This window comes from Pseudoalteromonas sp. NCIMB 1079, assembly GCF_040567695.1.
In the GTDB taxonomy this organism is placed as follows: Bacteria; Pseudomonadota; Gammaproteobacteria; order Enterobacterales; family Alteromonadaceae; genus Pseudoalteromonas; species Pseudoalteromonas distincta.
The window spans coordinates 2249187-2364529 of the sequence record NZ_JBEWZA010000001.1 but is presented as its reverse complement, the minus strand read 5'-3'; the positions used below and the strand labels follow the sequence as shown (position 1 = coordinate 2364529).

Genomic DNA, 115343 nt, shown 5'->3' with positions numbered 1-115343 from the left:
GCACTAAAGTGTGATCAGGTGCTAAACCACGAAGTTGAGCAGGGCGAACATGGTCGCTGCCATCAGTAAGTGATGCTTGCGGAAAGTTAAAGCTAGGTAATAAACTGCTGAGCAGGGCATTCGTTTCAGTAAAGCCTGAATTTTTAAGTGCATCTGCACCAATTATATCGATGGGTACTGCGCTGTCTTCTACTGTACGGCCTAATCGGCGAGAGCCAATTACGCTTATTTGTTCGATGTTTTCTTCTGCTTTGGTTTCTTGCTCTACAGCATTTACTGAGAGCGAACCAACTAGTGCAGCTGATGCGCTCATTGCGAGTAATATTTGTGGTACTGATTGCTGTAATTTAAATAACGGTTTTCTATTCATGCTGTATTTCCCCATACCCATTGAATTATTTTATTTTTGTACAAAAAGATTAATACCAACCCGCAATAATACTTAATCATTTTTAGGGGCTAAACGTGCCGTTACCTGCGTTAAAAAATTCTCATTTAGAGCAACTAAATAGCGAATTTTTTGCCTAGCTATCAACACGTTTTTCCGTCCTCAAAATAGATCACTTAATTAAGCGGATTGGTATAAACTTTTTTGTTACCTTGAACATATACTTAATTAACAAAGCCAGTCAATTGAATAACATTCAATTAATTTAGGTGTTTTTATAATTACATTTGATTGTTTTTTATAATCGCCATTGTTTTAGTTATATAGGAAGGTAATTGCTAAGTAATTGATGGATAATGAATTATATTTAAAAATTAAGTTTAACATTTAATTAACTGGTAAGATGAGCTTGGCGGGTATGACTAATTACAAGTAAGAAGCCATTTTTATTGGGCTGGCAATAAACAACTGTTGAGCTATAAATATTTTTAAAAATATAAAATAAAAATACACCCATTAAATGTTAACTAAATTAACATTTGACGAGTGGTTTATAAATTATGTACTACTTAATCGAACCTATACTTTAAAGCATGAAGCAATTTTGTTTTTATAAGTAATTGGTATAAAAAAGAGTGCTAAAAATAGTGTTAAAATTTAATTTTTCCAATAAGCATATCTTTAAATATTACCCAATCTCCCCACAAACTGTAAAAAGGGTGTTTAAAAGTAGCTGGGCGGTTTTTTTCAAAAAAGAAATGCCCGATCCACGCAAACCCATATCCAATAACAGGTAATAGCCACAATAAACTGTAGTGTTGTTTTAATAATGCTATTGCGATTACAGCAAGAACAAGTGTACTTCCTACAAAATGTAAGCGACGGCAAGTCACGTTGCGGTGCTCTTTTAAATAATAAGGATAGAAGGCTTTAAAGCTTTTAAATGTGGGGTTTGTACTTTGCATTGTGTGCTCTTTTATTGTTTTTTATTTTATGAGGGTCGTGCTATTAAAGCGTAAGTTTACATTTGTTTACAGCGATAAATGACGCTTAACGCATCTAAATAGACAAAAGGGCTAAAAGTTAATAACTTAGTCGCACTATTAATAAATAAGAATGGAACTCAGGATGTTTAAACACACTCTAGCATGTGCTGTAATTGTAGCGCTTAGCGGCTGTTCAGAGCCAACTAATACGGTAACTCAAGAAGAAGTAAAAGCACCTATGAAGCAAGTTAACGCAGTTATATACCCAGAAACAAAAAAAGGCGATGTCGTAGATACCTACTTTGAAGAAGCCGTTAGCGACCCATATCGTTGGCTTGAAGATGATATGAGCGATGAAACTGCCGATTGGGTTAAAACGCAAAACAATTTAACGTTTTCTTATTTAGAACAAATACCTTATCGCGATAAGTTAAAGCAGCGCCTTGAAAAACTAATGAACTACGAAAAAATAGGTCCTCCTTTTACTGAAGGCGATTACACCTATTTTTATAAAAACGATGGCCTGCAAAATCAATATGTTTTGTATCGCAGTAAAGATGGCGGCGACGTAGAAGTATTTTTAGATCCAAACAAGTTTAGTGACGATGGTACGACGTCTATGTCGGGTTTATCGTTTTCAAAAGATGGCTCATTGCTCGCGTATCAAATATCTGAAGGTGGTAGCGATTGGCGTAAAATTATAGTTATTGATGCACATACTAAAGAGCAAGTTGAAGAAGCGCTTGTTGACGTTAAATTTAGTGGCATTGATTGGTTAGGCAACGAAGGTTTTTATTATTCAAGTTACGAAAAACCTAAAGGCAGTGAGCTTTCGGCTAAAACAGATCAGCATAAAGCGTATTACCATAAGCTAGGTACTGCACAATCTGCTGATAGTGTTGTATTTGGTGAAACTGATGAGCAAAAACATCGCTATGTAGGCGCGGATGTAACTCATGACGGCCGCTACCTACTTATTTCGGCAAGTACGTCTACGTCAGGCAATAAGCTGTTTATTAAAGATTTAACAAAAGAAAACAGTGAGTTTGTAACGGTTGTTGGAAATACTGATTCAGATACATCGGTTATTGATAACGAAGGCAGCATGCTGTTTTTAGTTACTAACCTTAATGCACCAAACAAGAAAGTAGTGACGGTTGATGCAAGTAACCCAAGCCCTGAAAATTGGGTTGATTTAATTCCAGAAACCAAAAACGTACTAAATCTTACAAAAGGTGGCGATACCTTTTTTGCCAACTACATGGTTGATGCGATTTCGCAGGTAAAACAGTACAACAAAAAAGGTGAGTTAATTCGTGAAATTACATTGCCAGGCGTGGGTACTGCACGTGGTTTTAGCGGTAAAAAAGATCAAACAACGCTTTATTATTCGTTCACTAACTACAAAACACCAGGTACTACTTATACGTTTGATGTAACTACGGGTGAATCGGGTGTTTATCGTAAGTCGGCTATTGATTTTAATAGTGATGATTACACGTCTGAGCAAGTGTTTTACACATCAAAAGACGGCACTAAAATACCGATGGTAATTACCTATAAAACAGGCATTAAGCTTGATGGTTCAAACCCTACTATTTTATACGGTTACGGTGGTTTTAATATTAGTTTAACGCCAAGCTTTAGCCCGGTTAATGCAGTATGGCTTGAGCAAGGTGGTGTGTACGCCGTTGCTAATATTCGCGGTGGTGGTGAGTACGGTAAAGACTGGCACAATGCCGGCACTAAATTGCAAAAGCAAAATGTGTTTGACGACTTTATTGCGGCTGCTGAGTATTTAAAAGATAAAAAGTACACGTCTAAAAAGCGTTTAGCACTTCGCGGTGGATCTAATGGTGGTTTGTTAGTTGGCGCAGTAATGACTCAGCGCCCAGACTTATTTCAGGTGGCTCTACCTGCTGTAGGTGTACTTGATATGCTGCGCTACCATACATTTACTGCGGGTGCTGGTTGGGCATACGACTACGGCACCAGTGAGCAAAGCAAAGAAATGTTTGAATACATAAAAGGTTATTCACCACTTCATAATGTAAAAGCAGGTGTTGAGTATCCAGCGACTATGATTACAACCGGCGATCATGATGACCGCGTTGTTCCTTCGCATTCGTTTAAGTTTGCCGCTGAGCTTCAAGCAAAGCAAACAGGTAATAACCCAACGCTTATTCGCATAGAAACCAATGCGGGGCATGGTGCAGGTACTCCAACGAGTAAAACAATTGAGCAGTACGCTGATATATTTGGTTTTACGTTATACAACATGGGCGTAGAGTCGTTATAAAAGCGCTTTAACTAAATAGCTAACTTTAATAGCTGAGCAAAAAGGCCGAGTAAATTTGATTTACTCGGCCTTTTTAATGTTAGCAGTTAGCAGTTAGCATTCAGCTACTGCATAGGTGAAAACAATCGTTGATACGTTTTATAAGCGTATTCGTCGGTCATTCCGCTCAAATAATCGCAAATTATACGCATACCTTGGTTTTGCTTTTGCGCTTCGATGTATTGTGCTTGTGTTGTTTCGGGCAATAAACGCAGCGGATCGCTAGCAAACGCGGTAAATAACTCTATTAGTAAGTTTTGACCTTTGAATTCTATTTGCTGCATTTCGGGGTCGCGTATTAAACGTTGAAACACAAAATGCTTAAGTATTTGCAATACACTGTCGTATTGGGCATCTAATTTAGCGGTGTACTTTAAAATAGGGCATTCAAAGTCATCGTTTTGTATATCTAAATGTATATGAATAATAAAGGTATTAACCAGCTCACCTATGGCATCTTTTCGCTCATAATCATTTTTTGAAAACAAGCGCTGGGTCAGCGACTCAAGCATGGTGTTTAACCAGTCAAAATTTAGTGCTTTTAAATGAGGTAGAGCATGAGTTTGCCAATCGTCTAGCGTAAGTACATGGGTTGCAATGGCATCTTCTAAGTCGTGTACGGCGTATGCTATATCGTCGGCATGTTCCATTATTGCGCTATCGAGCGATTTATACGTTGTTTTAGCGCGGTACTTATCAATAGCGGCATGGTTACCCAGCAACGTTTTATCGTTTTGACTCAGTGGTTCTACTATCCAATTGAATATGGCTGCATCGTCGTTGTACAACCCTTTGGCAGGTCGCCAATCATCAGCTTTAATAAATGCACGACCGGTTGTGGCATCGGGAATGGTATGCCAAAGCGTATTAATAAACGCGGGGTATTTTATAAAACCTAATAAAGTACGACGAGTTAGGTTCATGCCGTGGCCATTACTGTAGGGCTCAAGTTTTGCAACTATGCGCAGTGTTTGTGCGTTACCTTCAAAACCACCGTGATCGCGCATCATGTAATTTAGCGCTATTTCGCCACCGTGGCCGAAGGGTGGATGGCCAATATCGTGCGCTAAACACAGTGTTTCGAGCAGTCCAGTTGATGGAAAGTGCGTAAAGTCGCTATGTTGCGCTTTTAAATGGCGCAATATGCCGGTACCAATTTGCGATACTTCTAAAGAGTGGGTAAGGCGAGTGCGGTAAAAGTCGTTTAGGCCAATACCCATAATTTGGGTTTTAGCTTGCAAACGCCTAAATGCTGCGGCATGAATAATACGCGAACGGTCGACCTGCCATGGCGAGCGGTTATCGTTAGGACGATGTTTATATTGCTCTATTATTCGGCTTTGCCATTGTTTATCCATACTGCTTACTCACACATAGTTAATATTATTAAACTTTGCTCAGTATACCCATGGACTTATAAATTGCGAATGAACAAATGCATTACATAGGCTCTGTTTTATCTAAAACCCAAATACATTGCTGAAAATTCAACCGTAAAAGGTCATCAAACCCCAGTTATTCGCGTTTATAAAGTGGCTTAGGTATAATGCGCCTTCGTATGCTTGTGTATTAACCATGCATAGTTGTTGTTTCAAAGAGAGAATACATGTTAAAAACGATTTTTAAGCTTTTACTAACCGTGTTTTTTGTATGGGCGCTTGCATATCCGTTTATACAAAATGATGATGTTGAACTAGATGAACAAACATCAGAACAACCAAAAAAAGTGAAGAAAAAAGAAAAACCATTACATAATGTAGAACTGCCAAAGTTTTCAGAATTTAGTGATGTTAAAGAAAAAAAACATGCATTTTTTAGCTTTATTCGTCCGCACGTTGAAGCCGAAAATAAAAAAATATTACAGCAGCGCGCTAAGCTCGAAATAGCACGCATGATGTTACAAAACGAATTACCTTTAGAAAAAAAGCAAAGTAAAGATGTTGCAGCAATATTAAAGTCGTACGGCTTACCCGCCACGATTGATACGCTTATACTTACGCAAGCACTACGCCGTGTTGATATAATTCCTAAAGAATTAGCGCTTATGCAAGCTGCAAATGAATCTGCGTGGGGCACATCACGTTTTGCACGTATTGGCCTTAACTTTTTTGGTCAGTGGTGTTACACAAAAGGTTGTGGCATGGTGCCAAAACGCCGTAATACCGGGGCTGCACATGAAGTTGCTGCGTTTAAATCGGTAAGAGCAGCTATAAATTCTTACTTTAAAAATATAAATACGCACCCGGCTTATAAAGATTTGCGCGCAATACGTGAAAACTTACGTCTTGAGCAAAAGCCAATTTTAGCGACTGAACTTACACAAGGTTTAATGTCTTACTCTGAGCGCGGTGAAGCGTATATAGAAGAGTTAAACACCATGATTAACCAAAATAGAGCCTACTTTGATGAATAAACGGATTTTAAATTGTACTAACGCCATTGCGTTAGTGCTGCTGGGCATGAGTGCATTTAATGTTAATGCCAGAGAGTTTGTGATGTCGTATGACGGCTTTTATGACCGATTAAAAGTTGTTAACAAAGGCGATTTTCAATATGCGCGAGTTAACTTTTATATAAGTGATATAGCAACTAACGAAGCATGTGCCATTAAAAACGGTACTATTTTAACTGAAAAAAACGAGTACCCACTTAACTTTACCGATAAAGCACAGCTACTATTACCGTTCGATAAGCAACTTGATAGCGATAAAGCGGTGATTGTTATTCAACCACAAAACCCAGATCATGATTGCCAATTAAAACTTCAAATAGAAGCAAACGAACTTGAAGATTTAACGTTTTCAAAGCAGTCGTTATATACCATTAACGAAGAACTTGATGAGCTGTTAACTGATTTGTCGGGCTTTTTTGTGAGTAAATTAATGTGGTTTTTATTACCAGAGCAAAAGGGCGTGGCGGTTACATTTAAAAGCCCAATGCAATTTGATGATAAGAGCATAATGTGTGAAAAGTCTGTGTGTTATTTTGCAGTTGAAGATAACTGGGAAGATGATACCGCATCACTTGGCGATATATCGCAGGTTATTAAAGTAACGCCTTGGATTGTTAAGTAGCTCACATACAAAAGCGGGATTTAGCCGCTTTTTTGTACCAAAATTAGTATTCGCTTTTAGTCTTTATTTAATAAGTGGTGCCGATGAATCGCGCTGCATTAAAGTAGGTTCAAAAAAGCGATTTATAACAAGATTTTTATTTTGATAGACATCTTTAAGCACTAATTTAGCAGCCATTTCGCCCATTTTTCCGATCGGATTATCAATCGTCGTGAGTGTAGGGTACAGATAGTTTGCAAAAATAACGTTATCAAATCCAACAATCGATAAATCGTTTGGTAAATTATAACCGTGCTCTCGAGCATATTTCATAGCACCAGACGCCATTTCGTCATTGGCGCACACTAGTGCAGTAAAGCTGAGCTTTTCATCAATAAAATGTTTTAAGCCTTTACTACCACCGGTTTCGTTAAAGTCGCCAATATAATAAAGCGCAGGATCAAATTTAATACCAGCCTCTGCGAGTGCTTGTTTATGACCCTCTAAGCGGTTAAAAGCATCGGCTTTAAACTGCGGGCCTGCAATGTACGCTATTTGTGTATGGCCGTGATTTAATATCGATTTAGTGGCTAGGTAGCCACCTAATTGGTTATCTAGGCTGATACAGTTATCTTTTAATTGCTCTACGTAACGGCTCATTAAATAAACGGGCGTAGAGCCTTTACTTAGTTTTATTAGGTAGTCGTCTGAAACGGCTTCTACGTGCAAAATAATAGCATCGCAGCGTCTGCTAATTAAAAACTCAATGCCTTCTTGTTCTTTGTCTTCTTCACTGTGGCCGGTGGTAATAATAACGTGTTTACCCGCAGCTCGAAGCTCCGACTCAATACCTGCCATCATTTGGGCAAAGAAAGGACCATGTAACTCAGATACTAAAATACCGACACTGTTAGTACAGTTAGAGGCTAAAGATTGCGCTATTGAGTTAGGCTTGTAGCCAAGCTGCTCCATGGCATCAAGCACTTTTTGTTTAGTTTTATCGCTTACACGGGTATTTTTGTTCATCACGCGAGAAACGGTGGCTAACGATACGCCCGCAAGCTCTGAGACTTGATAAATTGTTGCCATGTTATTTGTTCACTCGCTTATCCTTAACTACTTCGGCTAAATAATACCTTAGAGTATATATCTTAACTAGCTGTTAGTTTAGATTGAATATTTTCAACAACCTGATTAGTCAGTGTATATTTTTTCATTATGTAGGCAACAAATAATGAGCCAAAAGCAGGTAGTACAGTGAATGACAGTAAAATACCGTGTTGGGTATCAAGAGTTTGTACTGCATCGGCCTGATAACTGTAAAAAGATAACAACCAGCCTGCAATCGCGCCGCCTACAGCCACGCCCATTTTAATAAAAAATATGACGCCTGAATAAACCAAACCCGTAATGCGTACACCTGTTTTTTCATGCCCATAATCTATGGTGTCGGCCATTTTTGCCCACAACAACGGGGTTGCCATATCTAAAAAGAATTTCCATAAAATAAAGGCAGTAAATGCGAGTACTAATTGATCTTCACTAATAAAGTAGCTAAATCCGCAAATAGCGGCAGCAATAACTTGTAAGCTTATATAGGCTTTTATTTTACAAAAGCGCTTTGCAAGCGGTTGAGCTAAAGCACACCCTAGCATGCTTGCTGCAACGCCTAGAGTCATAAAGAGGGTGATTAAATCGTCTCGACCTAAATAGTATTTTACGTAGTAAACAGCAAGCGTAAGCCTTAATACTTGACCGGTAAGTAAAAAAAACGCAGCTAAGCAAAGTGTTCGCCATTGATCGTTTTTAATTAATGCTTTAACACTTTGGGCAAAAGGAATGTTTTGCTCTTTTGGCTGTTGTATACGTTCTTTTGTGCCTAAAAAACAAAGTAAAAAAAGTACAAAGCCTAAAATGCTCATTGCAGTCATGGTGTATTGATAGCCCTTAGCTGCATCGCCTTGGCCAAAGTACTCAACCATTGGCATAGTACAACCCGCTACTATTACGCCGCCTAACATACCAAATACAAACCGGTAAGACTGAATAGTCACGCGCTCTTTTACGTCGCTTGTAAGTACACCGCCCAATGCACAATAAGGAATATTGATGGCGGTGTAAGCCACCATAAGTAGTGTGTAAGTAGTAAAGGCGTAAATTATTTTATCGGTGCCTTCTAAATCAGGCGTAGTAAACGCTAAAATACTAATAATGGCAAAAGGAAGCGAAAGCCAAAGTAGGTAGGGGCGAAAGTGCCCCCAGCGAGTATGTGTTTTGTCAGCAAGGTTGCCCATTAATGGGTCGGTTACGGCATCAAAAATACGTACTGCTAAAAACATAGTACCGACAACAGCGGGTGATAAACCCACTACGTCTGTGTAGTACAGCATTAAAAACATCATAACTGTTTGAAAAATAATATTACTGGCTGTGTCGCCTAAGCCATACGCTATTTTTTCTTTTACACTGACCATGATTATTTATCCCGCTTTATACTTGTTTTTAGTTATGGGTATGCTCTTATCTTTTAGAGATGAGTTCTTTATAAGCTAAGCCACTGTTTTTAATAGTGCGTTGCTGGGTTTTATAATCTACATACACAATACCAAAACGTTTTAAATAGCCTTCTGCCCATTCAAAGTTATCCATTAGGCTCCAAGCAAAGTAGCCATGTATAACAACACCTTGTTCAATTGCATTATGAACCGCGTTTAAATGAGTATTATAATAACTTAAACGGTCTAAGTCGTTAACTTCACCATTATTATACGTATCGGGCATTGCTGCACCATTTTCGGTTATATAAATAGGCGGTAAGGTGTATGTTTTATTGAGCGATACGAGCAAGTCAGTGAACGATTGCGGGTAAATTTCCCACCCCATATCAGTTAGCGGGCCCGTAGGTGCAATAGGCTCATAAATGTCAGCAGGGTGCGCTTTATAAACTTGGCGGGTATAAAAATTAATACCTAAGTAATCAATAGATTGAGAAATTAGTTCCATATCGCCCTCAAGAATCTCAGGCTGATGGTTTAATGGTAATTGATTAATTATATCAGGATATTGGGCATCAATTATTGGTTTTATATACCACTGATTAAGATAGTCGTCTGCAAATGTAGTGGCTTTTAAGTCTTCATCACTTTGAGTAAGGCTATAACACGGCGTAAAGTTAAGCACTATGCCATTTAATGTATTAGGCGAGTTTTGCTTTAATACGCTCATAGCGAGTCCGTGGGCTAATAATAAATGGTGCGCTGCTTTACGGCCATATTCTTTACCCACTTTACCTGGGGCATGAATACCAATTTCGTAACCTAAAAACGCACTACAAAATGGTTCATTCAGTGTGGCATAAGAGTGAACGCGATCGCCAAAGGCTTTGGTAATTAAATTTACGTAATGTTCAAAAGCGTAAGCTGTGTGTCTGTTAAGCCAACCGCCTTCATCTTCAAGGTGTTGCGGTAAATCCCAGTGGTACAAAGTAACAAAGGCTTTAATATTGCGACGTTTTAGCTCATCTAAAATATCAGTATAAAACTTCACGCCTACAGGATTTAACTTTCCTTCTTGGGTCATCACACGCGGCCATGAAATAGAAAGCCTGTAAGCATCTACGCCAAGTGACTCAATAAGGTCTATATCATCACGCCAAAGGTTATAGTGATCGCACGCGGTATGACCGTCTGAGCTATCGACTATTTTATTGGGCGTATCGCAAAAAGTGTCCCAAATACATGGGAGACGATCTTGTGATCCGCCTTCTATTTGAAAAGAAGCCGTGGCCACACCGTATACAAAGTTTTTAGATAAAAGCGGTGAATGGGGTGGTAGTGATAATTTTGTCATTAATAACAAACCTTTTGTTAGTCATTTACAGAGAAATAAGCTCTGTGTTTTTGCTTAATTAATGCTGTATGCGTGGTACAAAAAATAAAAAGTGTTGAAATATACAGCTTGTTCGTATTTAATTGCATATGAAAGCGCTTACATTTAAGGTTAGTGTTTATTAATTCTTAGGTCAACTCTTTAATGCTTCTGGATGGTTTAAAGACAGCTGAAAACTAAAGCAGAGCAGCTTAAGAATAGATTTATAATAATAAAATACGGAGAACACATGGCAAGTTCAGCACCAGTGACATCACACGCACAGTCGCAAAACTATCAGGATAAAAATTACAGTTTTGCATTAACTTCTTTAACAACATTATTTTTTATGTGGGGATTTATAACCTGCTTAAATGATATTTTAATCCCACACTTAAAAGCCGTATTTAACCTAACGTATGTACAAGCCATGTTGGTTCAGTTTTGCTTTTTTGGCGCTTACTTTTTAATGTCACTTCCAAGTGGTTATATAGTTAAAAAGGTGGGCTATAAAAAAGGCATTGTGATTGGATTATTAATTGCAGCGGTCGGGTGTATATTATTTTACCCAGCAGCGTCTTTACATAGTTATCCTGTATTTTTATTCGCTTTATTTGTACTTGCCAGCGGCATAACGTTATTGCAAGTATCTGCTAATCCTTATGTAAGTTTGTTGGGTTCACCAAAAACTGCGTCGTCTCGACTTACGCTTACCCAAGCTTTTAATGCATTAGGCACCACTGTTGCGCCATCATTTGGTGCTTTGTTAATTCTAGACTCAGCGTCGGATGCCTTTTTAACACCTGCTCAAAATGCAGAGTCAGTTCAACTTCCTTACCTCCTTTTAGCTGCAATGCTTATTTTACTAGCCGGTATTTTTGCTTGGCTTAAATTACCTGACTTTATGAGCGAGCAAAAAGCAGAAGCCGAAAACTCAGATGCAATTGAAGGCAGTGCTTGGCAGTATCGCCATCTTGTATTAGGAGCTGTGGGTATATTTATGTATGTAGGCGCCGAAGTGGCAATTGGTAGCTTTTTAGTAAGCTTTTTAGCACAAGAAAATATAGCAGGGCTAAAAGAGAATGTTGCAGCTCATTACATCACTTATTATTTTGGTGGTGCTATGGTTGGGCGTTTTATTGGTGCTGCTGTAATGCAAAAACTACCCGCTGGTAAAGTACTTGGCTTTAACGCAACCATGGCTATTATTTTAGTCATTATTGCCATGAGCACGTCGGGGCAATTAGCAATGTGGTCAATCCTATTGGTTGGTTTATTCAATTCTATTATGTTCCCAACTATTTTTAGTTTAGCGTTAAATGGACTTGGTAAGCATACAGCTCAAGGCTCTGGTATTTTGTGTTTGGCGATTGTAGGTGGTGCAATAGTGCCACTTTTACAAGGTGCGCTTGCTGATAGTGTGGGTGTTCAACTTTCGTATTTTTTACCTATTTTATGTTACATATTTATTGTTTTTTACGGCCTACGAGGCAGCAAACCAGTATTAGTGAAGGAGCCATCATAATGAAAACGACTTTTAAACTTAATGCATTAGCAATTGCAACGTTAGTAGGAAGTGTTACTGCGCTAAGCGGATGTACTAACGAAAGCAATGTTGAAAAAGTAAATGTTGAAGCGCAATCTAAGCTTGAGAAAATTTGGCCAAAGCTTTCAATTGCAGTGAAAAAAGACCCTGCTATTGAAGCTCAAATTCTCACGTTTTTAGAAAATATGACGCTTGAGCAAAAAGTAGCGCAAATGATTCAACCAGAAATTCGTGATATTACCGTTGAAGACATGCGCAAATATGGTTTTGGCTCTTACCTTAATGGCGGTGGTGCTTTTCCTAATGGCGATAAGCATGCAACGCCAGAGGATTGGGTTGCACTTGCAGAAAAAATGTATCAAGCGTCTATTGATGACTCAGTGGATGGCAGCAAAATTCCGACTATGTGGGGCACCGATGCAGTACATGGTCATAATAACGTAATTGGCGCGACACTTTTTCCACATAATATTGGTTTAGGCGCTGCTAATAACCCAGATTTAATAGAGCAAATAGCGTCTATTACCGCAGTAGAAGTAATGGCTACGGGGATAGATTGGGTATTTGCACCCACTGTAGCAGTAGTACGAGACGACCGTTGGGGCAGAACGTACGAAGGCTATTCTGAAGATCCAAAAATTGTTCACGATTACTCAGCAGCGATTGTAAATGGATTGCAAGGTAAAGCCGATGGCGACTTTTTAAGTGATAAGCGCGTTATTAGCACGGTTAAGCACTTTATTGGCGATGGCGGCACCGTTGATGGGGATGATCAGGGAAATAATATAGACAGCGAGCAATCGCTATTTGATATTCATGCTCAAGGTTACGTAGGTGGTTTGTCGGCGGGTAGTCAATCTGTTATGGCATCTTTTAATAGCTGGAATGGCGTTAAAAATCACGGCAATAAATACTTACTTACAGATGTATTAAAAACACGTATGGGTTTTGATGGTTTTGTAGTGGGAGATTGGAACGGCCATGGTCAAATTAAAGGCTGTACTAACGAAAGCTGCCCAGAAGCGGTAAATGCTGGCCTTGATATTTTTATGGTGCCAACAGGCGCGTGGAAGCCGCTATATGAAAATACAATTGCACAAGTAAATGCAGGTAAAATAAGTATGAGCCGCATTGATGATGCGGTTGCACGTATTTTACGCGTAAAACTTCGCGCTGGGTTATTTGATAAACCAAGTCCGGCTAAGCGTCTTTACTCGGGTAAAACAGAGCTTATTGGCGCGCAAGCGCATCGCGAAGTAGCACGCCAAGCTGTGCGCGAATCGCTTGTATTACTTAAAAATAAAAATAACCTATTACCTATCTCAGCTAATCAACGCGTACTTGTTGCAGGTGATGGTGCCGATAACATAGGCAAACAGTCGGGTGGTTGGAGTATTACGTGGCAAGGGACTAATAATAAAAATGCAGATTTCCCAGGAGCAACGTCAATTTACAAAGGGCTTGAAGAACAAATATCTGCAGCAGGTGGAAGTGTTACTTTAAGTGCTGATGGTACGTTTGAACAACGTCCTGATGTTGCCATTGTTGTATTTGGTGAAGAACCATACGCAGAAGGGCACGGCGATAAAGATAACCTTGAGTTTGAACGCGGAAATAAAAAATCATTAGCACTTTTAAGTTCGCTAAAAGAGCAAGGTATCCCTGTTATATCTGTGTTTATTTCAGGTCGCCCTATGTGGGTTAACAGCGAACTTAATGCATCTGATGCGTTTGTAGCTGCATGGTTACCTGGTACAGAAGGTGCAGGTATTGCTGATGTTTTATTAAAAGCGGCAGACGGCACCATTCAAAATAACTTTAAAGGTAAGCTATCGTTTTCTTGGCCTAAATCGGCGGTACAAACTACGGTTAATAAAGGCGATGAAAATTACGATCCATTACTTCCTTATGGTTTTGGTTTAACGTACGGCGATAAAAATGTATTAGCTGACGACCTTGATGAAGACTCTAAACTTGATAACTCAGGGCTTACGAGTATGGATATACTTGTTGGTGCACCTGTAGCACCATGGCGCTTATTGTTAAAATCGGGCGATGAGCTTTTAGATGTATCGAGTAGTACTCATGGATTTGGTGCAATTAAATACCGTACTGAGGACAAAACAGTACAAGAAGACGCGCGCCAATTTAATTTCAGCGGTGCAGAAAAAGCCAGTGCTGAAATAGTAACAAGCTTTGCAGAAGATACTATTGCCTATGTTGAAGCAAATGGTGTGATTAGCTTTGATATTAAATTAAACGAAGCACTAACGAGCGATGTAGCGCTTGCTATGACTTGTTCTGGTGAGTGTGGTGCAAGCATTGATTTAGCAAACGTAGTGGATAAAACTATTGAAAATAAATGGCAGTCAGTATCAATCGATTTAGGTTGTTTTGCTGATAAGGGTGTTAATTTTGCAAGCCTAACAAGCCCATTTAGCTTACACAGCAATAGTAAAGCATCAATTTCTGTAGCTAATATTCAGTTTGTACCAAATAAAGCGGGCGAGGCTACGCTGTCTTGTAAGTAGTTTATTAACTTTATTGTGTCTATACCAAAGCCCTTCTAATGAAGGGCTTTTTTTATGGATAGATGTTAGCTAGATAAAATATGGTAGTGTAAATATAGTTGTTTTTAATGCGCTTATAAGTCACTTAAAAGCAATTAACTTTTCGTGAGTAAGCTTTTTTCATCAAAGGTTACTACTTTGTCTCTGCCTGTTTCTTTAGCTAAGTAAAGGCGTTTATCGGCATAAGCGAGCAGCTCTTTTATAGTTGCATTCCCATTAATTGCATTACTTACCCCAGCGCTTACGGAAAGTTTTATATGCTGATTTTCATGATAAAAAGCTTGAGTGCTTATATTCTTTCTTAATAGCTCAGCATCACTTTTTGCTGCACTAAGGGTGTAATCAGGTAGTAAAATGGCAAATTCTTCTCCGCCAATTCTGGCACTAATACCTACATTTAAAAATTGCTCTTTAATATGTTGAGATATCCATTTAATTGCCTGATCGCCCGTTTCGTGGCCAAATTGATCGTTTACACGTTTAAAAAAGTCAATATCGAGCAAAATAACAGATACATTTTTATCTATGTTTTTAGGATTACTTAGTGCTTCCCTGCTTTTTGTAAAAAAGCCACGGCGGTTAAGTAATTGACTGAGCGTGTCGGTATTAGCAAGGCTTGAAAGCGTATGTTCAGTATTCGAAGCCAGCAGATACGGCAATATAAGTGCGCTGCAAGTAGCTAAAATTAAATGGCTACTTAAAATAAACTGGAGTGATTCAAGGTAATTAGCTGAATTAGCACCCAGGTAAGGAATTGCGAGTAATGTTGTTTGTGTGAGCATTAAAAGGGTATGAATTAAAAAGCACACAACAAGCGCTTTTTTCTGCAACGTTGCTACAAAGCTCATACTTTTAATAATGTAAGCTGAGTAGAGGTATAGGCCCGAAATAACAAAACTTGTTAGCATTTGCCCTGCTGAATAAGGATATATGGGCAGTAAGGTCAGCGCTGTAAAGCCAAGCAAATAATACAGTGGCACTAAGTTTAATGGTTTGCTGTGTTTATATTTATGTAATCCAACAATAATTAAAAATGGACTTAGTAATATAAAAATATCAGCCAAATAGTGTGTAATAAAAGGCGCGTCTATTATTAACTTTAAACAGGCAAGTAGCTCGGCAAATGCAAAGGTGATGCATGCTAGGCCAAATAATAAAAATGATGTTTGTTTTTTAAAGTTATGTACGGATAAAAAAAACAAGCCTATTAATACGTTAAGAATAAAAGAGAGACTGATCACTGTAGGCAGGTGTAGCATTTAAGATTCTCTTTTATTAAAGATAGGCGTGGAAAACGTGCTGATTATTATGTATTAATGTTTAAAGGTCAATATGGGTAAAAAGTAGTAATCTACCCATGTATCTAATTTGAAAAAGATTTTAACTGAACGAATATTAACGCCCGCTAAACCAAGCTCTCTAAAGCCGATTTTATATCAGGATGATGAAAACGATAATTGTGAACGAGTGCCTTTTTAGGGACTACAAATTGCCCCGTTGTTAGTAATTCCGACATTTCACCCATTAATAGTTTAAGTACTGGGGTTGGCATAGTGATAAATACAGGTCGACAGAGCGCCTCGCCTAAGCTTTTACTAAATTGAGCATTGCTTACAGGGTTGGGTGCTGTTGCGTTAACAGGGCCTGATATTTCTGGGTGTTTAATAATAAAGAGTATTAGCTGAATCATATCGTCTATGTGTATCCACGACATACCTTGCTCGCCATTGCCAATCGGGCCGCCTAAACACAATTTAAAAGCAGGCAACATTTTTCCAAGTGCACCTCCTTTTTTAGCTAAAACAATACCCGTTCGCAAAAGGCATACTCTGGTTTGTTCTGATTGGGCGAGTAGTGCTGCATTTTCCCAGTCTTTACAAAGCTGGTGGCTAAATTCATCGTGTGGGCTTTCAAAAGTTTCATCAACAGGATTACTATTTTGTCGACCATAAAAACCAATTGCACTGCCAGATATAAAGGTATGCGGAGCAGTACTACAGGCTTTAATTGCTTCACTAATTTGCTGTGTAATATCAATACGACTGTTTCGTATTATTTGCTTTTGTTTGTCGCTCCAGCGTTTATTTACAATCGGCTCGCCAGCGAGATTAATAACGATATCAACAGTGTTAAAGTCAACATCACGAATGTCACTTACGGCTTTAACTTTGTGGCCTAATAATACGTTTGCTTTAGTTGGATTGCGGCTAAGTACAGTAACAGTATTATGATGAAGTAAAAAAGGGCATAAGTGCTTACCAATTAATCCGGTCGCGCCAGTTATAAATATATGCATTATTCATCCTTACAATAAAATAGAAGCAAGTGATTAAAATACATACTCGCTAGCAAACAGCTTTGCAAATTTATACGTAAAACAGGCTTTTATGATCACTTCGTAATTATTTCATTTAATTACCTTTTGCCTTACACTGGGACGATATAGTTAATAAAAGGATTAATAAATTGGCAAGTTTAACTGGAGTAAATAAAAGCTTAATAGTTTTTGCTTCCTTGGTAGTGGTCCTCGCTGGAATAAAAGCCGCGAGTGTAATTATTATTCCGTTTATTTTGGCGGCATTTATTGCCATTATTTGTAACCCGCTTATCAAGTTTTTTGCGCGCTACAAAATTCCTAAAGGCATTGCTGTTATGTTGGTCGTGCTGATTATAGTTGGCTTAGGGGTTAGCCTTAGTGGGCTTGTAGGGCAATCTATCAACGATTTTTCTCAGCAGCTTCCTGAGTATAAAACACAACTTAAAGAAGAATTTGTGTGGCTGGTCGATTTAGCATCTCAATACAACATATTGATCAATAAAGATCAGTTAATCAATATGTTCGACCCTGGCAAAATGGTTGATGTGGCCACTAATATGCTCACTGGGTTAGGTGGCGTAATGGCAAACATGTTTTTAATTATTTTAACGGTTGTTTTTATGCTGTTTGAAGGGCCAATGCTGAGCAAGAAAATACATATGGCACTTGAAGACCCTGATAGTAAAATGAAGCAAATTGACCGCTTTTTAGAATCCATTAATTCATACTTGGCAATTAAAACGCTAGTAAGTTTAGGGACGGGTATTATTGCTGCGTTTTATTTATGGATTTTAGACGTTGACTACTTTGTGCTTTGGGGCGTGTTGGCATTTATGTTCAATTACATTCCAAATATAGGTTCAATTATTGCGGCTGTACCAGCTATATTACTTGCCCTTATTACTCAAGGCCCGTTAGTGGCAGGACTTGTTGCTGCAGGATATTTAACAATAAATACGGTAATGGGTAATATTGTAGAGCCTAAATTTTTGGGTAAAGGGCTGGGTCTTTCAACGTTAGTGGTGTTTTTATCATTAATATTTTGGGGCTGGTTATTAGGTACTGTGGGTATGCTTTTATCTGTACCATTAACAATGATTGTAAAAATAGCCCTAGAAGCCAGTGCAGAGGGCAAGTGGGTTGCCACTTTAATGGGCAGTGGTGAAGACGTTACTAAAAATAACTAACATTTATAACCATCAAGGGCTGTAAAATTAAAGCCCTTGATGGTTAAGTTATCAATAAATACAGGGCAATTAATTAACAAACGATTTAATAGCGTCATCCACAGCGTTTATTGCGCCTTCTAAATATCCTGCTTCTTGTTTTGCAAACTCACTCGCTACAAAATGAATGTTGAGGTTACTTAATTGCTCTTCCAAGTTTGAAAAATCAAATTCTGGGTGCTGTGAAGGCTGAGTTTGATCGTCTCTATTAGCTACAAATTTATCCTCTGCCCAGTCTTTAATAAAGTATCCGGTTGCCTTTTCAGCATCCTTACCATAAAAGTAGCTGAGCTGTTGGGCACAGGCTTGAATTAATTGCTCTTGAGTTACTTGGTTTCGTGATAAGTAGGGGACACCTATAAAGCCAAATAATGCGGCGTAATTACTATCCTCAGCACTGGCATCTTGAATTTCGACCATAGGGCCTACGCGGCTAAAGCATTGCCCAGATAAGTTTTTATCACGCCAAAATGCATGTTCAAAAGTAGCTATAAATTTGGCTTGTCCTGCCATCCATGTAGGTACACTATTGAGGCGGTTTATGAGTGTTGGAGTCGCCCATAGTTCAGGTGTTAAATGCGTTGTAACCATACGAGGAGGAATTGCTGAAATTAATTTGCCAGTAGTAAAGTGCTTTATATTGCCTAAGTGATTAACAGTAACTTGCCAGCTATTATCGTTCTTTTTAAGCTCAGTGACATTGTGTTCTAATAATATTGAATCAGGATTAAGTTGCTCATATAAGGCAGTTATTAAGGTATTCATGCCGTGTTTGAGTCTAAATAGTTGCATATCTCCAGCACCTGCAATTTGTTGAGGTTGCTTTGAGTTAGGTGCTTGATATAACACATCTCCTTTATTGTATTGCTCAAATATACTTAAGTTGAGTGACTTTAATAGCGCTTGAATTTTTGGTTGGTGGGGAAATATCCACGTAGGACCCAAATCAAAACTAATATCGTTATTTATTTGTGATTGCGCGGCAAAAATTCGGCCACCTAACTGCGATTTAGCTTCTAATAATAAGTACTCAATATTAAGTAGTTGTAATTTATACACACTGTATAAACCAGCAAGTCCGCCACCTATAATAATTACTGGTTTAGTCATTTGTTTACCTATTAGTTATTTAGCAATCTACTAGTAGGTAGTTTGTTTTGATATTAATAAATTGTCAAGTAAGCTAAAGGAAACGAGTAAAGAAACGTAACTAGTTTAGTGTGCTTAAGTTACGTTAAAATGGGTGTTTTAGTGATTCTGTAAATTGATTTATAAGCTCAATTTCACACAGTTTATAGCTAATGGCTGCGGTTGTCGCATTAGGAAGTTTTATTAAGTAACGCCATTGGCAGGCGCTCTCAAGGTACTTTTCATTATTTTTAATGCTGCGCATAAATAACGGCAGCACTTGCGTATTGCCTGTGCTTTCTTGTGATTTAGTGAGCTCATATTTACGCTTTTGTATCCAACTGCCTTGTGCTTGTTTTGCTTTATCAATTTGGCTATCTAGGCATTGAATATATCGCTTAGCTTCATCGGTTGTTGCTTTAGCGGCTAAAGTACATGCCTCATCTGCAAAGCTGTATTGGCTTGAAGCTAATAACACAATGGCAGTTAGTTGTAATAAATGGTTACTTTTTGTCATTGTAATTAAACTCTAAAATAAATTGAGCGCCGCCTAAGTTATCAGCTTCTGTAATGGTAAGTGTACCGCGATAGGACTTAACCAAGTCAGATACAATTGCCATCCCAACGCCGTGTCCACTTTCGTATGTATCCAGACGAGTACCCCGTGTAAGTAGAGATTCACGTTTATCCTCTGGTACGCCAGGGCCATCATCGCTAATTCCAATACACAAAGTTTTGCTTTGAATAACTTGTATTGCTACTTGTGAGCGACACGCTTTACAGGCGTTATCAATCAGATTGCCAAGTAATTCCATTAAATCTGTTTGGTCACCTAAAAAGTAATCTTTTTCGGTTACGGTGCAGGTAAAAATAATGTCTTTATCACGGTACACTTTTGCCATAGCACTGAGTATTGAATCGAGTACTGGCTTAATAGGTGTTTGTTTTTTCCAGGTGTCTGATGCACCGGTTGCAGCACGCTTTAATTGGTGCTCGATCATCACATTAATTCGGTCGAGTTGTTCTTGTGCATCGGCATCGTTTGCCAATGGACTTGATTTTAGCACCGCAAGCGGTGTTTTAAGTGCATGAGCAAGGTCGCTTAATGAGGCTCTGTAACGCTCTTTTTGGCGTTGTTGAGACTCAAGTAGCAAGTTCAGGTCTGCTTTTATTGTTTGCAGTTCTACAGGGTAGAGGCCTTTAATTTCTTGAATATCACCCGATTCAATTGCTTTTATTTCTTTATCGAGTCTTTGGAGTGGGCGAGCGCTCCAAATAAAACCAATCGCCATCAGGCCTGCAATTGCAATGCCCATTATAAACATCCAATCTACAAGGGTTTGCTTAAAGCCATCCATTAAACGAAGTAGAGCGTCATTACGTTTAACTAATATAAAGCGAGCTTGTTCTGATTGATCTATGTTATTTAAAATTACAGTCAGGCTAAGTTGCCAGTACGCGGTGTTATTATACTCCACGCGCCTGAAATCGGCAGCACCGGCTTTGGTTTCTATTTGCTCTGGTACATAGTTTAAGTTTACAGCCGATTCTGAGTTCCAAACAGGGTCATTATCGCGGTAAATCATTGCGTAGGTATCTGAATTTAATCTGTTTAACTCAGGCGCTAAAATAGTGCTGGGCATAATAATACCATGCTCAGTAAAGTCGACTTCAGATATTAGCGAGTAAAGCTGTGCTTCGAGAGTTTTTTCTGTCGCATCAACAAGTGAAGCGTAATACGCTTTGCCAATTGAATAAAATAAGATAGGGAGCGCGACTAATAAAACAAAGACAAGGATAAATCCTTGCCTTATTTTTAACGATATTTGCGGTATTACCACTGGCTTTTAAGCCTGTAACCACGCCCACGTAGTGTCTCTACTGGGTTTAGCACACCATCAGGGTCAAGCTTTTTACGCAAACGTAGTACAAATACTTCAATTACGTTTGAATCAAGATCGAAATCTTGGTCGTAAATATGCTCAGTAAGTTCTGATTTAGAAATTACTTTCTGCGGATTTACCATTAAGTATTCAAGTACTTTATATTCGTAAGCTGTAAGGCTAAGCTCTTTATCATCAACCCATACTTGTTGTGAACGTGTATGAATTTTAATTGGGCCCGCAGTCATTTCTGGATTTGCTTTACCAGCACTGCGACGAATTAATGCATTACAACGTGCAATAAGTTCTTCAACATGAAATGGTTTGGTAAGGTAGTCATCAGCACCTGCATCTAAACCTTCTACTTTGTCCTGCCAGCGATCGCGCGCTGTTAAGATTAAAATAGGAATAGTAATGCCTTGTGCTCGTGCTTTATTGATTAGCTCAATACCGTCTATTTTAGGTAAACCTAAATCAACTACGGCCATATCAAGCGGGTATTCTGTAATGTGGAAAAGACCTGCTTCACCGTCGTGGCATAAATCCACGCTGTAACGTTCTTTTTCTAAAGCATTACGTAGGTTATCTGCTAAATGTAAATCGTCTTCAATAACTAAAATTCGCATTTGTTAATCCTTTTTCACTTCGCCGGTTTTTTTATTTATATGTAAATCAACGACGTGGCCGTCAGATTTGAGTATTCGTACGGTATAAAAATCTGTTTTTTCGGTAATTTTTAAGGTCTTACCGCCTATTGTTTTCTTTGCAAGTATTACGGCTTTCTTTTTGTCCACCTCAGCATGAGATGCTTGGGTGGCCGTCGCTGCTTGAGCAATGTTAGCTAAGCTAACACAAGCAATAAAACCGAGGCTTAATAATACGCGCATAATGGAAAACTCCTAGACCAGACCCACTTAGTTTAATTAACTAAGTTACTAAAATTCAAGTAAAAACGCTAAATTCGCTTTTATCTCAGTAATTTTAATTAAAATCTTGTGAACAAACCCTGAATTACAGTGCAACGCACGCTCTTAGGGTTTAATACACTTTTAAGCAGGGAACACTTTTTTGAAAGGTTTAACAACTGTATTTTCATAGATGCCAGCGGCAACGTAAGGGTCAGCTGCTGCCCATTCTCGAGCGGCTTCAATTGACTCAAATTCAGCAACAACTAATGAACCGGTAAAACCTGCTTCTTGAGGATCTTCACTATCGACTGCCGGAAACGGACCTGCGGTAAGTAAACGATTTTGAGAATCAAGCTCACTAAGGCGCGCTAAATGTGCAGGGCGTGCTGCTTTTCTAAGCTCTAAGCTATTTTCAACGTCTGTTGAATGAATCATGTACAACATAAGTAATCTCATAAAAATTGTTAAATTTGATTAACGCAATACTACCACAGCGTTGAAAATTGGTGAATTAAAAGCGTATTTACACAGGTTTACACATCGATTTTATTTTTACACTGTAATTGCTTGAAAATCTCTGTGTAACACTGGTAGAGTCGCTGAAATATACAAAATAATAAAAAGGTTTCAAGCATGAGCGAAAATAGAGAACGATTTAGTTCCCGTCTCGGATTCATATTAGCGGCGGCAGGTTCGGCTGTAGGTATTGGTAATTTAGTTGGCTTTCCGGTTTCTGCTACTAAAAATGGCGGCGGCGCATTTTTATTAATTTACGCTTTATTTGTCGTATTCATTTGTTTACCAGTCATGATGGCTGAAATGGCAATGGGTCGTAACGCTCAAAAAGATCCACTTGGTTCGTATAAGCTATTATCAAATAACGATAAAAAATGGAAGTTTGCAGGCTTTTTAGCCGTGCTTACACCATTTATGATTGCTGTATTTTATATGGTAATTACGGTTTGGATTTTTGGCTATTTAACGCAAACAGGCCTAGGTAATTTAGATTTATTAGCTGATCCCGGCCACTTTGGTGTTTTTATCAATAGTTACACTGTGTTTGGTTATATGGCCGTTGTGGTTATTATGGTGAACTTAATTTTATTAGGCGGTGTTAAGCAGGGCATAGAAAAAGCCGCTAAGTTTTTAATGCCCGCTTTATTGGTTATGCTGCTTGCCCTCGTTATTTATGTATTAACGCTTGATAACGCAATGGCTGGGGTTAAATACTATATTATTCCTGATTTTTCTAAAATGAATGCAAGTGTCTTAAATGGCGCATTAAGCCAAGCGTTTTTCTCATTATCTTTGGGAATGGGTATCTTAATGACTTACGCGTCGTATATTTCTAAAAAGGATGACATTGTAAGTAGCGCTAAAATGGTTGCTATTACTGACTCACTCGTTGCGTTTGTAGCGGGTTTAATGGTGCTGCCCGCTATATTTAGTTTTGATCCAAATACAGACCCTGCAGCACTTTCTGACTCGTCTGTATCGATGATTTTTGTATACCTACCTAAAATTTTATTAGCACTGCAAAATGATATTGGCTATGTAGGTGCATCTATTGTTGCATTCTCGTTCTTCTTATTAGTATTTTTTGCAGCAATTACCTCGCTTGTTTCAATAGTAGAAGTCCCAACAGCAACCCTAAGTGACCGCAAAGGTATTAGCCGTAAAAAAGCATTGGGCATTCTTACACTTTCAACCGGTGTACTTACTATTTTATGTACAACGTCGTTTGGTATGATTGACAGCCTTACATCAGTGACAAGCTACGGCGGCGTTAATAAGAGCTTTTTTGATATTATTGTTGATGTATTTTACGACACAATTTTACCGCTTAATGGGTTAATGGTGTGTTTGTTTGTAATGTACCGCTGGAAAAAAGCACGCTTAACACAAGAGCTAAGCTTAGGTTCGCCTAATTATGCGGGAAGCTTTATGGAAAAGTACGTTAACTTTTCACTTTCAACGTTTATTCCTGTTATTTTAGCTGTGATATTTATTAATACAGTGGCGACTAAGTTTTTCCACTTAAAAATATTTGGCTTTTAAATAGACCTCTTTAAAAGCTTATTGAATAATATAATGCCGCTCAGCTAAGCTCTGCGGCATTTTTTATGAGCGTTTCTACAGGTATCTGTTAAAAGGATTTAAAAATGAATAAAATTATTATTGGGTTTGCTTTTGCTATTTCATCATTTGGCGCATTTGCACAAAGCGATGATGGTTGGCCAGAAGGCGGTGCAATGCACACTGGCAAAATTTATAATTTAGAGGGCAATAGATACAAAATTAAAATCAGTAAAATGATGGATGAAATTTACCCGCAACTAACTGATGGTTACCAAGTTGATGCAGTTAAAGCACAAATAAAAGCATGGGAGCAGTATATAGACGCTACATGTAACGTTGTTGGCATAGCAACGGGGGCAGGTGGCTCTTGGCCCTCAACGTATAGTGTTAAATGCGAAAGAAGCCTAAGTTATGATAGATACTTTGCGACTAAAAACGCGCTGAAGTGCGTTAATAGATTAAGTAAGGAAGAGTTTGTAGGGCGTAGCGAAAAGTTAAATTGTTTAATTCAAACATTAAATATAAAAATATTTTAAGGTTTGCAGCAGCGCTACAGCTAAATTATACAGTTAGCTGTAGCATTTTAGGCTTTATAGCAACTCAATACTTACTGTTGCGCCTTTTTCGATATTGCCGCTTTGCACCGGAACTACAATTAAGCAGTTAGCTTTACTAAGCGACGAAAGTACACCCGAGCCCTGTTTATTAAACGGGGCAACTACCAAGTCACCTTGCTCGTTAATTGTTGCAGTACCGCGCTGAAAGTCAGCTCTGCCAGGGCGCTTTTTAATGACGGATGTAGTAACAGCGTTAAAGCGCATTTTAGGGTTTACGTCACCAAGACCCGACAGCTTTTGCAGTGCAGGCTCTACTAACTGATTAAACGTAACAGCAGCCGACACAGGGTTACCTGGCAAGCCAAAAAAGTAACTGTTACTTAATTTACCAAAGGCAAAAGGTTTACCTGGTTTCATGGCTATTTTCCAAAAGTGAATTTCGCCAATTTCGTTGAGCACTTCTTTTGTAAAGTCGGCTTCACCAACCGATACACCGCCTGAGCTTATTACGGCATCGGCAAGTTCGTTCGCTTTCAAAAATGCATTAGTAATGAGTTCTTTGTCATCAGGGATTATTCCTAAATCAAGCACGTCTATATTTTTTTGTTGCAGCGCACTAATAATAACAGCGCGGTTGCTTTCAAAAATAGCGCCTTGTTTAAGCGGCTGACCAGGTTCAATTAGCTCATCGCCTGTAGAAAGCACGGCTATTTTTAGGGTTCTTACCACATCTATATTGGCAATTCCTAAAGATGCCAATAATCCCACATCAACGGCTTTTAATTTATCACCTGCTTTTAAAATAACGTCGCCTATAGCAATATCCTCGCCAGCAAAACGCACGTTTTCATTTAACTCTGCTTGCGCGGTAAACGTAATTTTATCGCCATCAACCGAGGCGTTTTCTTGCATTACAACGCCGTTAGCGCCAGGTGCAATGGCGGCGCCGGTCATTATTCTTACGCATTGCCCTGGGGTAAGTGTTCCTTCAAAAACTTGACCTGCAAACACGCTGCCTACTTGTGTGTAGGTTAAGCTTTTATCTGAAATACACAGCGCATAGCCATCCATTGCAGAGTTGTTATGAGCGGGTACGTTTATAGTTGACTTAACATCGCTTGCTAAAACGCGATCAACGCTTTGCATTATAGAAATGGTTTCAACGTCTTTAATAGGCGTTATTGTGCCAAGTATATTTTGTATTGCAGTTTCAATTGGCAATAAACCGGGTGCATTGCAAACATCGTTCATATATATTGCTTACTTAAATCATTTTATTTTGAAACAATACTTATAATGTCAAAGCTTTACAATACATGGTTGGGTTATTTTTTGTGTGTAGCATGCATACTGTCGTGCAGCGTAAACGCAAAAGAAACGCTGCAAGTAGCCGTAGCGAGTAATTTTAAAACTGTATTGGAAACCCTACTAAAAAAATCCCCATTACCTAATGTTGACGTAAAAATATCAGCCGCTTCTAGCGGTGTTTTATATTCGCAAATAGTGCATGGCGCGCCATTTGATGTGTTTTTATCGGCCGACGATTTTCGACCGCAATCACTTATTAAAGAAGGCTATGCCGAGCAAAGTAGCTTAATCACTTACGCGTTAGGCGAACTTGCTTTGTGGCAACCCAAAGCTGAAAAAGTAAATGATAAAGTAGCCATTGCTAATCCACGTTTTTCACCATACGGGCGTGCCTCAGAGCACTACGCTAATAACCATTTTAAAAAGCCAGTAAATTATGTGTACGGTAATAATATTACGCATGCATTTCAGTTTGTTGAAAGTGGTAATGTAGGAATAGGGCTGGTGGCTGTTTCATCACTAAAGGCAGCTTACAGTAACACGCAAGATCAAAAATATTTAGATTACACCGTGCTGCCTACCAATCAATATCCCGATATAATTCAACAAGGCGTTATTATTAGCTCGACTAAAAAGCGTGCTAGCGCTAAGCAACTCATGCAATTTTTAATGATGGACGCTACGCAGCAGCAGTTAATTGAATTAGGTTACAGAATAAAGGACAACAATGCTTCAAAGTGATTTAACCGCGCTGTGGTTAACTATAAAACTTGCCTTTATAACCGCAGTGCTCCTTCTTGTTTTTTGTATTCCACTGGCTTACAAGCTTGCTGGCTATAACGGTAAATTTAAACCATTTTTAGAGGCATTAATTGCAATGCCTTTAGTGCTGCCGCCTACGTTATTAGGGTTTTACTTACTTGTTTTGTTTTCGCCTGATCACGCTTTTGGGCAGTTTTGGTTTTGGCTAACGGGTACGCAGCTTGCGTTTAGTTTTCAGGGCGTGGTTATCGGCTCGCTTTTTTATTCACTGCCTTTTGTAATGCAGCCGCTTGTGGCTGGGTTTAAACATATTAATCAAACCTATAACGAAGCAGCCATTGCGCTTGGGTTAAGCCCGTTTAAACGTTTTGTGCATTTAATTATTCCGCTTTTAAAACCCAGTATTGGTAGCGCATTTGCTTTAGGCTTTGCGCATACATTGGGTGAGTTTGGTTTGGTATTAATGATTGGCGGTAATATTCAGGGGCAAACACAGGTGGTGTCTATTGCGCTTTATGACCATGTTGAATCGTTAAATTATACGGCGGCGCATCAGCTTTCACTTATTTTACTGGCTATTTCGTTTGCCTGTTTAGTGCTGTTATTTAAGTTTAATAAAAGCATTGTAGGGGTTAAGCAATAACATGATTAAGTTAAGCCTTTTTAAAGCACTCAATAATTTTGATTTAGATATAAACCTTGAGCTTGAGTCGTTTAATGTATTGGGTGTTTACGGGCCTTCTGGCTCGGGTAAGTCAACATTACTGCGTTGTATTAGCGGTTTAGAGCCTGCAAAAAGTGTTTATGTAAACAATCAGCCAGTGCATGAGTTGCCAAGCGATAAACGCGGTATTACGCTTCAGTTGCAATCGTGCCCGTTGTTTCCTCATTTAGATGTGGCAGGTAATTTAGCGTTTACACAAAAACACTGCGGGAATAAACAAACCAGCTTAACGCTAGAATACGTTGTTAAAACACTTGAATTACAAGACTTACTAAACCGTGATGTACAAAGCTTATCGGGTGGCGAGCGCCAACGTGTAGTATTTGCGCGCACTTTGCTTGCCGGCCAAAAATTTATAATGCTTGATGAGCCTTTTAGTGCGCTTGATTGGTCATTGCGTTTTAAAACGCTCACTAAACTTAGCGAGTTTGCAGTTAAGTTTAATATTAAATTTATAATAGTAAGTCACTCATTAAAAGAGCTGCTATTTTGCTGCGATACCCTTATTCAGCTTGATAAAGGTAAGGTGATAAACCAAGGTGCAAGTGCGCACGTTGCAAAAGCTATTTACGCAAACGACAGGCAAACACCGCTGAGCTTAATTAATTACGATGTGGTTAAATTTGATGAAGACTACGGACTATATCAACTGCAATTACAGCAAAGTGAGCAACCGCTTTTTGTGCTTCCTGCACTTGTAGATAGCAGTAATAAGCTAATTATAGAAAGTGAGCAAATGTCGTTTAGTGCGTTAAAGCCTGAGCAAACAACGCACAGTAATGTTTTAAGGTCGGTATTAACTCAGGCTGAGCTTATTAATAATAAGTGGCAGTTAACGCTTAATGTAGACGGGCAAACTTTGTATTGCTTGGCTTCAAGGCGAGTGTGGGACAAAAACGACTTTAAAGTGGGCGATGTGCTTTATACAACAATCAGTAATCTAGAATAACTAAATGCTGCACACCGCACATTGACTGTTTTTAGCTATTTTAAAACGATTAAACTCCATGCTTAAACCATCCACCAGCAATAAGTGTTTGTCTAAGCCGCTGGGCAAACCAGCAAGCATTTTTAGCGCTTCAGTAGCTTGAATACTGCCTATTAGCCCCACAATAGGGGAAAGCACGCCGGATTCAGAGCAGCTTTGTGTTTGTTCACTAAAAAATTGCGATAAACAGCTATAACAATGGCTGTTTTCATCCATAGTAAAACACGCGACTTGTCCTTCCATACGTATTGCAGAGCCTGACACTAGCGGAACTTTAGCTTTAAAACAGGCGCTATTAAGTGCATTGCGCGTTGCTAGGTTATCTGAGCAATCAATCACTATATCAATGTTATTAAATAATTGTTCTGTAGAGGTACTTGCATCAAAAAATGCCTCAATGGTGTTTATGCCTATTTCACTATTAAGCGCGTTAAGCTGTTTTTTAGCAGCACTGCATTTTGAGCTACCAATATCACTTTCTTTATACAGTATTTGCCTTTGCAGGTTGGTCACGTCTATTTCATCGTTATCAACTAAGGTAAGCGTGCCAACGCCAGATGCCGCTAAGTATTGACCTACCGCACACCCAAGCCCACCCACACCAATAATTAAAGCATGCGATTGCCATAGTCGCTCTTGTCCGTCTATATCAAGCTGCGGGAGCATAATGTGCCGAGAATAGCGCAGTTGCTGCTGGTAAGTTAATGGTGGTTTTTGCATTTTTAAAATCTCAACCTTTTTTTGAACAATACCAAGTTGTTAAATCCAAGAGCAAGTAGTAACGCTTTTTATTTGCACTCTAACAACCCAGAGCCCTTCACTCATATAGTGCAACTATAATGTATAAAAACAACTGTTCCATGTAACTATATGAAATTTATGGATTTTAATTAGTGGCTCAGTAATTGCTATATCGGGTTAACTTAAATTTAACAAACATTGGGCTGCTACTCATATAAAAGGGTGGGGCATTAATAAAACAATAATACGTTTACGAGGAAAATAAACATGCAACCGAGTTCTGGGTTTAACCTAATATCGTTTAGCGGAAAAATGAAAGTATTGCATCTGAGTTGGATGGTCTTTTTTGTGTCATTTTTTGTATGGTTTAACCATGCTCCTTTATTAGGTGCCATAGCGGGTTCACTTGGGATCACCATGGCACAAGTTAAAACATTACTAATTTTAAATGTAGCGTTAACTATTCCAGCGCGTGTTGTGGTGGGTATGCTAACCGATAAATTTGGTCCCCGTATTGTTTATGCGGCACTCCTTATTAGCTGTAGTATTCCATGTTTTATGTTTGCTATGGCAACCACATTTGAGCAAGCCGCAATAGCGCGTTTTGCTTTAGGCTTTATTGGTGCTGGCTTTGTTGTGGGCATTCGTATGGTGAGTGAATGGTTTCCTGCTAATGAGTTGGGTATAGCGGAAGGTATTTATGGCGGCTGGGGTAACTTTGGTTCAGCAGCAGCGGCTATGTTATTGCCAATTATTGCACTTATGTTTGGTGGCGAAGATGGTTGGCGTTACGCTGTAGGTTTAACGGGTGTATTAAGCGTTATATTTGGTATTATTTGGTACTTAAATGTAACCGATACACCAAAAGGCGGTACATACTTTAAGCCTAAAAAAGTAGGCGCAATGGAAGTAACCAGTAAAGGCGACTTTGTATTACTTCTTATTATGAAAATCCCTATGTATGGTGCACTAGCATTACTTACTTGGAAGCTTTCACCAACCGGTGCTAACCTAATTTCGGCTAACTTTGTACTTGCCGTGTATGCTTTTTTAGTTCTGCTTTATATTTACGAAGTGTATAAAACCTTTGACGTAAATGGTCATATTTTTAAAGAGCCTGTACCTGAGTCGCATCGTTATGAGTTTAAGCAAGTGGCTGTTTTAAATATTTTATATTTTACAACTTTTGGTTCTGAGCTGGCGGTTGTATCTATGTTACCGCTATTTTTTATGGATGTATTTGCGCTTGATATGGTCTACGCGGGTATTTTAGCCTCTGCTTATGCATTTATGAACTTAGCATCTCGCCCTGGTGGCGGTTGGATTTCAGATAAATTAGGTCGTCGTATTACCCTTATTGTACTTACAACGGGTCTTGCTGTTGGTTATTTTGTAATGGGCTTGGTTGATGCATCTTGGCCTTTATGGCTTGCAGTTGTTGCGGCTATGGCGTGTTCGTTCTTTGTGCAAGCTGGTGAAGGCGCTGTATTTGCCGCAGTACCGCTAATTAAGCGTCGTTTAACTGGGCAAATAGCTGGTATGACAGGTGCTTACGGTAATGTAGGTGCAGTAGTGTACTTAACGGCATTGTCACTTGTTGATTATCAAACTTTCTTTTTCATTATTGCGGGTAGTGCATTACTTGGTCTAGCTGCACTGTTTTTTATGAAAGAACCAGATGGCCATATTACCGAAGTAAATGAAGACGGCACCGTTGAACTTATTTCAGTGACTTAAGGCATTATTGACTATGTTTGATGAAACACTCCACGCTAAATCGCTAAAAAATGAACTCAACGTTTCATTTGGCGGGCACAGTGCTAAAGGGTTAAAAGCAGAAAATCAAGATGCGTTTGCAGCTCTTAATACCAAAGCGCAAGAAAAAGAGTCTAAAGGCGTTATTGCCTGCTTAGCCGATGGGTGTTCATCAGCAAAAAATGCTAAACAAGCGTCTCAACTTTCGGTTACTCATTTTATAAATGAGTATTTAAATACCCCCGAAAGTTGGGCGGTTAAAAAGTCAGTGTCGAAGGTGTTAGCGAGTTTAAATCAGTGGCTGTATTCGCAATCAGTTAATTACAATCACTTAGGTCAGCGCCAAGCCGATTGGATGACGACTTTTACAGCACTTATTTTAAAGTCGGCAACGGGTTATATATTTCACTTAGGTGATACGCGTATTACTCGCTTGCGAGGAAATAAAATAGAGGCAATAACACGGGATCACAAAGTAAACGATACCCTAACGCGTGCACTTGGCGCACAACTTCATCAAGAAATAGATGTATACGAAGTTGACCTAAAAGCAGACGATATTTATATATTAACCTGCGATGGCGTACACGATGTGCTCCCAAACAGCGATATAGCAAAACTAATTAACGAGCACACTAATTTAGAAAATGCAGCTAAAGCAATTACCGAACTTGCATTAGCGCGAGGCAGTGACGACAACGTAAGTTGTTTACTGGTAAAAGTAGAAAATATTGCCGAGCAAAAGTTAGATGAACTTTACCATTCGCTAACACGACGAAAAATTCCACCTGCGCTTAATATTGGGCAAAAAATTGATGACTACACGGTTATTCGTAAATTACATGCCAGTAGTCGCTCGCACATTTATTTAGTGCAACAAGCGCCCGATATACCGCCAGTGGTTTTAAAAGCACCTTCGGTTAATTTTGAAGACGATGTGCACTACCTTCAAGGCTTTATAAGAGAAGGCTGGGTAGGGCAACGCATAAACCATTTAAACGTGATGAAAGTGCTAAGTACGCAATCGCAGAGTCGTTTTTTGTATCATATTTGTGAGTACATGGACGGGCAAACACTCAGTGATTGGAAGCACGACGTGCCGCACCCTGAAATAACCCAGGTACGCAGTATTATTGAACAAATAGTACATGCACTAAGGGCGTTTCAGCGACTCGATATGGTGCATCGCGATTTAAAACTCGATAATGTAATGATAGATGCGCACGGTAAAGTAACGCTAATAGATTACGGCACAGTAAGTGTTGCGGCTATGGACGAGTCGGTTAAACAAATTGCGGATGATTGCCCGCAAGGTACTGCCGACTACACCGCACCCGAAACACTTATTACTATGCACGCCGATTTTAAAAGTGATTTGTTTTCACTTGGCGTGATTGCATATGAGTTATTGTGCTCAAAATTGCCTTATAAACCACTGCCTCTTAACCACGTAGCGCCAAAAGATTACAGCCATTGGCATTACACAAGTATTCGTAAATACAGAGCCGATATTCCGTTTTGGTTAGATCAAGCCCTTATGAAGGCGCTTGCCCCTAAACCTGAGCTCAGATACCAAGCTTTTTCTGAGTTTATAAACGATATCAACAAACCTAATCCTTATTTAGAAAGTACCGCTAATAAAAGTTCAATAATGAAACGCGATCCAGTTATGGTGTGGAAATGTATTTCGCTGTGTTTATTTATTGCTTTGGTATGTGTATTAATAATTAAAACTTAGAGAACTAAAATGCTTAACTATAAGAACAACTTACCTATTATTTTATACTGGGTTGCTTCACTGCGCCTTCAATAAGCCAAGCTTCGCAAACTGATCTTGATTTTAGACTGCGTTTTGAAAGCGTTGATCAAGAAAATGCTCTAAAAGATGCAAGCGGCTTAACACTTAGAACCCGCTTAACGCATCAAACAGATGAGGTGAATGGTTTTTCAGCCCTTATTGAAGTAGAAGACACCCGCAGCCTATTGGGCGTAGATGATTACAACAATACGGTGGGGAAAAATACTAATTACTCTGTTATTGCCGACCCAGAAAACACTGAGATAGATCAAGGCTTTGTTAAATATGCCCGCGATGGTCTATCACTAAAAGTAGGACGCCAAGTAATAGCCCTTGATGGGCAGCGTTTTGTTGGGCACGTAGGTTGGCGCCAAGACAGACAAACCTTTGATGCAGCAACCATTAATTACGCATTTAATAACATAGATTTACAGTACAGTTATTTAAATAAGCGTAACCGCATATTTGCTGACGATAAAGACATTAAATCATCCGATCATCTAATTAATGCAAGCTTTAAAACAGACTACGGTAAAGTGGTTTTATACAGTTACTTATTAAGTGACGATGCACTACAAGACGACAGTTTAGACACTTATGGCGTTTCTTTTAACGGTAATAAAACCCTAAACGACATAAAATTTTATTACAAAGCGGAGTATGCAACGCAGTCTGCCTCAACAAGCGTGAGTGATTTTGATGCCGATTACTATGCACTTGAAGGCGCTGTGGATATAAATGGGTTGGGTATAAAAACAGTAACATTAAAAGTTGGCATAGAGTCACTTGGCTCTGATAATGGCGATTACGGGTTTGCAACACCGCTTGCCACGTTACATAAATTTAATGGTTGGGCAGATACGTTTTTAAATACACCCGCACAAGGCTTGGACGACACTTACATAAGCTTAAATGGTAAAGCGTTTGACGGAAAATGGCTGGCGGCTTATCACAGCTTTGATGCTAATGAGCAATCAAATGGGCTTGACGATTTGGGTACTGAACTAAACGTACAATACGTTAAACCTATTAATAAACAATACGCAGTGGGTGTTAAATACGCTGATTACTCAGCGGGCGATACCGCTGCTAATAAAGTCGATACTCAAAAATTATGGGTATGGATGAGCGCTAAATTTTAACCCTCACTATATTCTAAAATCCTCTTGTAATTTATAGCGACACAAGATGGTGCAACTGCACCATCTTGTGGGGCTTTATGCTTTTTACCTCTGCACCAATTTAGGCAACTTGCTGATTTTAAATGCTTATATATTTGGCTTACATATTGCTATAACAATCCTATAACAAATCATTCGATTTCAATTTTAGTCAATTACTAAAGTAGATATCATTTTAAGGTGAGTAAATGCTAAGCAAGCAGCGTGTTGTAGTGGTAGGAAACGGAATGGTCGGGCACCATTTTGTGCAGCAGCTAGTTTCTCAAAATCAGGCTGATGAGCAATTTGAGATTACGGTACTTAGCGGTGAAGACCGTTTAGCGTATGACCGCGTGCAACTATCGTCTTTTTTTAAAGGTAAAACCGCAGACGACCTCGCACTTACATGCAATAAAACCTATGACGATTGGCAAGTACGCTTTCATACTCATTCTAAAGTGGTTGATATAAATCGTGATGCACAAACTGTAACGACCGCTAAAGGGGAGTTGTTTGAATACGACAAGCTTGTGCTTGCTACAGGTTCATTCCCATTTGTACCGCCTATACCGGGTAAAGATCGTGAGCATTGCCTTGTTTATCGCACCATTAACGATTTACACGCAATAAAAAACTCAGCCCACGGTAGTAAAGTAGGCGTGGTAATTGGTGGCGGTTTACTGGGGCTTGAAGCTGCAAACGCATTAAAGCAATTGGGTTTACAGACTCACGTAATAGAATTTGCACCGCAACTTATGGGCGTACAAGTTGATGCGGGTGGCGGTCGGCTACTAAAAAACAAAATTACAAATTTAGGCGTTACTGTGCATACATCGGTAGCAACTGAGGAGATAGTAGAGGGTGAGAGTTGCCGTTACAAAATGTGTTTTAAAGGCGGTAAAACCCTTGAAACCGACATGATTGTATTTTCGGCGGGTATTCGCCCTTATGATAATTTAGCCCGCGAGTTTAATTTAGAGATAGGTGAGCGCGGCGGTATTGTAATTAATAACCACTGCCAAACGAGCGACAAAAACATATACGCGATTGGCGAATGTGCACTATGGAATAATTTTATTTTTGGCTTAGTAGCACCCGGTTACGCCATGGCTAAAATAGCAGTTGGGCATATTTTACAACAGACGCAGCAAGGTACTTTGCAAAGTACTGGCTTAGACAATAAAGCCGATGAATTTAGCGGTGCCGATATGAGCACCAAGCTTAAATTAATGGGTGTTGAAGTGGGCTCTATTGGCGATGCACATGCACGCAGCGAAGGTGCAATAAGCTATTATTTTGAGGATCAACCCAATGGCATTTATAAAAAAGTAGTCACTAATTCACAAAGTAATAAGCTGATTGGCGCCGTACTTGTTGGCGATACCAGCGATTACGATAATTTACTGCAATATCATTTAAACTACATTGAACTTACCACCGCCCCCGAAGCGCTCATTATGCCCCTTGCTGGCGACATAGCAGAGCTAAGCGCCGATGACTTGCCTGATGACGCTATTATTTGCGCTTGTCATAAAGTAACTAAACACACCATTGAACAAACAGTGGCTAAAGGCTGCATAGATTTGGCAAGTGTGCAGCAAAGCACCAAAGCCAGTACAGGCTGTGGTGGTTGTGAAAAACTCGTTCAAAACGTAATAAGCAGCGCACTCGCTAAAGCAAGTAACACTATTAACGTAGTTACCCTTAATGAGCCTGTAAAACAGCCCGCATAAATTAAAGCACACTAAAAGAGAGCAGTATGGCAACCGCAAACACGTCACCAACTATAAATAAAACGAGTTTAAAACAAACAACATGTGCTTACTGTGGTGTAGGGTGTGGTGTTGATATTTCACTTTTCAATAATGTGCCAACCAAGCTTGAAGGCATGCGAGAGCATCCCGCAAACTTTGGTCGTTTATGTGTAAAAGGCACCCATTTGCTCGACACCACAGGCAGTGATAACCGCTTAACGTCGCCTCTTATTAATAACCAATCCGTTACGTGGGATGAAGCAACCGACCACGTTGCCAATAAATTTAACGACATAATACAAAAGCATGGACCCGATGCGGTGGCATTTTATGTGTCAGGGCAGTTACTTACTGAAGATTACTACATCGCGAATAAATTAATGAAAGGCTACATAGGCTCAGGCAATATTGATACAAATTCGCGCCTGTGTATGTCGTCTGCTGTGGCAGGTTACAAACGCGCTTTTGGTGAAGACATAGTGCCGTGTACTTACGAGGATTTAGAGCAAACTGAGCTACTTATTTTAATTGGCTCTAATGCCGCATGGACTCACCCGGTTTTGTATCAGCGAATGGAGCGTGCAAAGCAGCTTAACCCAAATATGAAAGTGGTGGTTATTGATCCGCGAAAAACTGACACTGCTGAGCTTGCCGACACATTTTTAAATATAAAACCAGGCAGTGACGCCGCACTTTATAACGGCTTACTTAATTATTTAAATGAGCATAACCACCTCGATACGCAATTTATTGCTCAGCACACAAACGGCTTTGAAAGCGCACTGCAGGAGGCACAAAAATGGAGCTGCGAGGCAGTTAGCGACTTTTGCGATATAGCAATTGAGCAAGTCACTGAGTTTTACGCGCTATTTGCTAACAGCCCAAGTGCGATTAGCTTTTATTCAATGGGTATAAATCAGTCAAGCTCGGGTGTAGATAAATGCAACGCCATTATTAATGCACATTTAGCCTCGGGTAAATTACTTAAACCAGGCAACGGTCCGTTTTCGATTACGGGGCAACCCAATGCGATGGGCGGGCGCGAAGTAGGTGGTTTGGCTAATCAGTTAGCGGCGCATTTAGATATTGAAAACGAAGCACATCAATCACTTGTACAACGCTTTTGGGTCTCGCCAACTATCGCTACAAAAGCAGGCAGCAATGCCATCGATATGTTTGATGAAATAGCCGCAGGCAAAATAAAAGCAGTGTGGATAATGGCAACAAATCCAATGGTGAGTTTGCCCAATAACGCCGCTATTAAAAAAGCATTAGAGACCTGCGAGCTGGTGGTTGTATCTGACTGTATTGCAAAAAGTGATACGTTAAAATTTGCCGATGTTGCTTTTCCATCAACCGGATGGGGTGAAAAAAACGGCACAGTAACTAACTCAGAGCGCAGAATATCAAGGCAACGCCCGTTAGTAGCGCCTTATTCGGGAGCTAAAAACGATTGGCAAATTATGTGCGATGTTGCTAAAAAAATGGGCTTTGAAGGGTTTGACTTTACAGACCCTAGTGGCATTTTTGAAGAATGGGCACAATTAACCGACTTTGAAAATAACGGCAGCCGATTATTAAATCTCTCTGGTTTAGTTGGGCTCACACAAAATCAGTATGATAATTTAAAACCCATTATGTGGCCTGTTGTTAAAAATCAGCCTTATAAAAATGGTCAGGTTTTTACAAATAACCAATTTAGCACCGCTGATAAAAAAGCACGCTTTATAGCCATAACGCCGCAATTACCGGTGCAAAAAACATCAAGTGATTACCCGTTTGTAATGAACTCAGGGCGTATACGCGACCAATGGCATACCATGAGCCGCACGGGTAAAAGCACTGCGCTTTCATCGCATATTACACGCCCGTATATTGAAATTAATCCGCTTGATGCCAGTAAATTAGCAATTAAACAAAACGATTTAATAAGTGCAATTGCCCTAACTGGGCAGGTTACCGCGCATGCAAAAGTAACCGATGCCGTGCGAAAAGGTGAATGCTTTATGCCTATTCATTGGAATAAGCAATTTGCGTCATCAGCAACAGTAAGTGGGTTGTATCAATCGGTAGTTGACCCTCTATCTGGTCAGGCTGAGTGCAAACACGGCGCTGTTAATATAGTTAAAGCACCCTTTGTGCAATATATGCAGCTGTTTGCTAAAAACGAACTTGTTATAAACAGTGATTTTTGGCTCAAAGTTAATGCAAGCAATTGCTTTAATTACCAATTGGCGCTTAATGAGCCACAAAGTGATTTACTGTATTACTGCCAAACCTTAACCGGTTTACAAGGGCAGTGGTCGGCTATGAATACGGCAAAAGCCATGCATGTGCAGTGTATTCAAAACGATCAATTAGCGTTCGTTGGTGTTATTTCTAATGAGCAAAAAGAAATATCACTTGAGTGGATAAACCATTTGTTTGCAGAGCCATTACTGATTTTTACACAGTTACAGTCTTTGCTTTATGCAACTCCCGATGAAGAATTTACCCAAGGCTCGCAAGTGTGTAGCTGCTTTAAAGTAAGAGAGCAGCCAATTATAAACGCCATTAAAAACGGTGCAAACACAGTCGAGCAATTGGGGTCTGAACTTAAATGTGGGACGAACTGCGGTTCGTGTAAAACACAGTTAAGCCAATTAATAAAACAACATTACAAAGCAGGTTCTAGCAGCATTGATGTTGCGGTTGTAATGTAAAGAAAAAAGGAAGCATATGCTTAATGATCAATTTGGTCGGCAGTTTAACTATTTGCGCCTCTCAATAACCGATGTATGTAATTTTAGTTGTAGTTATTGTTTACCAAACGGGTATCAGTGCGATACGCCGCGTAATTTTTTAAATAAAAACGAAATTAGCACGCTGGTAAATGCGTTTGCAGAGCTAGGTACTAAAAAAGTGCGCATTACAGGTGGCGAACCATGCTTACGAAACGACGTAACCGATATTATAAAGCTCTGTAAAAATACGCCAGGCATAGAAAAAGTAGCTATTACTACCAACGGGTTTAATTTATTAAATAAAATTGATGAATTTGCAGAAGCAGGGCTTGATGCGCTTAATGTCAGCATTGATAGTTTAAATCCGAGTATGTTTAAACTCATAACAGGGCACGACAAACTTACCCTTATTTTAAAAGGGATTGAGCGCGCGGTAGAGCTGGGCATAAAAGACATAAAAATAAATGCAGTGCTTGCCAAGCAGTTTAATAAAAACCAATTGAAGGATTTTTTAGCGTGGGTAAAACACCACAAAGTTACGGTTCGCTTTATAGAGTTAATGGAAACAGGTGACGGCGCCACCTTTTTTGAAGAAAACCACTTAAGTGGGCAAACGGTTAAAGCCCAATTACTCTACCAAGGCTGGTTACAAGTCGTTAGGGGGAAACTAAACGGACCCGCTGAGGAATTTTGTCATCCTGATTACGATGGTCGTATTGGTTTAATAATGCCGTACAGTAAAGATTTTTGTAAAAGCTGTAATCGCTTAAGGGTGTCGGCGCTGGGTAAATTACACTTATGCTTGTTTGCCGAGCAAGGTATAGATTTACGCGAACTACTAAACGAGGACGATACTGCAGCGACCGTAAAGGCAATTCGAGCCGCTATGGGCAATAAAGAAATAAGCCATGAGCTAGATAAACGCTTAACAGGTGCGACAACTCACTTAGCTATGTTGGGCGGCTAATATGGAAGTAAAAGCTAATCGAGATTTTACAGGTGTTGTGCTTGCTGGTGGTAAGTCATCAAGAATGGGCACAGACAAAGCCGATTTAGTTTTAAAAAATAAAACGCTATTGCACAATGCGTGTGATTTATTAAAAGACGTAGGCGCTAAAAACATACTTATAAGTCGCAACGTTACAAATCCAGTCAAGTCATTGAACCATTATTCACCGAGCGATTATCCCTCAGAAAAGTACGTTAAAGATATATACCCAAATAGTGGACCCCTGGGCGGTATTTACTCAACATTAATAGCCACCGAGCACGACTTACTTATTACTGCGGTAGATATGCCTCTACTTACGAGTAGTTTGTTAAGCACAATTGTGCTGGCTTCTCAGTCAAATAAAGTACAAAGTGTGAGCAATCAATTAAATCAGTCACAAATACATGCTTGGCACTTTGAAAATGAACCATTACCGCTGTATATTCGTAATACAAGCAGTGTAAAAAATCATTTAAAACACATACTCACAAACGCAAACAGTCATAAATCAATAAAACAGTTTACCCAAAGTATTGGTGTGCAAACGCTTTTATGTAATAAAACGCATGCATTAATAAACACCAATACGCCGGCGCAATTTAAAGCTGTAAATGAGCATTTTGACCAAAGCATTAATCACTTAAGAAGAACATTATGAGCCACACAAGCGATACACAAATACCTTTAAACATTGCCGTACTTACAGTAAGCGACACGCGCGATGCGATTACTGACACCTCAGGTCATTACTTAATTAAAGCGCTAACTGAAGCTGGTCATCACTTAGCTGATAAAGACATAGTTAAAGACGACGTTTACCAAATGCGTGCAGTGGCATCGCAGTGGATAGCCGATGACACCATTCATGCTATTTTAGTGACTGGCGGTACAGGCTTTACTGAGCGCGATTCAACACCAGAGGCATTTGCGCCGCTGTTTGATAAAAGCGTAGACGGTTTTGGTGAGCTATTTAGGCACATATCGTACGGCGAAATTGGTAACTCTACTATTCAATCTCGTGCATTGGCAGGACTTGCTAACAACACCGTTATTTTTTGTATGCCAGGCTCTACAGGCGCATGTAAAACAGCGTGGACAGGCATAATAAAAGATCAACTTAACTCAATGCATAAACCGTGTAACTTTGTACCGCACATTACCATTGGTAAAAAGTGTGAATCGCGTGAGCAATAGTATGTTAAGCCACGTTGACGAAAACGGCCAAGCGAATATGGTTGATGTATCGCTCAAAGAAGTAACCCTGCGCGATGCCTCAGCTGAAGCCTTTATTAGCATGAGCAAGCTTGCCTTTGAGCAAGTAATGCTTAATCAAAACAAAAAGGGAGATGTGCTAGGCGTGGCACGCATTGCAGGTATTCAAGGCGCTAAAAAATGCGCTGATTTAATCCCGCTTTGTCATCCGCTTGCACTTAGTAAAGTCGCTGTTGATTTTGAACTTGATGAAGCAAACAGCCAAATTAAAATAACCAGCTACTGCAAACTTGCCGGTAAAACTGGCGTAGAAATGGAAGCGTTAACAGCGGTATCTGTGGCTAGCCTCACTTTGTTTGATATGTGTAAAGCAGCCGACCCACTAATGGAAATTAGCGGTATGCGCGTTACTCAAAAAGCTGGGGGCAAAAATGGCAGTTGGCAACGCGATTAATTCAAACGATGCTATATCTAGCGCCGGGAAAGTAGAGTTATTGTTTTTTGGGCAACTAAAAGAGCGGTTAAAGTGCAGTAAATTAAGTCTTGAGATTACGCAGCCGCTTACTATTTCAGAGCTTAAATTAAGATTAGTGAGTCAATACCCGCACTGGCAACCGTGGCTGGAAGAGCGTGAGTTATTTGCAGCGCTTAACCAAACTATGTCATCAAGCGACGAAATAGTGAAAGCAGGGGATGAGCTTGCCTTTTTCCCGCCGGTTACAGGTGGCTAATGAGCATACATATTCAAGTACAAACTGATGATTTTAATGTAGGTGACGAGCACAATACGCTTTGTAGTAATAATAAAAGCGATGGCGCTGTTGTTACCTTCACAGGTTTGGTAAGAGAGTTCAGCAGTGGCGATAACGTTATTGCACTTGAACTTGAACACTACCCTGGTATGACCGAGCAACTGCTTCAATCTATTGCAGAGCAAGCACAAACTCGCTGGCAACTGGCGCGAATATGTATTATTCACCGCGTTGGTTACATGGCACTTGGCGAGCAAATTGTATTTGTAGGCGTAACGTCCCGCCATCGCCAAGCCGCGTTCGAAGGCGCACAATTTATAATGGATTATTTAAAAAACCACGCCACGTTTTGGAAAAAAGAGCACTTTAAAGACTCATCAAATTGGGTTGAGTTTAAACAAAGTGACAAACAAGCGCTGGGCAAGTGGGAGTCCTAATGAAAATAATCTCTACTAATATCTCTAAAATTAAAACGGTAGTGCATAACGGCAAAGAGGTTAAAACCGGTATTTTTAAAACGCCAACTAATGAGCCTGTTGTTATTGAAAAGCTAAATATAAGAGGTGACGAGCAAGCCGATTTAGTTAATCACGGCGGGGTTGATAAAGCGGTTTACGCGTTTTCGCACAATCATTATGATTATTGGAAACAAACCCTCGAGAATGATGATTTGGCAGTAGGTGCCTTTGGCGAAAACTTCACGATTTCTGACCTTGATGAAGCGAATATACACATAGGTGACCATATTCGAATTGGTACTGCATTACTTGAAGTAAGCCAGCCTCGTGTGCCTTGTTTTAAATTAGCTATCGCCCTTAATAATAAAAACAGCCTTAAACTGTTTACGCAGCATTACTGCACTGGCGTGTATTTTAGGGTACTAGAGCAAGGCGTTGCAAAAACGGGTGATACTGTTGTTATCGAGAAGAAAGTCTCGCACGACATATCAGTTAAAAAACTGTTCCAGGCATTTTTTGATAAAAAATATCCAGATTATGAAAGTGTATTATTAGCAGCACTCGAATTGCCCGAGCTTGCTCTTGAGTGGCACACTAAAATTAAAAAGAAGCTTTTTATTAAAAGCGAACAAAGTTAAGCATAAATTATTATTTATAGAGGACCTAGTAAAAAAGATAAAACCTGCTATACCTAATGCTATAAATACTATAATTATTATAGTGTTATTAAAAAATAATGTTGGGTTAGTAGCTAAAATAGGTGTCGTATATGAATATCTCAAGAAAACTGATGCTTATTGTAATATTAACTGCAGCAGAGATAAGCATTACTGTCTACTCAGCTTTTGAAATAGCTAAAGGCGCTAAGTTTCATCAACTTAACTTTCTTCATTTAAAATATGTTCATCAACTTACCAAATCAGTTAAAAAAATAGAAAACAATATCCCCATAGATATAAATACCATTGAGTCAGATATATTGTTAATTAGGCAGCAACCAATTGAGTGTATTGAAGAAATAAATCCATTAAATTATGCTGTTATGAAATTTATTAACACAGAGCAAACTTTAACAATTTGTGAAAAAGACATAGAAAATGAATTTTTACGTTGGACTAACTGATTTACATAGTTTTTTTGTAAACTATTTAAAATTGATTTTTCTTTTTCTGTAAGTGGTGAATCACTTATTCGCTCGAATATAAACCATCCAAACTTAAGGCCTGAGGGCAAAATAATAGGCGATATAACTCTAAATATTTTAGGGTGATGCTCAATAATCGATTCATTAAAAATATCATCAGATAGTTGTTCTTTAGCTACTGTTATTTCTGGACCTGATTTATATAGCTCAACGACACCTGCAGGTAAATTAGCAACAATAGAAAATGAGCTCGCATCAAAAATGTGTAAAATTAGCTCAGCAATGTTTTCTATGTTTTTTTGAATGTCATTATCAAGAGAAGTCGTTAACTGTTGCTCATCTATTAATGATACACCTTCTATATAACTCTCTACATTGGGCATTCAAACTCCTACAACAGTATTAAATATGCCTCATTAAAATGAGATGCAACAAATGATTAACTTATTGTAGTTGATTATTTTGAATGCGTTGAATAATTTGCATTATAAATAGACTTCAAATTAGAGTTTTACCTTATTATAGTCAGCAAGTTATGAATCAATTTTAAAATAAGGCAAAACTCAATCTGGGTGTGAAATTTGTAACTTAATAAATAACTATTATTTAGGGTAGTGGTATTACTAAAAAACAATAAAGTTATTTTAATCGCTCAGTTGTACAATTGTTTGCGCTACGCTAAATAAGGTTTTATGCGTATCCATTGCTTGTTTTTGTAGCTGTTTATGGGCTTGCTCTTCGGTGAGCTTTAGCTGCTCAATAAGTATGTACTTGGCTTGGTGAATTACCTTTTGCTCACTAATAACTTTTTTAGCGTCAAGTAATGCTTGGTTTATTTGTTTTATATGCTGGCTTTGCTCGATAATTAAATCATACATACTTTTATTACTATTGAGCTTATCGGCCGCTATATTTTGGCTTACTTCTGGCTCTGGTTGCTTAATGGCTAATTGCCCAAAAGTCGGGGCTATGTGCTGCTCTGTCATATTGTTAAGTACTTGCTTATTTGTATTTAAACTACGTTGAGCACAGGCTATTTGCATTGCTGCGGTATCAATTAATTGATCTGCTATGTTTTGCTCAATCTTATGCATTATATCTATGCGCGTAGTGGTTACTTCATACCAAACTTCGCTTAGTTGCGAGAGCGGTTGAGCGTTCTCGTCATCGAGTTTTTGCAGTAAACTTCTAAGTTGCTCTACCTGATTATTAACCTGATGTGTTGTTAATGTGGCAAAGCATTTTAAAAGGTGCGCATCGGCGTACTCATTAAAAAAGTCAAAGCTGTGGTTTTGCTCTTGTACAAAATGCGCGAGTTGCTGTTTTTGCTCAGTGGTAAATTTACTCGCTGCAAATGCTTGTGCACCACAGGCGCGTTCTTGTCCTGCGTATTCTTTACCTTGCATAAAGTTAAAAAAGGCAACTAACAAACGCGTTATTTTAGGATCGCTTGCGCCATCTGCTGCCTCTAAAATAATATTGAGTAAACCAGCAATTAACTGCGTGAATGACTGCGTAGCATGCACTGCACTAATGTTTTGTTGTGCTATTTGATTGCGTAGGTCGGGCAATGCGTCAAGTGTTTGCAGGCTATAGGTAATTAAATTAAATAACCGAGTATGGCCAGTATCGGCGTTGTCTTTTATAAATGTTTGTTTTAGAGAATCATTAAATGCAGTTTGTGCACTGTTACTTAAAGGAACTTGCTCTTGTAATTGGGTTTTAAATCGTTCGCGGTTTGAAGCCAAAAATATATTACTCATTGCACGTTCTTTTTGTAACTGATGTACAAAATCGCCTAATTTAGTGAGCGAGGCACAACTGTTTTGTAATTGCTTTAGCGCGTGTATTTCTTGATACTTAGCCGCTAATAAAAACTGTTTTGTGAGAGGATTACTTGTCGCCATTGGTATTATTCCACACTTTTTTGTTTTTAAAGTGCAACCACTGTTCCAATCATTAATAAATTTCATCATTGAATTTAAAATCAAGCTAATACAATTGCTTAAAGTGTTATTTTTGTTTATCACTGTGTTTCTATAATTTAACTTACCATTACTTTTAACTTATTTGGTGCATTTAAGCATGTTATTGCACACAACTTGAACCTAAATTAAAAACAAAAAAAGCGCCTACTCCTGGGGAGGTAGTAAGCGCGAAAAGTGCATTATTCATTTTGCATCATGCGTTAATATTTACACTATTTAGTAATTCAGGACTAATTGCCATTTTATGATTTATTACTTCACCAATCATAATTAGGGTAGGGCCTTGAAGGTCGTGTTTAGCATGCTCATTTACTACTAGTTCAAGCGTACTGGTAATTACCTTTTGCTTAGCGGTAGTAGCGTTCTCTATTAGTGCAATGGGCGTTTCACTTGGCCAACCCACTGATTGTAAACCGTTGCTTAGTGCTTGTAGGCGCGAAAGTCCCATATAAACCACTAAAGTAGGGTTGTTATTGCCTTGCTCAAATGCGTAATTATTCCAATGAGGCTGCTTGTTAGGATCGGCAAATTGCGCCGTTAAAAACGTAACACTACGCGCTACGTCGCGTGCAGTGAGTGGAATACCTGTATAAGCAGAAGTAGCGCAAGCCGTTGTGACTCCCGGAACAATAGCAAAATTAATATTATGCTTTGTAAGCGCATCGGCTTCTTCGTTAATACGTGCAAATATACTCGGATCGCCGCCTTTTAAACGCACTACGTTTAAGCCTTGTTGCGCGTATTTAACCAGTAGTTCGCAAATGTTAGCTTGGGTCATCGAATGCTTGCCGGCACGCTTACCTACAAATACACGCTGCGCTTTTTTAGGCAGTGTTTTTAGTAAATCATCGCTTACTAACCAATCGTATAAAACAACATCGGCGGTATTAATTAAACGCTGCGCTTTTACCGTAATTAGCTCTGCGTCTCCTGGGCCCGCACCAATTATATAAACGTTGCCGCTTTTAGCACTGCGATCATTTGAGCTTGTTAGCTTAGTAACAAGCTTATTTAGCCACACGTTTTCAATACCCGAAAAATAAGACAGTACACTCATAATATTCCCCTAAGCCACAGCTGTTGTAACTTTTGGTTCAGAGCTTATAAATACACTGCCGTCTTCAATTTTTGCATTAAAAACCGGTAAGTGTATTGCTTCTGCTTCTAAACATTCACCTGTTTCTAGGCAAAAGTGTTGCTTATATAAAGGCGATGCAACAACTAATTTATTATCGATAGAGCCAATAATGCCACGCGATAATACATTAGCTTTGCCAATAGGGTCGAAGTTGCTAATGGCAAACACAGCCGTTGGGTTTTGTGGAATGTAAAAAATAGCCAGTTGCTGATTATTAACTAATGCGCATACGCCGCTATTAGCCACTAGGTTGTCGATTGTTCCAATATTATGCCAAGACATCAGCTTGCTCCTCTTCAATTTCCATTACTGGAATACGGTTTTGTGTATTACGTTGCTCACGTTTTTCGGCTTCTGTAGCAGGGCGAATTTGGTTACGCTCTTGCACAAATAAAATGTTGTCATCGGTTTCGGGGCTATTAACAAACTGGCGGAATCGTTTGGCAGCATCTGGGCTTTCAATCGCTTTTTTCCACTCACAGGCATAGGTTTGTGTAATTAATTCCATTTGCGCTTCTAGCTCGTCGCAAATGCCTAAGCTGTCGTCAATTACTACACTTTTAAGGTAGTCTAAACCGCCTTCAAGGTTTTCCATCCATACCGACGTACGCTGCAATTTGTCAGCCGTTTTAATGTAAAACATAATTACGCGGTCAATGTATTTAATCAGTGTTGGCGTGTCTAAATCGGTTGCAAATAAATCAGCATGGCGAGGGCGCATACCGCCATTACCACACACGTATAAGTTCCAGCCATTTTCGGTGGCTATAATGCCAATATCTTTACTTTGTGCTTCGGCGCATTCGCGGGTACAACCCGATACCGCCATTTTAAATTTATGCGGTGCGCGTAACCCTTTGTAGCGGTTTTCAATTTCTATTGCGTGTCCAACGCTATCTTGCACACCATAACGACACCACGTACTACCCACACACGATTTAACGGTTCTAAGAGACTTACCATAGGCATGACCTGTCTCAAACCCGGCTTCGATAAGTCGCTCCCAAATAACAGGAAGCTCTTCTAAGCGAGCCCCAAATAAATCAATACGTTGACCACCAGTGACTTTGCAGTACAGGTTAAAGTCTTTTGCTACTTGTCCAATTACAATGAGTTTGTCGGGCGTTATTTCGCCACCAGCAATACGCGGTACCACAGAGTACGAACCATCTTTTTGCATATTTGCTAGGTATGTATCGTTAGTGTCTTGCAAGCCAACATGAGCGGGTTCTAAAATAAAGTCGTTCCATGTTGAGGCTAAAATAGAGCCAATGGCAGGTTTACATATTTCACAGCCATGACCGCTGCCGTGTTTAGTTAGTAAGTCATCAAAGCTTTTAATGCTTTCTACTTTTACCATGTGCAGTAGTTCTTGGCGTGAATACGCAAAGTGCTCACATACATGGTTGTTTACTTCAACACCGCGACTTGCTAATTCGTTATCAACAACAGATTTTAATAACGCGGCACAACCACCACAGCCACTTGCTGCTTTAGTACATGATTTTACTGAGGCTAAATCGCACGAGCCGCCATCAATCGCGCCTACAATGTCGCCTTTACTCACATTGTGACACGAACAAATAGTGGCGGTGTCGGGTAGGGCACTGCCCGATAACGACGGCGCTCCGCCGCTGTCTGGTAAAATTAAACACTCAGGGTTTTCTGGTAAGTCCATGTCGTTAAGCATGTACTGCAATAAAGTATCGTAGTCGCTGGTATCGCCAACTAGTACAGCGCCCAGTAATTTATTGCCTTTCTCACTTAGTATGATTTTTTTATAACAGCCGCGAATAGCATCTTGATATATAAGTTCTTTACAGTCTGGCGTTTTTGCGTGAGCGTCGCCAATTGAGCCTACTTCTACACCTAATAACTTAAGTTTAGTGCTCATATCGGCACCTAAAAACTCAAGCTTGCCACCACTTAATTGACTCGCTGCAACGCGTGCCATGTTGTAACCCGGTGCTACTAAGCCAAATAGTTTTTTGTCCCACAGGGCACATTCACCAATGGCTAAAATATCAGGATCTGACGTTTGGCATTGGTTATTAATAATAATACCGCCGCGCTCACCGAGTTCTAAATCAGCAATTTTACCAAGTTGATCGTACGGGCGAATACCGGCAGAGAACAAAATTAGGTCTGTTTCTAAAAATGACTCATCCGAAAAGTTCAATCTAAAGCGACTCGTTTCGCCTTTTACTATTTCACTGGTTGCCTTTGATGTGTGTACCGTTACGCCAAGTTCTTCTATTTTATTTTTTAGAAGCGTACCGCCTTGCCCATCAAGTTGAACAGCCATAAGTTGTGGCGCAAATTCAACTACGTGGGTATCAAGCCCTAGTTGCTTAATCGCATTTGCGGCTTCAAGCCCTAACAAACCACCGCCAATAACTACACCACTTTTACTTACAGTGGCACTGGCTTTTATTTGTTCTAAATCTTCTAATGTGCGGTACACCAAACAATGGGGTTGGTCGTTACCTTTTATAGGCGGCACAAATGGGAACGAACCTGTAGCGAGTACAAGTTTGTCGTACGGGTATTGCTCACCCGTTAATGTGGTCACTATTTTTGCTGTTCTATCAATGTCTTCAACCCACTGGCTGGTATGCACATTAATATTAAGTTGTTTATAGTTGTCGTGAGTGGTGAGTGCTAAATCGGCGGCTGTTTTGCCATCAAATACACTTGATAAATACACGCGATCGTATGCAAGATTTGCTTCTCCGCAAAGTACAGTAATGTCTGCGTTGGCATCGCTTTGGCGCATTTGCTCAACAAAGTGGTGTCCGACCATACCATTACCAATAATGAGTATTTTTTGCGAGGTTTGCATATGGCATTCCTTAAAGTGACGGTTTAAATACAAATAACAAAAAAGCCCGCCACAAATACGCATTATGCATAATTGTGTGCGGGCTTCTTTGCCGATGGTTGCTAATAGCTATAGTGCCAACAACCTAAATTTGTTGCCGTAAGTAAAACGGGCTTGTTAATAGAGTGTTTGCAAAAACATAGCCAGTTTTTTAAGTTATTGTTTAAATACTATTTAATATGTTTTTAGAGTGAATGAAAAACTCGTTTTGACATATGTTGGTGCGCGCCTGGCACTAAGAGGGTGCAAGTATTGTCATTGTTTTGTGCATTATCAGTCAATAAAACACCCATTATCATTGATTGTATATTGAGTTAAATTTAGCCCATAAAATACGTACACGTACTCTCACGGGCAAAATGATAAACACAAACTCAATAGATGCTTCACCTTTTCACGAAGGCGAGCTGGCAATACAAGACAAGCTCGGTAAACGAGAAATAATGGCAACATTTGGCAAACGTGCCGTGCGCTCATTTATGCCAGAGCAGCATCAGGCCTTTTTTGAGCAGTTACCATTTGTGGTTGCAGGCAGTGTTGATGAAAATGCCGATGTGTGGGTATCTATTGTTTCAGGGCAGTCAGGCTTTTTAAGCGCCCCCACACCTAGGTCGTTATTAATGACGCACGCGGTTGATAAAAACGACCCCTTACATGGCACGTTAAATATTGCCGGCTCGCCAATTGGTTTATTAGGCATTGAGCTAAGCATGCGTAGGCGTAACCGTTTAAATGTGCGCGTAGGTGAGGCAATTAGTGATAATCAGGTGAGTTTTAATGTTGATCAATCTTTTGGAAATTGCCCGCAATATATTCAAACACGCGACTTAACGTTTAATAGAGATCCTTTAGTTAAAAGTAGTGCAGTACAAAAAGTTGAATTTAATACAATTGATAACGCAGCCAGTGCGTTAATTGACACCACCGATACATTTTTTGTATCGAGTTTTATAACCGCAAAAAACAATCCAAAAATTGAAGGGGTTGATGTTTCTCACCGTGGTGGGTTGCCGGGTTTTGTAAAGCGCGAAGGCAACACATTAACGATTCCTGATTACGCAGGTAACAATTTTTTTAATACCTTGGGTAACTTTTTATTAAACCCAAAAGCAGGTTTGTTATTTCCTGATTTTGACACGGGTAATGTATTAATGCTTACCGGCAGCGTTGAAATTTTATGGGACGGGCATCCAGAGTTAGAGGGCTTTATTGGCGCAGACCGAGGCTGGAAATTTACCCTCACTAAAGGGATGTGGCTTAAAAACTTACTCCCGTTTAGTGCTAAATTTGATGCTTATTCCCCTAACACTAAAATGACGGGCACGTGGCTTGAGGCTGATAAAAACAAACAAGCCGAAAAACTAAAACATACTTGGCAGCCTTTAAAAGTAACTAAAATAATTAAAGAAAGTAATGTAATTACCTCCTTTTATTTAGAAGGGCATAACAATACAACCTTGTTACCGTTTAAAGCTGGTCAGCATTTAACTGTACAATTACCATGTAAAAATAATAGCAATAACAGTAATAGCAAACCTGTTATTAGAACCTACACCGTGTCATCAAGCCCTCATGAACTATTTTATCGGTTATCAATTAAAAAAGAGCTTAATGGCGAGGTGTCTAACTACTTTCATAATAACGTAAAACTCGGGAGCGTTATTTTAGCTAAATACCCACAAGGGCAGTTTTTTATTGACCCAACCAGTACCAAACCAGCGGTACTCATTGGTGGCGGAATAGGCATTACACCCATGGTTTCAATGGCTAAACACATTGCCAATGAAGGGTTGAGAACCCGCTATACACGCCCTTTACATATTTTTCACAGTGCTATAAATAAACAGCAGTGTGCGTTTTATAACGAGCTAAAAACGTTAGCAGATACGAGTGGCGGCGCAATTGATTATTACTCACTTTTATCTCAGCCTGAGCTTGATGAAAAACAAGGCAATGGCTTTAACGTAAAAGATGAGGGCCTTAATTTAAAAGGGCGAATAAATGCGGATGTGTTTAGATACTATTTACCACTTGATGATTACGAGTTCTTTTTATGCGGACCAGAAGCGTTTATGCAGCACGTCTATAACGAGCTGTTATTGCTCGGTGTGCAGGATAAAAATATATTTGCTGAAGCATTTGGACCTTCCGCTATTAACCGCAATGTGCTTAATACAAGCGAAGCGCCTAATAAAAACATAGAGATGAGTGTTGAAGAGGCTGACAACACCATCATTAAATTTAGCAAATCGGGCTTTGAACGGCGCTGGAATAAAGGCGATAACACATTACTGAATGTAGCTGAAGCCCATGGTTTAGAACCTGAATTTGGCTGTCGAAACGGCATCTGCGGCAGTTGCGCCGTAAAAATAAATGCAGGCGCTGTGGTTTATCGCAATAACGTAAGTTACCCAGTAGAGACAGGGCAGGCGCTAATTTGCTGCGCCGTACCTGCTAAAGGTGTTGAGGTGCTTGATTTAGAGCTGTAGTTGTTAATATAGCGTTTTTAAATACAGCGCTTTTAAATACAAAACTATGCGCTAAAACTAAAACAACTGTTTTTTGTTAAACAAACGGAGCGTTTTAAAAACGCTCCGTTGAATTACTTTTATTAAAACTCAAAATTAAAACTGACCGTAAGCCTTCTTCCGTCTAGCACAACGCCGTAGGTTTCATTGGTCACTACACGGTCTGTAACATTGTATAAACCAGCCATTACTTTCAGATTATCAGTCATCCAATATTGTGCGCCTATGTCCATCATGGTGTAGCCGGGTGTACCATCACTTAAGCTTGTACGGCTTAAATAGTCAGTAGTTTCACCACGGTAGTTTACACGACTCCATAAATTTATCGTGTCACTCGCATCCCAGTTTAAGGTAGCATTAGCCATACTCTTGGGTATTTTATTTAAAGGCTCGCCTGCAAAGTCTCCAGATTTTTGCTCAGAGTCTGTAAAAGAGTAGTCAGCTTTAAAGCGAAGGTTGTCGGCAATACGGTAGTTTACAGTCGCTTCTACCCCTTGCATTTCTGCCTCAGAAATATTTTTTTGCGTACTCAAAAATTGATAAGTGTTCCCACTGAATTCACATTGATAGTTTTCAAAATCATTTCTATCAATATTTTCACTAATACAGTAGCGATCTTCTGCTATTTTATCATCAAAATCAGTATGATAAAACGTTAAGCTGGTCGATAGTCCAATTTTAGGATCGTTATAAATAAAACTAACTTCGTAGTTAACGCTAGTTTCTGGATCTAAGTCAGGGTTACCTATTATCAGGGCACGTGAAATGGATGTTCCAGTGGAAGATAGGTTAGGAGATCCGCCCCCGCCTGTGCCTCGACCAAAGCCTGCAGTAGCTTGAGATAATGAAGGCTGAGTATATCCTGTAGAAACCCCTCCTTTAACAGTAAAGCGGTTATTTGCATGCCAGTTAGCATAAATCCTAGGTGACCAATGAGAACCAAATTGCTCATCGTTATCGTATCTTAAACCGGTAGTTATGGATAAGTCTTTTATAAAGTTCCATTCAACCTCAGTAAATAAAGCCCCAATCCATCGGTCAACTGTATCACTGGCAATAGCCACGTTGGCATCTAGTAAACCATTCGTTTCGTCAACAAGTTCTTCGGTTTTATATCGTGCGCCCACAGTATAAATATGTTGCTCTGCTGCATAAGTTGCAGATGTATTAAACGTAATTATTTCTTCTTTTTTATCTTTATCTTGCACGCGTTCAGATAAATCTTGCTGAAGATAAGTGTTTGTTGTTAATTTTCCGTAATTACCCATATGGGTGAGGGAGTACATTTGTTTTTCAAATTCGTACTGTGAGCCTTCTGCATCAATAGCTATTGAGTTACCTGGTGTATGCTCAAAATCAATATTTGATGTATCGTAGGCTAGACTCACCTTGTTTTTATCATCAACGGCCCAGTTAAATTTAACCCCAAATTGGGTTGTATCTGAGTCTGGGCGGCTAGCAGTAGCGTCGCCACCGCCAGAGTAATCACTTTCATCTGTATGTTGTATTGAGCCTGTAAGCTCCATGCCTAATACATCTTTAATTAACGCACCGCCAGCGTAAAAGTCGGTATTGTATTGATCATTACTTACATCATTCATAGATGAAGTATAGCTTGCGGCTAAGCTTGCGGCCCATTGTTGTGGAGCCGTACGAGTAATAATGTTAATCACTCCGCCCATTGCTTCAGAGCCGTAAAGTGATGACATAGGACCACGAATAACTTCCACACGTTCAATCATTGCAAGTGGTGGAATACCTATTTGTTTACCCCCATCCGAGCCATTAGTATTTACTGAGCGACCCGCCGAAAGAGGACGACCATCGACAAGGTATAATGTGTATTGATCATCCATACCACGGATACTAATATCTTGCATATTACCGCCACCAGTTACATATACGCCTGGTATATCGCGAACAGCATCAACAACAGTGGTATAAGATTGTTTACGTAGCTCTTCTTGTAATATGACCGAAATAGATGCAGGAGCATCTATAATTTTCTGCTGATAACCGGTTGCTGTTACAACCATTGTTTCCATTTCATTTGTTTTTTCTGCCGCTGAAGCGCTCATGGCTATAGGGATCAAAATAGCGAGAGGTAACTTCTTACAGGTCAATGGTACTAACTTCGACATTGATCGTTTGGACATTAAAATGTTCTCCTTTACATGTAGGCCTAAATTCAAGAGTGCAAATGATAATACTTACTGTTATCATGTAAAGAAACTTAAATGGAACAATGTGTTGCCAAAGTTGCAACACATGTTGATCGTTTGCTCGTGTAATGGCTAATTTATTATTATGTAAATTAGCCGTCACTGAGCGTATTAAACGCAGTAGGGATGTTGCAATGCCTCAATTTAAAGAATTACGTAGTTTTGTCTCTGTGGTTAGTTCAGGAAGCTTATCAAATTCGGCAAAAACACTGCAGTTGTCTAAATCAACTATTAGCCGACATCTTAAAAACTTAGAGCAAGATGTAGGGAGTATTTTACTTAAAAGAATGCCTAACAGCTTGGTGCCTACAGAGGCGGGGCTGTGTTTTTATGATTATTGTGAGCAAATACTAAGTATAGCGAAAGAAGCTAAACAAGAATTAGATACCTTAGATGAAAAAGTACAGGGTGAAGTAGTTATCTATGTTGATACCGGCTTATTAAGAGGATGGCTAGGTGATGTTGTTACTCAGTTTTTAACGCGCTTTCCTGATGTTAGCGTCACTCTTAAAACAGATATAAAATCTAACTCAAACCAATGGCAAGACAATATTTTGCTTTGTATGGGGCAGTTACCTGAATCCAGCCAACGCCAAGAAAAACTCTGTATTCTTTGGCAGGGGGTATTTGGTAGTAAAGATTACTTTAAGTGTAACGGCTATCCTAACTCACCGGAAGATTTAATAAATACTCACTGGTTACAATTAATTGGCAATAAAAATGAGCAGTTAGTTATGACAAACCAAGGAGGAGAAACATTAAGTGTACCAGTTCCTTCGTCACGAATTCAGTCAGATCAGTTGGTGTTACAAGGAGATGCGATAAGCCAAGGACATGGGCTTGGTTTATTACCTCTATGGCAAGCAAACATGCGTCTTAATGCCCACCCCGAATGCTTTGAGCGTTGTTTAAAAGACTGGGTAGGTCATCCTGTTCCTATTTGGTTATGTTATCCTTTTGGCAAATTAGCCAAAAAGCAGCGTGCTTTTATAGAGCATATAAAAAGCAATTTACCGCAGGAATGGGATAATGAGCTTTGCCAAGAAATGTAAATTTTATTTAGTATTACTTAGGCAATTTATTTTAAGTGTTTTAGAAACTGCAACGTAAAAAACCGCTTTTTAATCAATAAAAGTAAATGCTACTCATTATCATTTGATGTGTGGCATGCTAGCATATCCTTAATATGTTCATAAATTAAAAAGGAAATATAAATGTACGGCATACTAATAAAAATGTTTTTTATAGCTGGTTGTAGTTTTTTCTCAGTAGCTAGCTTTGCTAATTACCCAATAACAATTAACCAAGGGAATACCCAAGTTGTTATAAAACAAAAGCCTATAAAAGTAGTTGTATATGATTTAGGTGTACTTGATACATTAACAGCACTTGATGTTGATGTAACAGCGGTTGCTAAGGGAGTGTTTCCTGAGTATTTAGCCCATTATAACTCCCCAAAAAAAGCAATAGCGGGTAGCTTATTTAAGCCAGACTTTGAGGCACTTAAAAAAATCAAACCTGATTTAATTATAGTCGGACCACGCAGCCGTAGAGCGTTAGATAAATTAACTGCAATTGCACCTACCATCGATTTAACATTAAGTTCCGATGATTTTGTCTCTAATATTAAAAGAAATATTATACTACTGGGTGATGTTTTTGAAAAACAACAGCAAGCAAAGTTATTGTGGAACAATCTAAATAATAAAATTAATGCTTTGCAGGCTAAAGCAGTGGGTAAAGGGCCAGGGCTTGTTTTATTTACAGTAAAAGATATGTTTATTGCGCACTTACCTGGAGACAGATTTGGTATGGTGTATGAACTACTTGGTATAAAAAGCCCAAATAAAATTAATAAACCGCAGCTAAAAGATAACGATAAAAGCCAAACTAAAGTGCAAAAAGCCAAACAAGCTGCAGTATTAACAAAGGATTATATGGCAACAAAACCAAATTGGCTGTTTATACTCGACAGAGGTTTAGCAACTGGTGGGCAAAGCAATATTGAGCAAGCTTTAGCAAAAGCACCGTTTATAGAAAACTCTCAAGCGTGGCAACAAAAACATGTTTACTACTTAAACCCAACGCAATGGTATGTAATAACAGGCGGCTATGCGAGTGTTCTTAATACCGTTAACGAGTTAAATACTATTTGGTAAACATTTTTATTAAAGGTGAGCTGATTATGAATATTTGCTCACCAATTCACTTTAGTTAGATACAAAACTGATAGCGAAAAATTGAAATGAGCGGCATATCTGGTGCTCATAAATAGAATTTAGCTCAGAACTTTTAAAATCTGCAATACATAGCTAACTCCACTTGTACTGGTCAACCCACACTAAACATTTAGAGCTGAGAATTTTTAAACTCCACAGGTAATAATTAATTATTTACTTAATGTAGCCCAATCCCATGGTTTAGAACCTGAATTTGGCTGTCGAAACGGTAGCTGCGGCAGTTGCGCCGTAAGAATAAATGCAGGCGCTGTGGTTTATCGCAATAACGTAAGTTACCCAGCAGAAACAGGCCAGGCGCTTATTTGCTGCGCCGTACCTGCTAAAGGCATTGAGGAGCTTGATTTAGAGCTGTAGTTTTTTTCAAAATATAAATCTTCAGCTTTTATCATTGTAGGGCAATAAAGGCTCACTATTGATACAAAATAAACGTGTGATTGCAGTACATTCTTGCCTCTAACGAATACTATGACTTCTTAACTTTTTCGGGGTATCAACAATGATTACACCATGTAGTCTATGGTTTTTCTGTTTGTGTGTAATGTATGCATTACCAGTGTATTTAGCTTCTAATTTCGGATTTTCTAGCAAGGTTTGCACGTATTCATCTAGGCTCCTTATTTGCCTGTCTGCAGAGTTTTTAGCAGTAAAATAGTTCGATAGTTTAGTTGTGTACTCTTTATGTATTTCGTAAAGATTTTCATTCCGCGCTAGAACAAGATATGTTCTTAGTTTAGATGACACATCATTAAACACTGATTCTGAAACAGGTAAAGTAATTGCTTGATTTAGTTTGGTATCAAGTTTAAATTCATTTTTATCGCAGTTCACAACTAACTGATTAAATGTATAAGAAATAATTTTGAGGAAGTCACTATCAGATATGAAAAATGTTGTTTTAAAATTAACGTTAATCGCTGTGCTTTTCTTGAGTGCATGCACGGCGGTAGTACAAGATGATTTTAGTAAACTGAGCACAGAGTCATCTAATCAAAAAATAGCAGTTAATCAGCTTGGTTATTTAGTTAATAGCGAAAAAATAGCAATAGTGCCAAATGTAACCGCGACTACTTATGATTTAGTGGATGTAAATACTAATAAAATAATACGTAGCGGCCAGTTATCACACGCTAAAATGTGGGACAACTCAGGAAATGACACCTTTAAACGCGCTGAATTTACAGATATTGTAACACCAGGAGATTACCTTTTACGTGTAAAAGGAGTGAGAGATTCTGCCGTATTCTCAATTAATAATCATGTATATGACTCGATTCATACAGCGGCGTTAAAATACTATTACTTAAATCGTTCAAGTATTGTAATAGAGAAAAAGTATGCAGGTATTTATGCGCGGCCTTTAGGGCATAAAGACGACGACGTGCTTTATCACTCATCAGCAGAGCAAGGCGATGACTTTAAAGCGAAAGAGGTGCAATCTCAAAAAGGCTGGTACGATGCGGGCGATTATGGTAAGTATGTTGTTAATTCTGGTATTACCACGTACACATTACTTGCGGCGTTTGAGCACTACCCTGAAGTGTATCAAAAGCAAATATTAAACATCCCTGAATCGTCAGATGACGTCCCCGATATTATAAACGAAGCACTATGGAACCTTGAATGGCTGATCACTATGCAAAGCGATGATGGGGGTGTTTATCATAAACTCACAACGCGTGAATGGCCAGGCTATGAAATGCCGCATGAAGATAAAAGAGCGCGCTACATGATAGGAAAAAGCACAGCGGCTAGCCTTGACTTTGCCGCGACGTTATCGGTGGCCAGTAGAGTACTTGCTCCCTATTATCCCAATAAAAGTAAGCAATATTTAGCGGCTGCAATTAACGCATGGAAGTACTCGCTTGAAAATCAAACCCAATATTATGAGCAACCTGATGATATTAAAAGTGGAGAGTATGGTGATAATCAGCTAAAAGATGAGTTTGCTTGGGCCGCTGCAGAGTTATTTATAACAACTAGAGATAAAGGTTTTTATAATACTTACAAAGAGATAAATATTCATTATTCAGCTCCTTCATGGAGAAATGTATCGTATCTTTCTTTAAGCAGTTTACTGTTTAAGGCAAAAGATTTATTGAGTGAACAAGAATACGAAGATCTTAAAATAAAGCAAAAACACTTAGCTGATGTGTATTTAAAACAACATAAAAATAGCCCATATATTGTTGCGATGGAAAAGTCTGACTTTGTGTGGGGAAGTAATTCAGCAGCGTTAAATAAAGCGATAGTTTTGCTACAAGCCGCTGAGTTAAATAATAATTCGCAGTACTTAAAGGCTGCGCAAGGGCTTGTTGATTACATTTTAGGACGCAACCCAACAGGGTATTCGTTTGTTACTGGTTTTGGTGATAAAACACCACAACACCCGCATCATCGAATTTCACAAAGTGATGGCATTACAGCTCCAGTACCAGGTATGTTAGTTGGCGGTCCCCAAGCTGGGCAGCAGGATGAGTGTAACTATGATTCCAACGAACCTGCAAAATCATACAGCGATAGCTGGTGTAGTTACTCAACGAACGAAGTGGCAATTAATTGGAATGCGCCTCTTGTATATGTGCTAGGAGCGTTTGTTAGCCGGTGATACTTACTTGAATCTTTTTATTATAGTTATAAATCACTGGTATAAAGCTTTAGCTTACCAGTTGTGTTCAATAGTATGCGGTGTGTTTCCTTACTTTACGCTAGTAGAAGTAGAGCAGATAGCCTAGAGCTGTCATTCCCTGTTGTGCTGTATTTATACATTGCCATTCAATCTTATAATTTGACTTGTAATTATCAGGGGTAGGGGTCTAATTTTGAGGTGGATTAAAGAGCTAAAAATGTGCTTTGGGCGCTTGGGCACAAGTTTGGGCACAAATCGATAAAAACTGGAATTTTTAAGATGATCTTTTGAGGCTTGGATCTCATTATTTTAAAACTTTGAATACAAAATAATAAAAAACTAAGAATTTAATTTTCAACAAAAAATCAAACGAGTAGATTGAATAGGGTTTTTTAACTGTTTGAAATATAGAGTTTAATTGGTACGACCGAGTGGATTCGAACCACCGACCTCTACCATGTCAAGGTAGCGCTCTAACCAGCTGAGCTACGGTCGTACAATTTTTTTAGGGTTCTTAAATTTTGGTACGACTGAGTGGATTCGAACCACCGACCCCTACCATGTCAAGGTAGTGCTCTAACCAGCTGAGCTACAGTCGTATTACTTTATTTAAGTAAGTGTTAATTGCTTAACAACGGCGGCTAATATATAGCGTGGCGGTTGGTGAATCAAGCAAGTTTGTTGTTTTTGAGTTTATTTGCCGTTTTTTTATTCATATTGGGCTTATTTCACACGTTTTATAAAAACCTTGCCACCAAACCACATGTTTTTTTGCTGAGCTTTTAAGTAAGTTCAGTAAGTTACTTGTCGAGCCCGTTTTGACTAAGTTATTAATTTGAGGACTTGAGATACTTTCGTTAAACCAAAGTTCGTTATAAAGCGGTTGCAGTACCTCTAGATAACCAGTTAATTGCGCTTGATAGGGCTGAATTTCTTTTAGGTAAAACTTTTGAAATACGTTGCTTATGATTTTTGCGTTTTCATTATTTTGACCCTCTGGGCAAAGGGCATTAAAATTGAGTGTTTTTAAAAGCTGTGTGGCGTTGCTGTTTAACACTACCTGCATGCGGGCTGATTGAATGAGTGCTTGGTTAAATTGATATTTATTAAGCTGTTCGAGTGCACTAAAAATAGAATCGCTATTAATTTTACTAAATTGCTTAAAGTTAATTTGCTGCTTAATGAGTACAAGTTGTTTTAGCGCCTGCAAGGTATCACTAAAGCCAGCGGGTTCAGTAGTGAGCTCGTTTGAAGTCAGTTGCCAGGTACGATTTAACTCAGGTTCTTTGAATAACATGGTATTAAAAAAGTACATTAGATGTGTTTCTTTGTAGTTTTTGGCAGCGAGTATTTTTGTGTAACTAGGGCTATTTTTATCAAGTGTATTTAAACAAACCTGCGCACTTTTAATAAAGTTTATTTGATATTTTAATTGCCCAGCAGCGCTGGCGGTTTTTCCTAATTGGTTGTTGTGCTCACTTATAAGCACGTTAAGCTTACATTGACTAATGCCTGCAAGCTCAACAATACTCAGTGTTAAGTCGCTTTGTGCTATTGGGGGAGGCTGCAGTAAAGGGAGTTGCTTGAGCGGCGCAGGTTGTGTTGGGCTTGTATTAACTGTGCTACTTAAGCGTTCAATATAAGTAGCGTTTACCGTACTTTGTGGTTTGTTGCAGCCAGTAAGTATTAAAAAACACATTACCAGCAAAGTAGCTGGTAATGTTTTAAGGCTGAGCTTATTAGTTTTGATTGAGTGCATCACTGTTAACAAATTCATATTTTAGACGTTTTCTTACTGTTAGCATTAATAAAATAGCAGCGACACTAAGGCCTACTATTATTCCAACCCAAAAGCCATGTGGCCCCATAGCTGGCACAATTATGTCTGTTCTTGCCAATACGTAACCTAAACAAAAGCCGATTAACCAATACGATATAAACGTAATATACGATATAGGCGTGGTGTATTTTAAACCACGGAGTATGCCATTTGCAGCAACCTGTAATGCATCGGGTAATTGGTAGACACACGCTAATATCATAATTGATGAAGCCAGAGCCATAACAGCAGGGCTGTCGGTATACAGTTGGCTAATTAAATCACGACCTGTAAAAGTAATAAGTGCCAAAAATAGTGCAATTACAATAGCTAATATATAACTAGTCGATACGGCAACTTTTAACTGCTGTAAATTATTTTGACCATATAGATTACCAATACGAATACTTATAGCGATAGAGAGGCTCAGCGGCATCATAAACAGCAATGTAGTTACACTCGCTGCTATCTGATGCCCCGATACAGCCACTGCACCTAAATGCGCAATAAATAGCGGTATACACGCAAATAAAGTGACTTCAAAAAAGGTAGCAAGTGAAATTGGTATACCTAGCTTAGTAATAATACCAATAGTAGTGAAATTAGGTTTTTCGAATGATGAAAGCAGGCCTTTAGCATCTACCTTTTTACTCATTTGGCAGTAAGTGACTTGTGCTATTGCCATAACAGTTAAAACAATTGCTGTGGCAATGCCACAGCCTGCGCCGCCATAAGCGGGAAAACCAAATAAGCCATTTATGAAAATATAATTTACTGGAATATTAACGGCTAAACCTAATAGGCTTATGTAAAAGGCGGGTTTGGTCATCCCCATGCCTTCGGTAACGTTTCTGTATACTGTAAAAATTAAAAACCCAAACACACCCCATTTCACAAAATGGATGTAGTCAATGGCAAGGTTTGCAATAGCAGGCGTTGTATCGAGCTTTAAAATAATGGCATCTGCTAAATGGGCAATACCAAAACCTGTAAAGCTTAAAATAGCGGTTAAATAAAGTGATTGTTGAAAATAGTGACTAATGCCTTTGCGGTCATCGCTGCCCGAAAACTGCGCAATAATACCAGTGAGCGCTAATAAAATACCTTGCAGAGCCAGTAATAATGGGTTCCATATCCCTGTTGCAATAGAAAGTGCAGCTAAGTCAGTAGGGCTAACTTGGCCAGCCATAATTGTGTCGACTACCGACATTAAAATAAGTGTAACTTGTGCTAAAAAAACAGGTAAGGCTAGGGAAAGTAAACGCTTGGCTTCCCAATTGCAAAAGGTCATAAAAAAAGCTACTAAATAAAACAGGCGACAATTGTAATCCATTGCGTTTCAAATAAAAATCATAGTAGTGAATGATTTTATGAGTTGATACGTTAAACTAGCACTTTGTAATAATTTTAAGTGATTTTATGTTTACAGGAATAGTGCAAACACAAGCAACAGTGGTCTCTAAAACTCAAACTGATGGTGTGTTACGCTTAGTTGTATCGGTGAGCGATGAGTACGTTAAGCATTTAGATTTAGGCGCAAGCATTGCTATTAATGGCTGTTGTTTAACTGTTGTGCAAGTTGAGCTAAGTAATCATGATGTGGTGGCGCAAGTGCATTTTGATGTGATTGATGAAACGCTAAAGTTAACCAATTTAGGCCTGCTTGAGCTAGGTAGTTTAGTAAATTACGAACGCTCTGTTACGTTTGGTACTGAGCTTGGTGGGCATATAGTGTCTGGGCATATTCATTGTACGTCACAAATCTCTCAAATAGTGAAGCTTGAGAATAACTGCAAAATACAATTAAGCTTGCCAAAAGAGTGGCAAAAGTACGTGTTATATAAAGGCTTTGTTGCTATAAATGGCGCAAGCTTAACCGTAGGCGAAGTTGATGAACAAGGTTTTTGGATACACCTAATTCCGGAAACGCTCGCCATTACAAACATTGGTGCAGCGCAAGTGGGTGACAAGTTTAATATTGAAGTTGATCAGCAAACTTACACTATTGTAAATACGGTAGAGAACTACTTACGCCATCAGGCTTAAGTTAAAATATTTGTTCGTCGTCACTGTCTACGTGTAGCTCCAATTTATTGTTAGCATGGTCTATATGCATATTTAAATGAATTGGGTTACAGCAGGCAGTGCAATCTTCTATATAGTCTTGATCGCCGCTGCTTGCGTCTAGGTCTAGATGTATGTGGTGACCGCAGTGTGGGCACGTTATTCGTTGTGATAAAAAATCTTTCATAATCACTCCAGTTATAAATAATTAAGTTAGGTTCAACTTAATCGCTTACAGATGAACCCCTACTTACTCATTAAATATAGTGTTGAAATGCAGCTTATGACACTTATTTTATACCTTCAAATACCAGCTTTTCTATATGTTGTTTAGCTTCAGTAAGATAGTGACCTGCAAAGATATTGGCGTGATTTAAAATGGGGTATAGCTGATATATTAACTTACGTTTTTCGTAATTTTGTGAAAGCGGGTAGTGCGCGTTATAGGCGCTATAAAAGTCTTTAGGCAGGGGGGCAAATAGATCGCTCATTGCAATATCTACTTCCCGATCACCATAATAACAAGCCGGGTTAAATACCGTTGGTTCTGCTTTTAAAAAGCCCATATTTCCACGCCAAAAATCGCCATGCAGTAATGAAGGTTGTACTTGATGACCATGTAGTTGCTCTTTTACGGTATTAATTAAGCGTTCGGGCTCAATTAAGTTAATGCCTTTTTCAGCGAGTAGCTGTAATTGCCACCCTATACGTTCTTCGGCGTAAAATACATCCCACTTTTTGTGCCAGCGGTTTGGCTGTATGGTTGTGGCTAGGTAATTGTCTACATCAAAGCCAAACATAGCTTGGTCATGTTTTTGATGCATTTTAGCGAGGTTTCGTCCCATATTAGTCCACGTGTCGTGGGGTTGTTTATCTAAAACAAGCCACTGTAAAACAATAAACGAAAACTCTATATTTGCGCCAGTTGTAATACATTCAGGTACTTTAAAATCACTATTTTGCGCCAAAAGTTTTAAGCCAATAAATTCACTTTCTAAACGCTCGAGCTCACTTTTTAGTGCTATTTTAACGAAGTAGTTATGCGTACCATTAGTAATATGAAATAGTTTGTCGGTGTTTGTACTTTGTAATTGGCGTTTGTAGGTGTGCTTAAAGTCAAAATTGATGGCTCGGCTGATGTGCTCATTTACTGTTTTCCACATAACAATTGCTCGCCTTTTAAACAGATACTTAAACTATGGCAAAAAGGTATTAATTTAACAATCTAAACGTTGTAAAATTAACGGCTATATTGAATAAAATTACACTTACTGTAGTGGAGTTAAAATGAACAAAAGTTTAATAACCAATTTGCTAGCGGGTTTATGTGTTGTTGTAGGTTTTATGTTTAACCAAGCAATTGTGTTGTCTGTTGGTTTATTTGCACTTTCTGGCGCGGTAACTAATTTATTAGCTATTCATATGTTATTCGAAAAGGTCCCGTTTTTATATGGTTCAGGTGTTATAGCGCTTAAATTTGAAAGCTTTAAAGTCGCTATACGAAACCTAATATTAACGGAGTTTTTTTCAGAGCAAAAAATTAATAATTTACTCAATAAAGCGCAGCCCAATATCGACTTTGAGCCAATAATTAGCAATGTTAATTTAAACCCTGCATTCGACAGCTTGTTAGAGGTAATAGAGCAGTCTCAGTTTGGTAGTATGTTAGGAATGTTTGGTGGTACTGCGGCAATAGAGCCAATGCGTGAAAAGTTTATTGAAAAAATGCAATTGTCGCTTAGTGAGATTTCTCAAACTGACGATTTTAAAGCATTAGTAAGCCAAACACTTTCACAAGGTAATAGCGCAGAAAGCCTACATAAAACGGTGCTTAAACTAGTTGATGAGCGCTTAGATGAGCTTACTCCTAAAATGGTTAAAGAGATTATTCAGACCATGATCCGCGAGCACCTAGGCTGGCTTGTAGTATGGGGCGGTGTGTTTGGTGGCTTGTTTGGTTTAATTGCGGCCGTGATTTAAATATAGCTACTGATACCAATTTTAAAAAAATCATTCTATCGCATTAAATAGCGCACTTACTGCGTTAAAAATTGTTCGTGTACGAGTGCATGGATGCAGGAGGTAGAGCAATGCAAGGAGAAATTAGTGATAGCAACTACACGTTATAATTTCGCCTTATTATTGCGCTACTTTATTAGCGCAATAATAGATAACTAATTTAATGCAATTGGTATGACTTATTTTTTCAGGCTGTTATTATCGCCCCCATAATTTAGTCGTGTTTTTTAGGAGCAACGGTGAGCAAAACGTTAGCCAGTTATTATCAGCAAGCATACGCGTGCGATCAGCAGCATTTTAATCAGTGTTTTTATTGTGGCTGTGAAGCGACAGAGCGCGATCATTGTCCGCCACTGCATATGCTACAAAGTATTGTTGATTTAGGTGAAGAGGCTGACTTTATCTCTATCCCTGCGTGTTATGAGTGCCACGCACTTTTACATAACGAAAGACTGATGACGATTGATGAGCGCTTTACCAAGCTTAAAAAAAAGCTCTCAAATAAATATGCTAAACCACTGCGCGTTTATAACATGTGGGAAGAAAGCGAACTTGGCGACATGAGCGACGAGTTTGCCCATAGTATTCAAGCGGGTATGAAATTAGGCAAAGAAGCCGCTGAGCGTTTAGCCTTTACGGGCTTTAGCTATGCCACAGAAGATGCCAAAGTAGCAGTGCGCGAAAAAACAAAAGAGTTTGATGTAGAAGGCATGATATTTACCGACTTTAAAGAGGCGTTAAATTACTGCATTAACGATTTAAATGTTCAAAAAAGCGACTTTTATAAAATTTTGGTTGAAGACTATCAAGGCGATTTTAATAAAGCATTGAGCCAGTATCGTCATCGTCATGACAAAGTTACTGCGGCTAAAGATGGTAATACACTTATTAAAGATTTTTCAAAGCTACATAAGCAAAACTCTGATTTTGTAACGCGTACGGTTAAGCACTTTATTAGTAAAGATCCCTCGCTTACCACCGAAGGTGCGCTTGAAAAGCTGTATAACAATTATATAAAGAAATAATTACAGAAATTCATCTTAATTAACTGCGTTTTCACCTGTTTTTTTGGCTTTATCCTTTAGGTTTCGCTAAAGTAGCAAAAAAACAGGAGATCCAAACAACATGCAAAAATTTGCACCTTCTTTATTAGCGGTTGGCTTAGCTGCTGCACTTGTAGGCTGCCAAGAAAACGGCCCACAAGACGATAAAATAACAATTAACAAAAATCCTTACCCAAGTACTTATCAGCCAATTTCTACATCAAGCACTCTTATTACAAATGCAACAGTACTGACAGGTACTGGTGAGCGTTTAGATGAGGCAGATGTATTACTTGTTGATGGTAAAGTACAACAAGTCGGTAAAGACTTAACAGCCACTGCTGATATTACAATTGATGCACAAGGGAAATGGGTAACACCGGGTATTATTGACGTACATTCACATTTAGGCGCATACCCAAGTCCGTCGGTCGAGTCGCATCAAGATGGTAACGAAATGACCAGCCCTAACACTGCAGAAGTGTGGGTTGAGCATTCTGTTTGGCCACAAGACCCAGGCTTTAATCGTGCACGCGAAGGCGGCATTACTTCTCTACAAATTTTACCAGGCTCAGCTAACTTATTTGGTGGACGCGGCGTTACGCTTAAAAACGTACCAGCACACACTATGCAAGGGATGAAATTTCCAGAGGCGCCGTATGGTTTAAAAATGGCGTGTGGTGAAAACCCTAAACGTGTTTATGGTCGTCAAGGTGTATTGCCTTCAACCCGTATGGGTAATATGGCTGGTTACCGTATGGCGTGGGCTGAAGCCGCTGAGTACAAACGTGCATGGGATAAGTACGATGCTGATTACGCGGCAGGTTTAAACCCAGAAGCACCAGTACGTGATATTAAACACGATACGCTTCGCGGTGTGCTTGAAGGCGAAGTACGTATTCATAATCATTGTTATAAAGCTGAAGAAATGGCAATGATGATTGACCTGTCAAAAGAATTTGGTTACCACGCGGGTACGTTCCATCACGGTGTAGAAGCATATAAAATTGCTGACTTACTTGCTGAGAATGGTTCGTGTGCTGCACTTTGGCCAGACTGGTGGGGCTTTAAAATGGAAGCCTACGACATGGTTCAAGAAAATGTGGCTATTGTTGATGCGGTTAAAAACTCGTGTGCAGTTGTTCACTCAGATTCAGATACTACTATTCAGCGTTTAAACCAAGAAGCGGGCAAGGTTATGTACCGAGCTAACGAAAATGGTTTTGATATTTCTGAGCAACACGCTATTAAATGGATCACGTCTAACGCTGCTAAATCGTTAGGTATTGATGACAAAACAGGTTCACTAGAAGCGGGTAAGCAGGGCGATGTTGTTATTTGGAATCAAAGCCCATTTAGTGTCTATGCTAAAGCTGAACAAGTGTTTGTTGATGGTGCAAAGGTTTACGATAGAAACGACAGCGCGTACCAAGCAACAAGTGATTTTATGTTAGGTCAACAATAAGGAGCACCCAGAATGAAAAATTTATCACGTTCGTTTTCGCTTTCTCTGGTTGCTGCAGGATTATTAGCATCTGGTGCTGTAAGCGCACAATCACTAGCAATTATTAATGCAACATTGCATACGTCTTCTGATCAAGGTGTATTAGAAGCGGCAAGCATTGTAATGACAGATGGTAAAATCACAGCGATTAACCCAGCTGAAATTAAAGTAGATCAAATTATTGATGCAAAGGGGCAAATTGTAACCCCTGGCTTTATAGCAAGTATTAATCAACTTGGTTTAGTTGAAGTAAGTGCAGTTGCAGGCTCTCGCGATGCAGGTGAGGAAAAAGCTGGTATTGATTTTGATGTAAGCCTTGCTTACAACGCACATTCAAGCTTAATTCCTTACGCTCGTAAAGGCGGCGTAACACGCGATGTAATTACTCCTCATGGCGGCGATAGCATTTTTTCAGGCCTTGCGAGTGTTGTTGATTTAAGTGGTAGTTTTGACAGCGACATGCAAAAACAAGCGGCTTTAATCGTTTACTTAGGTGAGCGCAGTAAAGGCTCACGTGCTTTTACTTTGCAAACACTTATTAATAAGCTTGATGAGCACAAAACTAAAGCTGGTAAAAAAGCGAAAAAAGATGACGACAAGCCAAGTACTGAAGATAAAGTAATGGCTAAAGTACTCAGTGGTGAAATGCCATTAGTGGTTGGCGTTTCGCGTGCGGCTGATATTATTGAGCTAATAAAAGTAAAAGAGCAATTTGGCATTAATTTAGTACTTAACGGTGCGCAAGATGCTGTTGTAGTAAAAGAGCGCGTTGCTAAAGCAAATATTCCAGTGATTATTAGTGCAATGGATAGCTTACCAGGAAGCTTTGATTCGCTTCATGCAAGTTTAGATAATGCTAGTGTGCTTGAAAAAGCAGGCGTTAAAGTATTATTAACGGTAGGTGGTGATGCAAGTCACAATATTTATCAGCTGCGTTTTGATGCTGGTAATGCTGTGTCGTATGGTATGAGCCAAGAAGGTGCGTTAAAAGCGCTTACATCAAACGTTGCTGATGTATTTGGCATTAATGCAGGTAGCCTTGAAGTTGGCAAAGCTGCTGATGTAGTAATATGGAGTAATGACCCGTTTGAGCTAAGCAGCCATGTGAGCAAAATGTTTATTAATGGCGTTGAGGTTTCTACACAATCTCGTCAAGATAAACTGCGTGACCGTTATACAACAGATTCAAAAATGCCACGGGCTTATACTAAGTAATCAGAGTTTAAATAACTTAAATAGTTTTGGTTAATCAAAAAGGTCGCTATCTAATGATAGCGGCCTTTTTTTGTAAAGTTTAGACATAAAAAAGCCGCTTACTTTTACAAGTAAGTGGCTTTTAAATTTAAACCGATATTTATACTAATTTAGCAAGAATATCGTTAAATGTAGTGCTTGGACGCATCGCTTTAAAGGCTGCATCATCGTTAGGCTGGAAGTAACCGCCTAAATCAACTGCAGGGCCTTGCGCATCGTTAAGTTCACTTACGATTTGCTCTTTATTAGACTCAAGGTCGCTAGCGATTTGAGTAAACTGTGCTTTAAGTTCACTGTCATCATTTTGCTTAGCAAGTTCTTGTGCCCAGAATAAAGATAGGAAGAAATGAGAACCACGGTTATCAATTTCTTTCACTTTACGTGAAGGCGATTTGTTTTCAGCAAGGAACGTACCTGTTGCTTTATCTAGGGTATCAGCAAGTACTTGTGCCTTGTTGTTACCAGCAGTTACGCTTAAGTGCTCAAGTGATGCAGCAAGTGCTAAAAATTCACCTAAAGAATCCCAACGTAAGTGGTTTTCTTTTTCGAATTGTTGAACATGCTTAGGTGCAGAACCACCCGCGCCAGTTTCAAATAAGCCACCACCGTTCATAAGTGGAACAATTGAAAGCATTTTAGCACTTGTACCCAATTCTAAAATTGGGAATAAATCTGTTAGGTAATCACGTAAAACGTTACCTGTTACAGAAATAGTGTCTTTACCTTCTTTAATACGCGCTAGTGAGAACAATGTTGCTTCAAGCGGTGCTAAAATTTGAATATCTAGACCCGCTGTATCGTGATCTGGTAGGTATTTATTTACTTTTTTGATTAGCTGCGCATCATGTGCACGGTTTTCGTCTAACCAGAAAATAGCTGGAACGCCTGTTGCGCGTGCACGGTTTACTGCAAGCTTAACCCAATCTTGAATTGGTGCGTCTTTAACCTGACACATACGCCAGATATCGCCTTGCTCAACACTGTGCTCAAGTAATGTACTACCATTTGCATCAACAACACGGATAGAACCGTCCGCTTTTGCTTCAAATGTTTTGTCGTGTGAACCGTATTCTTCAGCTTTTTGAGCCATAAGGCCAACGTTTGGAACGCTACCCATTGTTGTTGGATCAAACGCGCCATTTTCTTTACAAAAATCGATAGTTGCTTGGTAAACACTTGAGTAACAACGATCAGGAATTACAAAGCTAGTGTCTTGTAATTTACCATCGTTATTCCACATTTGACCGCTTGAACGGATTGCTGCAGGCATAGATGCATCGATGATCACGTCACTTGGTACGTGTAAGTTTGTAATACCACGGTCAGAATCAACCATAGCAATAGCAGGGCGGTTAGCGTAAACAGCTTGAATATCTGCTTCAATTTCTTCGCGCTTAGCATCGTCTAATGTTTGAATTTTAGAATATACGTCGCCTAAACCATTATTTACATCAACACCTAGCTCTTCAAAAAGCTCACCGTGTTTAGCAAATACATCTTTGTAGAATACTTTTACAGCGTGACCGAAGATGATTGGATCAGATACTTTCATCATTGTCGCTTTCATGTGAAGCGAGAACAAAACACCTTTCTCTTTAGCAGCGTCAATTTCTGCAGCTAAGAAAGCTTGAAGCTTAGAAGCGCTAATGCTTGATGCATCAATAACTTCGCCAGCTAAAAGAGGTGTGCTTTGTTTAAGAACAGTAACGTCACCGTTAGTTGCAACATGTTCAATACGCACATCAGTGGCTGTATCAACAGTTACTGATTTTTCTGAACCGAAGAAATCGCCTTCGCTCATACTTGCAACGTAAGACTGAGAATCTTTGCTCCACGCACCCATTGAATGTGGGTTGTTACGTGCATATTCTTTTACAGAGCCTGGCGCGCGACGATCTGAGTTACCTTCACGTAGTACAGGGTTTACTGCACTGCCTTTAATTTTGTCGTAAGCCGCTTGAATTGCTTTTTCTTCATCATTTTTAGGTTCTACAGGGTATTCTGGAAGAGCGTAACCTTTTGCTTGAAGCTCTTTAATTACAGCGCGAAGCTGTGGTACAGATGCACTGATGTTTGGTAATTTGATGATGTTTGCTTCTGGTGTTTTAGCAAGCTCGCCAAGTTCAGCAAGTGCATCACCGATGCGTTGTTCTTCTGTTAAATAATCAGGGAAGCTAGCAATTACACGACCTGCTAATGAAATGTCGCGAGTTTCAACTTCAACACCGGCCGCATTTGTATATGCTTGGATGATCGGTAGCAACGAATAAGTTGCTAGTGCCGGAGCTTCGTCCGTTTTTGTATAGATAATTTTTGATGTCATCATCATTCCTAGATAGTCGACCGATAAGGTCTTATTCAACAATGCAAAGAAAATCATTACTTATGAGTGAGTACATATTATTAAACAAGTTAATGAACACGTACGCTCGTAATGAATAGTTTGTTAGGTGTTGGTACTCAGCGTTGCTCTTTTATAAAAGCAGAATAGTCACACCTGACGAACTGGAATCGTATTTATAGCTAAAAAATTAACAAAAATAAATCAGCCTTTAGCCTAGTACATATAAAAGAGGCGATAAGGTGTTATGCGCAATTTTTAGCACCAAGAGTGTAACAAGCTTAAATAAAAAGGGCTAGAGTTTGAGCATGCCCAATAAGCAGTTAAACAATCAACTCTTAGAACATTGGGGTATATAAAATAAATTCAAGGAAAAGGGTTGAATTTGAATGAAAAGAGGCAATAAATAAGGGAAGAAGAGATAAGTTAGTATGCTTAAGGAATTAAGCGAGGATCTTAAAAGGTCGCTCGCTTTAGTCGAACAAAACAATCGTCACTCAATAATGTCACCATCTGGGGCAATATTTTTAGCGTGTAGGCCTTTAGGCCCTTGTTCTAATTCGAATGTTACATCTTGACCAGCTTTAAGCGTTTTATAGCCGTCCATTACAATTGTTGAGTAATGAGCGAAGATATCATTCTCGCAGCCGTCTTCTACGATGAAACCAAAACCTTTGGCGTTGTTGAACCATTTAACTTTACCACAAGCCATACTTCTACATCCTTCAATAAGTTGACTAATTTAGTTATTCTAAACCGTATAATTTGCTAGACTGACTAAGGTTTAATCAATCTATGTTTGACTGTAGTTTATTTAGCCAACCAGTCAAGTGTTTTGAGTTATTTTTTAACATTTTATTTATTTTTTATTCAAGTTTGCTTGAGTTACAAAGACAAGACTATATTTAATTATGAGTGGTATGAAAGATTCAGGTGTTATCGACACAGTTCGCGACAGTGAAAAGCAAAAGCTACAGCCGCCGCGAAAATATAAAGTTGTTTTAAATAACGACGACTACACGCCGATGGACTTCGTAATTGAAGTTTTAACGACGTTTTTTAATATGGATAGCGATAGAGCAACCGATGTGATGCTTCAGGTTCATGAAAAAGGTAAGGGTATTTGCGGTGTTTACAGCGCCGATGTTGCCCACACCAAAGTTGAACAAGTTAACCGTTACTCACGGGATAACGAGCATCCACTGCTTTGTAGTTGTGAGCAGGAATAATACCAATTTAATACAATTGGTATAAATACCAATTAGGGTGATCAAACATCCGATTGTTGTGGTATAAATTATTATCTCAGTAAGGGGTTGCCAATGCTAAACAAAGACTTAGAACTCACTTTAAATGCCGCGTTTCGTGAAGCGCGCACTCGCCGTCATGAGTTTATGACCGTAGAGCACCTTTTACTTGCGCTATTAGATAATCCTTCTGCAGGAGAAGCTTTAAACGCGTGTGGTGTTAATCTTTCAGGCTTAAAAACCGAATTATTAGAATTTATTGACGAAACAACACCCGTCATCCCAGATTTAGAAGAAGAACGTGAAACTCAGCCAACGCTTGGTTTCCAGCGTGTATTACAACGTGCTGTGTTTCATGTGCAATCGTCAGGAAAAAACGAAGTGACGGGTGTCAATGTCCTGGTTGCTATTTTTTCTGAGCAAGAGAGCCAAGCTGTTTATTTACTTAAAAAGCATGATGTATCGCGCTTAGATATTGTTAACTTTATTTCGCACGGCATTTCAAAAGCTGATGATGAACTAGGCGACGACAGCGATTATATACATGAAGAAGTGCAAGAAGTTCAAAACGAAGAAGCAAGTAAGCTAGACAGCTTTACAACTAACTTAAACGCTCAGGCTCGTGAAGGTAATATTGACCCACTGATTGGGCGCGACAGCGAAGTAGAGCGTACGGTACAAGTATTGTGTCGTCGTAAAAAGAATAACCCATTACTTGTTGGTGAAGCGGGCGTTGGTAAAACAGCTATTGCTGAAGGTTTAGCGTACCGTATTGTGAACGAGCAAGTACCAGAAGTAATTGCAGATGCAGTTGTGTACTCACTAGATATGGGGGCATTGCTTGCAGGTACTAAATACCGTGGCGATTTTGAAAAGCGCTTTAAAAGCTTATTAAAAGAGCTTCAGGCACAACCTGGGTCTATTTTATTTATCGATGAAATACATACCATAATAGGTGCTGGCGCAGCGTCTGGTGGCGTTATGGATGCTTCAAACTTACTTAAACCACTTCTTTCAAGTGGTAAGTTACGTTGTATGGGTTCAACCACTTACAATGAGTATAAAAATATCTTTGAGAAAGACCGTGCATTAGTACGCCGTTTTCAAAAAATTGATGTACTTGAACCAAGTGTTGCCGATACCACTAAAATTTTAAATGGATTAAAAGAGCGTTACGAAGAGCACCATGGTATTCGCTACACTCAAAAAGCATTAAAAGCAGCTGCTGAACTTAGTGCTAAATACATTAATGAGCGCCACTTGCCAGATAAAGCAATTGATGTAATTGATGAAGCGGGCGCTAACCAACGTTTACAACCTAGTTCTAAACGTAAAAAAACGATTGGTGTGGCTGATATAGAGCTAATAATATCGAAGATGGCACGTATTCCACCACAAAATGTGTCTTCAACAGATAAAGAGACGCTTAAAAATCTAGACCGTAATCTTAAAATGCTGGTGTTTGGACAAGATCAATCTATTGATGCGCTTACATCGGCTATTCGTTTATCTCGCTCGGGTTTATCAAGCGAAGAAAAACCAGTGGGTTCGTTCTTGTTTGCAGGCCCAACAGGTGTTGGTAAAACAGAAGTAACCAAGCAACTTGCTAAATGTATGGGTGTTGAGTTTATTCGTTTTGATATGTCTGAATATGTAGAGCGCCACGCAATCAGCCGACTAATTGGTGCTCCACCAGGATATGTTGGTTTTGAGCAAGGCGGGTTATTAACTGAAGCAGTTATCAAAAACCCTCATGCGGTTGTACTTTTAGATGAGATTGAAAAAGCGCATCCAGATATTTACAATATTTTACTACAAGTTATGGATCACGGTACATTAACCGATAATAACGGTCGTAAAGCTGATTTCAGAAATGTAGTGGTTGTAATGACTACCAATGCGGGCGTACAAGAAACTACGCGTAAGTCGATTGGTTTTACAGAGCAAGATCATACGCACGATGCAATGGGCGAAATTAATAAAGTTTTCTCGCCAGAATTTAGAAACCGTTTAGATAACATTATTTGGTTTAATCACCTAGAACGTGAAGTTATTTTACTGGTGGTTGATAAATTTATTGTGGAACTGCAAGCTCAGCTTGATAAAAAATCGGTTAATCTTGAGCTTACGCCTAAAGCGCGTGAATGGCTCGCAGATAAAGGTTATGACAAGGCTATGGGTGCACGACCAATGGCACGTGTTATTCAAGAAGAGCTTAAAAAGCAATTAGCTAATGAAATACTGTTTGGTGAACTTGTTGATGGCGGTACAGTTAAAGTATCGGTTAAAGACAAGAAGATTCGCTTTGATTACGAGAGCAATTTAACGCCAGCGTAAAACGTTAATTACACAACTAAGTTAAATAAAAATGGCCCGCTAAATAATAGCGGGCCATTTTTTTGCCATTTTTATAGGCAACAAAAAACCCAGTAAAAACTGGGTTTTTTGTTTATTAAATGTAATTGCTAGTCAATGTCTATCAATTACATTTAATAAACGCTTAAAGCTAGTAAAACACTAGCCAAAAACTAAATCTCGTTTACGCACTTACTTAGCGAGCACGGAATACGATACGACCCTTTGATAAATCGTAAGGAGTCATTTCTACCGTTACTTTATCGCCGGTTAAAATACGGATATAGTTTTTGCGCATTTTGCCTGAAATGTGAGCCACAACTACGTGACCATTTTCTAGCTCAACTCGGAACATTGTATTTGGTAAAGTATCAAGGACTGTCCCTTGCATTTCGATTACGTCTTCTTTCGCCATGTTTAGCGTAACACCTCTTTAATAGTTAAACGCTGCAGATTTTGCCCAAAATACACCAATAAGTAAAGGCGCAGGGACTATATTTGCAAATTAAATAGCCACCCACTCATCATTGAGCTGTTTTTGAGCTGGTAAAAACTGAGTTTTGTACTTCATTTTATCGCATTCATCAATTTGATAGCCTAAGTACACGTATTGCTTATTTTGCTCTTTTGCAAATTTAAGCTGCTCTAATATCATCACAGAGCCTAAACTATAGTGTTCAAAGTCGGGGTCAAAAAAAGTATAAATTGCAGAAATAGAGCTGTTCATACAATCAGTTACGGCAACTGCGGCTAAAGTATCCTGGTGCCATAGTTCAATAAATGTGATTTTGAGCCAACTGCAAAGTAAAAAGCTTTGAAACTGTTCTTTTTCAGGAGGATACATACTTCCATCCTGATGGCGCATCGTTATGTATTTACTATAGAGCGGATAATACTCAGGGCGTTCTTGCGTTGAATATTTTACTTCAAACTGGTTTTTTGCTTTGTTTAGTTTACGTTTTTGCGATTTTGAAGGGATAAAGTCTTGTGCTAATACACGTACAGAATTACATGCACTGCATATTGGGCAGTGCGGACGATATATTTGGTTACCACTGCGACGAAATCCTAAGCCTAATAATGACTCAAATTTGTCTGTGCTGTAGCAACTAGGATCTAGAATAACTAATAGTTGCTCTTGTCTGTTGGGTAAATAACTACAGTCAAACTCTTGGGTTAAACCAACACGTGCAGGAAGTTGCTCATTCATAGATTGCGTCAAGTTCTTGTGGCTCCCACATAATAGGATTAATAATATAGTTATGTGCAGCTTTTAGTTTAGTCAAAAATGTTGAGCGGGGGATTACTTGTGCACCTAAGGTCATTAAATAAGGGTTTTCTAACTGGCAATCAATAAAATGCGCATTATGACGTTTAAGCCAATTTACCAGTGCCCACATAGCAAGCTTTGAGCAATTGGTTTGATGATGAAACATCGATTCACCACAAAAAACACCATTTTGCATAATACCATATAAGCCACCTGCAAGCTCTCCGTTGCTCCACACTTCTAAGCTATGGGCAATGCCAGCATTGTGTGCATTAACATAAGCGTTGAGCATGTCAGAGGTGATCCAAGTGCCATCGGTATCAAGGCGTTGATCGCGACAAGCTTCTATTACCTCCTCAAAGGCATTATTAATGGTTACTTTTACAGGGTGCTTTTTTAAATGTTTACGCAGGCTCTTACTTATATGAAAATCATCCAGTTCAAAAATCCCGCGTTCGCTCGGCGACCACCACATAATAGGCTCATCTTCGCTAAACCAAGGGAATATTCCGCTTTTGTAGGCATTACTTAGGCGAGGTAAACTTAAATCTCCGCCAATTGCTAACAAGCCATCAGGGGATTCTAATGCGTATTCCGGATTGGGGAATGCTATATCGGTTTCACTTAATTGGTATAGCTGATTTCTCATACAGTACTTATTTTATAATTGATCGTAAAAGTGTAACTATATTTTAGACATAAAAAAAGGGCTGAATAATCAGCCCTATTATAATTTATTTAATTGCTTATAAATTATCTAAGAAACGTTCTGCATCAAGGGCAGCCATACAGCCTGTACCCGCTGATGTGATTGCTTGACGGTAAATGTGGTCAGACACATCACCTGCAGCAAAAACGCCCTCTACACTTGTTTGAGTTGCGTTACCATTCAATCCAGACTCTACAACTAAGTAGCCGTCTTTCATTTCTAGTTGACCAACAAACATATCTGTATTTGGCTTATGACCAATAGCAATAAATACACCGGCTAAATCTAGCTCTTCTGTTGCATCAGACTGTGCATCTTTAATACGAATGCCAGTTACGCCCATTTGGTCGCCTAATACTTCGTCAAGCGTACGGTTGTAATGTAAAACAACGTTACCGTTAGCTGCTTTTTCAGCAAGGCGGTCTGCAAGTATTTTTTCACTACGGAAACTATCACGGCGGTGAATAACATGTACTTCGTCAGCAATGTTAGATAAGTATAGCGCTTCTTCAACCGCTGTATTACCACCACCAACAACCGCTACTTTCTGACCTTTATAGAAAAAGCCATCACATGTAGCACAGGCTGAAACGCCACGGCCTTGGAAATTGGTTTCAGACTCTAAGCCTAAGTATTTAGCAGAAGCACCTGTTGCAATGATTAACGCATCACATGTGTAAGTACCTTGGTCGCCAGTTAGTGTGAAAGGGCGCTTAGATACATCTACTTTATTGATGTGATCGAATATGATTTCAGTTTCAAAGCGCTCAGCGTGCTCTTTCATACGATCCATTAATGCAGGGCCCGTTAAACCGTGTGCATCACCAGGCCAGTTTTCAACTTCAGTCGTGGTTGTTAATTGGCCACCTTGTTGAATGCCTGTAATTAAAACAGGGTTTAAATTTGCACGTGCTGCATATACTGCGGCAGTATAACCAGCTGGGCCAGAGCCTAAAATTAGTAGCTTACAATGTTTTGCTTCAGTCATTATTTTTTCCTAAACGTTTAATACGGTCTTTAATGCGCTCGATTCTAAGAAAATCAAGGCGGATGTAAACAAAATCCGCGATTATTTTTTTTCGCAAATCGAAAAGCTGTGCAGTATTGTGTACTAGAGCTCAGTACTTTTACAGTTAAAACACCTAAGTAGCTCAATAAATAGACTAACAGGCAACAAAACAGCGTTAATTCATGACCCCTTTGATTTTTTTTGTTATGTTTTACCTAATTTTATTTGTCACTGATAGATTATGTGACCTAAGCAAATAGGCAACTATGTTATTTTGGCAGGAAAAACCCGCATTCGGGTTGACTTCAAAAGACGTTAACGTCTTAACCAATGCGCAAGATTACCGAACGCAATTGCTACGTTTGATCGCTAATGCAAAAAAACGAATTTATATCACAGCGCTTTATTTACAGGATGACGAAGCAGGCCGCGAGATTTTAGAAGCCCTGCATCGAGTATCATTAGAGAACCCTGCGCTTGATGTAAAAGTGCTGGTGGATTTTCATCGTGCGCAACGTGGTTTAATTGGTGCAGAGAAGTCTGATGGTAACGCAAGTTTATACTGTGACGATTTAGAAAAGTTTAAATCGAACGTACAAGTTTATGGCGTACCTGTAAAAGCTAAAGAATTATTCGGCGTATTACATTTAAAGGGTTTTGTCATTGACGATACCTTACTTTACAGCGGCGCAAGCTTAAACAACGTGTATTTGCAGTATAACGAGCGTTACAGACTCGATCGTTACTTTTTAATAACGCAGAGCGAACTGTGTGACTCAGTGGTTGATTTTATTGAGACAAAGCTAATTAGCTCCGTTGCTGTGCCACGAATAGACACACGACCGCTTAAGCGTTTACACGACTTCAAGCTTGATCAAAAGCAATTAATGCGTGATTTAAAAGTTGCAAGTTACAACGCAGCAGAGCAACTGAATACGCAAGCATTAGGTATTCGTTTGTTTTTAGGGCTTGGTCGTCGTAATAACGAATTAAATCGTTTAATAAAAGCGTTATTTGATACCACAGAGCAAGAGCTTGTGTTGTATACGCCATACTTTAATTTTCCGGCGCCACTTATGCGATCACTGCGCCGATTATTAAAGCAAGGTAAGCAAGTTACTATTGTGGTGGGGGATAAAACAGCCAATGACTTTTATTTACCGCCAAGCGAGCCGTTTAGTAAAATAGGGGCGTTGCCTTATTTATACGAAACTATTTTGCATAAGTTTGTAAAAACGCAAAAACGCCACATCGATAACGGTAATTTAAATGTGTACCTGTGGAAAGATGAAAGTAATTCGTTTCATTTAAAAGGTATTTGCTCAGATAGAACAAAACATTTACTGAGTGGGCATAACTTAAATCCGCGTGCATGGGGTCTTGATATCGAAAACGGTATTTTAATAGAAGATCCAGAGCAAACAATTATGGGTGCTATTGATAACGAAAAGCAGGAAATTTTACAACACTGCCGCCGTTTAACAGGCCCAGATGATTTAGAAACAATGGATGATTACCCGCAGCCAGTTAAAAAACTACTTGGCCAAGCTAAGCGCGTAAAAGTAGATTTTATAATTAAGCGTTTTATCTAAATAAGTTTATATAAATCTGAAATTTAAATACAAAAAAAGCAGCTAATTAGCTTAATGCCGATCAGTTAAGAAAATGACCGGTTGACCGATCCAAACGATCATGCAAAATCCGTAGTTAGGAAACTAACTACGGATTTTTTTTGTGAATATAGAACAAGCACTGCAAGCAACACTTGAAGAAAGCAGCCGATACCATACCTTTGAAAAATTATCAGAAATTCTTGACCCTGAAATCATTGAACAAGGCTTTCAACAAGCAGGGATTGCAACCGTTCGTAAGCGAAGATTACCGCTTGAAGCCGTTTTGTGGTCAGTTATTGGCATGGCATTGTTTCGAAAAGAATCAGTTTGGAATATCGCTAATAAGCTAGATATCATGTTACCTGGCAAGAACCAACTCGTTGCTCCAAGTGCGATGGTACAGGCGAGACAAAGGTTAGGTGATGATTCCGTTAAACACGTTTTCAATAAATCTGCTCAATCAATGTATAAGCAACAGTCATTCGAAACATGGAATGGTTTGAACCTATTAGCTGTTGACGGTGTTGTGTGGCGAACAGCCGACACGCCTGATAATCGTAAAGCCTTCTCTTCAGGTAGCAACCAATACGGTGATACAGCCTTTCCTCAAATACGCATGGTCTGTCATATGGAATTGACCAGCCATCAACTGCTCAGTAGCGAGTTTGATAACTATAAAACCAACGAGATGAAATTAGCTGAGCGTTTAATTGAACGTACACCAGATAATTCGCTGACTATGTTTGATAAAGGATATTATTCTTTAGGCCTGTTAAATCGTTGGCACCAAACTGGGAAGATGAGGCACTGGCTGATACCAGCAAGGCCCGACTTACAGTATGAAATCATCTCCAGCGCGGGTAAAAATGACCATATCATTGAATTGAAAACAACAAAGCATGCACAAAAAAACTTTCCCGATGTTCCTGAAACGATTAAAGCGAGATTAATCAGTAAAACAATAAAGGGCAAAAGCTACCGTATATTAACCTCGATGACGGATAGATTGTGTTATCCAGGTAATGAAATTGTTGAATTATATTGTCATCGTTGGGAGATAGAACTTGGGTTTAGAGAAATCAAACAAACCATGCTTGATAGCGCATACCATTTAAGAAGCAAGCGTCCAGACATGGTGCGTCAGGAGCTATGGGGCGTGTTACTCGCCTATAATTTAATACGAAGAATAATGACGATGGCGGCGACAGTTACAGGGATATGGCCTAACCAGCTTAGTTTCTCTAGCAGTTCGATGGCTGTCATTCAGTATTTCTCGTCAGTATCTATAATGAGCCCAGGGAACATTCCAATACACTGGCAGCACTTACTCGATACACTGGTCTTATTTAAGCTTCCAGCTAGACGAGAGGATAGAAGATATCCCCGATGGGTTAAGCCAAAACCATCTAAGTATCCCCATAAAAAGAAAAATGTCAGTCAGCTTAACTGACTGGCATTAAGCTAATTAGCTGCTTTTTTATGGGTTGTAGTTAGGTTGCTACATTACTTAATACCAACCTAACTACAAAACGCTAAATTATGCGTTTTCTACCGCTGTGCGTGGGTCAACATATTCCATGTTGAACGCTTCAGCTACTTCTTTGTAAGTTACTTGGCCTTTAATTACGTTTAAGCCTTTTAAGAAGTGAGCGTCATCTAGTAGCGCCTTTTTATAACCTTTGTTTGCAAGGTTAATGATGAAAGGCAATGTTGCATTGTTAAGTGCAAACGTAGATGTGCGTGGAACAGCACCTGGCATGTTAGCAACACAGTAGTGAACAACTTCATCAACGATGAAAGTTGGATCAGCATGCGTCGTTGCTTTAGAAGTAGCAATACAGCCACCTTGGTCGATTGCAACGTCAACAATTGCAGAACCAGGTTTCATTGCTTTAATGTGCTCAGCAGTTACTAGTTTAGGTGCAGCTGCACCAGGGATTAGTACACCACCGATTACTAAATCAGCTTCTAATACGTGTTTTTCTAGTGCATCAGCAGTTGAGTAAATAGCTTTAACTTTATTACCAAATTGCGCGTCTAGTGCACGTAATACGTCGATGTTACGATCAAGAACGACAACTTCAGCACCAAGGCCAACAGCCATTTGAGCTGCGCTACGACCAACCATGCCGCCGCCAATTACAACAACTTTAGCAGCTTCAACGCCTGGTACGCCACCTAGTAGCATGCCACGACCGTGGTTAGATTTTTCTAGCGCTTGTGCACCAGCTTGAATAGACATACGACCAGCAACTTCGCTCATAGGAGCAAGAAGCGGTAAACCACCGCGTGAGTCAGTTACAGTTTCGTATGCAATACAAATAGCTTTGCTTTTTACAAGGTCTTCAGTTTGTGGAAGATCAGGTGCAAGGTGTAAGTAAGTGAAAAGAATTTGGTCTTCACGTAGCATTGCACGTTCAACAGCTTGCGGCTCTTTTACTTTTACAATCATGTCTGCTTTAGCAAAAACATCAGCAGCAGTTGCTAAAATTTCAGCACCCGCTTGTGTGTAATCTTCGTTAGTAAAACCAATGCCCATGCCTGCATCAGTTTCTACAATCACTTGGTGACCGTGGTTTACTAATTCACGAACACTTGCAGGAACCATACCTACACGGTATTCATGGTTTTTAATTTCTTTAGGAACACCAATAATCATATCATTTACCTTATTAAGAACGGATTAACATTTTCCACTATTATATTCATCATAAGCCCGTGTGTCTCACCTTTTTTAAACTCAAATCTAGTGTTATCATCTAGATAATAAAAATAAACAGCATAAAAAACTTGTTGGTACTATGCATCAATTATTAGATAGAATTGACCGTAAAATTTTAATGGAATTACAACACGATGGACGCTTGTCGAATGTAGAACTGGCCAGACGAGTTGGCCTAAGCGCCACGCCCTGCTTGGAGCGAGTAAAAAAGCTAGAACGAGAAGGTTACATACTTGGCTATAAAGCGGTGGTCGATCCCGCTAAACTTGGGCAAGGTTTATCGGTGTATGTAGAAGTAACGATTACTAAAACATCTCCCGACGTATTTGATGAGTTTAGTGCTGCGGTTAAAAAGCACGAAGAAATTATCGAATGTCATTTAGTATCGGGTAATTTTGATTTTTTACTTAAAACGCGCGTAAACGATATGTCAGAATACCGTGGCGTATTAGGCGACATACTATTGAAACTGCCAAATGTAAGTGAAAGCCGAACTTATGTAGTAATGGAAGAAGTAAAAGGTGAAGAAGGCGTAATTATTCGCCCTTATATTACTTAAGGTTATTTATATAAGCTCAAATTATAAAAACTTGTTCATAATCAGGCCATCAAGGTTAAGATAAAGTGCAACAAATTGCATTTCCTGCTAAGGTATTTCACTGCTAAGTAAGTGTGAATAAAAATAGAATAATAAAGAGGAATAGGGAACTATGCGCCTAAACGGTGTGCAAAGACTATTAGAAACAGGGCTGATTATCAGTACCTTTACGGCAATATTTATTTTATGTGCCTTGATCAGCTTTGATCCAGCAGATGCTGCATGGTCGCAAACTAGTTTTAGCGAAGTAAGCAACATCACAGGAGCAGCCGGTGCATGGATAGCCGACATTTTATTACTCACCTTTGGTTGGTTGGCTTACTTAGTGCCTGCGGCCATTCAGCTATTTGGCTACTTGCTATTTAAACAACCTCACCGCATTTTACAGCTTGATTACACTACCTTAGCGCTGCGTGTTATTGGTTTTGCTTTATTTATTACCTCAGCTACCGCCATTAGTAGTATTAATTTCGACGATATTTATAACTTTTCATCGGGTGGAGTAGTGGGCGATGTTATTGCATCAGCCATGATGCCTGCGTTTAACTTTACCGGTACATCTATATTATTGCTGTGTTTCTTTTTTGCAGGGCTTACCTTATTGACGGGAGTATCGTGGGTTGATTTTGTAGATTACCTTGGCGATTTAATGGTTAGGCTTTATCGCTATGTTGTATCGTATGCAAAAGGCTGGATGCACCGAGAACACACTGCAGGTAAAGTAAATAATAACGATGAAGCAGACGCCCATTTTGAAGACGATATAAAAGAGCAAATAGAGCTGCCTACATCAGCTAAAAAAGCAGATAAACAAAAAGCAATAGATAAGCCTCAAACACCATTTAGTGAACCACAAATTAGTGATGACTTTATGCCGTTTGATGAACTTGACGATATACTCGATCAAGAAATTGGCTTTAGCGCAATAGATGACGAACCAATGGACACGGCTGCTGCATTAAATGCGCTTGATCAAAGCCCAGTTGTGGAGCCTGAAAAACCAGTTACAACGGTGGTATCGCCAGCAAGACCAATGCCTAAACCAAAAGCGCAATATCAACCACCACCAACGGCAAAAGAAAAGTTTGAGCAATTATTAACGCAAGAGCCACCACCGGGGCCATTACCATCGCTCGATTTACTCGACAGACCGGATAAAGCTAAAAACCCAATTTCGCAAGAAGAGCTTGATAGCGTATCGCGCCTAGTAGAGACAAAACTTCTCGACTTTAATGTACAAGCAACCGTAGTAGCGGTATACCCAGGCCCCGTTGTTACGCGTTTTGAGCTAGATTTAGCGCCAGGTATAAAGGTGTCTAAAATTACAGGCTTAGCTAAAGATTTAGCCCGTTCGCTTTCGGCAATTAGTGTACGTGTTGTAGAAGTTATTCCAGGTAAAACCTATGTTGGTATTGAGCTTCCAAATAAACACCGTGAAATAGTTCGTTTATCAGAAGTTATAAACGCCCCTAAATTTGAGCAAAATCCGTCGCCACTTACTATGGTGCTTGGTAAAGACATTGCTGGTCAGCCGGTATGTGCTGACTTAGGTAAAATGCCACATTTATTGGTAGCCGGTACAACCGGTTCAGGTAAATCAGTGGGCGTTAATGTCATGATAGTAAGCTTGCTATACAAATCGGGTCCTGATGATGTACGTATGATCATGATTGACCCTAAAATGCTTGAGCTTTCAGTATATGAAGGCATTCCGCATTTATTGTGTGAAGTAGTTACCGACATGAAAGAAGCCGCTAACGCACTGCGTTGGTGTGTAGGCGAAATGGAACGTCGTTATAAATTAATGTCAGCATTGGGTGTGCGTAACTTAAAAGGTTACAACCAAAAAGTGCTTGAAGCCAATGAAGCGGGTTACCCGATTCTTGATCCATTATTTAAAGACACCGATGGCATGAAAGAAGGCCCCGACGAGCTAGGTAAATTACCAAGTATCGTTGTAGTAATAGACGAATTTGCCGACATGATGATGATTGTAGGTAAAAAAGTAGAAGAGCTAATTGCACGTATTGCTCAAAAAGCACGTGCGGCAGGGATTCACTTAGTGCTTGCTACGCAGCGCCCGTCAGTTGATGTAATTACCGGCTTAATTAAAGCTAATATTCCAACACGTATGGCGTTTCAGGTATCGAGCAAAATAGATTCACGGACAATACTTGACCAACAAGGTGCAGAAAACTTACTAGGCATGGGCGACATGCTTTATTTACCGCCAGGCACTAGCGTACCAGAGCGTGTGCATGGCGCGTTTGTAGACGACCATGAAGTACACGCCGTAGTAAACGATTGGAAAGCACGTGCTAAACCAAATTACATTGACGAAATACTCAATGGCGATGCCACTGAAGATATTTTATTACCGGGTGAAGCTAGCGAAAATGCAGATGAAGAATCTGATCCGTTATACGACGAAGCTGTGTCGTTTGTAATTGAAACCGGCAAAGTATCTGTATCGTCAGTGCAACGTAAATTACGTGTTGGCTATAACCGCGCAGCACGTTTAGTAGAACAAATGGAAACATCGGGTATCGTGAGTTCACCAGGTCATAACGGTGCTCGCGATGTATTAGTACCTAATGGAGCAAATTCATGAAAAAAGTTAATGCCTTATTATTAGTGTTAGGCAGCGTACTTGCCGCACCAAGCTTTGCTGACGACAGCCAAGCATTACAAGACAGACTTGCCACTTTAAAAAGCTTTAAAGCGCAGTTTGCACAACAAGTAACAGACAAAGAAGGCCAAGCAGTTATGCAAGGCGAGGGCACAATAGCGCTCCAACAGCCTATGATGATTCGCTGGCAGCAAACTAATCCAGACGATACGTTATTTGTATCAAACGGTGATAAAACATATTACTTCGACAGCTTTGCTGAGCAAGTAACAATTATGAAAACCAGCAGCCTAATCGACTCAACACCATTTGTGCTACTGACATCAAAAGACCCAGCACAGTGGGAAAAATACAGCGTACTTGCAACAAGTACAGGCTTTAGCGTAACGCCAAATAAAGGCGTAGAAAGCCAAGTAGAACAACTTGATATAGCATTTGCGGGTAACGAGCAAGGGCTTGCTAAACTAGTGGTAACTGATAACTCAGGGCAGCTGTCGTCATTTACGTTTAACAATGCCCAAGTTAATACGCCGCTTGATCAAAGCACTTTTGAATTTACGCCTCCTGAAGGTGTTGAAATAGACGATCAGAGTAACGGTGAGTAATTTAGGTTTTAATTTTGGGCCCGATGTACGCCCACTTGCTGCGCGTATGCGCCCTACAACGCTTGATGAATACATTGGTCAGCAGCACTTATTAAGCGGTGATAAACCACTGCATCAAGCCATTGTCGCGGGGCGATGCCATAGTTTGATTCTATGGGGCCCGCCTGGTGTGGGTAAAACAACACTTGCGCAAATAATTGCCAACCATGCTGATGCCTCACTTATTCAAATGTCGGCGGTAACTGCAGGCGTAAAAGATATACGCGACAGCGTAACGCAAGCGCGGGACAACCTAGAAAGCCGTGGCCAACGCACCCTTATGTTTGTTGACGAGGTTCACCGCTTTAATAAATCCCAACAAGATGCGTTTTTACCGCACATAGAAGACGGCACCTTTATATTTGTAGGTGCAACCACCGAAAACCCATCGTTTGCACTTAACAACGCTATATTGTCGCGTGCGCGCGTGTATGTTTTAAAATCGCTTGCCGATACCGACTTATACACTGTAATAGAGCGCGCACTTAAACAAGACGAGCAGCTAAGTCAAAAACACATCACTATTGCCGATAACGCTAAAAAGGCATTATGCCAAGCAAGTGACGGCGATGCGCGTAAAGTACTTAATTTACTTGAACAAGCAGTTGATTTAACAACCGAGCAAAACGGTCAATACAACGTAGACGAGCACGTACTTAGCCAAGTGTTACCAACGCATTTAGCCAAATACGATAAAGGCGGCGATGAATTTTACGATTTAATATCAGCCTTTCACAAATCAGTACGTGGTAGCTCACCCGATGGTGCGCTGTATTGGTATTGCCGAATTTTAGCCGGTGGCGGCGACCCTTTGTATGTGGCAAGGCGTTTACTTGCCATAGCTACAGAAGACATTGGTAACGCCGATCCGCGTGCGATGGAAGTGGCTTTAAACGCGTGGGATATATTTCAACGTGTTGGCCCAAGTGAGGGCGAACGTGCAATAGCACAAGCCACACTGTATTTAGCCAGCGCACCTAAAAGTAATGCGGTGTATATGGCGTTTAATCAAGCCAAAGCAGATGCCAAAAACGAGCCAAGTTACCCAGTACCAGAGCATTTACGCAATGCGCCAACCAACTTAATGAAAGACTTAGGGTATGGCGCTGAGTATCGTTATGCGCATAATGAAGAAGGCGCATTTGCCGCAGGTGAAAAATACTTACCACCAGAAATGAACGGCAAAGAATATTACTTACCGAGCGAGCGCGGACTTGAGCAAAAAATTAAACAAAAACTCGATTACCTAAAAGAGCGCGATGCGCAAAGCCCACTTAAACGATACGAAAATGATTAAACTTTATATGATGATCGCCCTTGGCGGAGCTTCAGGGGCGTGTTTACGGTTTTTTATTAGCGAAAGCATGCTAAAACTCCTCGGTAGGGGATTCCCTTTTGGCACGTTGGCGGTTAATATTCTGGGTTCATTGTTGATGGGCATTTTGTACGGTTTAATAGATAAAGAAATTATCGCCGCAAGCCCCGCTAAAGCCCTTATCGGGATTGGCTTTTTAGGTGCATTAACCACCTTTTCAACATTTTCAATGGATTCGCTGTTGTTGTTACAACAAGGTCACTTTATTAAAATGGCCCTCAATATCATCTTAAACGTGATGGTGTGTATTTTTATGGCTTGGCTGGGCCTTCAGCTAGTAATGCAAAAAGGTTAAAAACTAACATGTTAGATTCTAAATTTTTACGTCAAGATATCGAACAAACTGCAGCACGCTTAGCGGCTCGCGGTTACGAACTCGATGTAGCGACGGTCACGGCACTTGAAGAAAAACGCAAAACATTACAAGTAAAAACGCAAGAACTTCAAAGTCAGCGTAATGCAAGCGCAAAAGCAATTGGGCAAGCTAAAGCCAAAGGCGAAGACGCTCAACCGCTACTAGATGCAGTTGCTAACTTAGGTAGCGAGCTAGACGCAGCAAAAGCGCAGCAAGATGTAGTATTAGCCGCAATTAACGACATTGCCTTAGCAATTCCAAACTTGCCAGACGAATCAGTACCTGCAGGTAAAGACGAAGACGACAACGTTGAAATACTCACGTGGGGCACACCTAAAAAGTTTGATTTTGACGTGAAAGATCACGTTGATGTAGGCCAAGACTTAAACGGCTTAGACTTTGAAATGGGCGTTAAAATTAGTGGCGCACGCTTTACTGTAATGCGCGGCCAAGTAGCGCGTATGCATCGTGCATTAACGCAATACATGCTAGACACCCACACAGACAAAAACGGTTACACAGAAATGTACGTACCGTACCTAGTAAATAGCGCAAGTCTATACGGTACTAGCCAATTACCTAAGTTTGCGGGCGATTTATTCCACACGCTAGGCCTTGTAAACGACGATGGCGAACAACAAGCCGGCTTTAGCTTAATTCCTACAGCTGAAGTACCGCTTACTAACAGTGCACGCGATGAAATTTACGACGAAAGCGATTTGCCAATTCGTTTAACCGCGCACACGCCATGTTTTAGAAGTGAAGCCGGCAGCTATGGTCGCGACACTCGCGGCTTAATTCGCCAGCACCAGTTTGATAAAGTAGAACTTGTACAGCTTGTAAAACCAGAAGACTCAATGGCAACACTTGAAGAGTTAACAGGTCATGCGGAGCAAATACTACAAGAGCTTGAACTACCGTACCGTAAAGTAATTTTATGTATGGGTGATATGGGCTTTGGCTCAGCTAAAACCTACGACTTAGAAGTATGGTTACCAGCGCAAAACACCTACCGCGAAATTTCATCATGTTCAAATATGGTAGATTTTCAGGCTCGTAGAATGCAAGCACGTTTTCGCCGTGAAGGTGTTAAAAAGCCAGAGTTACTACATACACTAAATGGTTCAGGCTTAGCCGTTGGCCGTACACTAGTAGCCATACTAGAAAACTACCAACAAGCCGATGGTTCAGTTGTAGTACCAGAAGTTTTACGCCCATACATGGGTGGCCTTGAAGTGATTGGTAAGCAATAAAACGTAAGTTTTAAGCCAAGTTTTAGGCTTATGAGCTTTAAGAGAAAAGCCGCTGTTTGTAATAAACAGCGGCTTTTTTTAGTTTAAAGGTAACAGCTAAAAGGCGAAGGAAAAAGTCTATGTTTTGTTATTTATTAGTGCATTACTTTTTTGTCCAATATTACTGCTCTCCACCATTTTGGGGTTTTTCTGCATCCAGTAAATTCAGATGACAGCTAACTAATTGTTTACATGTGCTTATTTGCTGGTTACATTAGATTAATTGTAATGTATGGACATTTGTCGGTTTATAAAATGACAAATGTCGTAGACAAAGTTGTATGTTCAAAAGGATAAGTTGTGCAAAATCATCTGTTAATAGAGTTCGCTAAAAGAAAACCTTTTCAACAAACACCTGATATGCCTGAGGGTAGTGAATTTGATCACACTAGAGGAATATGGATGTATGAAAATAAACCATTAGTGAGCCATTCGTCGAAGTTCGGAACACAGGCAACTAAAAAGTGTGATATGGAAACAGGTGAGGATCAGAAAGGAGAATGATTGGAACATGCCTTATATTATCTAGTATTTACGACTTTTCAGTAGATCTGGTTATTCAAGAGTTAGAAAAAAGAAATACTGATTACTTACGAATCAACAAAGAGACTCTCCACAATTATGAAATAAAATTAAATCCAGTGACAAAAGAACTCCATATTGCAGGTGATGGGGTAAATAGAACAATAATAAATGTGAAGTCAATTTGGTTTCGACAAGCAGTATTTTTAAGAAATACTCCTGGCGATGCATTAAGCCTTGAAGAGCAGCTATCTAGATCACAATGGTCAGCCTTTTTAAGAGGTTTAATGGTTTTTGAAGATTCATATTGGATGAATTGGCCTGCAAGCACTTATGCGGCAGAATCAAAACCTTATCAACTGATGATTGCATCAGAAGTGGGATTTAAAGTTCCAGATACAGAGATTGGGAATAGCTTTAGGGATTCAAAGATATTAAACAGCAAAGTTATAGTGAAATCCTTAGACACTGTATTACTTCGAGATGGCGATGACTGTTTGTTTACTTACACATCTGATGTCGAACCATCGGAACTGACCAAGGATCGAATTAGTAGCGCTCCATTGACTGTACAGCAATATATTACCGAAAAGACAGACATTAGGGTTACAATTATTGGTGATGACATTTTTGCAGTTAAAATAACATCTAATGGCGCTGGAATAGAAGATGATTGGAGGCTCACAAAAAGAGAGCTTATAGAATATACAGATATTGAATTGCCTATTGATTTAATTGAGAAATGTAGAAAGTATATGAAGAAGCTAAGTCTAAACTTTGGAGCTATTGATTTTATTGAGAGCAATGGGGAGTATTACTTCATTGAAATTAATCCTACAGGTGAATGGGGCTGGCTTTCTAATGAACAAAGAAAAATCGAGACATATATTGCAGACGCATTATCACAATGAAATTATTACAGTTCTTTAAACAGATTCTAAGCACCACTTTTCCATTTATTTATCTATATGGCTTAGAAAAAAGAAAGCTTGCTGAAGCTAATGAATACTTAGCTCAGGCTAATTCATTCTTTTATGATTTAGATAAAGTGGTTGTCGAGAGTCGACTAAAAGAAGAGCACTTAAGATCAAAGCTTATCGATGATAAAACTTCAAAATTCAATCTTGGTTTAAGTTTATGCCTGACAATAATTGGAGTAGCGGCAACAACGGTTGCTAAGTTATTACCTGATCACGAACTAAAACCATTAATAATAGCTTTTTTAAGCATTGCATCTTTATACATGCTTATTGGTGGTTTAGTTTCTTTATCTGCTTTTAAACTGATGCCTACGTACGGATATGGGAGCTGGTTTGAATACCTGAAATCAAGAAATGAAAGGGTAGAAATAACTAAAGCCCTCATTGGCCAAGAAAAGGTTAACTTGATAAAACAAGTTCGTAATGAAGTAGCATACCAGTGCCTAAGAAATGGTTTTGTTAGCCTTTTTATCGGACTAATAATTATAAGTTATACATCTGTACTTAATGCATACGCAACATCTCCAAAAGCAATATCTTTAATCAGTTATTTAAAATGCTTGTTTAGTTAGCCGGTGATATTTCGATCATAACAAGATAATTGGACTCTCAACTTTTAAACTGAGGTAGTAGTAGTAAAATAGGACAGGCACAAAATTTTTATATACAAGAATAAATAACAGTTAGCGAAACATTATATTTATAGTTGAGCTCTAGCCACTAATAATTGATTAAATAAAGGGTATTACAATGGATAAAATGTCAGTTAACATAACGTCTAAACCTTTAGAAACTTACCCGAAAAAACAAATTTTAAAGGTGGTGGCTGATGACGCTTCTGAAAAAGAGACAGTGCAAAAGGGAGTGGCTCAAGGTGTTCAAGTAGATATATCTGAAGAGGGGGCGGAAAAAAGTCTGGAAGATAAAAATCAAGCGGCGTTTCGCAAGTTATTAGGTAATGAAGATGTAGATCAAGCATCACAATCTGAAGGTGACCCCCTTGATGAACTAATTGCTGAAATACAAGAAAAGCTTGAAAAACTACTGCAAGAAACTGCATTGTTACGCAGTAAAAATGATGAAGAGTCGCAGGCAAAAGTGAAGGTGCTAGAAGGTGAAATTACCGGGCTTAATATTCAACTTATTGAATTATTAAAACAGAAATTAGAATCGGGTAAAAACTAGGTGTAAAGCTCCTGTAGTTACCTTTAATACATTTTTCGGTTACTGCATAACGCGGTAAGTCGGGTTGTTTCTAGTAAACTCATCACTTTTGTCGGATGGCGTGGCTTCGACACTTATCCGACTTACGTCAAAAGGTAGGTTGGTTAAGCCGAAGGCGCCACCCAACAGAGTGTTTAAACCTATTAAAGCGGCTTACTAAAAGGCGCTATCCCCCCCTAAAAGCGAAGTCTCTCTAACCCTCTTGTGAACTAATTTGATTTAACTAACATCAGCTTTGCATCTTTCCCATCGGTTAATATTGCTACATTACCTTCAGTGGTTACAAACACATCTCTTAATCGGCCTGTGGCCTCTGGGAATATATGAGACTGGGTAAATTCACCATTAGCTAAATTTACAGCGTAGAGCTTTTTATCAACCAAAGTCGTAATTAACACATGTTTTTGTAGTGAAGGGAAAGCGGCGTGCTTAGAGCCGTAATACGCCATGCCGGACGGGGCGATTGATGGCGTCCAATTAACACTTGGTTTTTGCATGCCTGGGTATTGCGTAAAAGGTGAAATACGCGCTTGCGAATAATCCCTACCGTAAGTAATTACTGGCCAGCCATAATTGGTGCTTGCGGTTAAGTAGTTTAGCTCGTCGCCGCCTGCGGGGCCGTGTTCGTGGCTAATAATTTGCTGTGTATCGTAATCATATACAAGGCCTTGAGGGTTACGGTGGCCAAGTGAGTAAACAGCATGGGCATTTGGGTTTGTATGGTTAATAAATGGGTTATCTGTTGGAATACTGCCGTTTAAGTTTATACGTAATATTTTACCAAGCTGGCTGGTAATAACCTGTGCTTGCTCTCTAAAGTCAAAGCCATCGCCCGTTGAAACTAATAACGTATTGTCGGGTAGGACAAGGGCGCGCCCAGCGTAATGCTGTGGTGTGTTTTTATTGGTAGCTACTTTATAAATAATTTGCGGCTTTGAAAAACGAGTACCATTAAAGGTGGCTTTGGCAACAACAAGCTTGTTTTCGTTGGCATCGCCTTGGGCGTAGGTAAAAATTACTTCTTTGGAGTTGCTATAATCTGGCGATAACACTATATCGAGTAAGCCACCTTGGCCTGCAAGGTATAAGCCCTCTAGGTTTAGTTTTACTCTTGATTGCGCATTATTTTTAATTATAACTACGTGGCCATCGCGCTCTGTAATTAACCATGTACCGTTTGCTAGTTCAACCATGCTCCACGGAGACTGTAATTGTGTAGCAAGGGTTTTTGTACTGTATTGCTTTTTTGGTAACGCAGCGCCTGCATTAACAGAAAACGCAAAAAGCGAAAGCAGAGTAAAAAAAGAGATACATTGTTTACGGGGTAAGCCTTTGCTAGCATGGCTTATATAAGAAAAAAACTTTATTTTAAGTTGAGATAACCATGTCATTTTTAACACGTATATTGCCCTCATTTTTAGTTTCTTGGTTACTTACATTCACACTTGCTAGCTTGTTTCATAGCCAATACGTTGTCAATCAATTAGTTAATGTAGGTGTAGTGGTAGGCTTTAGTGATCGTGCTAGTTTAACGCTTGATGATTGGTTAGGCCTATTACCTACCTACGGCGCTATTATTGCCGTAGCACTTGCCATCGCTTTTTTTGTTACCGCAAAGCTTAATAAAAAGGTTCAAAAATACAGTACTCAGCTATTTGTTATTGCTGGCATTGTGGCATTTGCTATTGTGTTAATTGCCATTGAATCAATTATGAATATTCATATTATAGCGGGCGCAAGAGGCTGGGGTTTTTATGCTCAACTGCTTGCAGGTACGGTAGGTGGTTTTGCGTTTTCGCAATTATTTAAAGCAACTAAAAACCAAAAAGCGTGTTAGATGTGTGAATATAAGTACGGCTTATACGTTATTTGGTGATTAATAAAGGCCGCTGTTTATTGTAAACAGCGGCCTTTAAATATGGTTTTTAGAATTTAATCAAAAAATTAAACTAATTAGTTTGTAGCTACTTAGCCCAAAAATTAGGATTAAAACGGGTAGGGTTACCAGGTTTAACATCAAAGAGTTAGTGTAGTTTCCCATAACCCCTTTTTGATTAACCAGCCATACAAGGTAGGTGCTAACAATAGGAAGTAATAACCCGTTAGCCGCTTGTGCGAATATAATTACCGCGACAGGGTCTAAACCGAGTGATGCCACCGCAGCACCAAACAATAAAATAACAATAGCAACGCCTTTAAAACGTGCGTTACCCATATCGTTTGACCAACCTAACATGCCACACACGGCGTAAGCACCCGCAAGTGGCGCTGTAATAGCACTTGTTAAACCTGCAGCAAATAAACCAATAGCAAAAAAGTAATGAGCGGCGTCGCCAAGCAATGGCTCTAGCTGTACGGCCATGTTAGCAGCACTAATTTGCCCCGCATCGGTGCCATAAAATGCAACTGAAGCTGTAGATAAAATAGCTAAAGTGATCACACCGCCTAAAGTGATTGATAGGCCTGTATCAACATTTGTTTGTTTAATCACTTTTTGCATGTCGCTGTTACTGTCGTGTCTAGCAGCGAGTACGCCGGAGTGCAAAAATAAGTTATACGGCACAATGGTAGTGCCAACTAAAGCTAGTATGGTTGTAATAGAGCCTTCAGGCATACTAGGAATAAAACCAGCAAATACATCACCCAGTGAAGGCGCTGCCATTACAAGTGTTGAGATAAACACTAAGCTCATTAAAATAACGAGTAAAATTAGCGCGTTTTCAACCACTTTATGTTTGCCGCTATACAGTAAAGCTGCACTAAAAAAAGCAATAAGTGGTGTCCATAGTTGGGAGCTAACTTGAGGGAATATTTCAATTAATCCCATGCTAGCGCCACTTAAGTTACCCGCTTCATAAGCTGCACTGCCCACACCAATGGCGCTGATGACTAAAAATATAGCTAAAGATTTAAATAAAGGCGTTTGAATATGTGCTCTGAGCGCTTGAGCTAAATCTTGCCCGGTGGCAACGCCAAGGCGCGCCGCCATAGATTGTAATAATATAGTGGCAACTACTGAATACAGTAATGTCCATATAAGTGCAAAACCAAAGTTTGCACCTGCCACGCTTGCGGTAGTAATGGTCCCTGGCCCAATGAAGGCTGCAGTGACGAGTAGTCCTGGTCCTAATCGCATAATTGACCTTAATAGTGCTAATGCATGTTGCTATTTAAAGTTACATCTTACGTTTAAAATCAATAATTATACGCGATGCCTGTTGTGTTAAAGCTGTCACTTACAGTAAGTGCCTTGCAGCATTAGTCGCTCCTTGACGAGTTCTTTTTTATAAGCATATGTTAAAAAAGGGCGCGTAGGATACCAACTTGTATATAAATTTAAAGGGGATACAGTGCGTTTGCATGAATTTCAAACGAATATATAAGCGAATTAAATGAATGATGCCGATATTTATATCGGCATCATTATATTTACTTTATTAGACTTTTAATCGCTTCTAAGCCTTTTTTTAGGGTATCTGCATCGGTAGCATAGTTAATACGAATACACTCGTGCTTGTGCGCCCAATCATCGTCAATGCCGATAAAAAAGTTGTGACCAGGGATCACATACACGTCTTGCTCTTTGAGTTGTTGATACAATACCTCGCTTGTTATTTTTGCATCTTTAAACCACAGCCACATAAAAAATGCACCTTCAACTTTGTGCAAATAAACAGGCAGTTCGGCAAACACTTCGTCAAACAACTCAATCGCGATTTGTGCTTTATTACGATAAAAAGGCAGTACAACGTTGCGGCACAGTGGCAGTAGTTCGTTGTCGTTAATTAAGCGTGTTACTAAGCTTGGGCCAATACTATTTGGCGATAAAACCATGCTGCCGTTTACGCGGCCAATTGCTTTAATAATCTCATTGTTTGCAACTATAATACCGCTGCGTAAACCCGGTAGGCCAAGTTTTGAAAGTGACATACATAAAATAATATTTGAGTTCCACGTTAGGTTTGCATCGGTGTAAATACAACCTGGGAACGGATCGCCATATGCGTTATCAATAATGAGTGGAATACCATATTGCTTAGCAAGTAAATCAAGGTGTTTTACTTCATCATCAGTAATTACATTACCTGTTGGGTTAGTAGGGCGTGATACGCACAGCGCGCTTATGCTGCTGTCGTTTGCTAGTGTTTTTTCAACTGCTTTAAAATTAATGACGTATTTAAACTGTTTTGATGTGCTGCCTGTATTCAAAATTTCGATATCAGGCTTTATGGCAACAAACATATCAGCCGATAAACCTTGATCGGCATAACCTATGTACTCTGGCGCAAGGGGAAATAAAATCTTTTTATGGCTGCCATCCGGCATTTCGCCTGCCAACATATTAAACAACACAAAAAAGTTAGCTTGGCTGCCATTGCCAAGTGCTACATTATCGGCACTAATATCCCATGCGTACTCTTTACTTAGCTGGCCAGCTAATGCTGCTCTAAACTCGTCGTTACCGGTTGGGCCATCGTAGAGCCCAAATACTTGCGATACCTTGTTACTGGCAACGAGTTTTTGTAATTCACTTAAAAAAACCTCATTTACTTGTGGTACTAATGCGGGATTACCGCCACCCAGCATAACAATATTAGGATTGTTACTGTTTTTAGCCCCGCCTAAGTCTTCCATTAATTGGGTAATGCCGTTGGGTTGTGTAAATTTAGTGCCAAAGTTTGAGTAGTTCATAATGCATAGCGTTTGTTAGTAATGGGGAGGGCAGTATAGCGTAAATAAATGGTTTAAATTCGATGATGAGAATAATTCAATGCTAAGATTTACAGCTAGTTATAGTAATGTAATTCCTTATAAAACAAAGGCTAAGTTAAGGCTTTTTAACGCCGTACAAAAACTCTTCGCCGCAGTCCATATACAAATCAAATTTGGCCATGACTTTGGTGAAAATAGGGGCGTGTAAAAACTCGTTTAACCATGCACGAACATGCGTATATTCACTTTGTAAGTACCAATGTTTATCTACACGGGCAAACTGTCTAATAAATGGCAGCAGGGCATAATCGGCTAGACTTTTTTCATCGCCCATTAAGTATTTATGCGTGGTTAGTTTTGCTTCAAATTGCTTAATAAACTCTTCGCAGGCTTTTTGATAATAAATTTGTGCCATGTCTTTTGTGCGAGCATAAAACTTATACTTTTCGAGCACGGGTTTAAATTGCGTATCGTTTAGTTTAATTAACTCAAGCATGCGCTCAAGTGCTAATGGGTCTTGAGTAAGCAGTAAATTATGCGGATCGTTTTGCTTTAAAGCCCACAGCATAATATCTAGGCTTTCATCTATAACTTGGTTATTAGGCAGTAATAAAACAGGCACAGTGCCTTTAGGTGATATTTGCAATAGATGCGGCGGTTTATTTTTAGTTTTTATAGCACGTAGAAGCACTTGTTGCTCTGCCATTAAAATACCCATTCGTGCGCGCATTGCATATGGGCAGTGTTGTAATGAATATAATAATGGCAATGTCATTTTATTACTTACCTTAGCTGTTTAAGCCTTCAACATATTGCTGACGTGTTTTTACTTTTACCATGTGATTTAAGTGTTCAACCGCTTGTGTTTGCCCGCTAATTAAATCTTGGAAATGGGCGAGTAACACGGCTTTATCTAGTTTTTCTTTATCGCCTGAGCCAATGTCAGTTAAATCAATCATGAACTCGTCAAACTTATCGGCATAATCGGTCACAATATCCATATTTAAAAATTGCTCATGATTATAAATGCTCGGGTAGCCGCCTTTTTGTTTATCAATGGCAAAACTAATGCCTTTAACATTGGTAACGGTTGTTTCCTTTTTACAGCTCAGCATACAGCTGGCATCAATACGTGGTTTTTTACAGCCAACGGTTTGCTGGAAAAAACACTGTCGGCTGGTCATCATTAGTATTGGATGATAAATGCTGTACATCATTTTAAAGTTGTTAGGGCGTTTAATATTACGCATTTGTGGTTTGTTTATTTCGTTTGAAATAAACGCGCCTTTTGCGTTTAAATCTTCTTGTAGTGTTAGTAACGCATAAGAGTTAGTGGTGTTTAACAACGGGCCTGCAATCCAGTCAATACCCATTTGTACTGCTTTAAATGCAACGCCTGTGTTGTTACTAATAATAAGCTTAGGTTTTACAACCTCGAGCAAACGTACCGCTTCTTCAAAATCTTTACCAATTAACACGGCTGGAAACCACGGAATTAACTGTGGGTGCTCTAAAAATACATTAATGTATTTATCGTTATCGGTTCTAAAGCTCTCTGGTAATTTAAAGTAAACATCGCCACCTGTTAAATCACATAGATGAACGTCTTTTATGTCCGATATTAAAATAGAGAGTGTTGTTTTGTTATCGGCTTTAGGGTGGTTTACTAGTTTTGGCAGTTCAACAGGGGCGAGGACGTCTTTGCCTTCGTTTAATAAAAACGCGACTTGCTTTTTAATACGGGCAAGCTCCTTAAACGGAATGCTTAAGTTGTTGCCTAAGTTTGAGTAATCCATATTTTTAATCTCAAAATTGGCATTACTAAAGGTTTTAAAGCGCTTATCAATGGCAGCAATATCAACAACTGATTTATCAGCGGTATGCATAACCATTTGCGATTGCACTTCAAAGCGCTGAGGTTGCTCAGTGTTTAAATTTGCGCTTTCATTTATTAACGAACTATCGTTTTTATCATTAATAACCAGCGTTACAGTAAATGGCTGGTTTAACTGTCCTGAAAATTCCAAACGAAGCTCACGCTTTGAAATATCTAAAAACTCAATCTTCTTTTTAACTAACGTATCAATGTCATTTTTTTCTGCGGCGAGTTCTTGTTGTGCATCGTAAATTTGCACAACCGAAATCGCGTTACTCTTTTCGTTAGCGTGATCAAAGCTATGGTCGCGCGGGTTGTCGGTAAACATGTTTTTTGTCATGTCACCTTGCAAAAACTTATTAGTGAAATTACGGTTAAATACTTTGTATAAGCTTGAATCGTCTTCAATTAAGTTACCTGTTTGTACAAAGGTATCTATTTGTTTGCGCCAGCTATCAATAACGGTATGAACGTAGTTAGCACCTTTAATGCGACCTTCTACTTTTAACGAGTCAACACCTGCGGCTACCAGCTCTGGTAAATCAAAATAGGCTGAATTGTCTTTTAAGTTTAACGGATGTTTGTTACCCATAGCCGTTGGCTCGTATTCATCACGACAGGCTTGTGAGCAACGACCACGGTTACCTGAGTTACCCACACTTACTGAGCTTGAATAACATTGTCCCGAAAACGCAATACATAATGCACCATGTACAAACACCTCGGTTAATACATCGCATTTGTGCGCTACGTCGGTCAATATTTTAATTTCAGTTAGGTTAAGCTCGCGCGATAAATTTACACGTGTAGCGCCAATGCGCGCTAAAAACTCAACCTGTGATTCGTTATGCGTAGTTAACTGAGTTGATGCGTGAATATGCAAAGTAGGAAAGTGCTTTTTAACTATATTGAACAACCCTAAATCTTGCACAATAATGCCATCGAGCGTGGTATTTACGAGTTGGTTAAGTAGCTTAAAGAGCGCGCCCATTTCGTGCTCTAATATAACTACATTTAGCGTTAAAAATATTTCACATCCGTATTCATGGGCTAGGCGAAGTGCGCCGTTAAGCTCATCAAACGAAAGATTAGACGCTCGGTTACGTGCATTAAAGGTATCTAATCCACAATAAACCGCATTAGCACCGGCTACAATGGCGGCTTTTACCGCGTTAACATCACCGCCTGGGGCTAATAGTTCAATCTTTCTACTCATTACAATGTCGCTTTGCTCATATTTAATTGCCGCGAATTTTATATGGTTAAGCACGTTAATGCTATTTATTGAGGGATATAATAAAGACTAAAATAAAAGAGTGTATAAAATTACAATTAAGCTGGCTGATTTATTACGTAAACATGTAATAAAATGATAGTTTATAAGCCAGCAACACTTTCAACTTTACTTAGGCGATACCCATCAGCAATCAAGATCTTAAACAGTTAGATACAGATTTAAACAGTGATGAATCTGGAATTATTAACACCCAACTAAAAATAGCCACATTTAACCTGTTTAACTATCTTGAGCCGCCCAATGCATACTATGAGTTTGAGAAAATTTATACCGCGCAGCAGTGGGCTAAAAAGCAGCGTTGGATTGTTGATTACTTAACAGAACATGCCCCTGATGTGATTGGTTTTCAGGAAGTGTTTAGCATTGACTCATTAAAAGGGCTAGTAGGCGAGCAAGGTTATAATTACTTTGCTGTAGTTGATACGCCAGAGGTGATTGATGACTTTATTTATAAACGCCCCGTAGTGGCAATCGCCTCTAAATACCCCATAGTTGAAGTAGCAGCGGTTGAGCACGATAGTGAGCTTGCAATTGCGCTTGGCCTTAATAGTGAGTTTACTTTTAGTCGCAAAGTACTAAGAGCAACTATAACGCTGCCGCATATAGGCAATACCGATTGTTACGTGGTGCATTTTAAATCTAAGCGCCCAATGATTAATGTCGATGAGCATAATAAAGAGCTTACACCCGAGCAAAACATAATTGAAATTTTAAAAGCGAATGTAGCGGGTGGGTGGGGCTCAACTATTCAGCGTGGCAGTGAAGCTACATTACTAATGATACAAATGATTGCTCGTCGCGAAGCTACGCAACAACCCATGCTATTAATGGGGGACTTTAATAATGAACTTGTGGATGGCGTATTAAGCCATTTACTGACAAGTACGCTACGCTTTGCGCCTGCATTTGATGCTAAAACCTACCTCGCTAAATATTGTTTAAATGATTCATGGGATTTGTTTGTTAAGTCGCAGCTAAGCGAAGATGACCTATTAAATGGCGGGGCAATGACTAGCGATGAAATAAGCGATAGTGAAAGCAATAGCATTTTTGATTTAGCTGATGAAAACGAAGCAAAAAATGTTAATGCAACTAAGCTTATGCCTTTAAGACCACCAACACATTATTATGGCGCGAGCAGCTCCGTGCTTGATTATATTTTATTATCATGTGAGTTTGATGCCAGCTACCTTGGCAGTTTTTTTGAGGTGATTGAGTATAATACTTATGATCGTCACTTAATTAACCCCGAATTTGAGCGTGATGATTTAAGTACCGATCATGGTATTGTGTTAGTTACACTAAAACTAAGAAGCTAGGCTTGCTCTATGCATAATTATGCTAAAATTATAAATTAAAAGTATTCATATAGCAGCAATACTTGATGTATTGCGCCGGTTTGTATATTTTATTATCAGCCTTTTGAATTGTATTAATAATAAATTACTAAAATGGTAAATATGGAATTTTATACCTACTTGAATCATAAGCGAAATATGGATTTACCTTCGCAAATACATAGTTTCATTGTAAAGCGAATTTATAATTTTACATTTTTAGTGAAAGCTTTGCTTTTTGCTTTGTTTGTTAGCTTAAACAGCGCTTACGCACAAGAAACAACCTCATACAGTTTAACTAATGAATCTAATGCAGGGCTGCTAAAAAGAGCTGAATTACTTATGGATACTGACGTTATAACAAGTATTGAACTAAGTAAGGCGTTGTTGTCACAAGCGCAAAGTGCTGATGACATGTTACTTAGCGCAAAGCTACATAACTTGCTAGGTAGGGCGAATAAAAAAAATAACAATATTAATGAATCGCTCGAGCACTTTTTACAATCCTCTGTTTACTACAGCAAATTAAATGATTCACGAAACCAAATAAAGGCGTCTATTAATTATATAAATATATTATTAGAAGAAAAACGTTATGACGAACTTACTACCCGCATTGAAACTTTATTACCAACAACCCTTGTGTATGGCGATGACTTTATTATAGCGCAGGTGCTCCTTACTAAGGGGGATTCGTTTTATGAACAAAAAAAGTACAATAACGCGAACGCGCAATACACATCTGCTTTAAAATACCTTGTTGATGAAGACGAATTAATACAAAGACAGTTAGGTGAAACGTATAAAAATTAGCTCAGTCGTACAAACGCCTCAAAAATAGAGAGCAAACGGCTCACTTTTATACAAAAGCTTTAGAGGTATATTCTAATTTAGGTGATTTAAAGCTAATGGCGCGTACTTTAAATACACTAGCAGAAGCACACCGTTATTTAGATAACTTAGTTTTAGCCCTTGATTACTCCACTCGCGCATTAGAAATACATAAAGACATTGACGATCCTGCCGGCTTTGCTAAAGCATTACTAGGGGCGGGTATTATTTATCGTCATATTAATCTTTATGAAAAATCACTTGAACATATAAATGAGGCATATTTATATTATAAAAAAGTAAATAACATGCTTGGGATTGCTAAAACATCAAATCAAATGGGACTGGTATATACACGATTAAGGCAGTTTGATCAGGCCGAATTTTTCTATCAAATAACCATCGATTTGCCAAAAGGTATGGTCGAGGAAAAAACGCTCGCTTCAGCTTTAAGAGAAATGGCTGTTATTAACCTCGAATCTGGCGACTTAGCATCAGCAATGCAATATGCTAAAAAAGCTTATATCACTTATAAAAACAAAAACCTTACATCGTACATTTCTACAACAGCACGTATTATTGGTAATATTTATCGTGCCCAAGGAAATAACAACAAGGCTATAGAGTATTACAAAGAGTCATTGTCGTTTGCCAGAGAAACAGGTGGTAAACTTTATGAGATAAAGTCGCTTACTGCGCTTGCGGGCATTTTAATTGGTATTGATACAAATGAGGCGATTTCTTTACTGAAAAGGTCACTCGCTTTATCAACCGAAATAGATGATAAATTACATATGCTATATGCCTATCGTGAAATTCGAATAGCAGAAAAATTGCGTGGTCGTATAGAAGAGTCACTTCGTCATGCAGAAGAAGAAATAGCCCTAACCGATATTATTCAAAATGAAAGAAGTGAAGATAAGTTGGCGCTTGAAAAAGCACATTTACATTCGCACAAAATGGAAATAGAGCTTGAGACGTTAAGAGAAAAAGAAAAACGCCATCAGCTTGAGCTTGAAAAGAAAAATAATCAAATTGAAATCGCCGCCCAAGCTAGAGTTATATCAGAGCTAGAGCTTTCAAAGAATAAATACGCCAGTATTGCGCTCGCATTTTTATTAGCCGCTTGTTTAGCTATTGTATTACTGGTTTATAGAAGTTTTATTGCCTCTAAAAAACGTAATGAAGAGTTAGACTATTTGGCAGCAAGAGACCCTTTAACCAATTGTTATAACCGTCGTATTTTATTTGAGGTTATGAATCGCGACTTTTTGGATTTACCTCAGATTGAAGAGTACTGTATTTTAATGGTCGATATTGATCACTTTAAAAGCGTTAACGACACCTATGGGCATAGCATTGGCGACACAGTACTTTGTGGCGTAGCCGAGCTTTTACAAGCTAATATACGTAAAAGTGATAGCGTGGCCCGTTTTGGTGGCGAAGAATTTTGTATTATTTTGCCCAACACAACTCAAGAGCAAGCAATACGTATAGCTGAGGCTATTCGTATTAAAGTTGAAAAAGCGACATTTGATGATATTCCTGTTACGTGTAGCTTTGGGGTTACGTCTATTAAATTTAAAGCAAGAACACCTTCTGAGTTGATTGAACAGGCTGATTTAGCTCTTTATGAGGCTAAGTCCTTGGGGCGTAATCAGGTAGCGTTATGGGATGCTTCACTTGAAGAGTTTAAACTTTATAGATCGGAGTAAATCCAGCAGTATACAGTTTAGTTTTGATGTTATTTTTTTAAATTATAACAAGTAAATTTTATACAATGCTGTGCGTTACTTACATATGTAATTAGGCTTATTAGATTAACCCTTTTAATATCAGTGTATTAACTTAGGCTTTAAAATTGCAACCAATACTAAGTTAAAAACAAAACAAGGGATTTAATAATGACTGAAGTTGCACTTTCGGCCTATTTGGCATTTTACCTCTATTTAATTATGTTGCTTGTACAGTGGGCTGTGGCTACGTTTAGCAAAGCTAAAGAACCAAATGCTGTACCAGGTAAAATTGACGAGGATTTATCGCACGACAGCTTTATATTTAGAGCGCATCGTACGTTTCATAATACGCTTGAAAACAGCGCATTATTTATAGGTACGGTGTTATTTGCGTTTGTAATTAATTATCAAAGCCCGATTTTTGCAATGTGTATTTGGGTGTATTTAATTGCGCGTTTAATTCACATGGCGCTGTACTACGCTATAGCAACGGAGAAAAACCCAAGCCCACGTAGTTACTTTTTTTTAATCGGCGTACTTGCTAATGTGGTTATGCTGATAATGATAGGGTTAAGACTAATCTCTTAATTTATAAAAAAAGTTATAAAATTTATTTATAACGATAAAAAAAGCGAAGAGCCTTTAAGGCATCTTCGCTTTTTTGTTTAAAGTAGAAGCAGAATAAAACTACCTCTACCGTAAGGTAATATTAATGGTTAATCGACGCCTATAAACCCGCCTGTTTGGTGTGTCCATAGTGCTGCGTATATTCCACCCTTAGCGATTAATTCTTCATGAGTGCCTTGCTCAACTACGCCGCCGTCATCAAGTACAATTAATCTATCCATTTGTGCAATGGTTGAGAGCCTGTGCGCTATGGCAATAACTGTTTTACCAGTCATTAAGTCATCAAGACTTGCCTGAATTGCGGCTTCTACTTCTGAGTCGAGTGCGCTGGTGGCTTCGTCGAGTATAAGTATGGGTGCATTTTTAAGTAGTACACGTGCAATAGCAATACGTTGACGTTGACCGCCCGAAAGCGTAACACCGCGTTCGCCCACTTGTGCATCAAAGCCTTTATTACCTTTGCTGTCGACCAAGTCGTTTATAAACTCAAGCGCCTTAGCTTGTTTGGTCGCGTTGATCATCTCATCGTGGGTTGCATCGGGGAGACCGTACAAAATATTGTCTTTTACTGAACGATGAAGCAAGGAGGTATCTTGCGTTACCATAGCTATATATCGGCGTAGGCTTTCTTGGCTTACGTCTGTGATGTTTTGCCCATCAATTTTTATTGTTCCAGAGTCGGTATCGTAAAAACGCAGTAATAAGTTAACAAGTGTTGATTTACCCGCACCAGAGCGACCGACTAAACCAATTTTTTCACCAGGTTTAATATTTAAGTTTAAACCGTTCATTACAGGGCTGCGATTAGTCTCGTTTTCAGCTTTGCCGTAGTTAAAGTGTACGTTGTTAAACTCAATAGCACCTTGGCTTACGTTAAGCGTATCAGCATTTGGTTTATCGGCAACTTCAATAGGGTTAGAAAGTGTTTTCATACCATCGGCTACGGTGCCAATGTTTTCGAACAAGCTGCTTATTTCCCACATGATCCACTGCGCCATACCGTTTAATCTGAGCGCTAAGCTAACAGCAACTGCAATGGCGCCGGCGCTAATTGCACTAAGTGACCATAAATAAAGTGATACAGCGGCAACCGAAAATACTAATAGGTAATTTAAGCTTTGAATAACAAAGTTTAAGCTGGTTACTAAGCGCATTTGCTTGTACACAGGCTGTAAAAATACATCCATGCTTTGTTTTGCGTATTGCTCTTCACGCTGGGTATACGAAAACAATTTAATAGTTGAAATGTTAGTGTAACTATCAACAATACGGCCGGTCATTTCTGAGCGCGCATCGGCTTGTGAGCTGGCAATTTTTTTAAGGCGCGGTACAAAGTAAAGTTGCACGCAAATGTATAAAACCAACCAAACTAATAAAGGGATCATTAAGCGCCAATCGGCTTCGGCAACTAAAAATACCATTGAGCCAAAATAAACCATGATATACATTAATACATCGAGTAGTTTGGTCACTGTTTCGCGAACGGCTAAAGAAGTTTGCAGTACTTTGGTGGCTATTCTTCCTGCAAATTCATTTTGATAAAAGCTAACACTTTGGCGCAGTAAATAACGATGCGCTAACCAGCGAATCGACATAGGGTAATTGCCAAGCAATGCTTGGTGCAAAATAGCAGAATGAAAAAATACGACTACGGGCAATACTAATAGCAGCATGACAGCCATTTTAATAAGCTCTGACTTTTGCTCTACAAACAAGGTTTCGGGCGTGTAGGCTGTTAACCAATCAACAAGCTGCCCCATATAGCTAAATAAAGAAACCTCTAAAATAGCGAGCATGGCGGCACTGATTGACATAAGCAGCAACGACAGTTCCATTCCTTTGGTGTAGTGACGACAAAAAGCAAATAAAGTCGAAGGCGGCTGAGTAGGTTGATCCTCAGGAAATGCTTTTGTCATTTTTTCAAATAATCGATACATTTTAAAAACTTAAATGGCAAATAATGGTCGCTATTATACCATTTAAGTATTTTTAAATGCAGGTTTGTAAGGTATTAATTGTGAATATGCTAGAGCGTTATTAATATAAACTTATGTATAAAAGAACACCTAAAAACACTTCACTTACTTTTATAGCATTGGGTTATTTAGGTTTGTACCTTTGCTCATGTATAAATCGTCATATCTGAGGCCACCATTTCCGTAAGGCTTTTTAATTGGGCCTGTATTACAGTTTGCTAAAAAATATATAAGAGGTTGTTCGCGCTTCATTCTAAATTGTGCATTTTTATACACCAGTGTTTGCTTGCTAAATTCACCGCCTTTTACTTAAACATCATATTGCTGACCTTGCTCTGAGACTGCTGCGTTATTAACAACATACCATACGTCGTACCAGGTATTTGTTTGCAGAGGTTTAGCTGACTGTTTGGTAGTGTAGTTTTGAATGTTGCTATACCCGCTGTCGGTTTTAACCATTAATGCGCCATCGTTTACAAGCCCGTTTGATTCTGTTTTATCAGTTACGCGAAGTGTAGGCTCAAACGCATCGTACGCATGTTTATTAATTAGCTCTGGCGTAAGGTTGCTTAATCCAAAAGCATGGTTATTAGGAAAAGCAGCCAAGTTTATACGCATATAAAATGTGTAGGTTTGACCAACTTCAACCGCTTGTGGAAGTTTTGTATAAGAAAGCGCTTTACGATTTCCTACAATGCTCTCAGCCGCAGGCTTTTTTAGTAAATAATGATTTGTTGATGAGTTTGCTTGTTCTGATTGTATAACTGTTATTTGTGGGTTTTTAACCTGTGGCTTAGTTTCATTTTGCGTATCGACACTTTGCCACTTGCTAAGTGAATTTTCAAAGTCATCAATAAGTAGCCAATCGCTCGATGTATTTTTTTGAATAGTTGAACATGCTGATAGCGTGCTAAACAAACATAGAATTAAAATGTGTTTGGAAGACATAATTGGCTCTCGTAATATTATTGATATTTGGTTAACCAATTTATTTTTTTTATGTCAATCATTAAAGTAATAGCTAATGGCGTGGGAACTGCGAAGATACAAAAATTATTATTCCATTCAAAAAATTAACCAGTAAACTTATCCATTAAATCAACTCAGCAAATTTCAGCTGAGTTTAAAATAATTTAATAGTTAGGATGTTATATGTATACGGGTTCGTGTTTGTGTGGTGAGGTAAACGTTGAAGTGTCGGGCAGTATAACTAGGGCGTGTTGATCTTTATGGATTGAAATTTGTTCAATCTAGGGGCGATTTAATCGCGGCGCAAGGTTTGTAACCTAGTGGGCTAAGTAAAAACCGAGCAACAAAGAGTCAATCGTCCCTAGCAAGAACCCAAAGGGCAGCGCATGTTTGGTCTTTATGCTACGTTATCGCCTATGTATGGGGAACAACCACATATCATAGGCTCTGCCTTGCCTAAATACCAAACACACTGCTGCAAATTCAACCACCAAAGAACAACACGCCCTACTATTATCCATTGTCATTGTTCACTGTGCAGAAAAAACAGCGGGACTGCATTTGCAACCAATGGCTTTGTAAATACAAGTGACTTTACAATAACAAAAGGGCAAGAACTACTCAGTGAATATAGTTTTAAAGCAGGGCGCACACGTTATTTTTGTAGATGTTGTGGCTCGCCTGTTTACAGTAGCAACAGTGATGACAAAAGCAGAATACGAATTCGTTTAGGAATATTCGATACCTATATTACTGAGCAGGTATTATCGCATAATTTTGTTACGTCTAAAGCTAACTGGGAGCAGCTCGAAACAAGCTTACCGTGCTATGAAAAACATGAACCTGGACGGTAAAGCGTTTCATTCAATGTGGTAAATGCTGTTAATACTTTTATAAAGGTTTGGTGCAAAGTTTATAAACACCGGTGAGTTTTGTATTTCATCAACGTTTATATGCATTAATGTTTGCTGGCTTAGTATGATCACTATATTTTTGTATTCGTTAAACTCTATTATCGCTAAGCACTTAAAGTGTTGCCTTAAAAGTACTAAAAGCATTTGCAGCTCTTGGCCAGTTTGTGGGTTTAAATTAATGATTACTTGCGTATTTTGCTCACTGCAGCGATTTATATTTTGCCAAAAGCTATCGCTGGTTAAAAAAGGCTGATGATATTCACCACTAAAAATATCGATAGTGATTACGTTAAAGTGATCAGTGCATTGGGTAATATATTGCTCGGCGCATTGTAAATAGCTGCTGTGCTTAATAGGTAACTTAAAGTGCTGGGCTGCAATTAAGGCAATGCTTGGGTTTATTTCTACCGTGTTAAATGTATTGATGGTGTTTATGTAAGGCGTATTACTTTGTAAGTGATACATAATTCGCTCAAACCCTGCCGTGCCTAAACCTAAATTTAATATATTTAGTGTATCTACCGGTTTAAGTAAAAATAACATCATACATTGGTTTACAGGCACTATTACTTGCTCAGGGTGTATAAGGTTCATAACGCCTTGAATTGTTATATCTTCATTGGTTTTTTGTGCAAGCGTTAACCAACGGTATTCTTTGTTTTGATACACGCATACTGGGCCGTATGCACTTTGCTGTGACTCAATAAGGTTACTTTTAATTGTATCTTCTTTTAGCTGACGCATAACTTAAACTATTAATGTATACACAATTACAGTGTGCCACGAAAATCGCATTTTTTTATAGATTATTGTGTAACAAGGTTTGTAATTTAACCTCTAAATATAATATTGTATTAGCAATTAACCACTTAGACGTTATTCAAGGATTGGAAATGGGGTTGATTCTAGGGCCTGCTGTTTTAGCGTGGTTTGCGCTATTTATCTATTCTTTACGATTAGGGTATGTGCTTATTTATAAAAATATGAGCGTGTTAACCACAGTGTCTACTTTTGCAATTAGTATTGTTGGTATGTTGGCTTTTATGACGTATGGACATAGGCAGTTTGTAAACAATACCTCTGTTTGGGCATCTGAGATCCCGAGTTACTTTTTATTTAGCAAAATAGCTTTTATAGGTGTATTGAGTGGTTTTTTACTTAACTACTATATTAATCCTGAAAATAGTTCGGAGTTTTTGAGCTGTTTAGCATTTGTATTAATATTTATGTTTTCTGCTGGTGTGCTTGCAAGCTTAGGAGGACATGAGGCCTTTTTGAAAGAATTTGATATTAAAACTACTCATTAAAAATATGCATAATAAATTTTGGCCCAGTACCTATAAAAGGTAGTGGGCTTTCTACTATCCTAATAACCTCTTGTCAATGCGCTTTAGCGTGATCCTTTCTACATCTACCTCAAATGTATTGCCATAAAACCTTAGCTAAGTAATGGTTACACTATAATAATTAGGAGCTAATAGATGCTTAAAACACCTTTGAAAATCACAACAACGTTACTTAAATTTACTGCAATTGCAGGCGCCTGCACACTTGCATTATCAGCACATGGGAAAACACAACTTCAATACACAGAACAGCAAAAATTACATGATATAGCAGCTCAAGTATCACCCGAACGTATTGGTAGTGACATTCAAACGCTGGTGGATTTTGGTACTCGCCATACGCTTTCAGAAACTAAATCGGATACTCGAGGCATTGGTGCGGCTAGGCGCTGGATAAAAAATGAATTTGAAAAAATATCCGCGCAGTGTGGCGGTTGTTTGGAAATCATTGAAGTAAAGGACACTATATCGGGCGAAAAGCGCATTCCTAATCCTGTTGAAGTGGTTAATATTGTGGCTATTCAACGAGGGTCAAGCGAGCCTAATCGCATGGTGATTATGTCGGGTGATATAGATTCTCGTGTAAGTGATGTTATGGACTTTACGAGTGATTCACCGGGTGCTAACGATAATGCATCGGGCGTGGCAGGAGTAATAGAAGCAGCTCGTGTTTTAAGTAAATACAAATTTAATGGTTCGGTAGTTTACGCGGCGCTTTCGGGCGAAGAGCAAGGTTTGTTTGGCGGTAAAATATTAACGGCTTATGCACAAAAGCATAACTGGCAAGTTCATGGCGTTTTAAACAACGATATGATTGGCAATATTACCGGTATTAATGGGGTAACTAATAACACGACTGCACGTATATTTTCAGAAGGTACCCGTGTTGTAGAAACAAAAGAGCAAGCTAATACTCGGCGCTTTACAGGTGGTGAAGTCGATTCTGCGAGTCGAAATTTAGCTCGCTACATAGATACTATTGCTGACAGATACATTCCTAATTTAGATACAATGCTTGTATATCGATTAGATAGATTTGGCCGTGGTGGGCATCATCGTCCATTTAATGATGCAGGTTTTGCAGCGGTGCGTATTATGGAAACTAACGAGCACTACGATCGTCAGCATCAAGATTTACGCACTGAAAATGGTGTTGAGTATGGCGATACAATTGATGGCGTTGATTTTGATTATACGGCTAAGTTAACTTCACTTAATGCGGTAACGATGGCGTCTATGGCGTGGGCACCCGCACCGCCAAAAGAAGTTAAAATAAAGGGAGCTGTTACAGCTGATACGTCGTTTTCATGGCAACAAAGCAGTGATGAAAATATTGCTGGCTATAAAATTTATTGGCGTTACACGAGCGAGCCGCAATGGCAGTTTAGTAAATACGTTGGTAGGGTTTCACAGTACACACTTAAAAACGTAGTGATTGATAATTATTACTTTGGTGTAGCCTCTGTTAGTAAAGACGGTATTGAGTCTCCAGTAGTTTTTCCGGGTGATGTAGGTTCGTTTGATCACAATATAAAATAATAGTTTGGCTAAAAACACAGCAAACAGAGCGCTTTAAGGTGCAAATGACCGTTTTATACTTGCACCTTATTTACTAAGCCCTTAGAGTGTTAAAAAAGAAGTAAAAGGTTATTAAAAATGCAACAACAAGAAAAAAAGCCGTTAACAGCAAAAGAACAAGTTATAACTGATGAGCAAAGAATGCAGTGGCAACGCGAATGTTTTCAAACAGCGCAAAAGCATCTAGCTGAAAAGGGTATTATGCCAAAATCAGTAGTTGATAAAGACAGTCGATTTTTAGCACCACTTTGTGCAATGTGGAAATTTAAAGCACAGAACGGTAAAACATATTGGGTAATAACAGGGCGGTTACCTACAGATCATGCTGAGGTTAGTGCGGCAACAGATGCACGCGATGCAATGCGTTATTTTTCTTTGCAGTGGCAATTAAAAGCGGATCAAATTATGAGTACAGGCGCGCGTGATAAAACGCAGGTAGATTTTGCTAACTTACTTATAAATAGAGCACATGGCTTGTATGAAATGTATGATAATGAACCGCTGTGGGCAAATGAGTCAAAGTAGCTACAGTTTGGGTTAAGTAACAATGTAGAGGGTGATAGCTTATTTATTGCCCTTTTCTTTATCTAGTGCACAAGTGTAAAGGGAGTTGTATTAAACGCCGAAACAGAGCATTGCATACGTTGCCTAGGAATTCCCGCCTCCATAAATACATTTCCTTGCTGAATAAAGCCATTGCGCTTAAAACGCTCTACTTCATTTAAAATACAATTAATGCTTACTTCTTCAATACCTTGGTTTGAGGCTAATTCGACAATAAAGTTGAGAAGAGATGTATATACTTTGCGATTACGGTGCTCGGGTAATACAGCTATTCTGCCAATTAAGCCATCTGTACACAGCCGACCTGTTGCAATAGGGCAGTTTGCATCGTCTGTAACAAGTACATGTAATGCAATTTTATCTAGGCTATCAAACTCTATGTGTTTGGGGATATGTAACTCGTAAACAAAAACTCGCTCTCGAATTTTTTGTAGCATATCTTTTTTTATATCCCATTCAACCTTATCAACCAGATAGCCCATAGCAAACCCCTATTGATAGCCAATTAAAATGAGTAAGCAATCACAGCAAAATTATTTAAGCCAATATCAGGTGAAAATTAAAATTTTTAACTAACCTGTATACATAATATTTTACGCTGCAAAATGCTCACCATTATTAATATAATTGGTATTATTACTCGTGGTCTATATTAAACCAAAGCCCCTCATTAACAAGTGTAGTAAAAGTTTGAGTAAAAACTAAACTTGGGTTTGTTAAATTTAATGCTGAACTTTCAAATTCAGTATTATCGGTAAGTAGTTTTACCGCAGCTAAGTCGGTTAGCGGCATGGCGTAATTTTCGCCATTTACACTTAGTAAAACTTCTGTATCGAGTTGCTGATAAATAGCGCGTGTGCCACCTAAGCGTTCAAACACTGTTTCTTCATCACTTAAATCATCGCTTATTTGCTCTGACGTAAATGGAGGCTCTACTGGCGCTAAATCCATTTCATGTTTGGGCTGACTAAGTGTTGAGCCTAACCATTGTTTAAATAAATCGTCATTTTCTAAAAGTGCTGCCATCAGTGTTTTAACTTTATCAACTTCAAGGTTTGTAAGTTCACCTTTTGATTTTCTGAGCGTGATGTTGTGATCGGTATAACGTTTTTGGCCGCTTTCGGTATCAATAATATGATCGGCAAAGCTTGATAATAAATCTTGTTGATTTGGCGCTCTAAAACCAACTGAATAATTTAGTGCGTTTTCTACAGCGTAACCTTCGTGAGGGCACCCTGGTGGAATATATAAAATATCGCCAGGCTCTAATATGCAATCGATTACGGCTTCAAATGCTTCTACTTGCAGTAATTTTTTGTTTTGAGCAAACTGCTTAAGTGTTGGATCGGGCAGGCCTACGCGCCAATGACGTTTACCTTCGCCTTGAATAATAAATACGTCATATTGGTCTAAATGTGGGCCAACACCACCATTAGGCGTTGAATAGCTGATCATTAAATCATCTATGCGCCAGTTTGGAATAAACCTAAATGGCTCTAGTAGTTGTGCAGCTTCGCTATGCCAGTGATCAACTGCTTGCACGAGCAATGTAGAATGATCGTCTGTTAATTTCTCAAAGTCTTCAAATGGACCTTGGTGCGTTTGCCAATCATTTTTATGATTGGTGATAATACGCGACTCTATGCTTTCTTCCATTGCGAGACCGGCAAGTTCATTAGCATCAAGCGGGTCTTGAAAATCAGCAAAACCTTGTTTGATTAAAAGCGGTTTTTTTTGCCAAAAATGGCTTAAAAACTCTTGCTCAGACAAATTATTTATTTTTAATTGATACATACATTATGCCTACTAGTTAGTGCAATGGGGTTAAAACAAAAAAAGCGAAAGGATGATCCTTTCGCTTTTTAAAAGAGCAATTTAGTTTTTAAACTAAATCATCAATAAACTCAACAGCACGACCAATGTAATTAGCAGGTGTTAGTTTTTTCATTTCTACTTTAGCGTGCTCTGGAAGGTCAAGACCATCGATAAAGTCAGCCATTATTTCTTGATTTACACGTTTACCGCGTGTTAAATCTTTAAGTTTTTCGTATGGCTTTTCAATACCATATTTACGCATAACTGTTTGAATCGGCTCGGCTAGTAATTCCCAGTTTTGATCAAGCTCGTCTGCTAAACGTTGCTCGTTTACTTCAAGCTTGCTCACACCTTTGAGTGTTGATTGGTATGCAATGATCGCATAGCCCATACCTACACCTAAGTTACGTAATACCGTTGAATCGGTAAGGTCACGTTGCCAACGAGAAACTGGTAATTTTTGTGCAAGGTGAGCAAAAATAGCGTTTGCTAAACCTAAGTTACCTTCTGAGTTTTCAAAATCAATTGGGTTAACTTTATGCGGCATTGTAGATGAGCCAATTTCGCCCGCAATTGTTTTTTGCTTAAAGTGATTAAGTGCGATGTAACCCCACATGTCACGGTCAAAATCGAGCAAAATAGTGTTAAAGCGTGCAATTGCGTCAAACAACTCTGCAATATAGTCATGCGGTTCAATTTGTGTAGTAAATGGGTTAAGTGTTAAACCTAAGCTTGATACAAATTTATCTGCGTGAGTATGCCAGTCGTAATCTGGGTATGCGCTAAGGTGAGCGTTGTAGTTACCAACAGCACCGTTAACTTTACCAAGCATTTCTACTTGTGCAATTTGGTCGCGTTGACGCTTTAAACGCATGTATACGTTAGCAAACTCTTTACCCATCGTTGATGGTGTAGCTGGTTGCCCGTGCGTACGAGTCATCATTGGGATTGCTTTGTACTCAATCGCTTTTTCTTTAATTGCGCTTAAAAGTTCATCGCAATAAGGAAGTAAAACCTTGTTACGTGCTTCGCTAAGCATTAAACCATGAGATAGATTGTTAATATCTTCTGAAGTACAAGCAAAGTGAATAAATTCATTGATTGCATGAAGCTCACTGTTATCGGCTACTTTTTCTTTTAATAAGTATTCAACCGCTTTAACATCGTGGTTTGTAGTGCGTTCAATATCTTTAACGCGCTGTGCATCAGCTTCACTGAAGTTATCTACAATGGCGTTTAGAAGTGCATTTGCTTGTTCGCTAAATGCAGGTACTTCTTTTATATCGCTTGCTGCAGCTAACGCTTGCAACCAACGCACTTCAACAATTACGCGGTATTTAATTAAGCCAAATTCGCTGAAAATACTGCGTAGTTCAGTGGTTTTGCTGCCGTAGCGACCATCCACCGGAGAGATAGCCGTTAACGCTGAAAGCTCCATAATAACTCCTAAATTTTAGTTTGAACGATAGTTAAATTTTTGTTTTAGCAATGGCGAGTATTTTTCTTTTTGAAAAGAAAAAGTGACGGCGTTTACCGCCCATTTGTCGCCATAATACTGCACTTCTAACACCGGCTAGTAATAGGGCACGGATTTTATTTTGAGTGAGCTGCTGTTTTAATAACTCGGGTTTACCATAAACCTGTATTCGGTGCCCAAGGGGGCTCAGCACCGACGAGTATATATCTGCTAAACCGGCAACAACGCTCTCGTCGGTAATAGCAAAATGATCTAAACGACGATGAATATCATCAATTCGTTTGCCTAATTCGTTTAAGCTCTTGTCGTTTGCATTGAGTGCACGCTCAAGCTGCATTAAACCACCTACGTACTTTACTATTTCAACATCTTTTTGAGCGCCTGCAGTAAGTTGCGCCATTAATGTTTTATAGCCATCACGCAGGTTATCTGTACCTTGATAAACGTCCTCTGGGGATTCAGGAGATGTTTGAATAATACTTGAAAGTAAGATTTCTAAATCGTGTTCGTTGTTGCTGCCGTATTGAGCAATTTTTTGAACTTGTTTAGCAACCTGGCACATGGCGGCAAGCGCCATGACTTGGTATTCATTCATTACTTAATCACCGAGTCAATAATACCACCACCTAAACACACATCTTCTGCATAAAATACAGCAGATTGACCTGGCGTAACTGCTTTTTGTGGTTCGTCGAATAATACACGAGCCATGCCGTCTTCACCTACAAGTAGGGTACAGCTTAAGTCTTCTTGGCGGTAACGTGTTTTAACTGTGCAGCGAGTGGTACCTTTAGGGCCAACGCGGTCTACCCAATGTAATTGGTTTGCATTAAGACCATTACTGTATAGGCGAGGGTGATCTTTACCTTGACCAACAACAAGTACGTTACGTTCTAAATCTTTATCAACTACGTACCATGGTTCGCCAGAACCTTCCTTCATACCACCAATTAACAAGCC

The 115343-nt window shown here is 39.1% G+C and carries 100 protein-coding genes, 2 tRNA genes and 2 pseudogenes (2 of these 104 cut by a window edge); 56 read left to right on the top strand and 48 right to left on the bottom strand.

The window, feature by feature from the left end:
- Together ABX891_RS10905 and ABX891_RS10900 are read right to left on the bottom strand one after the other, a co-directional pair.
- Positions 1–370: the 5' portion of a TonB-dependent receptor plug domain-containing protein gene (locus ABX891_RS10905; RefSeq protein ID WP_354629485.1), read on the bottom strand. It extends 2201 nt beyond the left edge of the window; only the first 370 of its 2571 coding nucleotides appear in the window; the start codon lies at positions 368–370; its stop codon lies beyond the left edge, outside the window.
- 668 nt (positions 371–1038) lie between these two features.
- Positions 1039–1353, bottom strand: coding sequence for an Mpo1-like protein (locus tag ABX891_RS10900; protein ID WP_165744358.1), 315 nt, complete (start codon positions 1351–1353; stop codon positions 1039–1041).
- Between the two features lie 163 nt (positions 1354–1516).
- Here ABX891_RS10900 and ABX891_RS10895 point away from each other — a divergent pair, with 163 nt between their 5' ends.
- Positions 1517–3673, top strand: coding sequence for a prolyl oligopeptidase family serine peptidase (locus ABX891_RS10895; protein WP_165744357.1), 2157 nt, complete (start codon positions 1517–1519; stop codon positions 3671–3673).
- Positions 3674–3777: 104 nt separating this feature from the next.
- Here ABX891_RS10895 and ABX891_RS10890 read toward each other — a convergent pair whose 3' ends face one another.
- Entirely contained in the window at positions 3778–5070 is a 1293-nt protein-coding gene (locus tag ABX891_RS10890) for an anti-phage deoxyguanosine triphosphatase (protein ID WP_354629484.1), read from the bottom strand.
- Between the two features lie 248 nt (positions 5071–5318).
- Here ABX891_RS10890 and ABX891_RS10885 point away from each other — a divergent pair, with 248 nt between their 5' ends.
- Positions 5319–6125 carry a glucosaminidase domain-containing protein gene (locus ABX891_RS10885; RefSeq protein ID WP_354629483.1) on the top strand — a complete coding sequence of 269 codons (807 nt, stop codon included), beginning with the start codon at positions 5319–5321 and terminating at the stop codon, positions 6123–6125.
- Complete coding sequence (locus ABX891_RS10880; protein WP_354629482.1) at positions 6118–6786, top strand: DUF2987 domain-containing protein; 669 nt, start codon at positions 6118–6120, stop codon at positions 6784–6786. The genes ABX891_RS10885 and ABX891_RS10880 overlap by 8 nt, the downstream gene beginning before the upstream one ends.
- A gap of 63 nt (positions 6787–6849) precedes the next feature.
- Here ABX891_RS10880 and ABX891_RS10875 read toward each other — a convergent pair whose 3' ends face one another.
- The 3 genes from ABX891_RS10875 to ABX891_RS10865 all read right to left on the bottom strand — a co-directional run bounded on the left by ABX891_RS10875 (position 6850) and on the right by ABX891_RS10865 (position 10614).
- A complete protein-coding gene (locus ABX891_RS10875) occupies positions 6850–7854 on the bottom strand; it encodes a LacI family DNA-binding transcriptional regulator (protein ID WP_354629481.1) in 1005 nt (334 codons plus the stop codon).
- 62 nt (positions 7855–7916) lie between these two features.
- Complete coding sequence (locus tag ABX891_RS10870; protein WP_354629480.1) at positions 7917–9239, bottom strand: glycoside-pentoside-hexuronide (GPH):cation symporter; 1323 nt, start codon at positions 9237–9239, stop codon at positions 7917–7919.
- Positions 9240–9285: 46 nt separating this feature from the next.
- Positions 9286–10614 carry a GH1 family beta-glucosidase gene (locus ABX891_RS10865; protein ID WP_354629479.1) on the bottom strand — a complete coding sequence of 443 codons (1329 nt, stop codon included), beginning with the start codon at positions 10612–10614 and terminating at the stop codon, positions 9286–9288.
- 268 nt (positions 10615–10882) lie between these two features.
- Here ABX891_RS10865 and ABX891_RS10860 point away from each other — a divergent pair, with 268 nt between their 5' ends.
- Positions 10883–12157, top strand: coding sequence for a sugar MFS transporter (locus ABX891_RS10860; RefSeq protein ID WP_354629478.1), 1275 nt, complete (start codon positions 10883–10885; stop codon positions 12155–12157).
- Positions 12157–14709, top strand: a complete 2553-nt coding sequence (locus tag ABX891_RS10855; RefSeq protein WP_354629477.1) for a glycoside hydrolase family 3 protein — start codon at positions 12157–12159, stop codon at positions 14707–14709. Before ABX891_RS10860 ends, ABX891_RS10855 begins: the two co-directional genes overlap by 1 nt.
- Before the next feature lie 134 nt (positions 14710–14843).
- Here ABX891_RS10855 and ABX891_RS10850 read toward each other — a convergent pair whose 3' ends face one another.
- Positions 14844–16007: a GGDEF domain-containing protein gene (locus ABX891_RS10850; protein WP_354629476.1), complete on the bottom strand. Its 1164-nt coding sequence runs from the start codon at positions 16005–16007 to the stop codon at positions 14844–14846.
- A gap of 146 nt (positions 16008–16153) precedes the next feature.
- Positions 16154–17044 (bottom strand): TIGR01777 family oxidoreductase, encoded by an 891-nt coding sequence (locus ABX891_RS10845; protein WP_354629475.1) that lies wholly within the window; start codon positions 17042–17044, stop codon positions 16154–16156.
- Between the two features lie 170 nt (positions 17045–17214).
- Here ABX891_RS10845 and ABX891_RS10840 point away from each other — a divergent pair, with 170 nt between their 5' ends.
- Complete coding sequence (locus ABX891_RS10840; protein ID WP_354629474.1) at positions 17215–18252, top strand: AI-2E family transporter; 1038 nt, start codon at positions 17215–17217, stop codon at positions 18250–18252.
- Between the two features lie 69 nt (positions 18253–18321).
- Here ABX891_RS10840 and ABX891_RS10835 read toward each other — a convergent pair whose 3' ends face one another.
- The 6 genes from ABX891_RS10835 to ABX891_RS10810 form a co-directional block, all read right to left on the bottom strand.
- Positions 18322–19401, bottom strand: coding sequence for a flavin monoamine oxidase family protein (locus ABX891_RS10835; RefSeq protein WP_354629473.1), 1080 nt, complete (start codon positions 19399–19401; stop codon positions 18322–18324).
- Positions 19402–19525: 124 nt separating this feature from the next.
- Positions 19526–19936, bottom strand: coding sequence for a hypothetical protein (locus ABX891_RS10830; protein ID WP_165744347.1), 411 nt, complete (start codon positions 19934–19936; stop codon positions 19526–19528).
- The gene (locus ABX891_RS10825; RefSeq protein ID WP_354629472.1) at positions 19923–21260 is read right to left on the bottom strand and encodes an ATP-binding protein; all 1338 of its coding nucleotides are present in this window, start codon (positions 21258–21260) and stop codon (positions 19923–19925) included. Before ABX891_RS10825 ends, ABX891_RS10830 begins: the two co-directional genes overlap by 14 nt.
- Positions 21254–21928, bottom strand: coding sequence for a response regulator transcription factor (locus ABX891_RS10820; protein WP_002959806.1), 675 nt, complete (start codon positions 21926–21928; stop codon positions 21254–21256). Before ABX891_RS10820 ends, ABX891_RS10825 begins: the two co-directional genes overlap by 7 nt.
- Before the next feature lie 3 nt (positions 21929–21931).
- Positions 21932–22189, bottom strand: coding sequence for a PepSY domain-containing protein (locus tag ABX891_RS10815; RefSeq protein WP_165744345.1), 258 nt, complete (start codon positions 22187–22189; stop codon positions 21932–21934).
- A 162-nt stretch (positions 22190–22351) separates the two neighbouring features.
- The gene (locus tag ABX891_RS10810) at positions 22352–22654 is read right to left on the bottom strand and encodes a YciI family protein (protein ID WP_039488129.1); all 303 of its coding nucleotides are present in this window, start codon (positions 22652–22654) and stop codon (positions 22352–22354) included.
- 189 nt (positions 22655–22843) lie between these two features.
- Between ABX891_RS10810 and ABX891_RS10805 the strand changes: the two genes are divergently transcribed.
- Both ABX891_RS10805 and ABX891_RS10800 read left to right on the top strand, forming a co-directional pair.
- Positions 22844–24268 carry a sodium-dependent transporter gene (locus ABX891_RS10805; protein WP_354629471.1) on the top strand — a complete coding sequence of 475 codons (1425 nt, stop codon included), beginning with the start codon at positions 22844–22846 and terminating at the stop codon, positions 24266–24268.
- Between the two features lie 104 nt (positions 24269–24372).
- On the top strand, positions 24373–24825 hold the full coding sequence (locus ABX891_RS10800) for a lysozyme inhibitor LprI family protein (protein WP_354629470.1): 453 nt from the start codon (positions 24373–24375) through the stop codon (positions 24823–24825).
- A 54-nt stretch (positions 24826–24879) separates the two neighbouring features.
- Here ABX891_RS10800 and moeA read toward each other — a convergent pair whose 3' ends face one another.
- A complete protein-coding gene (gene moeA, locus ABX891_RS10795) occupies positions 24880–26097 on the bottom strand; it encodes a molybdopterin molybdotransferase MoeA (protein ID WP_354629469.1) in 1218 nt (405 codons plus the stop codon).
- A gap of 45 nt (positions 26098–26142) precedes the next feature.
- Between moeA and modA the strand changes: the two genes are divergently transcribed.
- Genes modA through ABX891_RS10780 form a run of 3 tightly spaced genes read left to right on the top strand, consistent with a single transcriptional unit; the run spans position 26143 to position 28589 of the window.
- Positions 26143–26895 (top strand): molybdate ABC transporter substrate-binding protein, encoded by a 753-nt coding sequence (gene modA / locus ABX891_RS10790; RefSeq protein ID WP_354629468.1) that lies wholly within the window; start codon positions 26143–26145, stop codon positions 26893–26895.
- Positions 26882–27559, top strand: coding sequence for a molybdate ABC transporter permease subunit (gene modB / locus ABX891_RS10785; protein ID WP_002959821.1), 678 nt, complete (start codon positions 26882–26884; stop codon positions 27557–27559). The genes modA and modB overlap by 14 nt, the downstream gene beginning before the upstream one ends.
- 1 nt (position 27560) lies before the next feature.
- Positions 27561–28589: an ATP-binding cassette domain-containing protein gene (locus ABX891_RS10780; RefSeq protein ID WP_354629467.1), complete on the top strand. Its 1029-nt coding sequence runs from the start codon at positions 27561–27563 to the stop codon at positions 28587–28589.
- On the opposite strand, the gene moeB is transcribed toward ABX891_RS10780, so the two are convergent.
- A complete protein-coding gene (moeB, locus tag ABX891_RS10775) occupies positions 28590–29348 on the bottom strand; it encodes a molybdopterin-synthase adenylyltransferase MoeB (RefSeq protein WP_354629466.1) in 759 nt (252 codons plus the stop codon).
- A gap of 288 nt (positions 29349–29636) precedes the next feature.
- Between moeB and ABX891_RS10770 the strand changes: the two genes are divergently transcribed.
- The 13 genes and pseudogenes from ABX891_RS10770 to ABX891_RS20575 all read left to right on the top strand — a co-directional run.
- Positions 29637–31106, top strand: coding sequence for a NarK family nitrate/nitrite MFS transporter (locus ABX891_RS10770; protein ID WP_354629465.1), 1470 nt, complete (start codon positions 29637–29639; stop codon positions 31104–31106).
- A gap of 13 nt (positions 31107–31119) precedes the next feature.
- Positions 31120–32862, top strand: coding sequence for a bifunctional protein-serine/threonine kinase/phosphatase (locus ABX891_RS10765; protein ID WP_354629464.1), 1743 nt, complete (start codon positions 31120–31122; stop codon positions 32860–32862).
- A 44-nt stretch (positions 32863–32906) separates the two neighbouring features.
- Positions 32907–34064, top strand: coding sequence for an alginate export family protein (locus ABX891_RS10760; protein ID WP_354630135.1), 1158 nt, complete (start codon positions 32907–32909; stop codon positions 34062–34064).
- Positions 34065–34291: 227 nt separating this feature from the next.
- Positions 34292–35815, top strand: a complete 1524-nt coding sequence (locus ABX891_RS10755; protein ID WP_354629463.1) for an FAD-dependent oxidoreductase — start codon at positions 34292–34294, stop codon at positions 35813–35815.
- Between the two features lie 26 nt (positions 35816–35841).
- A complete protein-coding gene (locus ABX891_RS10750) occupies positions 35842–38538 on the top strand; it encodes a nitrate reductase (RefSeq protein WP_354629462.1) in 2697 nt (898 codons plus the stop codon).
- A 16-nt stretch (positions 38539–38554) separates the two neighbouring features.
- Entirely contained in the window at positions 38555–39526 is a 972-nt protein-coding gene (moaA, locus tag ABX891_RS10745; RefSeq protein ID WP_354629461.1) for a GTP 3',8-cyclase MoaA, read from the top strand.
- A 1-nt stretch (position 39527) separates the two neighbouring features.
- On the top strand, positions 39528–40208 hold the full coding sequence (locus tag ABX891_RS10740) for a molybdenum cofactor guanylyltransferase (RefSeq protein ID WP_354629460.1): 681 nt from the start codon (positions 39528–39530) through the stop codon (positions 40206–40208).
- Complete coding sequence (gene moaB, locus ABX891_RS10735) at positions 40205–40744, top strand: molybdenum cofactor biosynthesis protein B (protein WP_165743807.1); 540 nt, start codon at positions 40205–40207, stop codon at positions 40742–40744. The genes ABX891_RS10740 and moaB overlap by 4 nt, the downstream gene beginning before the upstream one ends.
- 1 nt (position 40745) lies before the next feature.
- Positions 40746–41216: a cyclic pyranopterin monophosphate synthase MoaC gene (gene moaC / locus ABX891_RS10730; protein ID WP_149606408.1), complete on the top strand. Its 471-nt coding sequence runs from the start codon at positions 40746–40748 to the stop codon at positions 41214–41216.
- The gene (locus ABX891_RS10725; RefSeq protein WP_354629459.1) at positions 41194–41493 is read left to right on the top strand and encodes a MoaD/ThiS family protein; all 300 of its coding nucleotides are present in this window, start codon (positions 41194–41196) and stop codon (positions 41491–41493) included. Before moaC ends, ABX891_RS10725 begins: the two co-directional genes overlap by 23 nt.
- Positions 41493–41951: a molybdopterin synthase catalytic subunit MoaE gene (moaE, locus tag ABX891_RS10720; RefSeq protein WP_354629458.1), complete on the top strand. Its 459-nt coding sequence runs from the start codon at positions 41493–41495 to the stop codon at positions 41949–41951. Before ABX891_RS10725 ends, moaE begins: the two co-directional genes overlap by 1 nt.
- Positions 41951–42610, top strand: a complete 660-nt coding sequence (locus ABX891_RS10715) for an MOSC domain-containing protein (RefSeq protein WP_354629457.1) — start codon at positions 41951–41953, stop codon at positions 42608–42610. Before moaE ends, ABX891_RS10715 begins: the two co-directional genes overlap by 1 nt.
- A gap of 131 nt (positions 42611–42741) precedes the next feature.
- Positions 42742–43068 (top strand): annotated as a pseudogene (locus ABX891_RS20575) (sensor histidine kinase); the annotation flags it as partial.
- Here the strand turns inward: ABX891_RS20575 and ABX891_RS10710 are convergent.
- The 5 genes from ABX891_RS10710 to nirB form a co-directional block, all read right to left on the bottom strand.
- On the bottom strand, positions 43005–43499 hold the full coding sequence (locus ABX891_RS10710; RefSeq protein WP_354629456.1) for a hypothetical protein: 495 nt from the start codon (positions 43497–43499) through the stop codon (positions 43005–43007). The pseudogene ABX891_RS20575 and the gene ABX891_RS10710 overlap by 64 nt on opposite strands.
- A gap of 261 nt (positions 43500–43760) precedes the next feature.
- Entirely contained in the window at positions 43761–45023 is a 1263-nt protein-coding gene (locus ABX891_RS10705; RefSeq protein ID WP_341601432.1) for a nitrate- and nitrite sensing domain-containing protein, read from the bottom strand.
- A gap of 274 nt (positions 45024–45297) precedes the next feature.
- A complete protein-coding gene (cobA, locus tag ABX891_RS10700; protein ID WP_354629455.1) occupies positions 45298–46161 on the bottom strand; it encodes a uroporphyrinogen-III C-methyltransferase in 864 nt (287 codons plus the stop codon).
- A gap of 9 nt (positions 46162–46170) precedes the next feature.
- Positions 46171–46524, bottom strand: coding sequence for a nitrite reductase small subunit NirD (nirD, locus tag ABX891_RS10695; protein ID WP_354629454.1), 354 nt, complete (start codon positions 46522–46524; stop codon positions 46171–46173).
- A complete protein-coding gene (nirB, locus tag ABX891_RS10690) occupies positions 46511–49084 on the bottom strand; it encodes a nitrite reductase large subunit NirB (RefSeq protein ID WP_354629453.1) in 2574 nt (857 codons plus the stop codon). The genes nirD and nirB overlap by 14 nt, the downstream gene beginning before the upstream one ends.
- 398 nt (positions 49085–49482) lie before the next feature.
- Between nirB and ABX891_RS10685 the strand changes: the two genes are divergently transcribed.
- Positions 49483–51612, top strand: a complete 2130-nt coding sequence (locus ABX891_RS10685; RefSeq protein WP_354629452.1) for a 2Fe-2S iron-sulfur cluster-binding protein — start codon at positions 49483–49485, stop codon at positions 51610–51612.
- Between the two features lie 122 nt (positions 51613–51734).
- On the opposite strand, the gene ABX891_RS10680 is transcribed toward ABX891_RS10685, so the two are convergent.
- Entirely contained in the window at positions 51735–53807 is a 2073-nt protein-coding gene (locus ABX891_RS10680) for a TonB-dependent receptor domain-containing protein (protein ID WP_354629451.1), read from the bottom strand.
- Positions 53808–53941: 134 nt separating this feature from the next.
- On the opposite strand from ABX891_RS10680, the gene ABX891_RS10675 reads away from it, so the two are divergent.
- From ABX891_RS10675 to ABX891_RS10660, 4 genes are all read left to right on the top strand, one after another.
- Entirely contained in the window at positions 53942–54925 is a 984-nt protein-coding gene (locus tag ABX891_RS10675; RefSeq protein ID WP_166377592.1) for a LysR family transcriptional regulator, read from the top strand.
- Between the two features lie 162 nt (positions 54926–55087).
- Complete coding sequence (locus tag ABX891_RS10670; RefSeq protein WP_309166319.1) at positions 55088–56032, top strand: siderophore ABC transporter substrate-binding protein; 945 nt, start codon at positions 55088–55090, stop codon at positions 56030–56032.
- 222 nt (positions 56033–56254) lie between these two features.
- On the top strand, positions 56255–56467 hold the full coding sequence (locus ABX891_RS10665; protein WP_165743819.1) for a 2Fe-2S iron-sulfur cluster-binding protein: 213 nt from the start codon (positions 56255–56257) through the stop codon (positions 56465–56467).
- A gap of 526 nt (positions 56468–56993) precedes the next feature.
- Entirely contained in the window at positions 56994–58718 is a 1725-nt protein-coding gene (locus tag ABX891_RS10660; RefSeq protein ID WP_354629450.1) for a glycoside hydrolase family 9 protein, read from the top strand.
- Between the two features lie 440 nt (positions 58719–59158).
- Here the strand turns inward: ABX891_RS10660 and ABX891_RS10655 are convergent.
- The 4 genes from ABX891_RS10655 to ABX891_RS10640 all read right to left on the bottom strand — a co-directional run bounded on the left by ABX891_RS10655 (position 59159) and on the right by ABX891_RS10640 (position 61849).
- Positions 59159–59235 (bottom strand) — tRNA-Val (locus ABX891_RS10655).
- A 26-nt stretch (positions 59236–59261) separates the two neighbouring features.
- A tRNA-Val gene (locus ABX891_RS10650) sits at positions 59262–59338 on the bottom strand.
- A gap of 113 nt (positions 59339–59451) precedes the next feature.
- Positions 59452–60498: a DUF3080 family protein gene (locus ABX891_RS10645; RefSeq protein ID WP_354630134.1), complete on the bottom strand. Its 1047-nt coding sequence runs from the start codon at positions 60496–60498 to the stop codon at positions 59452–59454.
- A complete protein-coding gene (locus ABX891_RS10640; protein ID WP_354629449.1) occupies positions 60479–61849 on the bottom strand; it encodes an MATE family efflux transporter in 1371 nt (456 codons plus the stop codon). Before ABX891_RS10640 ends, ABX891_RS10645 begins: the two co-directional genes overlap by 20 nt.
- Positions 61850–61977: 128 nt before the next feature.
- On the opposite strand from ABX891_RS10640, the gene ABX891_RS10635 reads away from it, so the two are divergent.
- Positions 61978–62604 carry a riboflavin synthase subunit alpha gene (locus ABX891_RS10635; RefSeq protein WP_354629448.1) on the top strand — a complete coding sequence of 209 codons (627 nt, stop codon included), beginning with the start codon at positions 61978–61980 and terminating at the stop codon, positions 62602–62604.
- Between the two features lies 1 nt (position 62605).
- Here ABX891_RS10635 and ABX891_RS10630 read toward each other — a convergent pair whose 3' ends face one another.
- Both ABX891_RS10630 and ABX891_RS10625 read right to left on the bottom strand, forming a co-directional pair.
- Positions 62606–62809, bottom strand: coding sequence for a CPXCG motif-containing cysteine-rich protein (locus tag ABX891_RS10630; protein ID WP_002962509.1), 204 nt, complete (start codon positions 62807–62809; stop codon positions 62606–62608).
- 103 nt (positions 62810–62912) lie between these two features.
- Positions 62913–63785: a fructosamine kinase family protein gene (locus ABX891_RS10625; RefSeq protein WP_354629447.1), complete on the bottom strand. Its 873-nt coding sequence runs from the start codon at positions 63783–63785 to the stop codon at positions 62913–62915.
- A 124-nt stretch (positions 63786–63909) separates the two neighbouring features.
- On the opposite strand from ABX891_RS10625, the gene ABX891_RS10620 reads away from it, so the two are divergent.
- The 4 genes from ABX891_RS10620 (at position 63910) to ABX891_RS10605 (ending at position 68403) form a co-directional block, all read left to right on the top strand.
- On the top strand, positions 63910–64602 hold the full coding sequence (locus ABX891_RS10620; protein ID WP_354629446.1) for a DUF445 domain-containing protein: 693 nt from the start codon (positions 63910–63912) through the stop codon (positions 64600–64602).
- A 278-nt stretch (positions 64603–64880) separates the two neighbouring features.
- Complete coding sequence (locus tag ABX891_RS10615; RefSeq protein ID WP_002962505.1) at positions 64881–65666, top strand: hypothetical protein; 786 nt, start codon at positions 64881–64883, stop codon at positions 65664–65666.
- Between the two features lie 100 nt (positions 65667–65766).
- A complete protein-coding gene (locus ABX891_RS10610) occupies positions 65767–67149 on the top strand; it encodes an amidohydrolase (protein ID WP_354629445.1) in 1383 nt (460 codons plus the stop codon).
- A gap of 12 nt (positions 67150–67161) precedes the next feature.
- The gene (locus ABX891_RS10605) at positions 67162–68403 is read left to right on the top strand and encodes an amidohydrolase family protein (RefSeq protein ID WP_354629444.1); all 1242 of its coding nucleotides are present in this window, start codon (positions 67162–67164) and stop codon (positions 68401–68403) included.
- Positions 68404–68542: 139 nt separating this feature from the next.
- On the opposite strand, the gene ABX891_RS10600 is transcribed toward ABX891_RS10605, so the two are convergent.
- On the bottom strand, positions 68543–70765 hold the full coding sequence (locus ABX891_RS10600) for an NADP-dependent isocitrate dehydrogenase (RefSeq protein ID WP_354629443.1): 2223 nt from the start codon (positions 70763–70765) through the stop codon (positions 68543–68545).
- Between the two features lie 511 nt (positions 70766–71276).
- The gene (gene cspD / locus ABX891_RS10595) at positions 71277–71495 is read right to left on the bottom strand and encodes a cold shock domain-containing protein CspD (RefSeq protein WP_002962500.1); all 219 of its coding nucleotides are present in this window, start codon (positions 71493–71495) and stop codon (positions 71277–71279) included.
- Between the two features lie 208 nt (positions 71496–71703).
- On the opposite strand from cspD, the gene clpS reads away from it, so the two are divergent.
- A complete protein-coding gene (gene clpS / locus ABX891_RS10590) occupies positions 71704–72012 on the top strand; it encodes an ATP-dependent Clp protease adapter ClpS (RefSeq protein ID WP_002962498.1) in 309 nt (102 codons plus the stop codon).
- 93 nt (positions 72013–72105) lie between these two features.
- Positions 72106–74367, top strand: a complete 2262-nt coding sequence (gene clpA / locus ABX891_RS10585) for an ATP-dependent Clp protease ATP-binding subunit ClpA (RefSeq protein ID WP_354629442.1) — start codon at positions 72106–72108, stop codon at positions 74365–74367.
- Positions 74368–74581: 214 nt separating this feature from the next.
- Here the strand turns inward: clpA and infA are convergent, their stop codons facing one another.
- The 4 genes from infA to trxB form a co-directional block, all read right to left on the bottom strand.
- Entirely contained in the window at positions 74582–74800 is a 219-nt protein-coding gene (gene infA / locus ABX891_RS10580; RefSeq protein WP_002962494.1) for a translation initiation factor IF-1, read from the bottom strand.
- Between the two features lie 90 nt (positions 74801–74890).
- Entirely contained in the window at positions 74891–75595 is a 705-nt protein-coding gene (locus ABX891_RS10575; protein WP_024606094.1) for an arginyltransferase, read from the bottom strand.
- The gene (gene aat, locus ABX891_RS10570) at positions 75588–76304 is read right to left on the bottom strand and encodes a leucyl/phenylalanyl-tRNA--protein transferase (RefSeq protein WP_024595507.1); all 717 of its coding nucleotides are present in this window, start codon (positions 76302–76304) and stop codon (positions 75588–75590) included. The genes ABX891_RS10575 and aat overlap by 8 nt, the downstream gene beginning before the upstream one ends.
- 97 nt (positions 76305–76401) lie before the next feature.
- Positions 76402–77352 (bottom strand): thioredoxin-disulfide reductase, encoded by a 951-nt coding sequence (trxB, locus tag ABX891_RS10565; RefSeq protein WP_024595506.1) that lies wholly within the window; start codon positions 77350–77352, stop codon positions 76402–76404.
- Between the two features lie 287 nt (positions 77353–77639).
- On the opposite strand from trxB, the gene pssA reads away from it, so the two are divergent.
- Both pssA and ABX891_RS10555 read left to right on the top strand, forming a co-directional pair.
- On the top strand, positions 77640–78965 hold the full coding sequence (gene pssA / locus ABX891_RS10560; protein ID WP_294121085.1) for a CDP-diacylglycerol--serine O-phosphatidyltransferase: 1326 nt from the start codon (positions 77640–77642) through the stop codon (positions 78963–78965).
- Positions 78966–79107: 142 nt separating this feature from the next.
- Positions 79108–80436 carry an IS4 family transposase gene (locus ABX891_RS10555; protein ID WP_502936046.1) on the top strand — a complete coding sequence of 443 codons (1329 nt, stop codon included), beginning with the start codon at positions 79108–79110 and terminating at the stop codon, positions 80434–80436.
- A gap of 87 nt (positions 80437–80523) precedes the next feature.
- On the opposite strand, the gene ald is transcribed toward ABX891_RS10555, so the two are convergent.
- Positions 80524–81645 carry an alanine dehydrogenase gene (gene ald, locus ABX891_RS10550; protein ID WP_002962982.1) on the bottom strand — a complete coding sequence of 374 codons (1122 nt, stop codon included), beginning with the start codon at positions 81643–81645 and terminating at the stop codon, positions 80524–80526.
- Positions 81646–81787: 142 nt separating this feature from the next.
- On the opposite strand from ald, the gene lrp reads away from it, so the two are divergent.
- The 9 genes from lrp to ABX891_RS10505 all read left to right on the top strand — a co-directional run bounded on the left by lrp (position 81788) and on the right by ABX891_RS10505 (position 91288).
- Positions 81788–82267 (top strand): leucine-responsive transcriptional regulator Lrp, encoded by a 480-nt coding sequence (lrp, locus tag ABX891_RS10545; protein WP_007582985.1) that lies wholly within the window; start codon positions 81788–81790, stop codon positions 82265–82267.
- 151 nt (positions 82268–82418) lie between these two features.
- On the top strand, positions 82419–84917 hold the full coding sequence (locus tag ABX891_RS10540; RefSeq protein WP_024595504.1) for a DNA translocase FtsK: 2499 nt from the start codon (positions 82419–82421) through the stop codon (positions 84915–84917).
- Positions 84914–85540 carry an outer membrane lipoprotein periplasmic chaperone LolA gene (gene lolA, locus ABX891_RS10535; RefSeq protein ID WP_138489158.1) on the top strand — a complete coding sequence of 209 codons (627 nt, stop codon included), beginning with the start codon at positions 84914–84916 and terminating at the stop codon, positions 85538–85540. Before ABX891_RS10540 ends, lolA begins: the two co-directional genes overlap by 4 nt.
- A complete protein-coding gene (locus ABX891_RS10530; RefSeq protein WP_354629441.1) occupies positions 85533–86876 on the top strand; it encodes a replication-associated recombination protein A in 1344 nt (447 codons plus the stop codon). The genes lolA and ABX891_RS10530 overlap by 8 nt, the downstream gene beginning before the upstream one ends.
- Positions 86869–87249 (top strand): fluoride efflux transporter CrcB, encoded by a 381-nt coding sequence (crcB, locus tag ABX891_RS10525; protein WP_058373537.1) that lies wholly within the window; start codon positions 86869–86871, stop codon positions 87247–87249. Before ABX891_RS10530 ends, crcB begins: the two co-directional genes overlap by 8 nt.
- Positions 87250–87257: 8 nt before the next feature.
- Entirely contained in the window at positions 87258–88562 is a 1305-nt protein-coding gene (gene serS, locus ABX891_RS10520) for a serine--tRNA ligase (protein ID WP_354629440.1), read from the top strand.
- Positions 88563–89101: 539 nt separating this feature from the next.
- Positions 89102–90034: an MvdC/MvdD family ATP grasp protein gene (locus ABX891_RS10515; protein WP_354629439.1), complete on the top strand. Its 933-nt coding sequence runs from the start codon at positions 89102–89104 to the stop codon at positions 90032–90034.
- Positions 90031–90675 (top strand): hypothetical protein, encoded by a 645-nt coding sequence (locus ABX891_RS10510; RefSeq protein ID WP_354629438.1) that lies wholly within the window; start codon positions 90031–90033, stop codon positions 90673–90675. Before ABX891_RS10515 ends, ABX891_RS10510 begins: the two co-directional genes overlap by 4 nt.
- A 178-nt stretch (positions 90676–90853) precedes the next feature.
- Positions 90854–91288, top strand: coding sequence for a hypothetical protein (locus tag ABX891_RS10505; RefSeq protein WP_354629437.1), 435 nt, complete (start codon positions 90854–90856; stop codon positions 91286–91288).
- Positions 91289–91536: 248 nt separating this feature from the next.
- On the opposite strand, the gene ABX891_RS10500 is transcribed toward ABX891_RS10505, so the two are convergent.
- The gene (locus ABX891_RS10500) at positions 91537–92727 is read right to left on the bottom strand and encodes a PQQ-dependent sugar dehydrogenase (protein ID WP_354629436.1); all 1191 of its coding nucleotides are present in this window, start codon (positions 92725–92727) and stop codon (positions 91537–91539) included.
- Here ABX891_RS10500 and ABX891_RS10495 point away from each other — a divergent pair.
- Complete coding sequence (locus ABX891_RS10495) at positions 92712–93164, top strand: hypothetical protein (protein ID WP_354629435.1); 453 nt, start codon at positions 92712–92714, stop codon at positions 93162–93164. The genes ABX891_RS10500 and ABX891_RS10495 overlap by 16 nt on opposite strands.
- A 99-nt stretch (positions 93165–93263) precedes the next feature.
- On the opposite strand, the gene ABX891_RS10490 is transcribed toward ABX891_RS10495, so the two are convergent.
- The 4 genes from ABX891_RS10490 to ABX891_RS10475 all read right to left on the bottom strand — a co-directional run bounded on the left by ABX891_RS10490 (position 93264) and on the right by ABX891_RS10475 (position 99132).
- Complete coding sequence (locus ABX891_RS10490) at positions 93264–94463, bottom strand: Nramp family divalent metal transporter (RefSeq protein ID WP_354629434.1); 1200 nt, start codon at positions 94461–94463, stop codon at positions 93264–93266.
- Between the two features lie 293 nt (positions 94464–94756).
- The gene (locus ABX891_RS10485) at positions 94757–96019 is read right to left on the bottom strand and encodes a valine--pyruvate transaminase (RefSeq protein ID WP_354629433.1); all 1263 of its coding nucleotides are present in this window, start codon (positions 96017–96019) and stop codon (positions 94757–94759) included.
- Positions 96020–96155: 136 nt separating this feature from the next.
- The gene (locus ABX891_RS10480; protein ID WP_354629432.1) at positions 96156–96815 is read right to left on the bottom strand and encodes a glutathione S-transferase; all 660 of its coding nucleotides are present in this window, start codon (positions 96813–96815) and stop codon (positions 96156–96158) included.
- Between the two features lie 13 nt (positions 96816–96828).
- On the bottom strand, positions 96829–99132 hold the full coding sequence (locus ABX891_RS10475) for a peptidase U32 family protein (protein WP_354629431.1): 2304 nt from the start codon (positions 99130–99132) through the stop codon (positions 96829–96831).
- Positions 99133–99428: 296 nt separating this feature from the next.
- Between ABX891_RS10475 and ABX891_RS10470 the strand changes: the two genes are divergently transcribed.
- The 4 genes from ABX891_RS10470 (at position 99429) to ABX891_RS10455 (ending at position 103705) form a co-directional block, all read left to right on the top strand.
- On the top strand, positions 99429–100532 hold the full coding sequence (locus ABX891_RS10470) for an endonuclease/exonuclease/phosphatase family protein (RefSeq protein ID WP_354630132.1): 1104 nt from the start codon (positions 99429–99431) through the stop codon (positions 100530–100532).
- Between the two features lie 177 nt (positions 100533–100709).
- Positions 100710–101363 (top strand): hypothetical protein, encoded by a 654-nt coding sequence (locus ABX891_RS10465; protein WP_354629430.1) that lies wholly within the window; start codon positions 100710–100712, stop codon positions 101361–101363.
- A 95-nt stretch (positions 101364–101458) separates the two neighbouring features.
- Positions 101459–103096 (top strand): tetratricopeptide repeat-containing diguanylate cyclase, encoded by a 1638-nt coding sequence (locus tag ABX891_RS10460; protein ID WP_354629429.1) that lies wholly within the window; start codon positions 101459–101461, stop codon positions 103094–103096.
- 189 nt (positions 103097–103285) lie between these two features.
- A complete protein-coding gene (locus ABX891_RS10455) occupies positions 103286–103705 on the top strand; it encodes an MAPEG family protein (RefSeq protein WP_002963227.1) in 420 nt (139 codons plus the stop codon).
- A gap of 128 nt (positions 103706–103833) precedes the next feature.
- On the opposite strand, the gene ABX891_RS10450 is transcribed toward ABX891_RS10455, so the two are convergent.
- Together ABX891_RS10450 and ABX891_RS10445 are read right to left on the bottom strand one after the other, a co-directional pair.
- On the bottom strand, positions 103834–105681 hold the full coding sequence (locus tag ABX891_RS10450) for an ABC transporter ATP-binding protein (RefSeq protein ID WP_354629428.1): 1848 nt from the start codon (positions 105679–105681) through the stop codon (positions 103834–103836).
- Between the two features lie 150 nt (positions 105682–105831).
- Positions 105832–106668: pseudogene (locus ABX891_RS10445) on the bottom strand (hypothetical protein).
- 407 nt (positions 106669–107075) lie between these two features.
- Between ABX891_RS10445 and ABX891_RS10440 the strand changes: the two are divergent.
- A complete protein-coding gene (locus ABX891_RS10440) occupies positions 107076–107543 on the top strand; it encodes a GFA family protein (protein WP_024606105.1) in 468 nt (155 codons plus the stop codon).
- 6 nt (positions 107544–107549) lie between these two features.
- Here ABX891_RS10440 and ABX891_RS10435 read toward each other — a convergent pair whose 3' ends face one another.
- The gene (locus tag ABX891_RS10435) at positions 107550–108347 is read right to left on the bottom strand and encodes a class I SAM-dependent methyltransferase (RefSeq protein WP_024606106.1); all 798 of its coding nucleotides are present in this window, start codon (positions 108345–108347) and stop codon (positions 107550–107552) included.
- 14 nt (positions 108348–108361) lie between these two features.
- On the opposite strand from ABX891_RS10435, the gene ABX891_RS10430 reads away from it, so the two are divergent.
- The 3 genes from ABX891_RS10430 (at position 108362) to ABX891_RS10420 (ending at position 111052) form a co-directional block, all read left to right on the top strand.
- The gene (locus ABX891_RS10430) at positions 108362–108910 is read left to right on the top strand and encodes a hypothetical protein (RefSeq protein ID WP_354629427.1); all 549 of its coding nucleotides are present in this window, start codon (positions 108362–108364) and stop codon (positions 108908–108910) included.
- 174 nt (positions 108911–109084) lie between these two features.
- Entirely contained in the window at positions 109085–110488 is a 1404-nt protein-coding gene (locus tag ABX891_RS10425) for a M28 family peptidase (RefSeq protein ID WP_354629426.1), read from the top strand.
- 117 nt (positions 110489–110605) lie between these two features.
- Positions 110606–111052 (top strand): DUF4826 family protein, encoded by a 447-nt coding sequence (locus ABX891_RS10420; protein WP_165743163.1) that lies wholly within the window; start codon positions 110606–110608, stop codon positions 111050–111052.
- 62 nt (positions 111053–111114) lie between these two features.
- Here ABX891_RS10420 and ABX891_RS10415 read toward each other — a convergent pair whose 3' ends face one another.
- The 5 genes from ABX891_RS10415 to mnmA form a co-directional block, all read right to left on the bottom strand.
- Positions 111115–111573 carry a GNAT family N-acetyltransferase gene (locus ABX891_RS10415; RefSeq protein ID WP_354629425.1) on the bottom strand — a complete coding sequence of 153 codons (459 nt, stop codon included), beginning with the start codon at positions 111571–111573 and terminating at the stop codon, positions 111115–111117.
- 154 nt (positions 111574–111727) lie between these two features.
- On the bottom strand, positions 111728–112885 hold the full coding sequence (locus ABX891_RS10410; protein ID WP_354629424.1) for a ribosomal protein uL16 3-hydroxylase: 1158 nt from the start codon (positions 112883–112885) through the stop codon (positions 111728–111730).
- 88 nt (positions 112886–112973) lie between these two features.
- Complete coding sequence (purB, locus tag ABX891_RS10405) at positions 112974–114344, bottom strand: adenylosuccinate lyase (protein WP_002962710.1); 1371 nt, start codon at positions 114342–114344, stop codon at positions 112974–112976.
- Positions 114345–114375: 31 nt separating this feature from the next.
- The gene (gene hflD, locus ABX891_RS10400; RefSeq protein WP_024594681.1) at positions 114376–114978 is read right to left on the bottom strand and encodes a high frequency lysogenization protein HflD; all 603 of its coding nucleotides are present in this window, start codon (positions 114976–114978) and stop codon (positions 114376–114378) included.
- Positions 114978–115343: the final stretch of a tRNA 2-thiouridine(34) synthase MnmA gene (gene mnmA, locus ABX891_RS10395; RefSeq protein ID WP_354629423.1), read on the bottom strand. It continues 735 nt past the right edge of the window; only the last 366 of its 1101 coding nucleotides appear in the window; its start codon lies beyond the right edge, outside the window — the gene reads right to left on this strand; it ends in the stop codon at positions 114978–114980. Before mnmA ends, hflD begins: the two co-directional genes overlap by 1 nt.

What these genes read in the sequence shown, in the direction of transcription:
- ABX891_RS10900 (WP_165744358.1), bottom strand. Translation starts at nt 1,353, where the DNA reads ATGCAAAGTACAAACCCCACATTTAAAAGCTTTAAAGCCTTCTATCCT.
- ABX891_RS10895 (WP_165744357.1), top strand. Translation starts at nt 1,517, where the DNA reads ATGTTTAAACACACTCTAGCATGTGCTGTAATTGTAGCGCTTAGCGGC.
- ABX891_RS10890 (WP_354629484.1), bottom strand. Translation starts at nt 5,070, where the DNA reads ATGGATAAACAATGGCAAAGCCGAATAATAGAGCAATATAAACATCGT.
- ABX891_RS10885 (WP_354629483.1), top strand. Translation starts at nt 5,319, where the DNA reads ATGTTAAAAACGATTTTTAAGCTTTTACTAACCGTGTTTTTTGTATGG.
- ABX891_RS10880 (WP_354629482.1), top strand. Translation starts at nt 6,118, where the DNA reads ATGAATAAACGGATTTTAAATTGTACTAACGCCATTGCGTTAGTGCTG.
- ABX891_RS10875 (WP_354629481.1), bottom strand. Translation starts at nt 7,854, where the DNA reads ATGGCAACAATTTATCAAGTCTCAGAGCTTGCGGGCGTATCGTTAGCC.
- ABX891_RS10870 (WP_354629480.1), bottom strand. Translation starts at nt 9,239, where the DNA reads ATGGTCAGTGTAAAAGAAAAAATAGCGTATGGCTTAGGCGACACAGCC.
- ABX891_RS10865 (WP_354629479.1), bottom strand. Translation starts at nt 10,614, where the DNA reads ATGACAAAATTATCACTACCACCCCATTCACCGCTTTTATCTAAAAAC.
- ABX891_RS10860 (WP_354629478.1), top strand. Translation starts at nt 10,883, where the DNA reads ATGGCAAGTTCAGCACCAGTGACATCACACGCACAGTCGCAAAACTAT.
- ABX891_RS10855 (WP_354629477.1), top strand. Translation starts at nt 12,157, where the DNA reads ATGAAAACGACTTTTAAACTTAATGCATTAGCAATTGCAACGTTAGTA.
- ABX891_RS10850 (WP_354629476.1), bottom strand. Translation starts at nt 16,007, where the DNA reads ATGCTACACCTGCCTACAGTGATCAGTCTCTCTTTTATTCTTAACGTA.
- ABX891_RS10845 (WP_354629475.1), bottom strand. Translation starts at nt 17,044, where the DNA reads ATGCATATATTTATAACTGGCGCGACCGGATTAATTGGTAAGCACTTA.
- ABX891_RS10835 (WP_354629473.1), bottom strand. Translation starts at nt 19,401, where the DNA reads ATGACTAAACCAGTAATTATTATAGGTGGCGGACTTGCTGGTTTATAC.
- ABX891_RS10830 (WP_165744347.1), bottom strand. Translation starts at nt 19,936, where the DNA reads ATGACAAAAAGTAACCATTTATTACAACTAACTGCCATTGTGTTATTA.
- ABX891_RS10820 (WP_002959806.1), bottom strand. Translation starts at nt 21,928, where the DNA reads ATGCGAATTTTAGTTATTGAAGACGATTTACATTTAGCAGATAACCTA.
- ABX891_RS10815 (WP_165744345.1), bottom strand. Translation starts at nt 22,189, where the DNA reads ATGCGCGTATTATTAAGCCTCGGTTTTATTGCTTGTGTTAGCTTAGCT.
- ABX891_RS10810 (WP_039488129.1), bottom strand. Translation starts at nt 22,654, where the DNA reads ATGTTGTACATGATTCATTCAACAGACGTTGAAAATAGCTTAGAGCTT.
- ABX891_RS10805 (WP_354629471.1), top strand. Translation starts at nt 22,844, where the DNA reads ATGAGCGAAAATAGAGAACGATTTAGTTCCCGTCTCGGATTCATATTA.
- ABX891_RS10800 (WP_354629470.1), top strand. Translation starts at nt 24,373, where the DNA reads ATGAATAAAATTATTATTGGGTTTGCTTTTGCTATTTCATCATTTGGC.
- moeA (WP_354629469.1), bottom strand. Translation starts at nt 26,097, where the DNA reads ATGAACGATGTTTGCAATGCACCCGGTTTATTGCCAATTGAAACTGCA.
- modA (WP_354629468.1), top strand. Translation starts at nt 26,143, where the DNA reads ATGTCAAAGCTTTACAATACATGGTTGGGTTATTTTTTGTGTGTAGCA.
- modB (WP_002959821.1), top strand. Translation starts at nt 26,882, where the DNA reads ATGCTTCAAAGTGATTTAACCGCGCTGTGGTTAACTATAAAACTTGCC.
- ABX891_RS10780 (WP_354629467.1), top strand. Translation starts at nt 27,561, where the DNA reads ATGATTAAGTTAAGCCTTTTTAAAGCACTCAATAATTTTGATTTAGAT.
- moeB (WP_354629466.1), bottom strand. Translation starts at nt 29,348, where the DNA reads ATGCAAAAACCACCATTAACTTACCAGCAGCAACTGCGCTATTCTCGG.
- ABX891_RS10770 (WP_354629465.1), top strand. Translation starts at nt 29,637, where the DNA reads ATGCAACCGAGTTCTGGGTTTAACCTAATATCGTTTAGCGGAAAAATG.
- ABX891_RS10765 (WP_354629464.1), top strand. Translation starts at nt 31,120, where the DNA reads ATGTTTGATGAAACACTCCACGCTAAATCGCTAAAAAATGAACTCAAC.
- ABX891_RS10755 (WP_354629463.1), top strand. Translation starts at nt 34,292, where the DNA reads ATGCTAAGCAAGCAGCGTGTTGTAGTGGTAGGAAACGGAATGGTCGGG.
- ABX891_RS10750 (WP_354629462.1), top strand. Translation starts at nt 35,842, where the DNA reads ATGGCAACCGCAAACACGTCACCAACTATAAATAAAACGAGTTTAAAA.
- moaA (WP_354629461.1), top strand. Translation starts at nt 38,555, where the DNA reads ATGCTTAATGATCAATTTGGTCGGCAGTTTAACTATTTGCGCCTCTCA.
- ABX891_RS10740 (WP_354629460.1), top strand. Translation starts at nt 39,528, where the DNA reads ATGGAAGTAAAAGCTAATCGAGATTTTACAGGTGTTGTGCTTGCTGGT.
- moaB (WP_165743807.1), top strand. Translation starts at nt 40,205, where the DNA reads ATGAGCCACACAAGCGATACACAAATACCTTTAAACATTGCCGTACTT.
- moaC (WP_149606408.1), top strand. Translation starts at nt 40,746, where the DNA reads ATGTTAAGCCACGTTGACGAAAACGGCCAAGCGAATATGGTTGATGTA.
- ABX891_RS10725 (WP_354629459.1), top strand. Translation starts at nt 41,194, where the DNA reads ATGGCAGTTGGCAACGCGATTAATTCAAACGATGCTATATCTAGCGCC.
- moaE (WP_354629458.1), top strand. Translation starts at nt 41,493, where the DNA reads ATGAGCATACATATTCAAGTACAAACTGATGATTTTAATGTAGGTGAC.
- ABX891_RS10715 (WP_354629457.1), top strand. Translation starts at nt 41,951, where the DNA reads ATGAAAATAATCTCTACTAATATCTCTAAAATTAAAACGGTAGTGCAT.
- ABX891_RS10710 (WP_354629456.1), bottom strand. Translation starts at nt 43,499, where the DNA reads ATGCCCAATGTAGAGAGTTATATAGAAGGTGTATCATTAATAGATGAG.
- ABX891_RS10705 (WP_341601432.1), bottom strand. Translation starts at nt 45,023, where the DNA reads ATGGCGACAAGTAATCCTCTCACAAAACAGTTTTTATTAGCGGCTAAG.
- cobA (WP_354629455.1), bottom strand. Translation starts at nt 46,161, where the DNA reads ATGAGTGTACTGTCTTATTTTTCGGGTATTGAAAACGTGTGGCTAAAT.
- nirD (WP_354629454.1), bottom strand. Translation starts at nt 46,524, where the DNA reads ATGTCTTGGCATAATATTGGAACAATCGACAACCTAGTGGCTAATAGC.
- nirB (WP_354629453.1), bottom strand. Translation starts at nt 49,084, where the DNA reads ATGCAAACCTCGCAAAAAATACTCATTATTGGTAATGGTATGGTCGGA.
- ABX891_RS10685 (WP_354629452.1), top strand. Translation starts at nt 49,483, where the DNA reads ATGATAAACACAAACTCAATAGATGCTTCACCTTTTCACGAAGGCGAG.
- ABX891_RS10680 (WP_354629451.1), bottom strand. Translation starts at nt 53,807, where the DNA reads ATGTCCAAACGATCAATGTCGAAGTTAGTACCATTGACCTGTAAGAAG.
- ABX891_RS10675 (WP_166377592.1), top strand. Translation starts at nt 53,942, where the DNA reads ATGGCTAATTTATTATTATGTAAATTAGCCGTCACTGAGCGTATTAAA.
- ABX891_RS10670 (WP_309166319.1), top strand. Translation starts at nt 55,088, where the DNA reads ATGTACGGCATACTAATAAAAATGTTTTTTATAGCTGGTTGTAGTTTT.
- ABX891_RS10660 (WP_354629450.1), top strand. Translation starts at nt 56,994, where the DNA reads ATGAAAAATGTTGTTTTAAAATTAACGTTAATCGCTGTGCTTTTCTTG.
- ABX891_RS10645 (WP_354630134.1), bottom strand. Translation starts at nt 60,498, where the DNA reads ATGCACTCAATCAAAACTAATAAGCTCAGCCTTAAAACATTACCAGCT.
- ABX891_RS10640 (WP_354629449.1), bottom strand. Translation starts at nt 61,849, where the DNA reads ATGACCTTTTGCAATTGGGAAGCCAAGCGTTTACTTTCCCTAGCCTTA.
- ABX891_RS10635 (WP_354629448.1), top strand. Translation starts at nt 61,978, where the DNA reads ATGTTTACAGGAATAGTGCAAACACAAGCAACAGTGGTCTCTAAAACT.
- ABX891_RS10630 (WP_002962509.1), bottom strand. Translation starts at nt 62,809, where the DNA reads ATGAAAGATTTTTTATCACAACGAATAACGTGCCCACACTGCGGTCAC.
- ABX891_RS10625 (WP_354629447.1), bottom strand. Translation starts at nt 63,785, where the DNA reads ATGTGGAAAACAGTAAATGAGCACATCAGCCGAGCCATCAATTTTGAC.
- ABX891_RS10620 (WP_354629446.1), top strand. Translation starts at nt 63,910, where the DNA reads ATGAACAAAAGTTTAATAACCAATTTGCTAGCGGGTTTATGTGTTGTT.
- ABX891_RS10610 (WP_354629445.1), top strand. Translation starts at nt 65,767, where the DNA reads ATGCAAAAATTTGCACCTTCTTTATTAGCGGTTGGCTTAGCTGCTGCA.
- ABX891_RS10605 (WP_354629444.1), top strand. Translation starts at nt 67,162, where the DNA reads ATGAAAAATTTATCACGTTCGTTTTCGCTTTCTCTGGTTGCTGCAGGA.
- ABX891_RS10600 (WP_354629443.1), bottom strand. Translation starts at nt 70,765, where the DNA reads ATGACATCAAAAATTATCTATACAAAAACGGACGAAGCTCCGGCACTA.
- cspD (WP_002962500.1), bottom strand. Translation starts at nt 71,495, where the DNA reads ATGGCTTGTGGTAAAGTTAAATGGTTCAACAACGCCAAAGGTTTTGGT.
- clpS (WP_002962498.1), top strand. Translation starts at nt 71,704, where the DNA reads ATGAAAGATTCAGGTGTTATCGACACAGTTCGCGACAGTGAAAAGCAA.
- clpA (WP_354629442.1), top strand. Translation starts at nt 72,106, where the DNA reads ATGCTAAACAAAGACTTAGAACTCACTTTAAATGCCGCGTTTCGTGAA.
- infA (WP_002962494.1), bottom strand. Translation starts at nt 74,800, where the DNA reads ATGGCGAAAGAAGACGTAATCGAAATGCAAGGGACAGTCCTTGATACT.
- ABX891_RS10575 (WP_024606094.1), bottom strand. Translation starts at nt 75,595, where the DNA reads ATGAATGAGCAACTTCCTGCACGTGTTGGTTTAACCCAAGAGTTTGAC.
- aat (WP_024595507.1), bottom strand. Translation starts at nt 76,304, where the DNA reads ATGAGAAATCAGCTATACCAATTAAGTGAAACCGATATAGCATTCCCC.
- trxB (WP_024595506.1), bottom strand. Translation starts at nt 77,352, where the DNA reads ATGACTGAAGCAAAACATTGTAAGCTACTAATTTTAGGCTCTGGCCCA.
- pssA (WP_294121085.1), top strand. Translation starts at nt 77,640, where the DNA reads ATGTTATTTTGGCAGGAAAAACCCGCATTCGGGTTGACTTCAAAAGAC.
- ald (WP_002962982.1), bottom strand. Translation starts at nt 81,645, where the DNA reads ATGATTATTGGTGTTCCTAAAGAAATTAAAAACCATGAATACCGTGTA.
- lrp (WP_007582985.1), top strand. Translation starts at nt 81,788, where the DNA reads ATGCATCAATTATTAGATAGAATTGACCGTAAAATTTTAATGGAATTA.
- ABX891_RS10540 (WP_024595504.1), top strand. Translation starts at nt 82,419, where the DNA reads ATGCGCCTAAACGGTGTGCAAAGACTATTAGAAACAGGGCTGATTATC.
- lolA (WP_138489158.1), top strand. Translation starts at nt 84,914, where the DNA reads ATGAAAAAAGTTAATGCCTTATTATTAGTGTTAGGCAGCGTACTTGCC.
- crcB (WP_058373537.1), top strand. Translation starts at nt 86,869, where the DNA reads ATGATTAAACTTTATATGATGATCGCCCTTGGCGGAGCTTCAGGGGCG.
- serS (WP_354629440.1), top strand. Translation starts at nt 87,258, where the DNA reads ATGTTAGATTCTAAATTTTTACGTCAAGATATCGAACAAACTGCAGCA.
- ABX891_RS10515 (WP_354629439.1), top strand. Translation starts at nt 89,102, where the DNA reads ATGATTGGAACATGCCTTATATTATCTAGTATTTACGACTTTTCAGTA.
- ABX891_RS10510 (WP_354629438.1), top strand. Translation starts at nt 90,031, where the DNA reads ATGAAATTATTACAGTTCTTTAAACAGATTCTAAGCACCACTTTTCCA.
- ABX891_RS10505 (WP_354629437.1), top strand. Translation starts at nt 90,854, where the DNA reads ATGGATAAAATGTCAGTTAACATAACGTCTAAACCTTTAGAAACTTAC.
- ABX891_RS10495 (WP_354629435.1), top strand. Translation starts at nt 92,712, where the DNA reads ATGTCATTTTTAACACGTATATTGCCCTCATTTTTAGTTTCTTGGTTA.
- ABX891_RS10490 (WP_354629434.1), bottom strand. Translation starts at nt 94,463, where the DNA reads ATGCGATTAGGACCAGGACTACTCGTCACTGCAGCCTTCATTGGGCCA.
- ABX891_RS10485 (WP_354629433.1), bottom strand. Translation starts at nt 96,019, where the DNA reads ATGAACTACTCAAACTTTGGCACTAAATTTACACAACCCAACGGCATT.
- ABX891_RS10480 (WP_354629432.1), bottom strand. Translation starts at nt 96,815, where the DNA reads ATGACATTGCCATTATTATATTCATTACAACACTGCCCATATGCAATG.
- ABX891_RS10475 (WP_354629431.1), bottom strand. Translation starts at nt 99,132, where the DNA reads ATGAGTAGAAAGATTGAACTATTAGCCCCAGGCGGTGATGTTAACGCG.
- ABX891_RS10465 (WP_354629430.1), top strand. Translation starts at nt 100,710, where the DNA reads ATGGATTTACCTTCGCAAATACATAGTTTCATTGTAAAGCGAATTTAT.
- ABX891_RS10460 (WP_354629429.1), top strand. Translation starts at nt 101,459, where the DNA reads ATGGCGCGTACTTTAAATACACTAGCAGAAGCACACCGTTATTTAGAT.
- ABX891_RS10455 (WP_002963227.1), top strand. Translation starts at nt 103,286, where the DNA reads ATGACTGAAGTTGCACTTTCGGCCTATTTGGCATTTTACCTCTATTTA.
- ABX891_RS10450 (WP_354629428.1), bottom strand. Translation starts at nt 105,681, where the DNA reads ATGTATCGATTATTTGAAAAAATGACAAAAGCATTTCCTGAGGATCAA.
- ABX891_RS10440 (WP_024606105.1), top strand. Translation starts at nt 107,076, where the DNA reads ATGTTTGGTCTTTATGCTACGTTATCGCCTATGTATGGGGAACAACCA.
- ABX891_RS10435 (WP_024606106.1), bottom strand. Translation starts at nt 108,347, where the DNA reads ATGCGTCAGCTAAAAGAAGATACAATTAAAAGTAACCTTATTGAGTCA.
- ABX891_RS10430 (WP_354629427.1), top strand. Translation starts at nt 108,362, where the DNA reads ATGTATACACAATTACAGTGTGCCACGAAAATCGCATTTTTTTATAGA.
- ABX891_RS10425 (WP_354629426.1), top strand. Translation starts at nt 109,085, where the DNA reads ATGCTTAAAACACCTTTGAAAATCACAACAACGTTACTTAAATTTACT.
- ABX891_RS10420 (WP_165743163.1), top strand. Translation starts at nt 110,606, where the DNA reads ATGCAACAACAAGAAAAAAAGCCGTTAACAGCAAAAGAACAAGTTATA.
- ABX891_RS10415 (WP_354629425.1), bottom strand. Translation starts at nt 111,573, where the DNA reads ATGGGCTATCTGGTTGATAAGGTTGAATGGGATATAAAAAAAGATATG.
- ABX891_RS10410 (WP_354629424.1), bottom strand. Translation starts at nt 112,885, where the DNA reads ATGTATCAATTAAAAATAAATAATTTGTCTGAGCAAGAGTTTTTAAGC.
- purB (WP_002962710.1), bottom strand. Translation starts at nt 114,344, where the DNA reads ATGGAGCTTTCAGCGTTAACGGCTATCTCTCCGGTGGATGGTCGCTAC.
- hflD (WP_024594681.1), bottom strand. Translation starts at nt 114,978, where the DNA reads ATGAATGAATACCAAGTCATGGCGCTTGCCGCCATGTGCCAGGTTGCT.